This is a genomic window from Frondihabitans sp. PhB161 (assembly GCF_003814635.1).
Classification (GTDB): Bacteria; Actinomycetota; Actinomycetes; order Actinomycetales; family Microbacteriaceae; genus Frondihabitans.
Genome location: NZ_RKQW01000001.1, coordinates 1,752,833 through 1,851,618 on the forward strand (window position 1 = coordinate 1,752,833; position 98,786 = coordinate 1,851,618).

Here is a 98,786-nt window from a genome sequence, read left to right on the forward strand (position 1 = left end):
GAAGTGGTCGCGGAGGAGCTTTCGCAGCACCGGGATCGACAGGCCGACGACCGCGCTCGGCGTGCCCTCGATGTCGGTGATGAACGCCGAGGCCAGGCCGTCGATCGTGAATGCGCCGGCGACCTCGAGCGGCTCTCCGGACGCGATGTAGTGGGCGATCTCGGAGTCGGAGAGGTCGTCGGCGAAGGTGAGGTGGGCCGCTGCGGCGGCGGAGTGGCCAGCGTGCGGGCGCCCGCCGCGGTGGTCGATGAGGTGATGCCCGGAATGGAGAGTGCCCCGGCCGACGCGGGCCATCTGGCGCCAGCGGTCGGTTGCGACGAGAGGGTCGTGCGGCTTGCCGTAGACGGCGCCCTCGATCTCGAACGCCGAGTCGCCGCCGAGGATGAATCCGTCGATATCGGCGCCGTCGACCTGCGCCCCGATCACCGCCTCCGCTTTCGCGCGGGCCAGGAGTGAGACCGTCTCGACGGCGGTCAGCGGCCGGCCGAGGGTGGCCTCCTCGTGCGCCACCGCCTCGTCTTCGTCGACGCCGGGCGAGATGAGGAGGGGTTCGATTCCGGCAGCCCGCAGCAGGGCAAGGCGGGCGGGCGAGGTGCTGGCGAGATAGAGGCGCACGGGCATGCGTCAAGAGTGTCAGACCGATACGCCAGACTTGCTCCATGGGTGAAATGCTTGGAAAAGACGTCGAGCTCGACGTGACCGGAATCGCACACGGCGGAATCTCCGTCGCGCGCCTCGACGGTCGGGTCGTCTTCGTGACCGATGCGATCCCGGGCGAGCGGGTGCGCGCGCGCATCACCGAAGACCGCAAGAAGTCGTTCTGGCGAGCCGACACCGTCGAGGTGCTCGACGCTTCGCCGCACCGCCAGGAGCACGTCTGGGGCGCCGCCTCGGTCGATCGCGACCCATCGCAGCGTGCCGGCGGGGCCGAGTTCGGGCACATCGCCCTCGCCCACCAGCGCGAACTGAAGCGTCAGGTGCTGACCGACGCACTCTCGCGCATGGCGGGCATCGACTCCGACGTCGTCGTCGAGGGCGTTCCGGGCGACGACGAGGTCGGCGGAACCCGCTGGCGCACCCGCGTGCGGCTCCACGTCGACGAGTCCGGCCGCCCGGGGCCGTACGCGCAGCGCTCCCACACCGTCATCGCCGTCGACGATCTGCCGCTCGCCACCGCGGCCGTCGAAGAGGCCGCGCCCCTCGAGCAGCGCTTCGTGGGGGAGGAGCACGTCGACGTGCTCTCGCCGAGCGAGGGCGGGGCCCGTCTGATCATCGGCAAGCAGGCGCGCACCACCGTGGTGGAGCGCGTCGGCGAGCGCGAGTTCCGGCTCGACGACGGGGGGTTCTGGCAGGTGCACCACGGGGCCGCCCAGACCCTTACCGCGGCGGTACAAGATCTGATCGACCCGGCTCTGATGGATCCTCGAGCGATGAACCTCGACCTCTACGGCGGGGTCGGCCTTCTCGCCGCGGCGGTCGGCGATCGATTCGGCCAGGCTCTTCGCATCACAAGCGTCGAGAGCGACTCGCGAGCCACCGACCACGCGGCCGAAAATCTGCAGGAGTGGATCGGTGCATCGGCCGTCACCGGTCGGGTGGAGCGCTGGATCCGAGAGCTCACCTCGACCGCGAACCAGGGCGACCGCGAGCGGTTGCGTCAGGCGACCGTCGTGCTCGACCCGCCCCGATCGGGGGCTGGGAAGGATGTCGTGGGCCGGATAACCTCAGCGAGTCCCGCTCAGGTCGTCTACGTCGCCTGTGACCCCGTCGCCCTGGCGCGAGACATCGCCCTCTTCCAGGAGGGTGGTTACCACCTCGACGGCATTCGTGCCTTCGACCTGTTCCCCCACACGCACCACCTTGAAACCGTGGTGCGCCTGACCCGGTGAGCGACACCCATCCCGATAGAATCCGAGTGTGACGCTCGGTATCAGGGACCGAGCGCCCATCGAACGAAGGATTCTCGTGCCCGAAATCTTGCCCGAACCGACTGCATCCGGTACTCCGAAAACCACGGCCCCGGTGCGCGTCGCCATCGTCGACGACCACGAGTCGGTGCGGCTGGGTATCCAGGCGGCCTGCCAGAACGAGGGCTTCGACGTCATCCTCACCGCTGCGGGCGTGCAGGAGTTCGTCGACAACCTCGCGGGCCGCGAGGTCGACGTCGTGGTGCTCGACCTGTCGCTCGGCGACGGCTCGACCGTTACCGAGAACGTCAAGCGCGTGCAGGCCACCGGCTCCGCCGTCCTCGTGCACAGCATCGCCGACCGTGTCGCGTCCGTCCGCGAGGCGCTCGCCGCCGGGGCAGCCGGCGTCATTCCGAAGTCGTCCGCGACGAAGACCGTGATGGCCGCGGTCGCGACCGTCGCTCGCGGTGACGTGTTGAACAACCTCGAGTGGGCCAGCGCAATCGACGCCGACCGCGACTTCGCCAAGGCCCAGCTCGGGCGACGCGAACGCGAGATCCTCCACCTGTACGCGTCGGGTCTGCCGCTCAAGCTCGCCGCTCAGCAGCTCGGCATCGGCTACTCGACCGCCCGTGAATACCTCGACCGGATCCGTGTGAAGTACGTCGAGGTCGGGCGCCCCGCGCCGACCAAGGTCGACCTGCTTCGCCGCGCGGTCGAGGACGGCATTTTGCCCGGCCTCGATGCGGATGGCGGAGATGGCCGCTGACGGAGCCTCCTCCGCACCGACCTTCCGGCCGAGGTCGACCCGCAACCCGATCAGCGGTCCGCTGCTCGACAAGATCTTCGCGCGCCTCCTCGCCGCTCTCGGCCTCGTCTACGGGGCCCTCGCAATTCCCTACCTGCTCGATCAGCAGTCGAGTATGCAGCCCGCCTGGGCATGGATCATCTCGATCGCCCTCCTCGGTGGAATCGTCGCCGTCGGCATCACCAGCGTCTCGATGCGGGGCCTCGAGACAGCCGCCGCGTTCCTGGCCATCTCGTTTCTGGTCGCGCTGCTGACCTGGCCGCTGGCGGTCGACGATCCGGCTCGGGTGCTCGACGAGTCGCCGTGGCTCTATTACCTGATCACGGTCGCGACGGCGGCTGCCGCCATCGCGTTCACCCCCTGGGTGGCGACGGTCTATCTGCTGCTCACACCGCTCGTCTACGGGCTGGTCGAGCTCACGCCGTCGGGCGGGGGCCTCAAGCCGTTCTGGGCAGCCATCGATTCGATCTACTCGATCATTCTCGGCGGCGCCGTGCTCATTCTCATCACGCTCCTGCGGCAGGCCTCCGTCTCGGTCGACCGGGCGCAGAACATGGCCGTCAGCCGCTACTCAGGAGCCATTCGCGAGCACGCGATCGAGCTGGAGCGCGTCCAGGTCGACGCGATCGTGCACGACAGCGTGCTCACGACCTTTATCTCGGCGGCACGGTCGTTCTCGCCCGATGAGAAAGCCCTGGCCACGACGATGGCTCGCAACGCCATGTCGCACCTCACGACGGCCGCGAGCGTGACACCCTTCGACGAGTCGTCGACGAGCCTCACCTCGATGCGGGAGCGCCTCGAAGTGCTCGTCTCGAACCTTGGGGCCGAGGTCGAGGTCCGGTCGAAGGCGCTCGACGACCACGCCATTCCGGCGGCGGCCGCCGAGGCCATGTACTCGGCGGCGGTCCAGGCGGTGGTCAACAGCGTGCAGCACGCGGGCACGGTCGGCGTCTCTCGGTGGGTCTCCCTGCTCTGGACCGCCGAGCGCGTCTGCGTCGAGGTCGGCGACACCGGGTCGGGCTTCAACCCCGCGGCTGTTCCCGGTGAGCGGCTCGGGGTGCGCGTCTCGATCACCGAGCGTTTGGCGAACGCCGGCGGCTCGGCCGTTATTCAGACCGCCGCGGGCGAAGGAACGATCATTCGCCTTTCCTGGCCCCGCTCCGACGACTCCGAGCAGTCGACCGCTTCGCCCTCCGCACCCGCACCACTCAGCCCCGAGGAGCCCTCGTGAACGTCAAACTGCCCCGCTGGCTCCCCATCGGCCTCGCTGCCGTCTTCTCCGTCTATCACCTCCTTCTAGCGACGGTCTCGCTCGGTATTCCGAGAAACGCCGCGCCCGTCATCGTCTGCATGGCCCTCTACGCCGTCGCCACGGCGCTCGCGCTCATCCCGGTCAAGAAGCAGGGGCTCACAATGCCCGTGTGGATGGCCAGCGTCTGCCTCGCCGTCGCTGTGATCGTGCCCCTGGTCGTCGCTTCGCAGCTCGATCCGAACCACCCGGGTGGCACCGGCTACGCCACCTGGTACGTGGCTGCGGTGGGCACGCTCATGGTGATCGTCTCCACCCGGCGCCGGCACGGTTTCGCCTGGGCGGGGGTGGCTTTCCTCGCGGTTCACACTGTCGTGTGGAGCGGCACCCTCTCCGATCTCGCCGCATTCGGCGTCGTCGGCAGTGTCAGCTGGGTGGGCATCTCGCACGCGCTGCAGGCCACCCTCGCTCGTGCGGGTCGCGACACTCGCGAGTTCATCCGCGCCGAGCAGGAGGCCGCCGATTGGCAGGCCGCTCAAGAGGCGCACGTCAACGAGCGACAGTTCCGCCTCCTGCAGACCGGCCGGACCGCCAGGCCCATGCTCCAGCGCATCGTGGCCACCGGCGGCGACCTGACGCCCGAGGAACGCCAGGAGTGCCTCAACCTCGAGGGCGCCATTCGCGACGAGATCCGCGGGCGCAGGCTTCTCTCCGACGATGTCCGGCACGAGGTCATGGCTGCCCGACGCCGAGGCACGATCGTCAGCCTGCTCGACGAGGGCGGCATCGACGACGTCGAAGACGACGAGCTGGCGCGCGTCCATGCGGAGCTCGCGTCGGCGATCCGAGACGCGGCGGCCGACCGCCTCATCATCCGCACCGTGGCTCCGGGGAGCGAGTACGCGGTCACGGTGGTCGGGCTGAGCTCCGAAGACCTCGAATCGAGCGCTCTCGGCTCCTCGAACGCCGGCGATGACGACGAAGACGATGACGACGAAGACGAAGTGAGCCTGTGGCTGCAGATCCGCCGGTCGTCGGTCGAGGTGGAGCGCGCCGACGCGTAGAAGGCCGACACAGCGGGAGCGGGAGCTGCCGAGGCCGCAGCGGAAAAGCAGAAGGGCCGGATACCCAGTCCGGCCCTTCCTGTATTCCCGAATTCAGAGCGACAACCCGAATGACGCCCTGACTCGCCCCCGAACGAAGATCGGCCCGCTTACCCTAGTGAGCCGATGTCCGGTGGTGTCTCTCAAAGGAAACGCCTTGGCACTAGTAATACTGCGCCCTGCGTCTCCTGAGCAAAAGTCGTCATTTAGGGGGACAGCAGGCGGACCGTCGACGGGATAAACACACCCACATGCCCCCCATTCGGGGGAAGTAGTGACGTCTCACACCCGATACGCGAGCATTTCGGGGGACGGACGGGGGTCGTTGGGGTGCACGCCGGGTCAGGCGCTGTGGCGGTTCCACTGCCCGGCGCCGACGCGGAGCGGCGCCCGCAGGGGCCGCTGGCTCTCGGCCCAGGCGCTCGACGCCCGAGGCAGACGCCGGGCCGAGCTCTCGTCGCGCGCGGCGGCCTCGAGAGCCGCCAGCACGGCGGTTACCGCGGCCAGCTCTTCTGGAGAGGGGTTGCCGGATACGACCTGGATCGTAGGATCCTGCGGTCCGTCTGCCAGCGAATCGTTCACAGCGGGATGTTCCCGTGCTTCTTAGTCGGCTGAGAAGCCCGCTTGGTGCGCAGCGCCCGAAGCGCCTTGATCACTGCGGTTCGGGTCGACGACGGCTCGATGATGCCGTCGAGCTCGCCGCGCTCGGCCGCGAGGAACGGCGACGCCACGTTGTACGTGTAGTCGTTCGCAAGCTTCGTGCGCACGGCAGAGACGTCTTCGCCGGCCTCGGTCGCCCGCTTGATCTCGGAGCGGTAGAGGATGTTGACGGCGCCCTGACCGCCCATGACGGCGATCTCGGCGGTGGGCCAGGCGAGGTTGATGTCGGCGCCGAGCTGCTTCGAGCCCATGACGATGTACGCCCCGCCGTACGCCTTGCGCGTGATGACGGTGACGAGGGGCACGGTCGCCTCCGCGTAGGCGTAGAGGAGCTTGGCGCCGCGGCGGATGATGCCGGTCCACTCCTGGTCGGTGCCCGGCAGGAACCCGGGGGTGTCGACGAGGGTGAGGATCGGGATCGAGAATGCGTCGCAGAACCGCACGAAGCGGGCCGCCTTCTCACCGGCGTCGATGTTGAGCGTGCCGGCCATGACGTTCGGCTGGTTGGCGATGATGCCGACGGAGCGACCTTCGACGCGGCCCAGGCCGACGACGATGTTCGGGGCGAATAGCGGCTGGACTTCGAGGAACTCGCCGTCGTCGACGACGTGCGCGATGACCGTGAGGATGTCGTACGGCTGGTTCGCTGAGTCGGGGATCAGGGTGTCGAGTGCGGCGTCGGCATCGGTCGTCTCCATTTCGGGAGCGACCTCGTAGACCGGGGGGTCGGTGAGGTTGTTGTCGGGCAGGAAGCCGAGCAGCGTCGCCACGTAGTCGAGCGCGTCGTCTTCGTCGGCGGCGAGGTAGTGCGAGACGCCCGAGATCGTGTTGTGAGTGAGGGCGCCGCCGAGCTCTTCGAAGCCGACGTCTTCTCCGGTGACGGTCTTGATCACGTCGGGGCCGGTGACGAACATCTGGCTGGTCTTGTCGACCATGACGACGAAGTCGGTGAGAGCGGGGGAGTACACGGCACCACCCGCGGCCGGGCCCATGATGATCGAGATCTGCGGGATCACGCCGGAGGCGGCCGTGTTGAGCTTGAAGATCTCGCCGTACTTGCCGAGAGCGACCACGCCCTCCTGGATGCGGGCTCCGCCGGAGTCGAGGATGCCGATGATCGGCACGCCGGTCTTGAGGGCGAGCTCCATCACCTTGATGATCTTCTCGCCGGCGACCTCGCCGAGAGAGCCGCCGAAGGTCGTGAAGTCTTGGGAGTAGATCGCCACCTGACGGCCGTTGATCGTGCCGGTGCCGGTGACGACCGAGTCGCCGTAGGGCCGCTTCGCATCCATGCCGAAGGCCGTGGTGCGGTGCCGCACGAACTCGTCGAGCTCGACGAACGAGCCGGAGTCGAGGAGCCCGTCGATGCGCTCGCGGGCGGTCTTCTTACCGCGGGCGTGCTGTTTCTCGATCGCGGTCTCTTCGGGCGCCGTCACTGCCTCGTGGAAGCGCTTCTTGAGATCGGCGACCTTGCCGGCGGTGGTGGCGTGGTTGGTCTGCGGGGTCTCTGGGGTCACGGCGACAACTCTATCTTCCAGTCGCGACCCGGGCCGGAGCGCCGGGCCCGCACACCCGGAGCTCCCGGTGCATGCGCCCCGGAGCGTCCTCTTCCAGGTGGTGCTGAGAGGATTTGCCCTATGAGCGACTCTGAGCAGTTCCCGATCACGAGCGGGCTGGTATCCGAATTCGACTACCGCCAGACGACCGGGTCGACCAACGTCGACCTCGTCGAGGTGGCATCCGAGCGGGGTGACTTCGCGGTCGTCGCGTCGCTCGACCAGACCGCCGGGCGCGGCCGGCTCGATCGTCAGTGGTCGTCGCCCGCGGGCGAGTCGCTCGCCGCGAGCGTGCTGCTGCGCACCCGCACCGCGGCGGGCCATCCCCTTCCGATCGACTCGTGGGGGTGGTACCCGCTGATCGGTGGGGCCGCCCTGCGGCAGGCGGTCGCCGACCTGCTCCCCGAGGCTCACGTCACCCTGAAATGGCCGAACGACGTGCAGGTATCGGGGCGCAAGATCTCCGGGATCCTGGCCGACCTCGTCACGGTCGACGGTGTGCCCGACTCGGTCGTGCTCGGCACTGGCATCAACCTGACCATTCCCACCGACCGCCTGCCGACCCCGACGTCGACGTCGCTCGTCGTGGAGGGGGCGAACGGCAGCGCTCTGCACCTCGCCGACGCGGTGTTCGGCGCCTACCTCATCCATCTCCGGCGTCTCGTCGGGCTGCTCGCCAAAGGAGAGCCCGACGGCATCGAGGCAGTGCGGCAGGAGGTCACCGCGGCCTGCGACACTCTCGGGCGTCACGTTCGGGTCGAACTGCCCGACGGGATCCTTCTCGAGGGCGTCGCCGAGGGGCTCGACGGGGCAGGCCGCCTCGTCGTCCTCTCGAATGATTCTCACGATCCTCTGACCATCGCCGCCGGAGACGTGACCCACCTGCGGTATGAATGACGCATGACCTCCCCTGACCAGCGCCTGGCCGAGCCGTTCGGCGAGCCCGCGCGTGAAGAGGTCATAGCGAGGCTCCGCCCGCACGCTCGCGTGCTGTTCTGGCCATCGCTCGCTCTCATCGTCGTGTCGGGGCTCGGCGGGTGGTTCAACGGTCGGCTGCCGGAGCGCTGGCAGAACGACGCCGTGCTGATCGCGGCGCTCGCGCTCATCCTGCTTCTGTTCGTCATCCCTCTACTCGCCTGGCTCGGTCGGCACTACACGATCACGACGAGGCGCATCATCATCCGGCGCGGGCTCTTCGTGCGCACCCGCCAAGAGTTGATGCACACCCGCGGCTACGACCTCACGGTTCGCAAGAACAGCGCGCAGAGCCTGTTCGGATCGGGGGATGTGTTGATCAACTCGGGGCTCGACCGGCCCGTCGTGCTCTGGGACGTCCCCACGGCCGATCTCGTGCAGTCGACCCTGCACGATCTAATGGAAGAAAACATCTCGGCGGTGGCGAGGCTGCGGCAGCAAGAGCAGTCGCACGCGCCCGACGGATCGACCCTGTGGAACGGCGACGAGCGTCACGGCTGACTTCCGTTAGGGTCGTGCACGTGAAGATCTCAGTCATCGGTTGCGGTTATCTCGGGGCAGTCCACGCGGCCTGCATGGCCGAGCTCGGTCACGACGTCGTCGGCATCGACGTCGACGAACACAAAGTCGCCGAGCTCCAAGCCGGTCGGGCCCCGTTCTTCGAGCCGGGCCTTCCTGAAGTCCTCGGCCGGGCACTCGCCTCCGGGCGCCTGCGGTTCACTACCGACATGTCGGCCGCCGCCGAGGCGACTGTCCACTTCGTCGCCGTCGGCACGCCGCAGACCAAGGGCAGCTACAACGCCGACCTCACCTACGTCAACGCCGCCGTCGACGGTCTGCTGCCGTTCCTTTCGGCGGGCGACCTGGTGGTCGGCAAATCGACGGTGCCGGTCGGAACGGCCGCTCGTCTCGCAGCGGTAGTCGAGGCTGCAGCCGTCGAGGCTGCGGGTGCTCCCGAGGGCGAACGGTCCAACGCGACTCTCGCCTGGAACCCCGAGTTCTTGCGCGAAGGCTTCGCCGTGCAAGACACCGTCGCCCCCGACCGCTTCGTCTACGGCGTGCCCGCGGGCGAGGCGGGCGAGAAGGCCACCGCCGTGCTCGACGAGGTCTATGCCACGGCGCTCGCCACCGGCACCCCGCGCATCGTCACCGACTATGCGACGGCCGAGCTGGTCAAGGTGTCGGCGAACGCGTTCCTCGCGACCAAGATCTCGTTCATCAACGCCATGGCCGAGGTGGCCGAGGCCACCGGTGCCGACGTCACGCAGCTCGCCGACGCGATCGGCCACGATGCCCGCATCGGCCGCAAGTTCTTGAACGCGGGGCTCGGCTTCGGTGGTGGCTGCCTGCCCAAAGACATCCGGGCCTTCCGCGCGCGCGGAGACGAGCTCGGTCTGCACGACACCCTGTCGTTCCTCGGCGAGGTCGATGCGATCAACCTGCGCCGTCGTGAGCGCGTCGTGACGCTGACTCGCGAGCTCGTCGGCGACCTCGCCGGCGCCAGAATCGGCGTGCTCGGGCTCGCGTTCAAGCCGAACTCCGACGACGTGCGCGACTCGCCGGCCCTCGACGTGGTGAAGAAGCTCGTCGACGCCGGCGCCATCGTCACGGCGTACGACCCCGAGGCGAACGACACCGCCCTCCGCAGCCTCCCGACGCTGACGGTCGCCCCGACCGCCGCCGAGGCCATCGCCAGTGTCGACGCGGTGCTCGTGCTGACCGAGTGGACCGAGTTCCGCGAGCTCGATCCGAGCGTCGTCGCCGCGGCCGTGGCCAAGAAGAACGTGGTCGACGGCCGCAACTGCCTCGACCCCGTCGCCTGGCGCGCGGCCGGTTTCGAGGTCCGTGGCCTGGGGCGCCCCTGATGGCGCTCCGCGTCGGAGTGATCGGCGGAGGCCAGCTGGCGCGCATGATGGTGCCACCGGCCGTGCACCTGGGCGTCGAGATCTCGGTTCTCGCCGAGACCGAGGGGTCGAGCGCCCGCCTTGCGGCGACGCAGGTCCGCGACTACCACGACGTCGAGACCGTGCTGGCGTTCGCCCGCGGTGTCGATGCGATCACGTTCGATCACGAGCACGTGCCGCAGACCGTTCTGCGCGCTCTCGTCGATGCCGGCGTCGAGGTCCATCCGTCGCCCGAAGCCCTCTTCGTCGCCCAAGACAAACTCGTCATGCGCGAGCGGCTGAGCGCCCTCGGCCTTCCTGTACCCGACTGGGCGCGACTCGAGACCGCTGCCGACCTCGATGCCTTCCTTGCCCAGCACGGCAGTCGCGTGGTCGTCAAGACGGCTCGCGGCGGCTACGACGGCAAGGGCGTCCGCGTCGTATCGTCGTCGCACGAGGTCGCCGACTGGTTCGACGGTCTCTCCGACCCCGCGACCGGCGGGGCACTCCTCGCCGAAGAGCTCGTCGATTTCCGCCGTGAGCTCGCGCAGTCGGTGGCGCGGCGTCCGAGCGGCGAGATCGTCGCCTGGCCCGTGGTCGAGTCGATCCAGCGTGACGGCGTCTGCGCCGAGGTGCTCGCGCCAGCACCCCGGTCGGCCGGTCGCATCGCCGAAATCGCCGAAGACATCGCCCGGAGAGTGGCGACCGAGCTCGGAGTGACAGGCGTTCTCGCTGTCGAATTGTTCGAGACGAACGACGACCGGATCCTGATCAATGAGCTTGCGATGCGTCCGCACAACACCGGCCACTGGTCGATCGACGGGTCGACGACGAGCCAGTTCGAGCAGCACCTCCGTGCGGTGCTCGACCTGCCGCTCGGCGACACCGGCACCCACGCCGCCTGGAGCGTCATGGTCAATGTGCTCGGCGGGCCGTCCGACGGCACGATGGCCGACCGGTTGCCAGCGCTGATGGCCGATCAGCCGGGCGCGAAGGTGCACGACTACGGCAAAGAGCCCCGGCCGGGCCGCAAGGTGGGGCACGTCACCGTACTGGGCGACGACCTCGACGATGTGGTGTACCGGGCCCGGGCTGCAGCGGAGTTCTTCGCGGGCTGAGGCGCGATTTCGGCTAGACCCTCACGAACGGCGTGAACACCCCGCCTAGGGCGAGGGTGTGTGCCGGCCGTGCGGGTGTGAGCCGGTGGGGCGGGTCTGTGCCGATCGTGCGGGTCTGCGATCCTGGCTAGGCTCATAGAGTGACCGACACCAGCTCTGCACCCACCGCCAACTCCGCCGCACCGCTCGTCGCCCTCGTCATGGGCTCCGACTCCGATTGGGCGACGATGAAGTCGGCGGCCGACATCCTGACCGAGTTCGGCATCGCGCACGAGGTCGAGGTCGTCTCCGCTCATCGCACGCCCGACAAGATGATCGCGTTCGGCAAAGCGGCGGCTGGCCGGGGTATCCGCGTCATCATCGCCGGTGCAGGTGGGGCCGCGCACCTGCCCGGAATGCTCGCGTCGGTGACCACGTTGCCCGTGATCGGCGTGCCCGTTGCACTCGCCAAGCTCGACGGACTCGATTCGCTGCTGTCGATCGTGCAGATGCCCGCCGGCATTCCGGTTGCCACGGTGTCGATCGGTGGGGCGGCGAACGCCGGGCTGCTGGCCGCACGGATCCTCGGGTCGTCCGACCCGGCCGTCTCAGCACGCCTCGCCGACTACGCGAGCAGTCTCGCCGAGCTCGTCGAGGAGAAGAACGCGAAGCTCAAGCTCTCGCTGTAAGCGACAGCGACAGCGAAAGCGACAGCAACCGCACTAGCGACAGCGGTACGCGGCAATCCCGCACACCGTCTACAGGTCGGCGTGGAGCTGCCAGACCTTCTCGGCCGAGTCGCGCCAGCTGAAGGCACGTGCGCGGTCGAGCCCGGCCACTCCGAGTCGGGTTGCCAGCTCGAGGTCGTTGACCACCTGGAACATCGCCTGAGCGAGTCGCTCCGGGTAGCCAGCAGCGTCGTCGCGGGGCACGGTGATGCCGGCCCCCGCCGCGACCTCGACGAGCGCGGGAGCGTCGGAGTGCACCACGGGGGTGCCGAAGCTGAAGGCCTCGATCACCGGCAGGCCAAAGCCCTCGGCGACCGACGGGAACACGAAGACGCTGGCGCGTTGCAAGAGCACCGACAGGGCTTCGTCAGAGACCCGGCCGAGGATCCGCACGCGCCCCTGGGGCAGACCGAGCCGGGCAACCACATCATCGATGTGCACGTCGCCCCAGCCCTCGGGGCCGACGATCAGCAGCGGCACATCGGGCGCGTCGGGGTGAGCCATCGCCTGAAGGAGAGGCTCGAGGCCCTTGCGGGGTTCGAGGGTGCCGACGCTGAGCACGTAGCGTTCGGGCAGGTCGAGCTCGTCGGCGATGCGGGCGGCGATCGCCTCGTCGGGGGCATCGAGTTCGGTCGACACGGCGCCGCCGATCACTCGGATCCGGTCACCGAAGGGGAAGATCTCGTTGAGCTCGGCGGCGACGGCGTGCGTCGGCACGACGACCGCGTCGGCGAACCGGTAGGCGCGCTTGGTCATCGCTCGATGCCAGCGGACGCCCTGGGCGGTGAGGGTCGACGGGTGGGTCCACGGCACGGTGTCGTGGATCGTCACGGCGGTCTGGGTCGCCGCGTCGAGCGAGCGATCGTGCTTGTAGAGCGGGGTCATCAGGCTGGTGCCGTGCACCATGCCGCGGCCCGGAAGGCCGATCACGCCGGTCTGCCAGGCGACCGAGAGCTCGCGGCGGCCGAGCACCGAACGGTAGAGACCGGCCAGCCCGGGAAGCTTGTCTTCGAGGCGGTCGTACTCCTCCTGCGGGTGAGCGGCGACGACGCCCTCGACGTCGCAGCCCCGCGGGGCGACCTGGATCAGCTGGCGCGTGAGCTCTTCGGTGTAGCGGCCGATGCCGCCGGGAACCGGGGCGAGGATCTGATCGACCACGACGCGAAGTGTCAGCATGCTTCGATCACTCCTCCGCAGGTACGCGCAGTCGAAGCGCAGTCGGTCGGGAAGACAGTATCAGTGTCCGGGGTCACCGCCTGAGAGACCGCCCGGACGGCGAGGCAGCGGGCCGTCACCGGTTGAGAACGCCCCTCAGGAACCGCGACGCTCGCGGCGACTTGGCGCCGATCCACAGCGCGAGACGTCGTCCGCGCGAGGGCCGGAGCGGGTAGCCGAGGATCCCGGAGGCGAGCCCCGCATCGACGAGCCACGTCCAGCGCAGCCGGAGGTGCGCGGGGTCGATCTCGCGCTCCGCCACCTCGATCACGGCTCGAGCGGCCGCCTCGTTGTCGTCGATCACGATCCACCGGTCGGCGAACCGTTGCGCGATGCGCTCGACCGCTTCGATGCGGTGGTAGTCGACCCGCTGCGACCAGGTGCTGTTCCGGGCCGGGCCGTCATCGATCAGGATCCAGCGGGGCGCGAGTTCATTGAGCCGTACGAGGCGCGCCAGATCGTAGATCGGGCCGAGCGCCAGGGCGACGTCGTACAGCGAGTCGACGCGGCTCTGCGCGGTGATGAGGGCGGACGGCACGAGCTCCCGCGCCTGCGCCAGCACCTCTTTCGGCGTGATGAGCGTCACGACGACCCCGCGCCCGAGGCGGTGCACGAAGTCTTCGATGTCGCGGAGAACGGCGTCGGTGCTCTCTTGCACGAGGTCGATGGCCAACCGGATCACGTCGTCACCGCGGTCGAACGCGTCGGCGAAGGTGTCGACGGGGTCGCGACCGCGCTGGTAGAAGTAGCCGAGCGCGCCGACGTAGAAGGGGTAGCGCTCGATGAGCAGCTTCTCGTGCCCGAACCGCAGGCGCGGTCCGCGGTCGCCTGAAAAGCTAGTCGATCCCGTGTGGAACACGAGGGCACGATTGGCGAGAACCGAGGCGTAACCGCGCTGGTTCACGCGAAGGCAGAAGTCGTTCTCCTCGCCGTAGCCGGGCGCGAAGGCTTCGTCGAAGAGACCGTACCGGTCGATGAGATCGCGGCGGATGAGGAAGCAGAAGCCCATCGCGACCGGAGCGATCGTATAGCGGGGGAGCAGGTCGACGACCGCGGCGTGCACCCGAGCCGAGTGGTCGATCGTGCGGGGCTGGCGCGGCAGCCGTCGGCGGTCGGGGATCGATGCCAGCGTGGCGTTGTTGCTCCGGGCGGTGATCACACCGTGGGAGGGCGAGAGGGCGAGCACCTCGGCCATCTCGTCGAGGAATCCCGCCGTGACGATCGTGTCGCTGTTGAGCAGCAGCACGTCGTTGCCGGTGGTGTCGTACTCGAGCACGACGCGGTTGCAGTTGCCGACGAAGCCGAGGTTCACCTCATTGCTGAGGTAGGTCACTTCGGGGTGGCTCTTGATGAGCCGGAGCGCCAGCGCCTCGACCTCGTCGTGCCGCGGCCCGCGGTCATTGCTCAGGATGATCCGGTCGAAATCGAGATCGACGTGATCGAGCACCGACTCGACGCACTGCTGGATCCCCTTGAGGTCGTCGTACAGCGGCACGACGACGGTGACCGGCCTGCGTGTTCCCCCCACGGCGCTCATCGCCCGGTGATCCTTCGAGCGACGACCCGCGGACTCCGAAGGACCCGCCCGATCAGGCCGCTCCGCGTGACCAGACGGTGCTTAACGAGGCCGGCGAAAGCACGGGCCGACGTGCCGCCGATCGACGAGTAGGCGGCAGGGAGCTCGAACCAGTAGCGGGCAATAGCGGGGAGCCGGTAGGCGGGTGCCCCGGCGAGCGATTCGAGGCGGTCGATGGCGGCGTCGAGGCCGGTGTCGCCGGATCCTACGTGTTTGATGCTCTGACGCGCCGCCTCACCGTGCGCTCGGATCGACTCCGGCGTCGTGGCGTAGCTCTCAAGGGCGTCCGCGAGCCCCGTGGTCGATTCGAGGTCGAACAGCTGGCCGTTGACGCCCGGCTGGATCAACTCGGCGCTGCCGCCGGTATTCGAGGCGACGACGGGCTTGCCGAGGGTGAGGTATTCGAGGGTTGTGCGGCCGAACGCCTCGATGGTGGAGGCGGTGAGGCACACGTCGGCCCGGGCCACGAAGGCGAAGGGGTTGTCCTGTTCGCCGGCGAAGACGACGCGGTCGTCGACACCGAGCGCGCGGGCGCGGTCGCGGAGCTCGAGGTCGTAGCCGGGGTGCTTCCACGACCCGACCAAGCAGAGCGACGCCGACACGCCGCGTCGCACCAGCTCGCCGAGAGCGTCGATGGCCCGGAACTGACCCTTGCTCTCTTCGACGCGACCGACGAGAACGAGGCGGAGACCCGGATCCTTCTGGGGGAACGGCTCCACCGCCGGCGTCTCGCCCGCGAGAGCGGCGAGCTTCTCGGCGTCGACGCTCGGATAGACGACGGAGAGAAGCGCAGGATCCATGTGGCCGGCCAGGTGCGCCTCGACGGCTCGCGAGTTCGTGAACACCGCCTCCGACAGCAGCCCGATGTCGCTGAGAGTGGCGTCGCGCCCCTCCTGAAACTGCAGACCGTGGTCGAGATCGCCGTACTCGCGCACGAACCAGGCGTGGGGAATGCCGAGGGTCTTCGCCGCGAAGGCGGCCCAGGGCGCGACGATCGTGTTCGTGACGACGAGGTCGGGCTTGGCCTTCTCCATCTCGCGGATCATCGCGGTGACGGCTGCATAGTCGGCGGTCGCGAACGACGCGACCTCGGCAGCGGGCGCCGGCTGATCGCTCGGCAGAGCCCAGCCCCGGAACCGGTAGGCGGTGAAGGGGAGATTCTTGGCGCGCAGAGCCTTGATGAACTGGCCCTCGGGCGCCTTCGTCAGAAAGTGCGGTTCGAGATCGGGGCGGCGTGACTGCCAGTGCTCGACGAGATGGAGGAGCGAGCGTTCGGCCCCGCCCAGGTTCACAGGCGCAGTGCTGTGATTGCTGAAGAAGACTCGCACTGCGTCAGGCTACTCGGTGTCTGTGCTTTATCATGAATCGGTAAGGACACAATGGCCCCCGGGTGAACTCGAAACCGCCAGGGGGTGAGATCCAAGGCTCGGCCGGATGTCGCGACGTCAAAGTCGCTACGGGGGGCAGTCTTGACAAGCTTCGACCTCAACGGGGTCGGCATCCGGAGCCACTAAGACCTATGACCTATTTGAACGACCTCATCTCGTCGCGCGAACTTCTCGTCAACCTGACGGCGCGTGAGGTAAAGGGTAAATATCGGCGCACTGTCTTCGGGCAGCTGTGGTCGTTGATCAACCCCCTGGCGACGATGGTGATCTACACGATCGTCTACTCCTTCATCTTCAAGGCCCGAATCGAAGTCGGTAACCCGAGCGGCCTCAACGTCTACCCGTTGTGGCTCATGTGCGGTCTACTGCCCTGGATGTTCTTCCGCCACGTTCTCAACGCGGGGATGACGTCGATCGTCTCGAACGGCTCGCTGATCAAGAAGGTCTACTTCCCCCGGATGAACCTGCCGCTCGCCGCGGTCGGCTCGTTCGGCTTCACGTTCCTCATCGAGATGGGCGTGCTCCTCATCGCGCTCGCGGCGTTCGGTTCGTTCATCTGGCCCTGGTTGCCGCTGGTGGCCGTCTCGATCGTGCTTCTCGCGATGTTCGCCACCGGTCTCGGCCTCATGCTGGCCATCGTCAACGTGCACTTCCGCGACATGCAGCACCTCGTCAGCATCGCGCTGCAGATGTGGATGTATCTGACGCCCATCATCTATCCGCTGACCCTGGTCGAAGAGGCCGCCCAGAAGGTCAACAAGCCGTGGATTCTCGACCTCTACAAGGTCAACCCCATGGAGCGGTTCACCACGGTGTTCCGCAACTTCCTGTACGACAACACCTGGCCTGACTGGACAGACATGCTCTATATCGTGGTGGCCGCGTTCGCGTCGCTCGCTCTTGGTTACTTCATCTTCTCGCGCAACGAGAAGCGTCTGGCGGAACTGCTGTGAGCGACGCTGCTGTCACCGTCGAGCATGTGTCCAAAAAGTTCCGGATGTACCAGGAGCGCAACGACTCGCTGAAGAGCGCGGTGATGAACCGGAAGAAGTCGGTGCACGAAGACTTCTGGGCGCTCAAAGACGTTTCGTTCGAGGTGCCCCACGGTCAGACCTTCGGCCTGATCGGCAAGAACGGGTCGGGCAAGTCGACCCTTCTCAAGTGCCTCGCCAAGATCCTCTGGCCTGAGTCGGGCGAGATCACCGCCCGCGGCAAGCAGGCGTCGCTGCTCGAAGTCGGCTCGGGATTCCACCCCGAGCTCACGGGCCGCGAGAACGTCTTCTTGAACGGCTCCATCCTCGGCATGTCGCGCAAAGAGGTGACACGCAAGTTCGACGACATCGTCTCGTTCTCGGGCGTCGGGCACTTCATCGACCAGCCCGTCAAGAACTATTCATCGGGCATGTATGTGCGCCTGGGCTTCTCCGTCGCCATCGCCGTGACACCCGACATCCTTGTCGTCGACGAGGTCCTGTCGGTCGGAGACGCGACGTTCCAGAAGCGCTGCCGAGACAAGTTCGCCGAGATGAAGGCCGATGGCCGCACGGTCATCCTTGTGTCGCACTCGATGGGCACCGTTCGCGACATGTGCGATCAGGTGGCGTGGCTCGACCGCGGAGAACTCCAGGTCGTAGGGCCCGCCAAGCGCGTCATCGACGCCTACACCTCGACCGTTTGACCCGGGGAGGGCTTCGTGCTCGCTCCTGGACGCTAAGGAGATTCGTGTGACCGAGTCGAAGAATTCCGGGGAGCCGACGCTCGCCCTGGTCGTTGCTTTCGGGGGACCGGACGAAGACGTCTCTGCGTTCCTGGCCTCTCTCGTCGACTCGGATGTGGCGGCCGGCGAGACCGAGTTCGTCTTCGTCGGAACCACGTCGGCCGACTCCACCTGGCCGATCGTCGAGGAGTGGGCTCGCACGCGACGCACACCGGTCGGGCTCTATCGCGTCGACTCCGAGTCGGCCAGCGAGGCTCGCAACCTCGGCCTGGAGCGAACGACGGCGACGTGGGTCTCTTTCCCGTCTCCCCGCGATGTGCTGGGCGAGGGCTACCTGGCTGCCGTCCACAAATTCGTCACCGTTCACGACGACCCGTCGCTCGGCTTGGTCACGGCGCACGTGCTGGAGAACGTCGACGGCACGGTCGTCGACAGCCACCCGTCCCGCGCTCGCTACGAGCGAGGCTCGCGAGTAGCCGACCTGCGGTGGGAGCCGGTGGTGAACATGTCGGTCACGGCCGCGTTCTTCCGCCGAGCCGCGCTGGTCAGTGGCGGCAACGCGTTCGACACGCGCGTGGGTGACTCGTTCGTCGAAGCCGAGTTCGCCGCCCGGTTCCTGGCAACCCACGGCTTCCGTCGAGTCGGGCTCATGGCCTCGGCCAAGTACATCGCCCGGCAGTTCACCGACGCGTCACCGCTGATCCAGAATCGCTATGCCGAGCGCAGGGCGTACACGGACACCCTGCGGTACGGGCACCTGGCACTCCTCACCGATTTCGACGCCCTGACCGAGCGGTGGCTCGAAAACGTCGTGCTTCACGATCTCGCGGGCTACTTTCGGCGAGAGCGTTTCATCCGATCACCCACGGCGCAAGCGTCGCCCGCCGATTTCGACGAGTTCCATGCACTCGCCGGGGAGATCCTGCGTCGCCTCGGCGACGACGCCATCCGCTCCTACTCGCTGGAACGCCTCGACGTCAGCGTTCGCCAGGCTCTCCGTAGCGGGTATGCCGACGAACCGCTGAAGCCCGACGTGGCTGTCTTGGGCCGTGTCGACGAGATCCTCCAGCTGGTCGAGCTCTCGTGGTGGTTCACGGGTGAGATGCCGGCCGAGGCGTTCCTCGTGGATGGCGAGCAGGCACAACCGGTCTTCGAGACGATTCAAGACTTCGAGTTCTTCGGCCGCACGCTCGTCCGATCTCGACGCGTCTGGCTTCCGCGAGGCCAAGCCACTCGCGTGTTCCTCGATGGCAGACCCGTCCCCGTCGGACGCAGTCGAAACCTCGTGCCGGGTGAGATCCTCACCAGCGCCAGCATCGAGCCCCAGATCCTCGCTCAGCGGCGTCGCCTGGTCGACCCTCTCGCCATCTCGGAACGCGCGGCGCCCCACCTCAAGCGGGTCGTGAAAGAGCGAGTCAGCGGCGCACGGGACTGGGTCACCTCGCGTCAGCCGAAGGCCGCGGCCGTCTCGCTCGCGATCCGCTCCCGACGTTCTCGAGAGCGATTCGCGCACGCCTGGGTTTTCATGGACCGAGACACGGATGCGAACGACAACGGCGAACACATGTACCGCCATGTGTGGAAGAACCACCCCGAGGTCAACTCGTGGTTCGTCCTCAGGCGCGACTCCAAAGACTGGGCACGGCTCGAGGCCGAGGGATTCCGCCTCGTGGACTACGGATCGTTCGAGTGGCGTCTGCTCATCCTGCAGGCCGATCACCTCGCGTCGTCGCACATCGCCGACTACGTCGTGAAGCCGTTACCGCAGTCGGTCTTCGGTGCCCCCCGCTTCTACTTCACCTTTCTCCAGCACGGAGTCATCAACTACGACCTCTCTCGCTGGCTGAACTCCAAGAGGCCCGACCTGTTCGTGGTGTCGACCCCGCAGGAGAAGGCGGCCATTGGGGGCCACGGCCCGTATTTCTTCACCCAGAAAGAGGTGGTCCTCACCGGACTACCTCGCTTCGACTCGCTTCTGCGGAAGCGCGCCTCGCTGTCGGACGACGAGAGGGATCTCATCGTCATCATGCCGACGTGGCGGCAGTATCTCGTCGGCCCGCCCATCCCCGGTTCTGGCCGCTGGGCGCGTAACCCCGACTTCGCCGCGAGCACGTTCGCGAAGAAGTACACCGAGCTGCTGACGTCGAAAAGGATCCGCGACCTCGCCGCTCGCACCGGCAAGAAGATCGCTTTCATGCCGCATCCGCTCCTCGGCGAATATCTCGACGAGTTCGTGCTTCCGAGCGACGTCGTCGTGCTCGACTTCGCCGTCGACGGCGTGCAGGATGTTCTCGCGCGGGCGGCGGCGTTCGTCACCGACTACTCATCCCTCGGCTTCGAGGCGGGCCTTCTCGACATCCCTCTGGTCTACTTCCACTTCGACTTCTCGCAGTTCTTCAGCGGGTCGCACAGTGGGCGCCAGGGGTACTTCAACTACGAGCGGGACGGCTTCGGCCCCGTCGTCGAGACGGTCGACGGCATGTATTCGGCCCTGTCTGGCATCGCCGACCGGCAGTACCGATCGGAAGACACCTACGTCGCACGCACTGCCGCGACTTTCCCCGTGCGCGACGGACAGTCCGCGGAGCGCGTCCTCGGAGCGATGAAGGCTCTTGAGGGAAGCCCGCGCATCGTCGAGCCCACTGTCTGAGAAGACGATCTGGCCGGCGCCGGTCGAGCGACGTGACTCCGTCGCATCGACCGGCCGCCGGCTGATGACTCGAGCCTGACTACTGGGCCAGGGTCGCCGAGGGCTCGTGCTCGGGCTCGGCGGCGCCTGCCTTGTCTTCGAGCACGATCCGGTCCAGATCGGCCATGAAGTCGGTGAAGAACGGCCGTCCGAAGTGCCACGGGGTTCGGCCGTAGGGGTGCTCCGCGTCGCCGTAGTACGACTTGTCTCTGTTGTCGATCGTCAGAGGCGCGAATTTCTCCTGGATGTAGCTGTACAGCTCGTCGTACTTGCCGTTTTCCTGGAGCAGACGGCGGTACAGGTTGTCACGAGACGTGTCACCGTGCGACTTGATGAAGTTGAGGTCGACACCGCCCTCGCGGTAGTACGAGGTGTAGTGGAACGCATGCATGACAATGCGCGTGTGCGGAAGATGCTCCTTCGTCCAGGCGAAGAAGGCGTCGAGTGCATCCTTCAAAATCTGCATGTACGCCGCGGTGTCACCCATCATGTGCAGGGTCGTGAAACCCTTGCCGGCTGTGAAGTAATCCGTCTTGCGGAAGCCGTTCGAATTGTTGGTGATGTACGAGTCGAGAAGCTGCGCGATTCCGTAGCGAACGTCGGCGTAGAGATCAAAGACGAGGTAGTCGGGCTTCAGAGCCTCGATTTCAGCCCGGTCCGTTTTTTCGAGGTCACGAGTCATCGTGCTGGTGTTGTTCTCGTTCATTCTCGCGCTCGGCACTATCGCCCGTGCCATTGCGGGGACGACGGGAGCGGACATGAAGCTGACGAGACTGGTCTGCCACGAGAGGGCTCCCACCTCGTAGGAGTCCTTGTATTCCGGGTTGTTGCGGGTGATGAAAGCTTCGCGCGTTACGCACGAGCCGATTATCGCGAGTGTGCTCTTGGTCACTTCGGGCCTTTCGTCTTTACAGCTCTGTTCAATCCTGCTCGGAAGAGTCGTCTTCCGGATCCTCTGTCATGTGCCAGTAGCTCGACTTTTCGACGGTCGAGGCGTCCGGTTTGTAGAACGGTTTCGAGAGCGAGAGGTGCGCTCGCTCCCACGCCACGTTGCGGCGGATCACTTTTGCCGGTGTTCCCACGGCCACACAGTTGTTGGGGAGCGCGCGAGTCACTAGCGAGCCGTATCCGATAACGGTGCCGTCACCGATCGAGGCACCGCCGAGGACTGCGGCTCCCATACCCAGCCAGACGTGGTTGCCGATGGAGATCGATCGAGACACGTTGACACGATCACCGGTCTCGACGTCGAAGATCGCGTGGCCGTCGTCGGCTCGAATCTGATTCGAGCTGGCGAGCATGACGTCGTTGCCGATCGTCACGCTCGTGCCCTCGGTGGCGCTGATTACGCAGGTGTTGGTCGACGAGACGTTGTCGCCGATGGTGACCGTTGAATCCTGTCCGATACGGATCGTCGCGTTGAGGGGAGGTGCACCCTGGCCCGCTCCGATGGTGAGTGACCCGTTGTCGCAGTCCATATCGACGACGAATCGGCCCAGCCGGGCCGTCGAGTCGATCGCGATTCGGTTGTTCTCTCCGCGAATCGTGATTTTGACTTCGCGCGCGTGCTCGCCGGCGTACTCGATCCGATTGCCGCGGTCGTCTTCGAACGCTTTCAGTTCCCGAATGATCACGGTTCGAGCCTACCTATCTCTCCGCACATTGCGGCATCGCGGCCGACGGTGTCACCGAGGGCCGCGCTGGTCGAGCTCGAGCATCCGATCGACGACACGACCCGCGTTGTTGCCATCTCGGAAGACCAGCTGGGTGGTCATCCGGGTCTCGTACAGGGGTGAAGGGTCGCCCGATCCGCTGTCGACCGAGGTCGCGGCATCCACGACCTGGTCGACCGTCGTCGCGACCGGCCCGAAGCCGTCGTCGAGATACGAGAAGTACCCGCGACGGGCATGGCTGCCGTCGAAGAAGGCGTCAGCATCGAAGTGGAAGTAGATCATCGGAATGGAGAGGAGAGCTGCATCGAAAGCGAGAGACGAGTAGTCGGTCACGAACACGGCTGTCCGTGCCAGGACGTCTTGGATGTCGCTCGTCGCATAGTCGAGGACTGTCACGTCGGGGCCGAGGCCGAACGAGTCAAGATACGGCCGGATGTTGGGATGAGGCATGAACGCGAGTTCGAGCCCCCGGCTTTGGAGCTCGCTTTTGAGGCGGGGGTCGCCGAGGAGCTCGGCATAGTGGGTGGCGTAGCTGCTCGATGAGAAGTCCTCCAACCGAGAGCGCTCGTTCGAGCCCTCACGCTGCTCGCCGAGGAGGTCTTTGCGCCATGTCGGAGCGACGAGAAAGAGACGTCGGTCGTTGGGCGGGACGGCACTTCTCTTGGCCAGAAGAGCGTCGTGTCGAGGCAACCCCGTCAGGCGCACCTCGCGCGAGGAGAACCGGTACGGGCCGTGGCCGGCGATCGCCGCGTGCTCGGCGGGAGTGGTCACCACGAAGAGATCGGGATTCTTCGTGTTCAGCCAGCGCGACATGTCGTAGTTGATCACGCCGTGCTGGAGGAACGTGAAGCGGTAGTGCGGACGCCCGTACCGTCGTTCGTCGAGGGGATCGACGACATAGCTGTCGATGTGGGACGACGCGAGGTGATCAGCCCGCAGCAGCAGGATCCGCCAGTCGTCGGACTGGTACTCCACGAGGCGGAAGCCCTCGGCGGCCAGTCGAGACCAATCCCGTGAATCGCGCCTCAAGACGAACCAGGCGTTGATCTCGGGGTGCTCTTGGCGAACGTACCGGTACAGATGCTCCGCATTGTCACCCGCGTCGGTATCCCTGTCCATGAAGACCCACGCGTGGTCGTACAGGGCTCGCCGTTTCGACGAGCGTGCCTCGAGCGCCAACCGGTGGTCCTGCATCGACGCTCGAGAGAGCGTCTGTCGAACCGATCGCGCGACCCCACGCACCGTCGACGACAGGTGCCTCGAGATCGTGGTCTCCAGGTCGACAAATGGTTCCACACCGACGGGTCGCTGCCGGAGGATGGCGGGTCGGAGCCGGGCTTCGGTGAGGACGGATTCGGGGGCGAGATCGTCGTCGGCCTGGAAGTCGAGAAAGCGTCCGGCGACGGCGAGCCGGAGCCCGCCGCCCCGGGCGACCCAGAGCACCCGCTTGCGTAGCAGCACGCGGCCGTAGAACGTGAAGTCCTGCACCGTCTCGTGCTCGGCGACTATCTCTGCTCCGTCGGCCGAGATCCGCTCGTGCGGCAGCTCTCCGACGAACCAGTAGCTGAGACAGATCAGCTGCGTTGTTTCGTCGACGGGGCCGAAGACGACGTGGTGGGGGTGCTCGAGCCAGCCCGTGTAGCCGGCCAGGAGCGCCCGTCGATAGAGGTCGTCGACGCCCATCACGGCGAAGGAGGCGATGGACTCCGCGCTGAGGCGCTGCACGATCTCTCGCATCAGCCCGTGGAATTCGTCGAACACCTCCGGGGGAGCGGCGGCGCTCCGGGAGGAGGTGTCTTGCTCGTTACGGAGATACCAGAAGAGGTCGTAGAGAACCATGTTCTCCAGCCACCGGGGAATCGGACCCTGCTTGGCCGCCTCGGTCAGGAGTTCCAGGTGACCGTGCCGCAGAACGCTCGTGTACTTCTCCGGCTTGTCGAAGTGCGTCTGCATGAGCGAAGTGCCGTCGTTGCGGGTGCGGTAGTGGTATTTCGCCGATGCCGCGAGGCCCACCTTGGGCGACGTCGACGCCAGGAGGTACCTCGCGACGAAGTGCGCGTCCTCGAAGACCGGTTTGATGCGGAGATCGAACGCGATCCCGTTCTCGTCGAGAACGTGTCGGAGAAAGAAGGCGGAGTTGACGCTCATCTGGACGAGGGGTTCGCGCCGGATGTCGACCACTCGCGAGCCACGGCTGAATTTCAAGCGGAGGCTGTGGCTGTCGGTGAGCCGGCCGGAATCGTCCATTCGCAGCTGGTGGGCGACGACCAGAGCGAGATCGCCGTCATCGTGCGCGGCGAGCATCTTCGCTATCTCGGCGAGATAGGTGTCGCCCAACTCGTCGTCCGCGTCGACGAAGGTGACCCAGCGACCGGTCGCGACCGCGAGGCCCGCATTACGGGCGGCCGACACCCACGCATTCACCTGCTCGACCACGATGCGAGATCCGCCTGGCCTCTCGGCCCACCGCGTCACGATCGCCAGGCTGTCGTCGGTCGAGCCGTCGTCGACGAAGACGACCTGCACGGAGGCGATGTCCACGGTCTGCCGTGAGAGCGACGAGAGCAGACGAGGAAGGTATCTCGCGACGTTGTAGACCGGCACGATGATGGTCATGCCCGAGGGAGGTGCGGTGTCTGATCCGAATCGGCGGGAGTGGGGCTGCGTCACTGGGCGTCTCGATCGATTTGCTGAAGAAGGTCGGTGAGGCACGTCTCGTGGAGCGCGAGGTCGAACTCCCAGGATGAGTGGAAGGCTTCCTCCGAAAACCTCGTGCCGTGGGCGATGTCCGCTTTCGACCAGAAGTAGTCGACCCGATCGGCCAGAGCAGTCGCGTAGAGGAACTCGTTGCGCGCGGTGTAGGAGTCCTGCGAGAGCACGAGAACGTTCGTGAGATGCTCCGCGTAGAGCATGCTGAACATGCCCGACCCGGCGAACCCGGCGACCACGTCGGCGTTTCCGAAGAGGGTCGCCTGCTCGCCGACGGAGAGGGCCTCCGGGTTCACGACCACGAAGCCGTTGCGTTCGAAGAGGGCCTCGACCTCGGCCGCGTTCCGACAGGATCTGTTGGTGCTCGAGAGGGTCCGTGAGACAAAGATTCTCTGCGGGGCGTTCTCATCCGTGACGACGAGCTCCCGTCTCAGGCGGTTCCAGGTCTCGCGAATCGCCGGGTGGAAGTGGTGGGTGGCGAAGTTCTGCCAGAGGAGCGAGCCGGAGACGAACGAGTCGACGACCACATCGGAGTCGACCCACTCGATGTCTGCCTCGTCGATGCCGAATGCGGTGAAGAGGGTGCGTTCGACGACCGGGTCGTGGTCGGCGGCGGGTACTCGGCAGATCGCCCGGAGACGAGGATCCCTCCTCCGGGCTTCGTCCCATCCCCAGAGCTTGGCAACGGACTCCGTCATGATGTGCCCGAAGTGCCCCGGTACGGACGGGCTCAGATCGTAGAAAGCACCCGGCAGAGAGACGGCGTCGTGAGCCGGTGACTGCCGAGTCGCGAATTCTTTGGTGACGTTGACGAGCGCGCCGTTGACGTCACTGCCCGACCAGGGAAACCGGAACGACGAGGGGAGGACTGTGTTGTCGATGGTCGACAGCATGGTGTCGCCGAGGCTGACCTCGGTGTCGTACCGGCGGAGGGTCCGATTCGAGTACGCGAACGTCGTGTCGGGCATCGTCTGCCCGGTGCCGTGCTGGATGACGATCGTTTGTGACGTGTGCTCGCCGTGGGGGAGCTTCGTGATGATCGTGGGGGCTTTAGGGCCGAGGCGGAGGGGGAGAAGTGCGTTCGCTCGAGCCTCGCGGACTTTGAAGAGGTGCTCGCCTTTTTTGGTCAGGACGACGTAGCCCGATCGAATCGTCCTGCTCCCGAGCGCGTCGCCGAGCATGCGGAGCTCCCGGACGGGGCGATGCCGTCCGACGAGAGCATCGAGGGAGGCCACCCAATCGGGCTCGCTGACCTCCACGGGGGAGACGTAGGAGCCCCCTTCGATCACGTGCAGGAAAGCCCATTCCCAGAGCAGGATTCGCTCGAGTGACGTCGCCACTCGCAGATCGAGAATGCACTGCACGGCACCGATTTCGGCCAGGCGCTGCGACAGCCCTTCTGCCACGGAGGCGGGCTCGTCGAAGAGCTTCGCGCCGTCCTCAACCTGCAAGAGCGAAAGGCGATCTCCGAGCAGCGCCTTGAGCGCGGACAGCAACTCCGGTGCGGTGTCTTCAGTTGCGATCGCGACGACGGCGCCCGCTCCCGATAGTTCGGGAAAGTCGACGAGCTCCGTAGATGAGCCCCCTGAGGCGATATCAGGAGATCGCCGACGATCGAAGATCATGTAGACATCATATGGCCGCAACGGTGCCGACCATTTGGATCTCTCACTAGTGCTCCGTGTTTCATATAAGCAATGTAAGGAACGCCGCAGTCTCCCTTGTGCTATTTACGTGGAACGCGAAGCACGGCGGTGATGAGATTGTGATCCGACGGAACGAGCGACAGCGATTTACCGGCCGCGGTCTTCGGGTTCCAGACGTTCGTGAAGGACTGACTGCCCCGCATTCCCTGCGTGAGGATGTAATCGATTCGTTGGCCGTCGCCGTTACGGTCTGAGATCTGCTTCGAGGGTGACTGCGAGTTGTTGTACGTCGACTTGTAGGTGCCGTAACGATGGAGCGACGCTGACGAGTCGTAGAAGCCGCCGCGGATCAGGGTGGGCTGAGCGCCGTCGATACGGCCCTCCGGGTACCTGTTGTCGTTGAAGTCGCCACCGAGGATCACGGGGAGATGGGTCGTGTTCTTGGCATTGAGCGCCTTGAGCAACTGTGCGGAGTTCTTGCCGAGAAGCGTCTTGCGTTCGTTCTTGCTCGACGTCGTGGGAATGCTGAAGTGGGCCGCGACGACGAAGAACTGCGTTTTCGGATCGGATTTCGATTGCAGCTTCGCCCACGGGGTGTTCGTGGAGTGCGTGTCAGCCTTGCTGTAGTCGCGGATACCCGAGAGCCAGCCCTTCGACACGAGTGTGAATTTCGAGGGGTTGTAGTAGAGCCGGTTGCCCTGGTTCGAGGTACTTGGGGCCGGGTCGCTGTCGGTGAGCTTCAGGGCGGAGAGGCGCGAATCGAGATCGAGGTAGACCTGGCGCTGCGGGTTCGAGGGGTTGCCGTCGGAGTCTCCACTGGCCTCGACCGCTGCCAACACGTCGGGAGCCTGCGCACTGATGTTCTGCGCGATGACTCGCCCACGAGTCGGCCACTTCGCCGTGCCCGATTTCTCGCAGCCCGAGCACTCCACGTTGTAACTGGCGAATTTCACGCCGAGCCCGGAGGAGTCCGGCTTGGTCGGAGCGGGCCAGGCCATGACCTGAGCCGAGTCGCGCAGGTGGGCCGACGGCTTGATGGTGCTGCGTGCCTGGACCTGGGCGTAGATCGGATTGCCATAGGGCGTCGAGGTGAGCTGACTCGCCTTGCCGGTGATCTTTCGGGCCTTGGTGACGGGATTGAACGCCGAGAACCAGGCTGTGGTGCTCGGTACCCAGTAGTCGGGCCTCCGGCTCCTGTCCGGCCCGGCCGACGACGTGACGCGATAGTCGGTGGCGTAGGGCGCGGCTCCCCATTTGATGGTGATGCCGCCCGTCGCGGCCTTGGCCGAGACGGAGGAGAACAGGCCGGTGTAGCCGGGCTTGAGGGTCAGAGTAACTCGAGCCGAGTAGGCCCCCGATTTGCCCGCCTTGATCGCTCGAACGACCGCGTAGTAGGTCTTGCCGGGGCTGAGCGGCCCCACCGAGACCTTGGCGGCGGTCGACTTCTTCGACTTCGCCGACGAGAAGGAGGTCGACGTCGACCACTTCGTCGAGTAGGTCGCCCCGGGGACGGCCTTCCAGTACAGCGCGACCGTCCGATTCGCCCAGGACTGGCTGTTCACGTGGGCGCCCGTGACACGAGCCGGCGCTGAAGCCGCCTGCGCGGGTGCGACGGCCGCGACGACGAGTGCCGCGGCAAGGGCTACCGCGACCGAGCCGCGACGAAGAGCGAGAGACATCTATGAACCCGATTTCAGTAGATGAGAAGAATGATCGCGGTCAGCTTAGGCACCCGCGCGGGGGTACACCAGAACCTCGAAAGGGGTACACCGAAGCCGAACGGGGTGCTATGCAGCACAATCGAGAGTGAACCGTGATTCTGAACCCCAGGAGATCCTCATTCCCCCCGCACCTCTGCTCTCCGTCGTCATCCCCGCCCGCGATGTCGCGCCGTGGATCGACGAATTGCTCGACAGCGTGCTCGGAGCAGGAGTCGACTCGCTCGAGGTGATCGTGGTCGACGACCGGTCGACCGACGAGACGGGCGACCGGATCGCGGCCGCCGCCGAGCGCGACGGGCGTGTTCGACACCACCGTGCTTCCGGTATCGGGGCCGCGGCGGCTCGCAACGAGGGCGCGCTCCTCGCGTCGGGTCGGTACCTCGTCTTCGCCGACGCCGACGACCTCATTCCGCAGGGCGCCTACTCGGCCCTGGTCGACAGCCTGGAGAGCAGCGGCTCCGACTTCGCGATCGGCGACCACCTCAAGTTCTCACCCGGCTCGACCTGGAGCCCCACTGCCCGATGGCATCCGTTCGACACCGACCTGCAGGGCGTCACCCCGTCGACAGTGCCCGCTCTCGTGAGCGGCCGCGCCGCCTGGAACCGGGTCTTCCGCCGCTCGTTCTGGGAGGGCAACGCGCTCGCGTTCCCCGAGATACCGCGGAACGACGACATGGTGCCGATGACGAGGTCGTTCGTTCTGGCCACATCGATGGATGTCGTCGCGTCGTGCGTCTACCTGTACCGTGACCGGCCCGGAACGACGTCGATGACGGCCGGAACCCCCGCCGACGTCGCCGCGCGTCTCTACTTCGACCAGGAAGCTATCTGCGCCGAGATCGTCGCCGACTTCTCTGACCCGTCCGTGACCGCCTCGTATTCGCGCCTCGTCTTCGACGCCGACGGCTGGGTCCACCTCTCGACCTACCTCCGTCAGCTCGAGGAGCGAGCGGTTCTAAGCCCCGAGGTCGCCGAGGCGCTGGCCGCAATGCTCGCTGTGGTTCCGCGCGACGCGTTCGAGAGTGCGACGGCCGATCGGCGTGCCCTTTTCGCCCTGGTCGAGGCGGGGGAGATCGGGCGTGCGCGATCCTTCGCCCGCTCTTCGGCCCGTGCGCGTGACGAGCGTTTGCACGATTCCGCGGCTCTGGAGGAGTGGAGCCGCGCGCTCGCGGCGCTGGAGCACAAGCCGGCCGCGTCCATCGACCTGGAACGCCTCGCGGTTGACGGGCCCCTCACGACGCTGGCGAATGACGCGGCGCTGTCGGCCGTGGAAGACCTCGTGCCGGTGGTCAGCGTTCTGGCGGGCACGACGGCGATTTCGACGCTCGAGCAGGGCGGCGTCGAGTCGGAGATCCTCCGCTGGATGCTCGAGGCCGTCCGGGCCGGCGACGCCGATGCCGTGCGGCGGGTGTCGCTCGTGCGTCGAGCGGCGCCTCTCGTCGTGGAGAGTGTTGAGGTGCAGCCGAATCGGCTGCTACTCGCAGGGCCCGCCCCGTGGCCCGAAGCGCTCCTGGGCGCCGTGCTCGTGCTGCGGCCCGACGCCGGTGACGATGTCCCTCTCGCCCTCGCGCTGGAGGAGGGCCGATGGTCGGCCGAGGTCCGTGCCCAGGAGCTGCCGACGCCCGGGCGCTACCGGGTGCTCGTGCGGTTCACCGCCGGCAATTCGGTGGGCGCGCAGGAGCACGCGGTGGTCACGGCTCGCATGCCGCTGCCGCCGGTTCCCGAGGGGTCGGCCCTGCAGCCGCTGAGCGACCGCAAGAACGGCTGGGTGTTTCTGCTGGACTACCGAGACGCATCGCGCGGCGGGGTGCTGTCGGGTCTCCGGGCGAAGGCACGGGCTCGGCTCCGTCGCTGAGCAGCGCGGTAGCAGCGCATGAGCAGCGCGGCCGTCGCTCAGACGGCGTCGGTCGCGCGCAGCTGGTCGAGCAGATCCGCGTAGCGCGTCGAGATCGTGAAGGGCGAGAGCCGGTGGGAGAAGTCGCGGGTCGCCGCACTGTCGACGGCGTACGTCGCCTCGTCGTCGAGCAGACCCGCGATCGAGGTGACCGGGTCTTCGGTATCGAACCATCGGATCCACGTCTCGCCGCCGAAGGCCGCCCGAAGGTGGGGCTCGTCGGGCAGCACCACGGGCAGATCGAATGTCGCGGCAAGGTGCAGAGTGCCTGAGTTCAGGATCCGACGGTACGGCAGCACCAGCACTTCGGCTGCTCGCAGCCACTTCTCGACGTCGGCATCGGCAACGTGCCCCGGGTGCCAGACGACTCGCACTCCGGCAGGCAGAATCGCCTCCAGCGTGAGCCGATCGGCCTCCGTCACGCTGCCGGCGAGCAGCAGCACCGGCCGGACGGCCGTCGCCCTGAGGCGCCCGAGAGCCGCGAACAGGGTGTCGAGGCCCTTGTAAGGCCGCATCTGCCCGAAGAAGAGCACTCCGCGCTCGTCGGCGCCTAGCCCGATGCTCGCCCGGGCGTCGTGCCGAGACAGCTGTGACGGGTAGACGCCCTGGTAGCTCGGATGCGGAATCACCACCACCTTGGCGGGATCGAGCGTGTACGAGGGGGCGGCGGCCTCGACGGCGTCGGCCGTCATGACGTGGACGACGTCGGCGCGGTCGGCCAGGTATCGGCACAGTGCGAGCTCGAGTTCGTCGTGGCGGACGTCGTGGGGCACGACGTTGTGGAGCGTCCAGACGATCCTGGCACCGCGAGCGGCCGCCGCATCGATGGCGGTTCGGAAGCGATCCAGACGCCCAGAGGCCTCCTCGACCGTCTCGGCCCGCTGCACGACCGGTGTGGTCCAGTGCAGGTGCACGACGTCGCCAGCCCCAAGGCTCGCGGCCGTCCGCTCGAGCCCTTCGAGTCGGGTCTCGTCGATCAGGGCGTACCCGCGACCTCTCGCCGCGAGCCCGAGCAGGTTGATGTACGGGTTGTCGCGGTAGGCGGGAAAGACGAGAACGCGAGCAACGGTCTTCATCGGACGGCGGCCTTCATCGATCGAGCCCGTCGCCCGCTCCGAGGGCCTCGAAGATCAGCCGCTCTCGGTCGTCCAATGCCTGCGCCGACACCCGCGCCCCGGCGCCGATCTGCAGGCGGAACGCCGGCGCGACGAGCGGGTCGGATGCGAGGGCCGGGTCGACGAGCACGTTGACCGCCCCCGGCTGCGGCACGAACCGGCCGTCGCGGAGCAGAGCCACCGCCACGTCGTCGAGCGAGGCGGACGAGCGATACCAGGCGTGGGGGGCGTCGAGCACGACCTCCTGGCCGAGGTCGTGGAGTCGGGACGCGAGGGCGTCGGCCTCGGCGATTGTCGAGGCCTCGTGCTTCAGCGACCAGCGGAGCGAAGGGCGACCAGCCCAGGATCCTTCGCTCACGTCCCGTGGCGGCCGCACGATCAGCGGGCGCGACGACCTGACCAGCACGTCGTGCCCCTTCGGCTCGCCCGCCTCGATGCCGGCCAGCAGCAGCCCTGCGGCGGCGTAGCGCGACGCCTCGATGCGCGGGTACCGGCCCTGCCAGCGCTCGTCGAAGTGTCGGCGGTTCGCGATCTGCGCGTCGGAACGCCCGGGCGCGACGCTCTCGTGGTGCACGACGACCGACTCGGGCACGACCGAGAAGCGACCTTCCGGCCGCTCGTCGAGGGCGCGCAGGCACAGGTCGACGTCTTCGAGTCCGTTGGCGAAGATCGGGTCGAAGCCCCGCCAGCGGATCAGGTCGCCGGCGCGGAAGATCGCCGCCGCCGCCGTGATCGCCGAGAACGAGCGCTGGTCGGCCCGCGCGGCATCGCTGCGGGGGTGCGCGGCCAGGAAGTGCCACGGCAGCACCTTGTCGCCGCCGAAGACGGTGCCGGCGGCCTGCACCGTGCCGTTCGGGTAGAGCAACAGGGGCTGCGCCCCGAGGACCGCAGGATCCGACAGCTCGTCGACCAGAGGCGCGAGCCACCCCGGCTGCACCTCGGTGTCGTTGTTGAGCATGACCACGTGGGCACCAGTCGACGCGGCGAGGCCGAGGTCGCTGCCGAGCGCAAAGTTCCGGTTGCGATCCTGGCGGAGGATGCGCACGCGGGGCTCGGCGGCGAACCAGGCGGCGAGGGTCGCGGAGACGCTCCGCTGGGAGGCGTTGTCGATCACGACGACCTCGACCCGGAGCGGGGCACCGTGGTCGGACGCGCTGTCGCTGTCGGAGGCGCCTTCTCGGTCGGAGGCACCGCCGCGGTCGGCGTCGGCGAGGACCGCGTCGATCGCCCGACGCGTCATCCGCCACTCGCGGTAGACGGGGATCACGATCGACACCAGGTCGGCCGGGCGGTCGGGCGCCGCATCGGCGAGGGCCGCCCAGTCGATCACGTTCGATGCGAGCGCGACCTCCTGCCACGACGCGCCCTCGCGCGACGAGAGACGGGATGGATCGAAGGTGTTGTCGTAGTCGACGCTGAGGTGATCGACGTAGCGCGGCACCCCGAAGTCGCGGGAGAGGCGGAGCACGTAGTCGTAGTCGATCCACCGCTTCAGGGTCGTGTCGAAGTCGCCGAGCGATCGTGCCGCGGACGCCTCGACGACGAGCGCGTTCAGATCGATGAAGTTGCCCGCGACCAGGTCGCTCCAGTCGCCCTCCTCGCCACGGAAGGTCTCTTTCGACTCGTCGGCGGCATCGCCCGTGTTGTTGAGACCGATCATGCGGAGGCCGGTGTGGACGGCGCTCGCACCCTCCTGAAGCAAGGCCGCCAGCGCCAGCTCGAGGTGCGTGGAACGCCAGGCGTTGTCGGAGTCGAGAAACGCGATGTGCGTGCCCGTCGCGGCGGCCAACCCGGTGTTGCGGGCAGCCGACGCTCCCGCGGGCGCCTGCGCCACGGGGGTCATTCGGGGATCACGGGCCGACAGTCGTTCGACGACGGCGGGGGTCTCGTCGGTCGAGCCGTCGTCGACGACGATGAGCTGCCAGTTGTCATACGTCTGATCGGACACCGACAGCATCGCGCGCTCGAGCTGCGCCGCCCGGTTGTGGGTCGGGAGCACGATCGAGACGAGTGGCCGCTCGGCCTGCAGGCGAGCGAGCCCCGCCGCGTAGCGCGTGCGCGCCTCGGCCGTGTCGGCGCCGCCCCACTCGGGACGGTAGCGCCGCCGCGTGCGGTGCTGCGAATCGGCGAACGCGCGGGCGACGGAGAGGGAGCGGGCGCGCTCCCGGCCCCAGGTGGGGCGCTCGCCGCGGCGACCGGGAGACACCGGCATCAGCGTGGTCGAGTCGGCGTGCCGCACGAAGTGCTGAAGAGCGCCGAGCGTCGTGGTGACGGCGGCGCGGTCGGTCTCGTCGAGCTCCGCCACGTAGCGGGCCGCGTCGAACACCGGCGAAGTCGCGACGAGATCGGTCGACTCCTGATGCAGGAAGTCGTACCAGCTGAAACGCGAATCGGGCTGCTGGTCGTTCAGCCACTCCGGTTCGATCAGCGGCGACAGCGACAGACCTCGGCTGCCGTCGTTAAGCATGTAGAACTCGATCGCGGCGATATCGGAGTCGAATCGACGCCCGACCATCGTCTCGAAGTACTCGCGGTCGAGGATTCCGAACTCGACGATCCGCCGTGCCCAGCGCAGCTGGCGATCCTCGACGGTCAGGGGCGGCGGGGCAGGCCTGAGCCGTCGAGCCATCTGCCGCAGAACGACAGCGCCCGATCGACGCGGTCGACTTTCCGGGCCACTCATCGCTTGCGCCCGGGGAGCTTCGGCACCAGCCGCGCTACTGCCTCCCCGGTACGGAACGTGCGGCTGGCCCGCAGATCGCGCAGCTCGGCGCGCAGACGCTCGACCTCGGCACCCGACTCGGGGCCGCCGTCGTCGATCGCGGCGTCGACGAGAGCGAGATCCCGCCAGCGAGCGTCGAGGGCCGCGATCCGGTCGGCGAGAGGCGAATCGAGCGCCGAGCGGAGCGCCGCGGCAGCAGCGGCCCAATCGCCGTCAACGACGGTGGCCGCTGCATGCTGCCGCAGCACGGGCGTCGCGTCGCGCGAGCGCGAGACGAACGCGGCATCGGTCCACGGTGACGGGGTGACGGCCGTCGGATCCTCGTCTGTCGTGTGAGAGAGCGAAGGATCCGGCACACCGTCGCCCGACACGGCCACGAGGTGCAGTGAGCGCCGATGCGCGCGCACGAGCGATCGGGGCGTCACCCGCTCGGCGAGCAGCACCGTCACCGCCACGAGGTCGTCGTCGTGTGCATCGGCCGCGACCCTGACGTCGGCGGGTACTGCTGCACCGGACGTCGAGACCGCGGCGACATCGTCGACGAGGATCTCGCGCGACCAGTCGGAGGCGGGAAAGGCCGCGAGGAACGCGTCGAGCGCCGCGGGCAGGGCGACCCCGGCGCGCAGGTCGAGCACGATCCGCTGCGGGCCCACCGGCACGACCAGGTCGGCAAAACGATCTGCTGGGGCGACCGAATGGCGCAGGAACGACTGCACAGCCGCCCCGTAATACGGATAGCGACGGTCGAGCTCGCGCTGGTGCGCCGTGCGCAGGGTGTTGCGGCGTGCACCGACGAAGCTCTTCGACCCCTCGTGGAAGACCAGGGCCCGGTTCGCCATCGTCGAGACGAAACCGGCCTCGCCGAGGCGCAGGCAGTAGTCGTTCTCTTCGCCGTAGCCCGGCGAGAAGACCTCGTCGAAGAGGCCGAAACGTAGGATCAGGTCACGCCGGGTGAGGAAGCAGAAACCCATCGCGACGGGCGGCTCATACCAGCGCGGCAGATACGGCAGCAGCGCGTCATGCACTTCGCGGGTGCGGTCGAACGTGCGCTCCCGCTTCGGGTCGGTGAGCCGGAACGGCAGGCTCGCGATCGTCGCGTTGTTGCTTCGGGCCGTGACCACGCCGTGCCGCGGATCGGCGTCCAGCACAGCGAGCATCTCGTCGAGGAACCCGGGTGTCGGTACCGCGTCGCTGTTCATCAGCAACACGTCGGCATCGGTGTCGTCGAGTTCGGTAACCGCGCGGTTGCAGGTGCCGACGAATCCGAGGTTCTCGGGGTTCCGCTCGTACCGCACGCCGGCCACGCCGTCGATGCGCTCGAGCAGAGCCTTCTCGATCGCGTCGACATCGGGGCCGCAGTCGTTGACGAGCAGGATCCGATGCGTCGCCAGATCGACGGTCGTCACCAGCGCATCGAGACACTCCAGCACCGACGGCAGGTCGCCGTACACCGGCACCACGATCAGAACGCTCATCGGGCGCCTCCCAGCAGGGTCGCGAGGCGGGCCACGACCTGGTCGAGGGTGCCGCCGAGGGCACCCGGTTCAAGGTCGCGGAAGCCGGCGGGGCCATCGGCTGCAGCCCGCCGAATGGCACGAGCCACCGCCTGGCCGAGCGCCTCGGGATCGGCCGCGACGGCGTCGATTCCCGGATGGACGCCGGCGCGCGTGCCGGCGAACTCGTTCGTCACGACGTGCGCACCCGAGATCGCCCCGTCGAACGGCGGGTGGCTCGGATGCGGGCTGAGCTGCAACGACAGCACCACGTTGCGGCTCGCGATGAAACGGAAGTAGTCGTCCCACGGGAGGGTTCCGACGCTCTCGAGCTTGGCGTCACCGCCGAGCTCGACGTCGCGGTGCAGCTCTCCGGCGCTGGCGAACTCGACGGCGATGCCGGATCCTTCGAGTTCTCGAACGGCGATGCGGAGCGCGGCGATGCCGACGCGGAACAGGTTGCGATGCTTGTTCGGCCGGCCGTAGAAGAGCACGCGCACGACGTCGTCATGGGAACGCTCGGCGGCCACGCGGCGGAGCAGATCGAGGTCGAGGTGCGGGGCGAAGACGAGGTCGTCGGGAATCTCGAGACCCTCTTCTTGCCGCAGATACGTCTGCAAGGGGGAGGAGTTGACGACCATGCGGAACTCCGCGTGATACGTGGCGCGGGCCAGAGCGAACTCGGTCGACCACGGGCTGAAGCCGGGCTCGTAATCCTGCACCAGGTAGACGACACGCTGCGGGTCGATACGACCGGCCGTGACCGCCACCGAGATGGCATGCGCGGTCTTCCAGTGGGTGGCGAGCCAGAGGTCGGAGTCGCTGAAGTCGGCCTTCGAGATCTCTTCGCGGGCGACGACGGTGATGCGCTTGCCGGGGAAGCGCTCGCGGAGCACCTCTGTTGCGGCCGCGGACGAGTTGCCGGGGGTGGTCCAGCCGACCATCACGACGCGCACCGGCAGCCCGAGCGCCTCGGCGAGGGCGACGCCGAACGAGACGGCCGTCTGAATGCCGGCGAAGGTGGCGCCGTCGCGGACCTCGCCGATCACGATGTTGAGGGCGGGGCTCGTACTCGCGCCCTTGCTGCTGCTGCTGCTGCTGCTGCTGCTGCTTGCGTTGCCGTTGCCGGTGCTGTGGATGCCGGCTAGGGCGAGGCTCGTCTCCGAGAGACCGTGGAAGGGCCGCGCCTCCGGGGGAGCGGCGGCGATCTCACGTCGCTCGACGGCGCGATTCGGGCTGGAGGTGGGGGCGAGGCGCTCGCGGGCGACATTCCGGTAGTCGGAGTCGGCCAGGTAGGAGCGGTTGACGCGTGCCAGGTCAGAGACGAGTCGCCCGATTTTCGTGAGATTCATACGGTTTCGAGCCTAGGGCTTTCTCGGCGTGGTGCCCCGGTCGCTCGCCGCTGCGGCCTGGCGAAAGTGCCGAAATCGGCTTCTGTTCGTTCGGCGGGCGGCGATTTGGCCACTCTCGGCGGCTCGCGCTGGTGTTGCCAGTGGGCGCGGGGCCCCGGGGGCTCCGAGCGAGCGCGGGGCCGCGAGTGCCCCGTAATGCTGGCCCGGCCAAGGCTCTGCCGGCATTAGGCGGCACTCGGCACTCGGCACTCGGCACGCGGCGTGCGGAGCGAAAGCCAGCTACGCGAAGACCCCTTCGGCCGAGGCCTGGGCGAGAGCCTCCTGCCAGGGCCGCATGGGCGCGAGGCCGGCAGCAGCCCACGCGTCGTGCCCGAGCACGCTGAAAGCGGGGCGCGGGGCCGGGCGCACGAATGCGGCACTGTCGGTCGGAAGAACGCGCTCAGGATCCAACCCGGCCTCGCTGAACACGGCGCGCGCGAAGTCGAACCACGACGCCCGGCCCGAGTTCGTGCCGTGGTAGATGCCGGCAGGGGCATCGGCGTCGACGAGCGCGACGAGCTGGGCCGCGAGATCGGACGTCCAGGTGGGCTGACCGACCTGGTCGTTCACCACGGTGACCGTGTCGTGCGAGGCGGCGAGCCGAAGCATGGTCGCTGCGAAGTTCGGACCGTGCTGGCCGTACAGCCAGGCGGTACGGACGACGTAGGCACCCGCGGGGTTGACCGCGAGGGCAGCGACCTCGCCAGCGGCCTTGGTGCGGCCGTAGGCGTTCAGCGGGTCGAGTGGTGTCGTCTCGGCGTAGGGCTCGGTGGCCTGGCCATCGAAGACGTAGTCGGTCGACACCGTCACGAGCTTCGCGCGGTGCGTCGCGGTCGCCTCGGCGAGCAGCTCGACTGCAGTGCCGTTCACGAGGAGCGCCTCGTCTTCGTGCGTCTCGGCGTCGTCGACCTTCGTGTAGGCGGCGGCGTTGAAGACCACGTCGTGGCCCTCGACGGCGTCGAGCACCGCGGCGCGGTCGGTCACGTCGAGGTCAGCACGGCCGAGCACGGTCACGTCGCGGCCGAAGAGCGCCTCGACGAGGTCGGTGCCGAGCATGCCCCGGGCGCCCGTCACGAGGTAGCGGAGGTTCTGGGTCGGGCTCACGCGAGGGCCGCGCGCTCTTTCAGCGGCTCCCACCAGGTGCGGTTGTCGCGGTACCACTGCACCACGTCGTTCAGCCCCTGCTCGAACGGCACCTGCGGCTCGTAGCCGAGCTCGCGCTGGATCTTCGAGATGTCGACCGAGTAGCGCAGGTCGTGGCCCAGGCGGTCCTGAACGCGATCGACGTATGACCAGTCTTTGCCGGTCGCGTCGAGCAGTAGCTGCGTGAGCTCTTTATTGGTGAGCTCGGTGCCGCCGCCGATGTTGTAGATCTCGCCGGCCTCGCCCTTGACGAGCACGAGGGCGATTCCCCGGCAGTGATCGTCGACGTGCAGCCAGTCGCGGATGTTGTTGCCCTCGCCGTAGAGCGGCACGTGCTTGTCGTCGATGAGGTTCGTGACGAACAGCGGGATGACCTTCTCGGGGAAGTGATACGGCCCGTAGTTGTTCGAGCAGCGAGTGATCGAGACGTTGAGGCCGTGCGTGCGGTGGTAGCTGCGCGCGAGGAGGTCGGAGCCGGCCTTCGACGCCGAGTACGGCGAGTTCGGCTCGAGCGGGCGGTCTTCGGCCCACGAGCCCTCGGCGATCGAGCCGTAGACCTCGTCGGTCGACACGTGCACGAAGCGCTTGAGGTCGTTGCGGAGGGCCGCGTCGAGCAGCTGCTGGGTGCCGAGCACGTTGGTCTCGACGAAGATCGAGGCGTCGCGCACCGAGCGGTCGACGTGCGACTCGGCCGCGAAGTGGACGACCGCGTCGACGTCGGGGAAGAGCGTGTCGAGCAGCGCGCCGTCGCGGATGTCGCCTTCGACAAAGCGGTAGCGGGGCGAGTCGGCGACGGGAGCCAGGTTCTCGAGGTTGCCCGAGTAGGTCAGGGCGTCGAGGACGACGACCTCGGCGCCCTCCAGGCCCGGATAGGCGTCTTGCAGGGTGCGCCGGACGAAGTTGGAGCCGATGAAGCCGGCTCCGCCGGTGACGAGGATGCGCATAAGGATGTCTTTCGGTCGCGAGCGTCGATCGAATCCATAGTAGGGGGCAGGATCCGGCCCCACCCTGACCGAACTCCGCCGGTCCGGGCAAGATGGGGCCATGCGAACAACGACGTTTTCCGACCTGACCGCCCCCGCCTCCAATGTGATCCTCGGACTCATGCGGATCGACCCGCTCTCCGACACCGAGATCCAGACCCTCGTCGGCACGGCACGCGATGCCGGCATCACCTTCTTCGACCACGCCGACGTCTACGGCGGCACCCCGCACTTCTGCGAGAAGCGCTTCGGCGACGCCATCAGGTTCTCACCGAGTGAGCGGGAGAACGTGATCCTCCAGTCGAAGGTCGGCATTCGCGACGGCTTCTGGGATTTCTCGCACGACCACATCGTCGAGTCGGTCAACGAGTCGCTCGAGGCCCTCCGGGTCGACCACCTCGACATCCTGCTGCTGCACCGCCCCGACACCCTCGTCGAGCCCGACGAGGTCGCCCGCGCCTTCGACGAGCTGAAGGCGGCCGGCAAGGTGACGAGCTTCGGCATCTCGAACCACACGCCGCTGCAGGTCGACCTGCTCAAGAAGTCGGTCACCCAGCCGCTCATCGTCAACCAGGTACAGCTCAGCATCACGCACGCCAACCTCATCACCGCGGGCGTCAGCGCCAACATGAAAGGCCTCGACCAGTCGATCGACCGTGACAACGGGATCCTCGACTACTCGCGGATCTACGACATCACCCTGCAGGCGTGGTCGCCGTTCCAGAAGGGGTTCTTCGACGGGGTGTTCCTCGGCGACCGTGAGACCTACGCCGACCTGAACGACGTCATCGACGAACTGGCGGCAAAGTACTCGGTCGCACCCGAGGCCATCGCGGTCGCGTGGATCACGCGTCACCCGGCCCACATGCAGGTGGTGCTCGGCACCACGAACCCCCAGCGCGTCAAGGATTCCGCTGCCGGAAGCGAGCTGCCGCTGACCCGCGAGGAGTGGTACCGGCTGTTCACCGCTGCGGGGCACCTGCTGCCGTAGTCGGGCTCCGAGAGTCTCACCAGTGAGATGCAGTCACGCTTTATCTCACTGGTGAGACGAGTGGCTGGTAGGATCAGTCCATGGATCCTGTTGCGACAATTCGAGAGGCTGCCTCGGCGGCCGGTCTCGGCGTGCCCGAGATCGCAACCCGCGCTGGCCTGAGTCGCGCCACGACCTATCGCATCTTCGACGGAACGACCGATCCGCGCTGGACCGACCTCCGCGAGCTCTTCGTTGCGGTGGGTCTCGGAGTCGATCTAGCAGTCTCTCCACTTCACGATGCGACCGCGACGCCTGCGGCGCGCGCGCTCGTCCAAGGCGAGGGTGGCCCGTTACTTCTCGGTCAGCTGTCTCCCGCCGAAGCGCTGTGGCGGGATCGATTGCATCGGCTCGGCCACGGCAATCGGGTAGTGACGATCCGGGAGGCGGGGATCGCCTCGTCGGTCTTACACGACTCCACCGCGGTCGGTCTCCGATCCGAGGGCTGGGACGTCGACCGGCTGGTTTCGGCGGGCCGGGCCTCGGGGCGGCCCTGGGCTCTCTCCGGTTGGGCGGCGCTGTCCGCCATGGGCCACGAACTGGACGCCCCGACGATTCTCTGGACGACCGACGTTCGCCGCCTCACCCAGTTGCTCGCCGACACGATGTCGACCACGACGCTTAATCGAGCCGACGTCATCGTCAGGGAGGGAGACGAACGCATCTTCGACCGCAGCGTGACGGTCGAAGATGTCGTTCTGGTCGACAGCTTCCAAGCGCTGGTCGACTGCGTCGGGCTGGGCGGCGATGCCGAACGCGTCGCCCTCGAGGTCGCCGGAGGCCCGCGATGAGCGAGTCTCCTGAGGGTGCAGGCGACCGCGACCTCTATGTCAGGCGTCCCGGGCATCCGGGCCGACCGGGCCATCCCGACGTTCCACCGGGCCGGATCGAAGCCACCGACGACGCTCTCGCCATCCGACGGTCAGAACAGCTGGCCGAGACGGGAGTCACCTGGAACGCCGCCGATATCCGCCTCGACCGGATCGAACGAACCAGCGTCGAGCGCGCCCGGGCTCGCTTCCGAGCGAGTCTTCCCGATCTCATCTGGAACACCGCGCGCTTCGAGGGCAACGCGTTCACGCTCCCCGAAGTGCAGACCCTTCTCGACGGTGTCTCGGTCGGCGGCCGGCGTCTCGAAGACCAGGAGCAGATTCTCGCGCTCTCCGCGGCATACAGCGACCTCGACGAGCTCGTCGGCGAGGGGCGGTTCGCTCTCACCAAGGCCGTGTCTGACGAACTGCACCTCCTCGTCGCTCACCGGGAGGCGATCGAGAGCGGACATTTCCGCGGCGAGGGGCTCGTAACCGGCGGGGGCAACGTGCGGCTCGCCAACGGCGGAACGACCGCGGGCGTGCCCACGGGTGACCGGGGCCGCAACCTCGTCGAGCGGTTCGACCGCACCCGCGCTCACGTCACTCGACTCGATCCGCGGGAGGGTGCTCTGGCCTACTTCGCCGCCGCCACGCGGAGCCAGTTTTACTTCGACGGCAATAAGCGCACGGCCCGTCTCATGATGACGGGCACCCTGATGGCAGCCGGCTTCGAGGTGGTGAATATCCCCTACAGCCGACAGTACGAGTTCAACCGAGCCCTCGACCACCTCTTCGAGACCGACGAGGCCACCCCGCTCTTGTCGTTCGTAGCCGACTGCGCTCGATGAACGGCGGCCACGAGACGTCACCGGCTAGGCTTCCCGGGTGCAGATCCGTGAATTGAGTATTCCAGACAGCTACGAGATCACCCCGAAGCAGTTCGGCGACGACCGGGGCGTGTTCCTCGAGTGGTACCGCTTCGACAAGCTCGCCGAGGTGATCGGTCACCCGATCGACCTTCGGCAGGCCAACACCTCGGTGTCGAAGCGGGGCGTCGTGCGCGGCATCCACTTCGCCGACGTTCCGCTGGGCCAGGCGAAGTACGTGACGGCGACGCACGGTGCCGTGCTCGACTACGTCATCGACATCCGGGTCGGCTCGCCGACGTTCGGCCAGTGGGACAGCGTGCTGCTCGACGACAAGGACCGCCGCGCCATCTACATCTCGGAGGGGCTCGGGCATTGCTTCGTCGCCCTCACCGACGACGCCACCGTCAGCTACCTGGTGACCGACACGTTCAACGCCGAGCGCGAGCACGGAATCAACCCGCTCGACTCCGACATCGCGCTGGTGTTCCCGGACGAGGCCGGCGAGGCTCTCCTCTCGCCCAAAGACACCGACGCGCCGTCACTCGCCGAGGCCGCCGCCGCGGGCACCCTGCCGACCTGGGCCGACATGCGCGCCTATTACTCGTCGCTCAGCGCGGCGTTCACCGCGAAGAAGGGCTGACCCGTGAAGGGAATCATCCTCGCCGGAGGCTCCGGCACCCGTCTCTGGCCCATCACCAAGGGCATCTCGAAGCAGCTGATGCCGATCTACGACAAGCCGATGGTCTACTACCCCCTGTCGACCCTGATGATGGCCGGCATTCGCGAAGTGCTCATCATCACCACCCCGGAGTACAACGACCAATTCCGCGCTCTCGTGGGCGACGGATCCTCGTTGGGCATGGAGATCTCGTACGCCGTCCAGCCGTCACCCGACGGCCTGGCGCAGGCGTTCATCATCGGTGAGGAGTTCATCGGCGACGACAGCGTCGCGCTGGTGCTCGGCGACAACATCTTCCACGGCGTCGGCCTCGGCACGAACCTCAAGAAGAACACCGAGGTCTCGGGGGCGACGATCTTCGCGTACCACGTCTCCGACCCCAAGGCCTATGGCGTCGTCGAGTTCGACGACGACTTCAAGGCCGTCTCGATCGAAGAGAAGCCGACCGCCCCGAAGAGCAACTACGCGGTGCCCGGCCTCTACTTCTACGACAACAAGATCGTCGAGATCGCGAAGACCATCGAGCCGAGCGCCCGAGGCGAGCTCGAGATCTCAACAGTCAACGAGCGCTACCTCGAGGCCGGCGAACTGCAGGTGCAGGTGCTCGACCGCGGAACGGCATGGCTCGACACCGGCACGTTCGAGTCGATGATGCAGGCGTCCGAGTACGTCCGCGTGATCGAAGACCGCCAGGGCCACAAGATCGGCTGCATCGAAGAGATCGCCTGGCGCAACGGATGGATCGACGACGGAGCTCTCGCGAGCCTGGCGGCCCCCCTCGCCAAGAGCGGCTACGGCGTCTACCTGCAGAAGCTGCTGAACGGCTAGTCGCCAGCGGCTAACTCGAGACGGGCCCGCTGAGGCGACCCCGCGACAGCTCCGGTCGGTCGAGGGGGTCGCCCAGAAGGGCATCGCCGCGGTCGTTCTGCTTGTGGTAGAAATCGTCTTTCAGCGGGCGCAGCCCGTGGTACTGGTTGAGCTCTTCCGAGACGAGCTCGATGACGGTGTCGCCCTTGACGACGCGCCAGCCGGCCCGATGTGCCACGAACGACATCCACTGGTCTTCCAAGAAGGCGAACTTGCGCGGCAACCGTAAGAAGAACCGGTCGTCGGCCACGAGGTCGACGTCGTAGACGGTGCCGCCCGTGCCGGCGTGGTCGGCGTGTGACCCGGGCTCGATCTCGGCTCGCCGCCAGTACGAGCCGTGCTGGCTGAACCCCCACCACGCGACGACCGACTGCGGCCGATAGTCGCGCAGCAGGTCGGCGACGAACGTGTCTCGGATGTTCTGGTCGTCGTCGAGCATGATGACGGGCCCGCGATAGCCGCCGTTTCGCAGCAGACGGGCGACGACGAATCGGGCGAGGCCGCCGATGTTGCGCTCGCTGTTGACGAGCTCGACGCTCGACAGGGCGCCGCGCGGGGTTCCGTCGAGGCAGGCGAGGTAGTGCGCGGCGTCGTCGGCGTTGTTGTTCCACAGAATAAAGCGGATCGGCCGCGGTGACTCCTGGCGAGCGAGCAGGTCGAGCACCACCGGCAGACGATCGGGACGGTTCCACAGGCACATGACGAGTGGAACAGCTTCAGGATCCGACCCGGGTCGCCCGGTCACCCGTGCCGCCCGTACCCCGGAGGCCAGAAGTCGCATCAGGCCGACGTGCCACTCCCGGTCGCGGCCCCGCTCGCGCTGGGCGCGAGCGCGCCGGATGACGCCGTCGTAGTGGCGCTCGGCGCGGAGAGCCCGGACGACGCGCCGCAGCCGCTCGCGAAGGGTGGGCGCGGGGGAGTCGTCGGGGTGGTTCACCGCCCCAGTGTAAGAGGCAGTCGACTGGGAATGCCGTTGCGGGTTAGTGGCCCCGCACGCTCGTCGCCTAAACTCGGACGGTCGTCCGGAGAATCGCCTACCCGCGGGAGAACGTGTGCTGAACAAGCTGAAGAAGATCGCCAAAGACCTCCTGGCGATTCGATCGATCCGCCGTGTGTACGAGAACACGAACCGCGCGTTCCTCGAGACGTTCGGGTCGAGCCGGATCCTGTCGCACTTCTTCTTCCTGGTGTCGTTCATCACCTTCAACCGCGAGCAGGCCGCGACCCTTCAGGGTCGACGCGACTACTACCGCAACAAGAAGCGCGACCGTCTCACCCGCGTCGAGCTGCGTCGCAACGTGCACCGCATCGAGAAGGGCCTGATCATGCGGCCCCGCCGCGACGTCTTCGCCCGCGACTACGTCGGCGAGACCATCGAGTTCTATGCCGCCGCGGCGAGCCAATGCAAGCGGTCGCCCGGCACGAGCGAGATCGCCGAGATGGACTGGGCGCACAACGTGCTCGAAGAGTACTTCCGCGTCAGTGCCACGGGCAAAGACAAGGTCGTCGACGAGGCTCGCCGCACCTTCGAGTCGATCGACTACGTGCCCTCGACGACCGGCAACGTGCCCCGCGCCAAGCAGCTGACCTCGAACGTCTCGTACGACGAGCTCGTCGACCTCGCCAATCAGCGCCGCTCGGTGCGCTTCTTCGACGACAAGCCGGTACCGCGCGATCTCGTCGATAAGGCCCTGATGGTCGCTCGCCAGGCACCGACCGCCTGCAACCGACTGCCCTACGAGTTCCGCGTCTTCGACGACCCGGCCATGGTCAAGAAGGTCTCGAACATCCCGTTCGGCACGGCCGGTTACGCCGACAACATCCAGACCGTGATCGTGGTCGTCGGCAAGCTCGAGAGCTACTTCAGCCCGCGAGACCGCCACGCCATCTACGTCGACGCCTCGCTCGCGAGCATGTCGTTCATGTTCGGCCTCGAGACACTCGGCCTCTCGTCGAGCGTCATCAACTGGCCCGACTTCGAGCCCCTCGAGCGCAAGATGCAGAAGACGCTCGGTCTCTCCGGCTCCGACCGCGTGATTATGCTGATCGCCGTCGGCTACGCCCACCCCGACGGCCTCGTGCCGTTCTCGCAGAAGAAAGAACTCGACACCTTCCGCAGCTACAACAACCTCGCCCGGTGAGCGGAGACGCTCCCCTCGAGACCGAGGTGGCTGCGGCGACGACGAAGCCGACGAAGAAGCAGCGGCGACGGAAGCTGCTGAGCCGCATCGTCACGATCGTGGTCGTGGCGATCGTCGCTGTCCTCTTCGCTCGATCGCTGTCGAAGAACTGGACCGCCGTCCAGGAGGCCAACCTCCACCCGTCGTGGTTGCACCTCCTGGCGATTCTCTGCTTCGCCTTCGCGGTGCCGGTCTCGGGCCTCCTCTGGGGAATGATCCTCAACCGTCTGTCCGACGAGGGGTCGCACGTGGGCGCCCGGCAGGCGATGGCGGTTCACTCGCTCTCGTGGCTGTTGAAGTACGTTCCCGGTCAGATCGGCTCGGTGCTGAGCAAGGTCGTCTGGGGACAGAAGAACGGGTTTCCGCGCACGCTGATCCTGATCACGTTCATCTACGAGAACGTCTTCCTGCAGATCGCGTCGATCGTGCCGAGCGCCATCATCCTGATCCTCGTGGTCGGGCCGACCCTCGTCGAGGGCAACGTGCTCACGGTCGTCGCCGTCGTCGTCGTGATGGTCCCGCTCGTCGCGATCCTCGTACCGCAGGTCTTCCACCGCATCATGTCGATCGCGAGCAAGCGCTTTCTCAAGGCGCCGCTGCCTGAGCAGTACTTCCTGCACCCGGTCGCCAGCCTCGGCTTCTCGGCCGCCTACGTCACGCCGCGCGTGATCAACGGCGTCGGGTTCATTCTGTGCGCTGCGACGGTCGCGACCGTGACGCCCGGCATGTGGGTGCCCCTCGCCGCGGCGTACGCCCTGGCAGGCGCCATCGGGATCCTCGTGATCTTCGTTCCGTCGGGTATCGGCGTGCGCGAGGCCGTTCTCTTCGTCTGCCTCGTCGGCATCGGGATCGCCCCCGGCCAGGCGGTTGTCATCTCTGTTCTCTCGCGTCTGCTCTCCACCGTGGGCGACGCCGTCATCGCCCTCCAGTACGGCGCCCTGCGTCTGTCGCTCCCGAAAGGTTCTCCCGCATGAGCTCGACCCCGCACGTGACCATCATCGGCTCCGCTCTGTCGGGCAACAAAGGCGCCGCCGCCATGCTGGAGTCGTCGATCGCGACCCTTGAAGAGCGCCTGCCCGGCGTGCACTTCACCCTGCTGAGCATGTATCCGCGCGAAGACCGCGAGCAGAACAGCTACCCGAACCTCGGGATCATCGATGCCCGGCCGCGCACGCTCGGTGTCAACATCAACTCAGCCGCTCTCGCCTACCGCCTGCTGCCGCCGCTCCGTGGCCTGCTGAAGTCGCGCTCGAAGGCCGTCGCCGCCCTCGTCGACTCGCAGGTGCTGCTCGACCAGGGCGGCATCACGTTCACCGACGGCCGCGAGAAGTTCTTGATCTACAACGTCGCGTCGATCCTGCCCGCTCTCAACATCGGCACCCCGGTGTTCAAGTGCGCCCAGGCCGTGGGGCCGTTCCGCAACCGGATCAACCGCCTCGTCGCCCGTACCTTCCTGCCGAAGGCCGCGACCGTCGTCACCCGCGGCCGCATCACCCAGAGCTATGCCGACAAGCTGCGCCTCACCAACACCTTCGCCGGCGCCGACTACGCGTTCTCACTCGAGCTGAGCGGAACCGAAGAGGCTGCGGCGGGCAAGGCCGTCGACCTCTCGATCTTCGACGACGAGGTCGTCGGCCTCAGCCCGAGCGTCGTGTTGCAGAAGAAGGTCGACGCGCGCGAGGGTGACTACATCGGCCAGATGGTCACCTTCATCGACCAGGTCACGGCGTCGGGCAAGAAGCTGCTGCTCGTGCCGCACAGCGTCCGCACCGGTACCGATGCCACGCACAACAACGACCTGCCGCTGTGTCGCGAGATCTACTCGCGCGTCGCCGACAAGGCCGCCGTGACTTTCATCGACCGCGAGCTCTCGTCGCAGGAGCTCCGCTACCTGATCGGGCGCTGCTCGTTCTTCGTCGCCAGCCGCTTCCACGCGATGGTGTCGTCTCTCGCGATGGCCGTGCCCACGCTGGTGATCGGCTGGGGCCACAAGTACGAAGAGGTGCTCGAGATGTTCGAGCTGCAGGAGTGGGCGTTCGGGCACGACAAGCTGACGCCGTCGCACCTGTGGAGCCGCTACGAGGCGTTGCTCGCCGCGCAGTCGGAGGTCAAGGCCAAGCTCGACGAGCACCTGCCCGAGGTGAAGAAGCGGTCGCTGAAGCAGGCCGACCTGATCGCCGAGCTGGTGAAGAAGGGGCTGTAGCCCCTCGCTCCGCTTCACTCCACCCGCTTTCCCGTTCCCGATACGAGACTCGGTTTTCGATGCCCGACACACGCACCCTCGATCGCACGTCGCCTGAGACGACAGATCGTCGGGCACCCCGGGGTCTCCGCGGGCTGCCGCTCGCGGTCTGGGCCGCAGTGGCCTTCTTCGCAGCGACGATGACCTTCTGGTCGATCGCCGACCCGACCTACCGCTCGGCCGACGAGCCGGATCACGTGTCGGCAGCGATCTACTGGGAGACCTACCATTCGTGGCCGGGCTTCAAAGAGATGCCGCGCATGGCCTCGGTCGATGCCTCCGTGAAGATCAGCGGTGTGCGCTCGACGACGAAGCCGGTCGAGCAGCGTCCGGCCCTCTCGGCGACCGAAGCGACACCCCGGCCGGATCGCCAGTCGTTCAGCGAGCTGGGGTCGGGCACCGACACCCTAGTCAACAAGGCCGGCCAGCACCCGCCGGGGTACTCGGCGCTCCTCGGCACCGTCGCCGACGTGCTTCCGGCCACGATCCCGTGGGATCTCGAAGTGTGGATCTTCCGCATGATCTCGGTGCTGCTGCTGACGCCGCTTCCACTGGCCGCAGCCCTGATCGCGCGACGTCTGGGTGCGAACCGCATCGTGATCTCGGCGGCAGCCCTCTCGGTGCTCGCCATTCCACAGCTCGCCGTCGTCGGCGGAGCGGTCAACAACGACAACCTGCTGAACGCGGCCGGGGCGTGGATCGCGCTGGGCACGGTCCACGTGCTGACCGGAGACCTGCGAAGGCGAACGGCGCTCTGGGTCGGACTCGTCTCGGCAGTGGCGCTGCTGACCAAGGCATGGTCGTTGCCGCTAGTCGCCGTCGTCGTGCTCGCCTATCTCGTCGCCGCCGTACGGGAACGGTCGCTGCGCCGCGTCATCACACCGGCGCTGATCTTCGTCGTGGCGGCCATGGCCGGCGGCTGGTGGTGGATCCACAACGTCGTCGTCTACGGCAAAGTGCAGCCCGCCGGTCACTTCGACCCCCTGAAGACCGGGCCCCTGGCCATGGCCGACACCCTGCACCTGATGAAGGACCAGTTCGAGAGCGTGTTCCCGACGCGGTTCTGGGCGCTCCTGTCGATCAAGAGCGGCGCGCTGGCCTACCCCACCTGGATTCCCGCTGTGCTCTCGGTCGTCCTCCTCGCGATCCTCCTCGCCGGCCTTGCGCTGTCGCCCAGTCTCGGAGTCAAGCGCGCAACGGTCGTGGTCATGATCCTGCCCACGCTGCTCACCCTGGCGATCTTGCTCGAGTCGGTCTATTCGCTCACCCGCAAGACCGGGGTCGCGGCGGGAGTGCAGGGGCGCTACCTGTATTCATCGATCGTTCCGCTGCTGGTCGTCGCGGTGATCGGGCTCGCTGCGCTGCTCGGTCTCGTGTCTCGGGGCCGTGCTGGCGACGATGGCCAGGCGGGGGCTGTGCGATTCACTGCTGCGCGCCTCGTCGCGCTTCTCGTCGGCGTGTTCGGCGTCGTCTATACCGTCGTCAGCATGGGGCGGGCGATCTCGTGGCACTTCGGCGAGGAGCACTGGTCGAACCCCCTCGACTCACTCGGCGATCTCGCCGCGTGGTCGCCGCTCCCGTACGCCCTGTCTGTCGTGGTGATGATCGCGTTCGTGGTGGCGGCGCTGTTCGCGCTCGTGGTCGCCGCTCTGTCGGTCCGTGCGACGCCGGCTCGAGCCACGCCGGTGTCCGTCGACGCCTGAGCGAGGGAACGCGCGTCGGCGACGTAGGGCCTGAGCGCAGGAGCGCGCGTCGGCGACGCAGGCGTTCGGGCGCGGGGCGCCGGTAATGCAGGTTTGGGGAGCGCCAAGCCCCCTGAGTTCAGGATCCGGCGGCGCCGGATCCTGAGCTACGTTCCTGGCGGCCCTGCCCGCTCTTGCCCTGCCCCAACCCTGACCTGGACCCGGCGAGACTCCAGTAGTTGCGGGTCGCGGAGGCCACAACCCGCAACTACTGGAGTCTCGGCGCCGCAAAGCGGAGGAGCCGCGAAGCGGGGGAGAGCAAAACCTCAGGCGGAGGCCTTCGCGCGCCGCACCGTCTCTTGCAGGAACTCGGTCAGCGAGGGGATCAGCGACGCCGTGTAGGCCGCCGACAGGTGGTTGTAGTCGCGGTAGACGCGCACGCCGTCGATCTCGACCTGGCACGTCGTCTGGTCGCAGAGGCGGTCGGTGGTGGTGAACACGGGATCGACGCCGTTCGCGACCTGAGCCTCGATCGAGAGGTTCTGCAGCGTGTCGATCATGTCGAGCGCTTTCGATCGCGGTGAGGCGCAGGAGGCTGCCGTTCCGCCCGGGGCTGCGAGGCACTCGTTGGGGTTGTAGTGCAGGCGCGGGTTGTCGCGGATCACGGCGATGCGGTCGGTGAGCTTCTTCGTCTGGGTCAGCCAGGTGTTGTAGCCGGCGAGCCACTCGGCCTCCTGCGCCGACTGCGAGAGCTCGCTGCCGTCGGGAGCGACGATGCGGCCGAGGTACCCCTCGGCCTGCGACACGATCACGGCGGTGGGGTGGATCTCGGTGAGGAGCTTGGTGGTCTCGGCGCGCCAGGTGGCACAGCCGGCTTTGACGTGACCGCTCGTCATGATGGTCTGCACCGGGATCGTCGGGCAGGCGGAATCCCAGCGGACGATGAGCCGGACGTCGGCCTCCTTCGCAGCAGCTCCGAGAGCGGCCTCCCAGTGACGGGTGTGCGAGTCACCGACGACGACGATCGTGTTCGCGCTGTCGATGGCGCCGTGCACGCACTCCGAGATGCCCGACGGCGACTTCTGGGTCGCGTCGCAGGCGAGGGGCGGAAGGGCCGGACCCTGCGCGGTGGAGCGCTCGGCCGCGATGCTCGCCGTTCGCCCCTGCCAGTAGGTGCCGCTCGCGATCAGGCCGACGACCAGCGTCATGACACCGGCGGCGAGAATGGACCGCTTGACCGAGCTCGTCAGGGAGGGGGCGAATCGGATCGGGTTCTCGAACGCGAAGTAGGCGACGGCGGCGATGACCAGCGCGATGGCGCCCGCGAAGATCGGCACCCACGGCGACTCCGACTTGAACGCCTTGGGCAGGAGCACGATGAGTGGCCAGTGCCAGAGGTACCAGGAGTACGAGACCGTGCCGATCCACACGAGGGGTCGGAGCTCGAGGATCCGGGTGGGCAGCGTCCGGGGGCTGTCTGCCGGGCCCATGCCGCCGAGGATCACGGCCAGCGTCGCGGCCACCGGCAGCAGTGCGGCCGAGCCGGGCCAGGGCGTCGACGATGGCAGGAGGACCACGATCGCGACGATGCCGACGATGCCGGCCGCGGTGAGGGCGGTCCGGGCCGCGGCGGAGCGGATCAGGTCACGGGGGAGCAGGGCGAGGAGCGCCGCGACCGCGAACTCCCACGCGCGCGTCGGCAGCAGGTAGAAGGCGTTCTGCGGGTCGGTCTTCGTGAGAACGATCGACAGGGTGACCGATGCGACGGCGATCACGCCGAAGATGATCGCGAGCACGACTCGGGGGCGGGCTTTCGCCTTGAGGGCGAGCCAGACGACGAGGGCGATCAGCACGGGCCAGACGACGTAGAACTGCTCCTCGACGCCGAGTGACCAGGTGTGGAGGTACGGCTGCGGCAGGTTGAGGTCTTGCGCGAAGTAGCCGTCGGGCTGGCGCGCGAAGAAGAAGTTCGACACGAAGAGGAGGGCTGCGACCGCCTGCTTGCCGATCTTCGACCAGTCTTCGGGAGAGAGGACGAGGAGCACCATCGGCAGGGTCAGCAGGATCATGAGCGTCGAGGCCGGGACCAGGCGACGCAGACGCTTCGCCCAGAACTGGCCGAAGTGGATGCGGCCGGTGGCTTCGCGGTCGCGGATGAGCTGGCCGGTGATCAAGAAGCCCGAGATGACGAAGAAGATGTCGACGCCGACGAATCCACCCGAGAAGCCGGTGACACCCGCGTGGTAGGCCACGACCGGCACGATCGCGAGGGCGCGGAGCCCGGTGATGTCGAGGCGGTGGCCCTTCGTCGGCGGCGCTACGGCACTCCGTCGTCCCGTTGTCACCGACGATTCCCCTCGTTAGCCAGCACTGCTTCGCGGACCAGCCCCGACTCTTCCGGCAGGACACGTTGGCTTACGGCCCGGAAGCACCAGATCACTGCCACGAGCCCGACGACGGCCGTGAGCGCTACGACGAGCGCGATCCAGTGCGGGCCGACGGCGGACGAGTAGGCCCAGGTGTACGCGCCGTCCGGGTGAAAAGCGAGGTGCAGCTTCTCGTAGGCGCCCCGGTATTCGAGCGAGAGGCCGTAGACGGTGACGGCGGGTGCACCGATCACGACCGCGCGGGCGGCCAGGAGCTTGGTCTTGGGTTCGACGACGGCACGCGACCAGGCGATCGCGCTGATCACGATCAGCGCGACGATCGCGATGTAGAAGTACCGGCCCTGCACGCCGTAGACGAGAGCCGTCCGACCGTAGACGCGCCAGGTGTTCGCGATCAGGAGTAGCAGCGTCACGACGGGGAAGGAAGCGATCAAGAGCGCATCGCGGCGGAAAGCGCCGCGCCGGAACGCGAAGGCGGCGACGACGAGCAGCGACACGGCGGTCAGCAGATCGGTGAGGTACGGGGTCATGGGGTACTGCAGGCCGCCGAAGCGGCCCCAGAACGATCCCGTCACCGTGTCCCAGAAGGCCTGCATGTAGTTGCCGAGGTCGCGGCCCTCGCCCTCCGGCCAGGTGATGGTCGGGCGCTGGCCGGCGAGGCCGGACGGCTGGATGTCGTGGTAGAGCACGATGTTGCGGACGAACCACCAACCGCCGATGACACCGGCCACGGCGCCGCCGAGGAGGGTGTCGAGGATCCTGCGCCCCCACCCGACCGGCACCACGCGACGGGCGAACAGCAGCCCGAGTGCCACGAACGGCACAGCCGGCACCGCGGTGCCCTTGGTCAGGAGGAAGAGCCCGAGGGCGATCGAGACGAACACGACGTCGCGGACCCGCTGGGCGCCGGTCAGGAACCGGATCATCAGCCACGCCGTCACCGCGCCGAGGAGGACGGCCAGGGAGTCGTTGCTGACCGCCGAGACGATCTGCTGCAGCTGGGGCACGAAGAAGAGCGAGACGGCCCCGAGGAGGGCGATCTTCGGCGACTTCAGCGCGCGCTTCACCGACGCGAACACGAGCCACGGCAGGGGGAGCACGAGCAGGATGTCGAAGTAGCGCAGGATCATCACGACGATGTCCCAGCGGAGGTCCATGAAGTGGACGAGCTTCAACACCACGGCGGCCATGAGGTAGAACAGCGGCGGATGCTGGGTCATCTGGTCGATGCCGGGCGAGATGCCGGGGCGATCGGCGAAGATCTCGGCGAAGGTCGAACGCTGGTCGTTGCGGAGCTGGAGCTCGCCGAACTTCGTGTAGGTGACGCCCGAGAGGTAGTGCGCCTCGCCCGGAGCGGGCCAGGTGTGCACCTGTGCGACCCTGATCGCACTGTCGACGTGAGCGATCTCGTCGGGTGCCCCGTAGAGCGGCGTCAAGACGGCCCAGAAGACCAGCACGAGGCCGAAGGCCGCGGTGACGAGCCACATCGTGCTCGCGCGGTCGGCTAACGGCCGCTTGGCGGGCCGAGCGACCTCACTCGCCATAGCGCTGGAGCTTCTGGAAGTCGAGGGTCTCTTCGGCCAGGGTCCGGTTGATGCGAGTCAGGTCGGCCACCACGCCTATGACCAGAGATAAGAGCGCGCTGATTATCAGCAGCAGGCCGAGCAGGAGCGACTGGATGTTCGCGCCGGCGTCGTGCGTGGCGAGAAGGATCAGATATCGCACGAAGGGGATGAGGCCGCCGACCGCCAGAACCGCGCTGATCCAGAGGAAGAGGGCGACCGGTCGGTACATGAGGTAGGCGCGGACGATGGCCGAGCCCGATTGGAACATGTGCTGGAAGATGTTCGAGAACAGCCGCGACTCGCGCGTCTTCGCGTTCGTGGTGATCGGGATGCTCGTGATGGCGAGGCGCTTGTAGCCGGCCTGGACGATCGTCTCCATGCAGTAGCTGAACTGCGTGACGATGTTCAGACGGATGAGGGAGTACTTCGAGTAGGCGCGGAAACCACTCGCGGCGTCGGGCAGATCGAGCCCGGCGGCCTGGCTCACGACCCAGCTGCCGAGGCGCTGCATGGTCTTCTTGAACGCCGAGAAGTGCTCGATGGTCTTCGTCTGCCGGTCGCCGACGACGATCTCGGCCTCGCCGCGGATGATCGGCTGCACGAGCTCCGGGATCATCGACTGCGGGTACTGGTTGTCGCCGTCGGTGTTGACGACGATGTCGGCGCCGTTCAGCAGCGCGTAGTCGACACCGTCGCGGAACGACCGAGCCAGACCCATGTTGGTCGTGTGCCGGACGAAGTGCGTCACGCCGTACGACTTGGCCACCTCGACGGTGCGGTCGGTGCTGCCGTCGTCGATGATGAGGATCTCGATCTCGTCGATCCCGTCGATCTCGGTCGGCATCGATTCGAGGACGGACGGAAGCGTCGTCTCCTCGTTGAGGCAGGGGATCTGGATGAACAGTTTCACGCGGGTGGGAGTCCTGATTCAGTGCGAGCCGACGGTGCGGCTTCGAGTGGTGCCGGGACGAGGCTGGCGGGGCGAGCCTCATGGGGCGATGTAAACCCCGAGGAGTTTACATGCGGCTTACGAACGGAAACGCCGAGCCCGATCGCCCAGGGAATCAGCGAGTTTCACCACGCGACGCGCCTTCGTTCGAGCGAGTTCGTCGCGGATCCTGATGAGTTCTCTTTCGAGGCCGAGGGCATGGCCCTCGAGTGCGGAGACGCGGGCGGCCGCTGCTGCGCCAATGGCCTCCACTTCGACGCGCAGCGCCTCGGTGTCACGATCACGCGTGGTGAGGAGCCCCCCGACCTCCGCGGCACTACGAGTCTCGTCGTCGGACGCGCCGACGTCGGCCGGGTAGTCGCCCGTCAGCCCGTGCGAGGCGAAGAACTCGGGCAGGCTGCGGTCGAGAGTGAACGGGCCGGTCTCGGCCTCGCCCTCGGTGACCATCCGCAGCGCGTAGTAATAGTAGAGAGAACCTTCTTGGTAGCGGCGGTAGTCGAGCATGCCGTGGTGGTTCGGGCTCGGCTGGAGGGTGGGGTTGGCTTCGTAGGCCCGACCGGAGATCTCGACCTTGTTGCGCAGCTGCTCCCAGGACCGCCACGGCAGGTGCAGCACCTCGAGGGCCAACTCGGGCGGCGGAGAGCCCTGAGAAGCGATGCTGACGAAGTGATTGCCCTGGGCGACGTTGACGTCGGCACTGCCGACATGGAGCGCGTTGTGCGTCGGCTGCGCCAGGACGCCGCGCAGCTGGAGTTGCTCGTTGGTGCGTCCGTCTCGCCAGACGAGGCGCTCGAGGCCGGCGCCCGAGGCGGCGACCGAGCCGACCAGGTTCACCGTCGGGGCCGTGAAGGATCCGAGACCCGGATCGATCTCGGAGAACACGTCGTGCAGACGGCGGCTTCGATCGACGGGCATCAGGAACTCGTCGGCGTCGGCGTTGATCACCCAGTCGGCGCCGTAGCGCGTGAACGCCTCGCGGGCCATCGCCGTCACGACGGTGCCCTGCTGCTTGCGCTGAACCGGATCGTGACGCAGGTCGACGAGGCCGCGCTCGGCGTAGCCCTCGAGGACTTCGCTGGTGCCATCCACCGAGCCGTTGTCGGTGACGATGATCGCATCAGCGCCCTGGGCGACGTGATAGTCGACCCACTGCCGGATGATGTCGATCTCGTCACGGACCATCGCTGTGACGACGAGTTTCATCGGTACTCCTTGAATCCTGCCCACCGGGGTGCTCCGCCAGGCTCGATTCGCCTACGGATTCGGGCGCCCGTGAATCCTCGCACGGATGCCGAGGCCCACCCGGAGGGCCCACCGGAGAGGCGCGAGATACCAGGCGCGATACTTCGAGGCGAGGAACCGGTAGGCGCTGCGGTGGTGCGCCCGACGCATGAGATCGGACGACTCCCTCGTCGAGTGCGCCCCGACGTGCGTGACGCGGGCTCGCGGCTCGTAGACGTTGGTGAATCCGGCCTTGCCGATGCGGTAGCCGAGATCGACATCTTCGAAGTACATGAAGTAGCCCTCGTCGAACCCGCCGAGCGAGTCGAAGAGCGAGCGCCGCACGAGCAGGCACGCCCCCGACAGCCAGCCGGCCTCGCGGCGGTTGTCGTGGTCGCCATCGCTCCGGTACGACCGGCTCCAGGGATTAGACTTCCAGACGTTGGCGAAGAGCGCGTGGCCGAGACCGGTGCGGAGCGAGGGGACCCGGCGGGCCGAGGGGTAGAACTGCCCATCGAGCTCGAGGATCCCGGGGCCTACGGCTCCGACGCGGTCGCCGCTCAGGGCGACCTCGAGAAGCGTGTCGACCGCCCCCTCCCCGAGGATCACATCGGGGTTCGAGATGAGGATCCAGTCGACCTCGCGGGGGAGCGTCTCGACGGCGCGGTTGATAGCTGAGCCGTAGCCGTCGTTCGAGCCGAGTTCGAGGAAGACGCCGCCGACGGCCTCGGTGGAGCGACGGGCGGCGTCGGGGTCACGGGAATCGTTGTCGGCGACGACGATGATCGGCGCGGACACAGAGTCGGCCGGAGTGGCCGCAGCAGGGCTTGAGGCTCGAGTGGCCGACGCCAGGAACTCGTCGAGGTACTTGCCGGAGTTGAAGCTGACCGTGACGATCGCCACGGTCGAACTCACAGTGTCGCTCCCTTGGCCTTGTCGGGCCTCTCGTAGGCCCGGAGATGCTCGTCGGCGCAGGCCTTCCATGTGAACAGTCTGGCACGGTCGCTACCGAGACCCGACAGTTCGCGGCGCCGTGCGGGATCCTGAACGAGTCGGAGGATGCCCTGCTCGATCCCGTCGACGGTCGGTTCGGCGTAGTCGACGGCGTCGCCCCCGACCTCGGGGATCGCGAGCCGCGGAGCGGTGAGGACGGCCCCGCCCGTCGACATCGCCTCGAGCACGGGCAGGCCGAACCCCTCGGCGCTCGACGGGTAGACGACGAAGCTGGCACCTCCGAGGAAAGCGGCGAGGTCGTCGAGATCGAGGTAGCCGAGGTAGCGCACGGGGGCTCCCGGAGTGTTTCCGGCCGCAGTGAGGAGCGCGGCAGCCTCGTCGTCCCAGCCGAGGCCTCCCGCGACCAGGAGCGGCGGAACCGCGGGGTCGATGCTTCGGGCTCTCTCATGGGCCCGAATCAGAGCGGCCACGTTCTTGCGCGGTTCGACCGTGCCGAGAAAGGCGATCCAGCCGTCCGCGGTCGACGCGTCGAGCCGTCGGGCGAACCGCGTCACCTCATCGTGCGACGGGAGGTGGAAGACGTCGGGGTCGACGCCGTGCAGGGCTACCCGGGTGGCCCGGGCGCGCCCGGCGAAGCGCTCCATCTCGTCGGCCGTGGCCCGGCTCGGGGTCACGATCACGTCAGCGAGGCGACGGGCCAGGCGCATCCACGACGTGAAGAATGCGCGCTTGACCGCGGAATGGTCGGCGGGCCGACTGAAGAATGTGGCGTCGTGGACGGTCACCACGCGTCGGCCGATGAAGGCCAGTGGAAACGTGTAGTGCGGCGAGTGCAGGGTCGTGGCGCCCAGTCGTCGGGCGAGCAGCGGGAGCCCGAGCTGCTCCCAGAGGAGTCGGAGCGGCCGATTGGAGGCGATGCCGGGTGCCGTCACGTACTCGTGGTCGGGGGCTTGGGGCGACAGCCACGACAGGTCTTCGGCCTTGACGACCACGTGGATACGGGCCCCGGCATCGGTCAGCCCCGAGAGCAGACCCGCGAGGTAGCGGGCCACCCCACCCTTGTTGGGCGGGATCGACGTGGCGTCGAGGAGGACCGGGAGGACGGCGGACTCGGTGCGGTCGCTCACCGGCTCAACCGGCGATCTGCCGCATCGACGCCGCGACGCGAACGGTGCCCTCGCCGGTGGGATCGTCGGCCATCACGAAGCGCGCGGCCTCTCGCTTGATCGCGATGTGGAGACCGTTCGGCTCGGCGAAGTAGGCGTGCAGGAAGAAGGCGCCGCCACCGAACTGGATGTCGTCGAGCCGGTACTCGACGGTCGCCGTGCCGTGGAGGGGAGCGTGCGTGATGCCGAGGTGCTTGCTGTGGGTGCCGAAGACCGGCTGGCCCAGGTTGTTCTCGATCTTGAAGCCCGAGATCCAGCGCTCGAGAGGGGTCTCGTGGCTGAAGGTCATCGTGATCACCAGGTTGTCGCCCGGTTGGAAGTCCTCGCCGGGGGCGCGGCCCTCGGCCCGGATCGTGCCGGACAGCACCTTGCCCGGGGTGATGGCGGCATCAGCTTCGCCGAGTGCGGTGGCCTCGGCCACACGGCGGTCTTCAAGAATGTCGCGGAAGTTCTTGACGGCCTCGCGTGCGGTGCCCTCGAACTGCACCTCGCCCTTGGCGAGTACGACTGCCCGGTCGCAGAGTTCTTGGACCTGGCCGAGAGAGTGGCTGACCAGGATGATGGTGCGACCCTGCTCTTGGAACTCGTGGATCTTGTCCATGCACTTGCGCTGGAACGCCTCGTCGCCGACGGCCAGCACCTCGTCGACGAGGAGCACGTCGGGGTCGGTGTGGATGGCGACCGCGAAGGCGAGACGCACGTACATGCCCGATGAGTAGAACTTCACCTGCGTGTCGATGAAGTCGCCGATGCCGGCGAAGTTCAGGATGTCGTCGAACTTCTCCTCGGTCTCTTCGCGCGACATGCCGAGGATGGCCGAGTTGAGGAAGACGTTTTCGCGACCGGTCAGGTCGGGGTGGAACCCGGCGCCCAGCTCGAGGAGCGCGGCGAGGCGACCTCGGCGTTTGATGGTGCCGGTCGTCGGCTCGAGGATCCCGCCGATCGCCTTGAGCAGGGTCGACTTACCCGAGCCGTTTGGGCCGAGCAGGCCGATCGTGGAGCCCGCGGGGATCGTCAGACTGACGTTCTTCAGCGCCCAGAACTCTTCGGAGTTGCGGCGCCCGGTCCGCCCGAGAGTGACGATGCGCTCTTTGAGGCTGTTGTCTTTGCGGATCACGAACTTCTTGGAGACGTTCTCGATCGTGACGACGGTGGGAACGTCCGCTTCGCCGCGAGTGCTGCGAACCGTGGCCCGGGAGGTGTCGATGGTCATGCCTGGTCCGTTCGGTTACAGCTCTTGCGCGAAGTTGCCCTGCAACTTCGAGAAGACCCGGTGGAAGACGTAGACGAGCACGAGGCCGATGAGGCCCGCGACGCCCATCTTGATCAGCATGTCGGAGGGGTAGTCGCTCTCGGAGCCGCCGAGCCAGAAGGCGCGGTGGAAGCCGAGGACCGCCAGCGTGATCGGGTTGTCGGTGTAGATGTGCAGCAACCACTCCTTTGAACCAGTCGCGCGGGTGGCGACGGCCGACCAGGCGTAGACGATGGGGGAGCCCCACATGAGCAGCATGAGCAGGACCTCGACGAGGTAGCCCATGTCGCGCAGGTACACGTTGGCGGCGGAGAGGAGAAGCCCCAGAGCGGTGCCGTAGATCAGAATCAGAATGGTCGACGGGAAGAAGTAGAGCAGCTCAGCATGGGCGGGGAACTTGCCGAACACGACGGTCGCGACCAGGAGGACGACGAGCTGAATGCCGAAGTTGAACAGCGCCGAGCCGATGCTGGCCAGCGGGTAGATCTCGCGGGGGACGTAGACCTTCTTGATCAGGCCGGCATTGGCGACGATCGACCCCGTCGAACCGGCCACAATCTCGCTGAACAGGTTGTAGATCGTCAGACCACAGAAGACGTAGACGGCGAAGTTCGGGATACCCTTCGCCGCGCCGAGGATCTGACCCAGGATCACGAAGTAGATGACGAGCTGCGTGATGGGGCGGATCAGGGTCCAGACGAAGCCGAGAGCCGAGTCTTTGTACCGAGACTTCAGGTCGCGTCGGATCAGCAGGTCGAGCAGGCTGCCGTGAGCGATCACATCGCGGATGGTGCCGAAGAAACCGGTGAAGGCTCCGATCGGCTGGCCGGCGATCTGCATCGGCTCGTCTTTGAGTCGCTCGAAGCGCGCGGCCGCCTGCGTCGCTGCCGCCTGCGTGACGGAATTCACCGTCGGGGGCGTCGTGGTGGTCATGGCTCGTACCTCATCCTTGGAAAACCTGGAAACTATACCCCGGCCTCCTGGATCGGGCGGGGCATGGCAAACGCCTTGAGGGCGCGTGGGGCCGTTGGTCGTCTTTTCTGGAGACTACTTGCCGTACTTGCTCGCACGGCTCGTCGCGAGACGAGTCTGTACCTTGGTGCGGAGGCCGCCGATGCCACCGTCGGTGAGGTAGAAGCGAGCGAGAGCGATATCGCGGCCGACACCGTGCCGGCGGTTCGCGATCGCGTGGAACTTCTCTTCGCTGGTCTGGGGCGAGCGACCGCGCGGGCTCCGGACGACGCTGCCGCGGGAGGCCCCGAGCGGCTCGCCGACCAGAGCGGCCCGGTCGGGAGCGACGTGGGGGTCGCGGCAGAACTCGACGAGCGGTGCAAGGGCCCGCTCCCAGGTGAACTCCTCGCGGATCCTGGAGACGTTCTTTCGGGCTTCGGCGATCGCCTCGTCGTCGTAGAGCATCGACTCGAGGGCGTTCGCGAGGGCGTCGACGTCGCGCTCGGGCACGGAGACGCCCATGCCCTCGGCGCCGACGAGGTCGCCGAAGCTATCGCCGCGCGTGGTGACGATGGGGAGGTTCGCCCACATGTAGTCGAGGATGCGGGTGCGGAACGAGAACGTCGTCTCGATGTGGTCGTAATGCGTCGAGACGCCGGCATCGGCCTCGAGCAGGTAGTTCTGGCGGTCGTCGAGCGCCACCCACTGCTCGTTGAAGAAGACGTTCTTGCCGCTGACCCCGAGCTGAGAGGCCAGCTCGCGGGTCTTCGACACGATCGCCATCTCGGGAACGTCGGGGTTCGGGTGCGCGACCCCCAGGAAGAACAGCCGCACGTCGGGGCGGCGCTCGGCCAGCTGGGCGATGGCCCGCACCAGGGTCTGGGTGTCGAACCAGTTGTAGATTCCGCCGCCCCAGATGACGACCTTGTCGGTCTCGGAGATTCCGGGAACGACGCCGCGGATCGCCTTGCGGGTCTTCTGCGGCGGCGTGCTGTCCATGCCGAAGGGGGCGATCGCGATGAGGTTCTCGAGGTTTTCGTCGGCCGCGTAGTTTTCGGGGTTGATCCGGCCGAGACCCGCGAGCTGGCCGAGCCAGAACAGGCGCTGCCGCTCGGAGGCGCAGAGGAAGAAGTCGCCGCGGAGCAGTTGCTCGTTGAGCACGTCGGTCGACGACTGCACCTGGTTCTTCCACTGGGCGAGACCCCATTCGCGGCCCTGCTCGAGCTGCTCGAGGTGCATCGGGTCGTAGAGGTCGGCGACCATGATCTTGTTGGAGTGCTTGAGCGTCGTGAAGTGGTGCAGGGCGTGACCCTGGAAGAAGATCACGTCGGCCCACTCCTCGTGGACCTTCATCTCGCGCTCGTTCTGGAGGCGGACTCGCTCGACCTCGAACTTGTCGGACTGGCGGTTGGCCACGTTCCAGGTGAGGAGGCGGACGTCGCTGTGCTCGGAGAGGGCCTCCGAGATCTTCCAGGCGCGCATGGCCGGCCCGGCCATCTTCTCGCCGATGGCATCGCCCGTGATCACCAGGATGTGGCGACGCTGGGTGTGCTCGACGATTCCGAAGGCATCGACGATCGAGTGCAGCCCGTCAAGGAAGTAGGAGTCGGAGAAGAGCGGCTTGAAGATGTCGCCGAAGAGGCGGAACAGGTCGCCGTCGGTGCGCTGACGCTGCGACTGCAGCTCGTCGCGGGTCTGCTGGAGCGACGGGAGCTCTTGCACGAACTGGTCGAGGGCGAAGAGGCCGGCGACCGTGTCTTTATTGACGGGGGTGTCGCGTTCGAACTCGTCGGCCGCGCCCGTGAACCGGCGGATGTCGAACATCTCGGAGTCGAGGCCGCTCTTGGCGACCGCGCGGCGAGCGAGCAGGGCGAGGGCCCCGGGCAGGAACTTGGCGAGGCTGTTGTCGTCGAGGTTCTTGAAGAGCAGGATCAGGGCGTTCCGCTCGAGCAGGTACATCTCGCGGTACTCGCCGAAGCTCTTCATCGAGCCGTGGTGCTTGTGGTAGACGACTGACTCGGGGGCGAAGCGCACCCGGTAGCCGAGCAGGTTGAGACGCCAGCCGAGGTCGACGTCGTCGTAGAACATGAAGAGGCGCTCATCGAAGCCGCCGACCTCGTGGAAGATCGCCTTGCGGACGAAGAGCGCGCTGCCGGTGCCGAAGAGGATGTCGCGCGGGGTGTCGAACTCGCCGGTGTCGATTTCGGTGACGCGGTCTTTGTAGCCCATGCCGAACCAGGTGAGGCTGCCCTGGACGAAGTCGATCGCCTTGCCCTCCCAGTCGAGCACCTTCGAGCCGACGGCCGCGACCTTGGGGCTCACGGCGAACTGACCGAGCGCGGCGCGGATCCAATCGACCGACGGCTTGGCGTCGTTGTTGAGGAACGCGACGAACTCGCCGCGAGCCTTCTTCGCTCCGAGGTTCGACCCGCCGGTGAACCCGAGGTTGTCGGGGGAGACGATCAGCGTGACGTTTTTCTGGTCGCCGAGGGCGGCGCGGAGACGGGTCTCGCTGTCGTCGCCGGAGCCGTTCTCGACGATCACGATCTCGAGCTGGTCGGTCGGCCAATCGACATCGTTGAGGCGGGCGACGCACTCGAGGGTGTCGTCGGTGCCTCGGAAATTGACGATGACGACGGAGACGACACTCGACGTGGATACTGACAAGGAGATGCTCCAACACGTTGGCGATAGGTGGTTCGGCCCCGGGAGGCGGTCTCACTATAGCCATGCGATCTTTCGAGTCGGTGGCGACCTCCCCAGGCTTGTGGAATACCTCACAGTCGTGTGAAAGATTCGATGTCGGGCAGACTTGGCGCATGCGCGCATCCGTCATCGTGGTCAACTGGCGGCAACCCGATCTGACACTCCGGGCGCTCGACGCCCTGGCTCGGCAGGTTCCCTCGCACGGCTTCGAGGTCGTGCTCGTCGAGAACGAGGCGAGGCCGGGCGGCACCGACGTCATCCGGCGGGCCCACCCCGAGGTGATCGTGGTCGAAGAGCCCACGAACTCGGGCTTTGCCGGGGGAGTGGCGCGGGGCATCGCGGCAGCGACCGGCGACGTGATCGTGCTGGTCAACAACGACGCCGTGCCGGATCCTGGATTCATCGCCGCGGGGCTCGCCGCCCTCGACGCCGCGGGGCCCACCTACGCGGCCGTGAGCGCGGCCGTGGTGCTCGAGGGGCTGTTCGCCTCGACCGGTACGCCGGGCCCGCACACGCTCGTCGGTCTCGACTGCGCCCTCTGGGCGAGAACCGAGGATCCGACGCGCGGCACCGCCGTGATGAACGGCACCGGAATCGAGATGACGCGTGACGGCAACGGCTACGACCGTGACTGGCTCGCGCCGGCCGACGACGTCTCGTCGCGCTCCGACCCCTTCGGGTTCTCGGGCGGAGCGGCCTTTCTCCGTCGCGACGCACTCGAAGCGGTCGGCGGATTTGACGACGACCTCTTCATGTATTACGAAGACCTCGATGTCTCGTGGCGATTTCGACTGGCCGGGCTCCGCATCGGCTTCGCTCCTGAGGCGCGGATCGTGCACCGGCACGCGGGTAGTTCGTCGAGCGGCTCAGAGCTCATTCGACACCAGAGCATCCGCAATCGGCTCGCCGTTGTGCTGCGGAACGGGAGTGCGACGTTCATCACTCGAGTCGTGCTTCGAACGCTCGCACGACTGGTAAAAGACACGCTTACTCCCGGTCAGGCCTATCTTTCGCGGGACGCGTGGCGCGGGGTGCTGCGCGAGCTGCCCGGGCTGGTGGCAGGGGCTCGACGCAAGCGGCGGGCGGACCGGATCCTCGGTTTGCGCCGCCGTGAGGTAGAGGACCTGCTCGGCTGACCCTTGGCGAATCCTGAGTGCGACCTTGGTGCGAGCCGAAGAATCGTCCCCCATCGCGCCCCTATCGGGGGACATTCCGGCCCTGGTGCATGTGACTCGTGTGACTTACGGTGGAGAAGTCGAGTGCTCGTGAGCACCCTCCACGCGGACGTTCGGGCGTCCACGATCAGCGTGGAACCGCCGATGGCGGCGGGTTCAGCGGGGTTCGATCCATAGCCAGATGCCACTCGGGAGGCACCCCTTTGCTTACGTACCCCACCGTCGCGTGCGCGACATCCGCGCGCGCCACGGCGCCGACGTCCGGCCGCCGACGATGACGGCCCCGCGCCGCGCCACCCTTCGGGCCGTGGTCGGGGTGACCGCCGCTGTCGCCATCGCCGCCTCGGGCGCGCTGCTCGGCACCGCTGCCGTCGCCGCGACCCCCACCCCGGCGCCGAGTGTCGCCGCCACGGCCCCGGCCGCTGCGAGCGGCGGCACCACCGCCGACGCTGCCGCGACCGCCGAGCCGACCCCAGCTTCGACCACCGAGCCGACCGCAGCCCCCGCCGCGCCGTCCTCGGGCGGCGCCACCTCCGACGCCGAAGCCAACGCGGCCGACGTGGTCGACGGCTCCGCCGCCGACACCGACCCGTCGCTCGCCGTTCAAGACGCCTCCGGCAACCACACGATGGGCTCGTCGCTCGCCGAGACCGAGGTCGCGCCGACCCAGCAGTTCCGGGTGCAGTCGAAGGCCGCGACGACGAAGTCCGTCTCGGGCGCCTCGTCGTCGAACATCAAGGGCATGGACGTCAGCGGCTGGCAGACCAGTGTCAACTGGGCCTCCAGCTACAAGCAGGGCGCCCGCTTCGCCTACGTCAAGGCCACCGAGAACACCAGCTACAAGAGCTCTCTGTTCAGCTCGCAGTACAGCGGCGCGCGCAAGGCGGGCATGTACACGGGGGCGTATCACTTCGCGCACCCGGGCGAGACCTCGGGAGCCGCGCAGGCCGCCTACTTCGTGAACAACGGCGGTGGCTGGTCGGCCGATGGCAAGACCCTGCCGCCGCTCCTCGACCTCGAGGCGGGCTGCTGGGGCCTCAGCCAGGGTCAGATGATCTCGTGGATCAAGGCCTTCTCCGACAAGGTCAAGAGCATGACGGGCATCACCCCGGCCATCTACACCGGCTACTACTGGTGGCAAGACTGCACCGGCGGAAGCAAGGCGTTCAGCGCCAACAAGCTCATGATCGCGAACTACGGCCGCGAGCTGTCGCAGGGGCCGTTCGCCGTGCCGGCCAACTGGAGCGACTGGACCATCTGGCAGTACTCCTCCACCGGTCCGTTCGCCGGCGACTCGAGCGTCTTCAACGGCTCGGCCGCGGCACTCAAGGGCTTCGTGCTCCCGTCGTCGCTCGTTGCGGCCGCTCATTCGCCGAAGGGCAACGTCGACCAGATCAGCACCGTGCCCGGTGGCATCCGGGTGCGGGGATGGACCCTCGACCCTGACAGGAAGGGTTCCATCACCACTCACATCTACGTAGGCTCCAAGGTCGTCTCCGTCAAGGCGAACAAGACCCGGAACGACGTGGCGGCACAGTATCCGTCATGGGGCGCCGCGCACGGCTACGACACCGTCATCCCGGTCGCGAAGGCCAGCTACAAAGTGTGCGCCTACGGGATCAACGTCGGCACGGGCGGCAACACCCTGCTCGAGCCCTGCGTGACCAAGAAGTCGATGGGCCTCAACCCGGTCGGCGTCATCGACTCCGTCACCACCACGCCGACGACCGTGCGGGTCAAGGGCTGGTCGTTCGACGGCGGCACCGCGTCATCGATCAAGGTCAAGGTCGCTGCTAACTCCGTCTCGAAGACCGTCACCGCCTCCGTCGCGCGCTCCGGGGTGGCCTCGGCCTACCCCGCCTACGGCGGCAAGCACGGTTTCGACGTCACGCTCACCGTTCCGCAGGGCACGCCCAAGGTCTGCGTCACCGGCGTGAACGTGGGCAGCGGGAAGAACGCGACCGTCGGATCCTGCGTCCGCGCCACAGTGAACAACCTGCCCCGGGGCAGCGTCGACAAAATCGTCGGCGGCAAGGGCACCGTGACCGTGTCGGGCTGGATGGTCGACACCGACACTCCCAAGACGGCGATCCGCGGCGCGCTGCACGTCGGCAAGATTCATTCCTACTTCGCTGCCGGGAACACCCGCAACGACGTCGGGCGCAAGTACCCGGCCTACGGGGCGAAGCACGGATTCTCGTCGACCGTGAAGATTCCGAAGGGCAAGAAGCACGTCTGCGTGTACGGGATGGACTCCAGCAAGGGCAAGAACCCCGTGCTGAAGTGCGCCTACGTCACCGTGAAATGATCACCGCCGCACGACGCCTCGTCGCACTCGCCGTCGCCGCGAGTGCGGCGGCGGCGCTGCTCACCGGCATCCAGTTCGTCTCGGCGCCGAGCCCCGCCGAGGCGCTCTCCGGTTCGCAGTTCGATGCCGGAAACATCGTGAGCAACGCGGTCTTCTTCGACTCGGATGCTCTGAGCGAGGCGCAGATCCAGACGTTCCTCGCCGGTAAGAGCGGCACCTGCTCGAACACCCGGTGCCTCGACATCCTGACGACGACGACCACCAGCCGCGCCGCCGACGCCATGTGCGCCGCGTACGCGGGCGCGAAGAACGAGACCACCGCGCGCATCATCGCGAAGGTCGGCCGCGCCTGCGGCATCAACCCCGAGGTGCTGCTCGTCTCGCTGCAGAAGGAGCAGGGGCTCGTCACCTCCACCGCGCCCTCGACCTACGCCATCGATCGCGCAATGGGATACGCCTGCCCCGACACGGGCAGCGGCTGCGACCCGGCCTACGCCGGCATCTACAACCAGGTCTACCGCGCCGCCTGGCAGTTCAAGCGCTACGCGAACCCGGCCGGCACCTCCAAGTCGTTCACGACGTACACGCCCGGCACGACGGTCGCCGTGCGCTACAGCCCGAGCTCCCCCTGTGGCACCAAGAAGGTGACGATCGCGAACCAGGCGACCGCGAACCTCTACTACTACACGCCGTACACGCCGAACGCCGCGGCCCTCGCGAACCTCTCCGGCACCGGCGACAGCTGCTCCGCCTACGGCAACCGCAACTTCTGGGTCTACTTCTCGAACTGGTTCGGTTCGCCGACCGCGGGCACCCCCGCCAGCGGCACCCCCGCAGCCCCCGTGGCGACCACGACCGGGCACGTCGACAAGGCCGTCGGCGGCATCGGAACGATCACGCTCAGCGGGTGGGCCCTCGACCGCACGAGCACCGCGTCGATCTCGGTGTCGGTGGCATACGGGGCGTCGACGAAGACGCTCGTCGCCTCGGCCGTGCGGGCCGACGTCGGCAAGGTATACCCGGACTCCGGCTCGAAACACGGTTTCTCGACGACCCTGGCGGCGAGCCCCGGCAGCTACGACGTCTGCGTCACCGCAATCGGCGTCAACAAGGCCGCGAAGCTCGTCTCCTGCACGCCGGTCACGGTCGCCGACCCCTCGCCCTTCGGCGCGGTCGACGTGGTGCGAGCGGCGCCGGGCGGGATCCTCGTCTCCGGATGGGTCGCCGACCCCGAGACCACGTCGTCGATCCGGGCGCGGATCGCCGTCGACGGTAAGACGGTGCGCACGCTCACCGCGGGCAACTCGCGCCCCGACGTCGCCAAAGCCCACCCCGCGGTCGGAGCCCTTCACGGCTTCTCGACGGTCGTGCCCGCCACGGAGGGAGCGCGCCGGGTGTGCGTGACCGGCGTCAACACCGGACGAGGATCCGACACCCCCGTCGACGACTGCACCACCGTCGCTGTCCTTTCGTCGTCGCCCCGCGGAACGATCGAGAAGGTCACCACCACGCTCCGAACGATCACCGTCTCGGGCTGGGCCATCGACGCCGACACGGCGAAGTCGATCGCCGTGTCGATCGGGGTCGACGGTTCGCGTCTCGCCAAGGTCACCGCGTCGGCTGCGCGCCCGGGTGTCGCGACGTCGTACCCGGCCTACGGGGCCGCGCACGGCTTCTCGGCCACCGTCACGGTGAAGCCCGGCACGCACACGCTCTGCGTCGGCGGGATCAACCAGGCGGGCACGGCCGGCACGAGCGGGCACATCGCCCCCTGCCGCACGGTGACGACCGACACCAAGCCGAAGGGTGCACTCGACTCGGTCACGGTGTCGAAGAAGGCCGTCACGGCGAAGGGCTGGGCGTTCGACCCCGACTCGGTCGCAACCTCGATCAAGGTCGACGTCTACATCGACGGCAAGGGCTACCGGGTGCCGACGTCGGTCGCACGGGCCGACGTGGCGCGCGTCTACAAGCTGCCCGGAGCGCTACACGGGTACACGCTGGCGAAGACCCTCGCGAAGGGCAAGCACACGATCTGCGCCTACGGCATCGGTGCCGACAAGGGCGCGAACACGAAGCTCGGGTGCAAGGCGGTCGTGGTCAAGTAGTGCGGCCGGGCGCTCGATTGGCTCAGACCCGCATACTCGGCTCAGACCCGCATACTCGGCATAAACAGCACGCCTAGGAGGCGGGTTTTGGCCGGCTGTGCGGGTTTGTGCCCGTGTGGCGGGTCTGTGCCGCTGTGGCGGGTCTGCCCGGACGCGATGGTGCAGCGCAACAGGCCCGGGTCGCGCCGGGGGTCAGCGGGTGCGGCTGGATCCTGTGTTGGCAGCGAGGTTCTGCCGCCATGAGCGCTTGCGGGCCGAGATCGTCGCGATCGCGACGAACAGCATGAGTGTGCCCTCGAACAGCGGGTAGCTCTCGGCGATCGCGGTCACGGCGATGAGCAGCAGCACGAGCGCCGGCCAGGTGTACGCGACGATCGGGTGCGCCGAAGCGGTCAGCCAGGAGCGGGTGAAGGCCAGCGCCCCGGCGGCGAGGAGCATGACGAGACCGGCGAGCCCGAGCTGGAACCAGGTGTCGAAGAACGCACCGAGCCCGGTCTCGGAGACACGGCCGCTCACGTTCGTCAGAGTCGAGAACGGGAAGACCTCGGTCGGCCACTGACCGGCGAAGCCCCAGCCGACGAGACTGTGCAGCGAGATGAGCTCGCGGATCTTTGCCCAGAGCTGCAGCCGCACGTCGAGGTCGGAGGTCGCACCGATCGCCGAGATGAGCCGCCGCCTCGCGAGGTAGGCGAGCACGAGGCCGAGCACCACGAGGACCGCCAGGATCACCTGCAAGAGTGCGCGGCGCTCCGGCGGGCTCTGCCGGAGGCTCCGTAGCGCGATGGCAGCGATCACCAGTGCGAGGACGGCGATCGAGGTCACCGGCGAGCTGGCGAACGTCAGCGTCAACAGGGCGAGCACCCCGGAGGCGACCCCGACGCCGAGCGTGATCGACCGGGTGAACCACTCGACCGCGAACGTCACGAGAGCGAGCGCCGCCAGGAACCCCAGGTAGTTGCGGGTGCCGGCCACGCCCTGAATGGGCCCGCCCTCGGCCAGGTTGCCCTGAATACCGAGGATCGCGATCGGCTGATCGATCAGGATCCCGGAGAGCACTTCGAGAGACAAGGAGACAGTCAGCAGGATCCGCAGCGCATCGCCGGTGGCCCGGATCAGCTGAACCAGGTCGCGGCCCAAGGCCAGATACATGCCGAGCGCCCCGAAGGCGAGCGCGTAGATGACGCCGCCGATCGTGACCCAGGTGTACTGGCTCCAGAACGACGAGAGGAAGAAGTAGGCGAACAGTGCCATCAGCGACACGGGCAGGATGCCGTGCCATTCGATGTGGTGCCGAGCGCCGAAGAGCGACAACCCCGCCAGGAGCACCAGCGTGACCAGGATCGCGATCGAGCCGGGCCAACCGATCAGCGCCCGGACGGTGTGGATGCCGAGGGCATACAGCAGGATCGCGACGGTGAGCACCTGGCTGAACGATCCGCCGGCGGAGAAGCCGATCCATGCCGACAGGTAGCGACGCAGGGGGTCGCGGGTCGAGCCGGGCATGGTCACGCCCTCATTGTCTCAGGTACGCCGTGCCTGCAAATTCGAAGGAGATTCTGCGGGCGATGGGCCCGGATCCGCATGATCTCGTTGCGCGGGCGAGGTTTTTCCTTCAAATTCGGCAACGGCCGCTGGGCTCAGCCACGACGAGGGGATCAGTCGGCGGCGCGGACGACCGTGGCATCGGCGGGGACGACCGCCTCGCCGGGGCGCGTCCACCAGCGGAAGTTGTCGACCCGGGTGGCGTAGCTGACCAGCACGAGCAGCGCCCAACCCCACTCGACGTTGAGCCGCGACTCGCCGATCCCGTGCACGATCAGGATCGAGAGCAGCAGGAGCGGCAGCAGGTCGAGGGTGTTCCACGGGGCCGGCTTGCCGACGCCGAGCATGCGTCGATCGGTCGCCCACCACCACGAGCGCGCCGCGGCCGTGACCAGCACGCCGACGAAGAGCGCGAGGCCGATCCAGCCGAGCTGGAAGAACATGTCGAGGTAGGCGTTGTGCGCCTGCAGGTAGACGACGCCCTTGATCTTGGCGAGACCCTTAAACGGTTCGAGGTAGGGCTGCCACCAGCCGGTCCAGCCCCAGCCCACGACCGGGTGCTCGACCGCCAACTTATAGACCTTCGACCAGATGTAGCCGCGGCCCGTGAGGTCGCTGCTCTTGCCGAGCAGGCGGAGGAGGAGCCCCCAGCCGAGCGAGAGGGCGAGCGCCGCCACCCCGGCAAGCGCGAGAGCCAGGACGCCGACGAGCCAGCGTCGACGGAGGGGGACCCTCCGGGCGAGAACGGCGAAGCCGAGCACCACGGCCACGACCGCGAGGCAGGCGAGCACGGTCGACGACCGGGTCAGGGCGAGGGCGAGGATCGACGAGGCCAGGCCGTACCAGGCCGTGCGCCGGTCGATGACGCGGCCGTGCGCCTGGACGGCGGTGACCACGAGGGCGTACAGCGCGAAGATCGCCAGGAGGTTGCTGTTGCCGGGTAGCCCCTGGATCTGGCCACCGGAGAAGAGGGCGTCGCGAGTCCAGAAGAACGCGGCGGGGTGCGGGGGAGTGCAGTCGACGTAGATCGGGCAGAACGGCTGCCGGATGAACACCGCGACGACGAGCTCGAACACCAGCGAGAGCACGACGACCGTGCGCAGGGCGCGACCGAGGGCCTTCACGATGCCCGTCCACGACGTGGTCGCGACGATGGCGACGGGCGCGATCGTCGTCGCCAACTGGGTGCCGACGCCGAGCAGCGAGCCCACCCGGTACTCCGACCAGACGAGCGAGACGACCATCCACAGCAGCAGGAGAGTCAGGAGAGCGGGCACGCGCGAGAGGCGGGGCGGGTGACGCACCAGGATTACGACCGCCCACGCCACGAGCGCCGCGCAGACGACACCCCAGCCGGCCCAGTTGATCGAATTACGCAGCGGATCGCCGCCGAACAGCACGAGGAAAGCGGCGGTCGCGAAGGCGGTCCGCTCGGTCGCCGGCTTGGCGAGACTCGAGTCGACGCGAGGAAGTGGGCTAGCGACGGCCATGGCGGTAAGGCTAGTCGTTCAGCGCCGCCCTCTGCGGCGTTGGTACCGTGGTCGAACCGCCCGGTGGGCACGCTCGCGTCTGTGAAGACGAGGAGCCAGCGGATGCACCGCCACGAGAGTCACAAGAGGAAAGCCATGTTTCTAGCCATCACCAACGTTCCGCGCGACTACGCGTGGGGTTCGACGACGGCGATCTCGACGCTGCTCGGCCGCAAGCCGTCCGGTCGCCCGGAGGCCGAGCTGTGGCTCGGAGCCCACCCCGGTTCGCCGAGCGTCATCGTCAACCCGGCAGTCGTCGACGGAGCCGACACGCTGGCCGACTGGATCGCCGCGCAGCCTGATCGGACTCTAGGATCCGGGCGCCGCTCACTCCCCTTCTTGATGAAGGTGCTCGCCGCCGCCAAGCCCCTCTCGATCCAGGCCCACCCGACCCCGGAGCAGGCTCGTGACGGCTTCGAGCGCGAGAACCGCGCCGGCGTGCCGCTCCAGGCAAGCGAGCGCAACTACAAAGATCCCTTTCCGAAGCCCGAGATCATCTTCGCGCTGAGCGACACCTTCGACGCGCTGTGCGGCTTCCGAGCGCTCGCCGAGACCCGCGCCGACGTCGACGTGCTGGCCAGGGCCGGCGCGTCTGATGGCGGTGCTGGGTCTGACGCCTTCGACGAGCTCCGCGCCCACCTCGCCGAGTCGCTCGAGGCGACCGTCGCCTGGCTCTTCGACGGTGAGGCCGCTGCCGGCACCGTCGCCGCGGTCGGTTATGCCGCAACCGCCGCCGTGGCCCACGAGTCGGAGTCAGGCGTGCCCGTGTCTGCGACCATCCACACCATCGCCGACCTCGCCGTCGAGTACCCGGGCGATCCGGGCGTCGTCGTCGCGCTCCTCCTCAACCGGGTCACGCTGCAGCGCGGAGAAGCGCTCTTCCTCCCCGCCGGCAACATCCACGCCTACCTCGGCGGCCTCGGCATCGAGCTCATGGCCCCGAGCGACAACGTGCTGCGCGGCGGACTGACCCCGAAGCACGTCGACGTGCCCGAGCTCCTCCGCGTGCTCGACTTCGACGAGCTCCCCCTGCCGTACCTGAAGCCCACCGAGGCCGGCGCTGGCGTCGAGCGCTTCGACCCGACCGGTGTCGGGTTCGCCCTGCTGCACGTGCAGCCCGGTGAGGCGGGTGCGGTCGTCCAGCTCGGCGGGCCGTCGATCGTGCTCGTGACCAGCGGAGAGCTGCACCTCAAGGGCCAGGACGGCAACATCAAGGTCGGAGCCGGCGAAGCGGTTTACGTCACGCCCGACGAGTGGCGCCTCGCCGTCACGGGGTCGGGCGAGGCGTTCGTGGCGACTGCCGCGTAGCGGATCGCGGCGTCGGGCTGGTAGCGGCCGGGCCGGATCCTGATCTCTGCACTGCTCTCTGGGCACAGCTGCTCGGTCTGCAAATTTGAAGGAAAAACGCGCGGCGGGCAATGGAGACATCAAGATCCGGCGGGGTCGGCTTCGCAAATCTCCTTCGAATTTGCAGCGGCCGCACGCCTACGACGCCAACGCGGAGGCGAACGTTCGCCGGTACGCGGTCGGCGTCGTCTGCAGCACGCGCGCGAAGTGGTGCCGAAGCACGGCCGCCGATCCGAACCCGGTGGCCTGCGCGATCGACTCGAGCGTGTCGTCGGTCGCCTCGAGCAGCTGCTGAGCGCGCAGCAGTCGTTGCCGGTTGAGCCAGGCCCCGGGCGTCGTGCCCACGTCGGCGCGGAACCGCCTCGCGAACGTGCGCGGTGACATCAGCGCGCGTCGGGCGAGTTCGTCGACGGTGAGCTCGCGGTCGAGGTGCACGAGCATCCAGTCCATGACACCCGCGAGCGAGTCGGAGCAGCGCTCGGTGATCGGCGCTGCGATGAACTGCGCCTGGCCGCCGTCGCGCTGCGCGGGCGTGACCATGCGGCGGGCGATCGCGTTGGCCGGCCCGGCGCCGAGCTCGCGCCGCACGAGATGGAGGCAGGCGTCGATCCCGGCCGAGGTGCCGGCGCTGGTCACGATTGAGCCCTCGTCGACGTAGAGCACATCGGGGTCGACCGTGATGGCCGGGTACTGCGCTCGAAGCTCGTCGGCGTGCATCCAGTGGGTCGCCGCCCGCCGCCCGTCGAGCAACCCGGTCGCAGCCACCACGAAGGCTCCGCTGCAGATGCTGAGGATGGTCGTGCCGGCCGCGTGTGCCCGCCCGAGAAAGCCGAGGTAGGCCGGGTCGACGTCTCCCGTGCCGTGCGCCGGAACGACCACGAGGTCGACCCCCTCGGCCCGCTCCAGGCCGTCGTCGACGACGAGGTCGAAGCTGAGGCTCGTTCGAACCCGCCCCGGGTGCGCGGTCACGACCCGGAAGTCGAATGCGGGGCCGCCCGTGTCGCGCCGGTCGATGCCGAAGACCTCGCACGCGACGCCGAACTCGAATGGCGGCAGACCCTCGACGGCGAGGACGGCGACGGAGCGGAGCATGGTGCCTCCAGATTCATGAAGCGGGAAGTGGCGGATTCTCGATGACACCACGAATCCTGCCACAGGACACCCCTCGCCCACAGCCAAGGATCCGATAGCTCGTCACGATAGGTTGGCCACCATGGCTTGGTTGGTTACCGGAGGATCCGGGTACATCGGTTCGCATGTAATTCGCGCGTTGGCAGGGGAGGGGCTGGATCCTGTGGTCCTCGACGATCTGTCGAGCGGAATCGAGTCGTTCGTGCCGGATGGCGTGCCGTTCGTGCGCGGGACGATCCTCGATCAGGCCCTGGTCGAGAAGACCATCGACGACTACGGGGTCACCGGCGTGATCCACGTCGCCGGCTACAAGTACGCCGGGGTCTCGGTCCAGCGGCCGCTGCACACCTACGAGCAGAACGTGACCGGCACGGCGGTGCTCCTCGCCGCGATGGCCGCCAAGGGCGTCGACCGGATCGTCTTCTCGTCGAGCGCCGCCGTCTACGGGGTGCCGCCGACCGACGTCGTCACCGAAGACACACCGAAGTCGCCCGAGTCTCCGTACGGCGAGTCGAAGCTCATCGGCGAGTGGTTGCTGCGCGACCAGGGCGTCGCGACCGGCCTGCGCCACACCAGCCTCCGCTACTTCAACGTGGTCGGGTCGGGTGAGCCCTCGCTCTACGACGCGAGCCCGCACAACCTCTTCCCGCTCGTGTTCCAGGCTCTCCTCGACGGCCGAGTGCCCAAGATCTTCGGCGCCGACTACGCCACCCCCGACGGCACCTGCGTGCGTGACTACGTGCACGTCTCCGACCTCGCTCTCTCGCACGCCGTCGCGGCGCGCAAGCTCGATGCGGGCGAGACTCTCGAGCCCGCCTACAACCTCGGGTCGGGCGACGGCTCGAGCGTGAAGCAAATCATGGACGCCATGGCCGAGGGAACGGGAATCGACTTCGAGCCCGAGATCGCCACGCGCCGCGCCGGAGACCCCGACCGGATCGTGGCCGAGGGCGTGCTCGCGGGCCGCGACCTCGACTGGAAGATGCGCCACACGCTGCTCGAGATGGTGCAGAGCGCCTGGGCGGCACGTCAGGCGGCCGAGTAGCGGCGGCTGTTGGGCTTGGCGGCTGGGGGCTGGCGGCTCCTAGCTCGCAGCCCGATCGGCTCGCGCGCGCTGCAAACCAGATCGCAGCGACGCGAAAGTGCCGAAATCGGCGCCGACAGGCCAATCAGACGCCCGTTTGGGCACTCTCGCGGGCAACCTCGGCGGCCTGGCAGACGTACCCCGGCATGTCCCCGCAAATGCGGATCGCGACACGCCCGAGACTCAAATGACCCTCATTCAGCGGTCGAGCCTTTTATGATGCTCGACTTGACGTACCCCTAGTTACACCGGTGTAATTACGTTGTTGCGACCAACCGGGAAGCAGCAGCACCGAGGGGAGATGCGCAGTGGCCATTCACAATGGGGCACACGACTTCGAGTCGCCTGACCAGCGGCACCCCGACGCCCAGCGTCACCTCGACAGCCGGCGCCACCTCGAGGCAGCGGCCGACGAGCTCCTCGCCGGAGGGCGTGCGTCCGGCTCGATCGTTCCCGACAACTGGCACATCGACCCGGTTCAGCTCGGCGTTCCCGGTGTTCGTCGTCCCGTCGTCGACGAAGAAGAGAACCCCCTCGCCTGGCAGGCCGACTCTCTCTGCGCTCAGACCGACCCCGAGGCCTTCTTCCCCGAAAAGGGCGGATCGACCCGCGACGCCAAGAAGATCTGCGCCACCTGCGACGTCAAGTCGCAGTGCCTCGAGTACGCCCTGCAGAACGACGAGCGCTTCGGCATCTGGGGCGGCCTCTCCGAGCGCGAGCGTCGCAAACTCCGCAAGCGCGCGTAACCACACGCCGCGGTTGCAGAACCGTACCTATGAATCGCTGCGGCGCGCCCACCGGGTGCGCCGTCTCGCGTTTCCGGGCTCGTAGAGTCTCACCGTCATGCAGCCGAGAGTCACAGCGATCCTCGTCGCCCCCAGCGGAGCGACCACCCTCGACAGAACCCTCGAGGGACTGTCGCGTCAAAGTCGTCCGCCCGAGGCGCTCGTCGTCGTCGATGCCGGTGGCGAAGGATCCGCGGCAGGTCGCCTAGCCCTCAGCGGCGCGGCGCAGGTGACGCAGGCAAAGGGCGTCGACACGATCGGCGCCGGGGTCGCCCACGCGCTGCGGGTGGTGGGCCCGGCATCGGCCGAGTCACGAGACGAGTGGCTCTGGATCCTCGGGGCCGATAACGCTCCGGAACCCCGCGCGCTCGAACACCTGATGGCGACGGTCGAGGTCGCACCGTCGGTGGCGGTGGCCGGACCGAAGCTCATGCGGGCCGACGAACCGGGGGTCATCTCGGAGTTCGGCGAGACGGTCACGCGATTCGGCTCCTCGATCGCGCTCGTCGCCGGGGAGCTCGACCAGGGGCAGCGCGATTCGCGCACCGACGTGCTCGCGGTGGCCGCCGGCGGCATGCTCGTGCGGAGATCGGTCTGGGAGGCGCTCGGTGGATTCGACCCGGCGCTGCCGCACGTCGACTCGTCTCTCGACTTCTCGACCCGCGCGCGTCTCGCCGGGCATCGTGTCGTGCTCGTTCCGACCGCCCGGGTGCTCTCGGACGGCCACCCCGAAGACTTCGGCCGAAAGCCCGGCGGTCACGCCCGCCGCGCGCGACTCCGGAGGGCCGCTCAGCTGCATCGCCGCCTCGTCTACGCGCCCGCCGTCGCGCTGCCGTTCCATTGGCTGAGCCTCGTTCCACTCGCACTGTTCCGATCGATCTGGCAGTTGCTCGTCAAGAACCCCGGAGCCGTGGTCGGCGAGTTCCGCACCGCGTTCGGCACCGCGTTCGGTCGTTCTCACATTCGCCAGGCGCGGGTCAACTTCGCCCGGACGAAGAAGGTGCCGTGGCGGACGCTCCGACCCCTGCGGGCCACGTTCTCCGATCTGCGTGAGCGGCGCATCAACGAGCGCGACGCCCAGCTGGCCGGCATCGAGGACTCGACCGAGCCGCGCGCGAGCTTCATCGGATCCGGTGGGCTGTGGATCACCGTTCTGGTCGCCGTCGTCGGAGTGGTCGCGTTCTTCGCGCTCCTCGGCTCGCCGGCCGTCACCGGGGGAGGCCTGCTGCCCGTCAGCACCACCGTGTCGTCACTCTGGCACTCGGTCGGATTCGGCTGGCATGAGATCGGCACCGGCTTCGTCGGGCCCGCCGACCCGTTCGCGGGGATCGTGGCCGTGCTCGGCAGCATCACGTTCTGGTTGCCGTCGACCGGCATCGTCCTCTTCTACTTCGCGGCCCTGCCGCTGTCGGCTGTCGGTGCCTGGCTCGCCGCCCGCCGCATCACCCACCGCTCCTGGGTGCCCACGGTCGCGGCCCTCGTCTACGCCGTCTCGCCTCCCGTGCTCGCCGCCCTGCAGGCTGGCCGCCTCGGCGCGGTGGTGACGCACGCCCTGTTGCCGTTCCTCGTGCTCGCGATGATCAAGTCGCACAGCCGGTGGTCGTCGGGAGCCGCTGCATCGATCCTCTTCGCCGTGATCGCCGCCGCGACCCCCTCGCTCATTCCGGCCCTCGTGATCGGCTGGCTCGGGTCGATCGCAGCGCGGCCCCGCGGCACACACCGCATGCTGGCGATCCCGCTCCCCGCCATCGCGCTGTTCGTGCCCCTGGCGATCGCGCAGATCTCGCGCGGCACCTGGTGGGCGATCTTCGCCGATCCGGGTGCTCCGACGCGTGCCGAGGCGGCTTCACCCCTTCAGCTGGCCCTCGGCTCACCCGAGACCGGTCTAAACGGCTGGACCGACCTCGTCGCCCAGCTCGGTATCACCGGCTCGACCATGGCGATCGTCGTGGTCGTGGCCCTGTTGCCCCTCGGCCTTCTCGCGATCGTCTCGGTGTTCCTCCCCACCCGTGGACGGGCGGTCGCCTGTCTCGCTCTCGCACTCGTCGGCTACCTCACCGCGGTGGCGGCGACGCACCTGCAGATCACCGGCGTGGGCAGCTCCACCACCGGGGTCTGGGCCGGAGCCGGCCTCAGCCTCTACTTCGTCGGAATGGTCGGAGCCGCCGCGGTGAGCCTTGACCGCATTCCCCGCTTCACACCGCCCCTCGGATTCCTGTTCGCCGTGCTCGGCATCGCCGCCTCGTTCCCGCTCATCATCGGGATGGTGCTGCAGACCTCCGCGATCGAGGCGTCGAGCGGCCGGATCCTGTCGGCCTACGTCACCGCCGAGGCCGTCGCCAAGCCCGACGTGGGCACTCTCGTGCTCACCCCGCAGCCCGATGGCTCCCTCGCGGTCTCGCTCGAGCGCGGCCAGGGTGAAACGCTCGATCAGCAGTCGACCCTCGACTCGACGCAGCAGCAGCTCTCGTCGACGAGCCGCGACCTCACGACTCTCGCCGGCAACCTGGTCAGCCGCAGCGGCTACGACCCGGCCCCGGTCCTCCGCGAACTCGGTGTGGGCTTCGTGCTCCTCCGCGACAGCCGGGGTGACGACGCCCGAGCGGCGCTGTCGCAGCGGGCGAAGGAGGCGCTGGACGGAGAAGCGGTGTTCCTGCCCGTCGGCGACACCACGAGCGGCCAGCTGTGGCGCTACGTCGATGCGACCGAGCGCGGAGCGAACCACCCGGGCGACTCGATCGTGCGGCCGATCGTGCTCGGATCCTGGGCTCTGATCTTCGGGTCGGCGCTGCTGCTCGCCATTCCGACGACGCCACGGCGACGCCGGGTGCGCACGGGTGCCCCCGAGTCCGAGCAACCCGCCACGACCTTCGACGAGGAGCGAGATGAGTAAGCGTTCGATGGTCTCCGCAGGTGTCCGCACCGGCGTCGGGGTGGTCGCCGTTGCTATCGGCGCGGCAGTGGTCGCGGGAGCGACGCTGCTGCCGCTGCCGACGCTGAGTGAGACGCCGGCCGGCAGGGTCGTCACGCCCGTCGCGCTCGATCAGCAGCGGGTCTGTGCGGGATCCTTGCTTCAGTTGAATGGCGACTCGGGTGCGTCGGCGACGTCGGTCACCGCCGGGTCGGCCGCCCGCACCGTCACCGCCGCCGGATCAGCAGGTTCGGGTGCGGTGCAGAAGCCCACGACCGACTCTCTCAAAGGATCCGACGGCGCGGCCTCCAAGCCCCTCCTGGTGACCGCCGAGGCGAAGGGGTCGACCACGGTTCCCGCCGTCGCGGCGGCCCAGAGCGCGGCCTCGTCGACGTCGGCCCTCAAGGGTTTCGCCGCCTCGCCCTGCGCCGAGCCGACCTCGTCGACCTGGCTCGTCGGCGGATCGACCGAGACCGGCCGCACCAGCCTGATCAACTTGGTCAACGCCTCCGACGTCAACTCGACCGTCGACCTCGCGGTCTACGGCGAAGACGGCAAGGTCGAAGGACCGGGGCTGACCGGCATCGTCGTCGCCCCCGGCAGCCAGAAGGTCGTGCCCCTGTCGGGCTTCGCCACGGGCCTGGCCTCGCCTGTCGTGCACGTCGTGAGCCGAGGCGGGCAGATCTCGTCGAGCCTGCAGGTCAGCGTCGTCCGCACCCTCGAGGCCGGCGGCCTCGACACCGTCAGCGCCTCCGCGTCGCCCTCGCGGTCGGTGACCGTTCCCGGCGTCATCGTGCACAGCGACAACGCTCTGCAGACGGCGACGGGCAAAGACGGCTACGGCGATCTGCTCCCGATCCTCCGCACCTACGTGCCCGGCTCCGTGAACGCCCGCATCGCCATCGAGATGCGCACCGCCGACGGCACGGGCGCGACGTTCTCGGTCACGGCGCAGGCGGGGCAGGTGACCGACATTCCCCTCGACGGCTTGGCGACCGGTCAGTACACCGCCTTCGTCACGTCGAACGTGCCCGTCGTGGCCGGAACTCGCACGTCGACGCTGGCACGTGACGGTGACATCGACCTGGCCTGGGCGGGGGCTGCACCGTCGCTGAGCGGCTCCACGCTGTTCGCCGTTCCGGCGGGGCCTTCTCCTCGGCTGGTCGTCGCCAACCCCACCTCGAAGGTGGTCAGCGCGACGTTGTCGGTTCGTGGCAAGAGCGCCAAGAAGTTGCAGGTTCCGTCGGGCGGTTCGGTCGCGGTAGCGCTGTCGCCCGACGCGGTCGCGTCGCTCTCCAAAGCAGACGGACTGCGCGCGGGCCTCAGCTTCAGCTCGTCGAGCCAGGTCGCGTCGTACGCGCTCTTTTCGCCCACCGCCGTGTCGACGCCGGTGACTGTTTACCCGTAGCGCTGGCTTCGTCGAGGCGCGAGATTCCACGAATGGCCGGTAGAGCGGGGTCACCACGGGCAATTCGTGGAGTCTCGGCGATCAGCGGCGAGCGGCGTCTAGCGGACGAGAGGCCGGGGAGCGCGCGGCGCTAACGGTCGCGATAGCGGTCGGGTGCCAGCTCCCAGGGATCCTTGCCGAGAAAATCGCCGACCGCCCGAAACACGTAGCCCTCGACGAGCATCCGGTGCTGCCACGGGTCGTCGCCGACCGAGCGGGTCTCGTGGGGACGCGCGAGTCGTTCGATGGGAAGACGGTAGAGAAGGATCCGCCGCCTCACCACATCCACACGCCACCGATCGAGGCGGGGTGCTCCCGCTGAGCCGGGCGCCCTTGACCGTTCGTCTGCCGTCAGCTCGGCCGTCACTCCGGCCGGCAACCCGGCCACTTCGAACACGACCCCCTCGAGCTCGTCGGGCCAGAGCTCGCGAAGATACTGGGCGGCGGAGGCGACGATGTCGTCGAATCGATCGATGCGCGTCTCGAGAAAGGGGAGGTGCGGGCCGGCGACCGAGGAGCGCGGGCCGCGGCCGTGGCGATCACGGAATCCGGATCGGCCGCTGACGCGCGCACTTCGGGATCGAGCCATTCGCTCATGGTAGTCGCGCCTCGGGGAATCCTCCGTGTCTCGGGTTAGGGTGACTCGAGATGAACGCGCGACCCTGCAGCAAGGCCACCTGCCGTGACGAGGCGGTGGCTACTCTCACGTACGACTACGGCGATTCGATGGCCGTCGTCGGACCGTTGTCGATGGTCGTGGAGCCTCACGGATACGACCTGTGCGCCCGTCATGCCGAGAGCCTGTCGGCCCCGCAGGGGTGGCAGGTCGTCCGCCATGTAGTTTTGGGGCATGACTTCTGACTCGCCCGTTGACCTCACCGCCTTCGTCAAGACGTACGACGTGCGTGGTCTCGTCGGATCGCAGCTGACCGCCGAGGTCGTCGAGGCCTTCGGCGCCGCCTTTGCCGACGAGATCGGCGGCGACGCCACCGAGATCGTGGTCGGGCACGACATGCGCGACTCGTCGCCCGAATTCGCCGACGCCTTCGGTCGCGGAGCTACCGCTCGCGGTGCCAACATCACTCTGCTCGGTCTCTGCTCGACCGACGAGACGTACTTCGCCTCCGGGTCGCGCAACGCCCCGGCCGCCATGTTCACGGCGAGCCACAACCCCGCGACCTACAACGGCATCAAGTTCTCTCGCGCGGGTGCCCAGGGCATCTCGCTCGACACCGGCCTGTCGTCGATCCGAGATCGTGCCTCGGCGTTCCTCGCCAACGGCATCGACGCGGCCCCGACCCCGGGTTCCGTCACGCCCTTCGACGCTCTGCCGTCGTACGCTGCGTACCTCCGCTCGCTCGTCGACCTCGCGAAGATCCGACCGATCACGATCGTCGTCGACGCCGGCAACGGAATGGGCGGGCTCACCGTCCCGGCCGTCCTCGGCACCGCCGCCGGGCTCCCCGAGCTGCCGATCACGATCATCCCGCTCTACTTCGAACTCGACGGCACGTTCCCCAACCACGAGGCCAACCCGCTCGAGCCGTCGAACCTCGTCGACCTGCAGAAGGCCGTCGTCGAGCACGGAGCCGACCTCGGTCTCGCTTTCGACGGTGACGCCGACCGCTGCTTCGTCGTCGACGAGAAGGGCGACGCGGTCACGCCTTCTGCCGTCGCTGCCATCGTCGCCGTGCGTGAGATCGCCCGCGTTCACGCGGCATCGCCCGACGAGCACATCAGCGTGATCCACAACCTCATCACCTCGCGCGCCGTGCCCGAGGCGATCGAGGCCGCGGGTGCCACCCCGGTGCGCACCCGGGTCGGGCACTCGCTCATCAAAGACGAGATGAAGGCCACCGGCGCCATCTTCGGCGGCGAGCACTCGGCGCACTACTACTTCCGCGACTTCTGGGGTGCCGACAACGGCATGCTCGCGGCCCTGCACGTGCTGGCCGAGTTCGGGTCGGGCTCGTCGCCTCTCTCCGAGCTCACCGACCACTACACGCCCTATGCCGCATCCGGCGAGATCAACTCGACCGTGACCGACGTGCCGGCGGCCTACGCCCGGATCGTCGAGGCCTACACGGGCAGCGGCGAGTTCGACGAACTCGACGGCCTGACCGTCTCGGGCACGTTCGACACCGGCGAGTTCTGGTGGTTCAACGTGCGGCCGTCCAACACCGAGCCGCTGCTTCGCCTGAATGCCGAGGCGGCGACGCCGGGTGGCATGGTGCAGGTGCGCGACGCCGTTCTGGCGCTGATCCGGGCCTAGCTCGCACGGGGCGTCTTCCAGGAGATTCTCGCCTTTTCCCTCCCGATTCGTCTCACGTCCGGGAGCTGGCCGGAATCTCCTGGTTTTTGTCCTCGCGATACCCCTTGGGGGTACCGCTGGCACCGGCGGGGGCGTAGTGTTGTGGTACCCCCTAGGGGTATCAGCAGCAGGGAGCGGCATGGATCACAGCGCACACGTCGGCTACAGCGGCGACAAAGACCTCATCATCAAGCGCCTCCGCCGGGCCGAGGGGCAGGTTCGCGGCATCCAGCGAATGGTCGAAGACGACACGTATTGCATCGACGTGCTGACCCAGGTCTCCGCAGCGACGAAGGCCCTCGAGACGGTAGCCCTGCAGCTGCTCGACGACCACCTGGCGCACTGCGTCGCCGAGGCCGCTCGCGAGGGTGGCCCGGTCGCCGACGAGAAGATCCGCGAGGCGTCGGCGGCGATCGCCCGCCTCGTCCGCTCCTGATGTCTCCGCGATCGAGAGGAACCCGATGACACCCAGCGACAACACGACCAGCACCACCTTCCTGGTGGACGGGATGACCTGCGACCACTGCGTCCGCGCCGTGACCGACGAACTCAGCGCGGTGCCCGGTGTGACCGCCGTGTCGATCGACCTGCGCCCGGGAGCCTCGAGCTCCGTGACAGTCGTAAGCACCCGCCCGCTGGCCGAGCCCGAGGTGCGCGAAGCCGTCGACGAGGCCGGCTACGACCTGCAGCCGGCCGTCTCATGAGTGAGAGCGGTGCCGGTGGCGCGCCCACCCGGATCCTCGACCTGTCGATCGAGGGAATGACCTGCGCGAGTTGCGCCGGGCGTGTGGAGCGCAAGCTCAACCGCATCGCCGGGGCAGAGGCCTCGGTCAACCTCGCGACCGAGCGCGCTCGTGTCTCGCTGCCCATCGATGCCGACGATTCCGTAGCTCTCGACGCGGTCTCGGCGGCCGGCTACACCGCGCGAGTCGCCGAAGCCCGGCACACCCCGAAACCGCAGGATCCGGCCCACCGCCCGGCATCGCCCACGCCCGCGGGCGCTCCCGCTGACGCTCCCGCCGATCACCCCGACCACCCCGACCACTCTGACCACTCCGACCACGATCACGGATCGGCCGACTCGCTTCGGCAGCGCCTCCTCGTCTCGGCCCTTCTCGCCGTGCCCGTCTTGGTGCTCTCGATGGTGCCGGTGCTGCAGTTCACGAACTGGCAGTGGCTCGTCTTCGCCCTGGCCAGCCCCGTCGCCGTGTGGGGGGCTTGGCCGTTCCACACGACGGCGTTCCGCCAGGCGCGACACGGCGGTGTGGGCATGGACACCCTCATCTCGCTCGGCGTGATCGCCTCGTATGCGTGGTCGGTGTACGCGCTCTTCTTCGGCGATGCGGGGCTACCGGGAATGCGCATGACCCTGCAGCTCGTGGGTCGGGCCGACGGAGCGTCGAGCGACACGTATCTCGAGGTGGCCTCGACCGTGACTGTCTTCTTGCTCGCCGGGCGATACTTCGAGGCCCGTGCCCGCACGAGCTCTGGGCGAGCGCTGCACGCGTTGCTGTCGCTCGAGCCCCTCGAGGCACGCCGTCTCGTCGACGGGATCGAGACTCGGGTGGCAGTCGCAGAGCTCGCCGCAGGCGACGTCTTCGTCGTGCGACCGGGCGAGCGGATTGCGGCTGACGGGGTCGTCACACGCGGTGCCTCGGCCATCGATGCCAGCATGCTCACGGGCGAATCGGTGCCCATCGAGGTGGGCGTGGGTGACACCGTCGCGGGCGGCACCCTGAACGAGGGCGGACATCTGACCGTGCGGGCGACTCGGGTGGGAGCCGACACCCAGCTCGCCCACATCGCACGCTTGGTCGAAGACGCCCAGACCGGCAAAGCCCGTGTGCAGCGTCTAGCAGACCGGGTGTCGGCAATCTTCGTGCCTGTCGTGATCGGCCTGGCGCTCGCCACGCTGATCGGCTGGCTCGCCACGGGCCACGCTCCCATCGAGGCGTTCGCCGCCGCGGTCGCGACCGTGATCATCGCCTGCCCGTGTGCGCTGGGATTGGCGACGCCCACGGCCCTGCTCGTCGGCACCGGCATCGGCGCGAGCCGGGGCATCGTCATCCGCGGGCCCCAGGTCATCGAGCGAGCCGGAGCGGTCGACACCGTCGTCTTCGACAAGACCGGAACACTGACGACCGGCTCCATGGCACTCGTCGAAGTCGTCGCGACGACCGGCGAGACACGGGCACACGTGCTCAGGATGGCGGCCGCCGTCGAAGCCCTCTCGGAGCACCCGGTCGGCCGGGCCATCGTCGCCGGGGCCGTCGCCGAGGAGCAGTCGGACGGCATTGCTCGAGCCGATGATTTCGAAGCGTCGGGTGGATCGGGAGTGCGTGCCCTGGTCGACGGCCACGTCGTGCTCGTCGGTCGGCGCGAGTGGGTCGCGGGCGAATGGGCGGTCGACACCGCGAGCGTCTCTGCGGCCGTCGAGGCCTCAGAGGCGTCGGGCCGCACCGCCGTCGTCGTGGCCTGGGACGGCCGTGCTCGCGGCGTCGTCTCGGTGGCTGACACGGTTCGGCCGACGAGTGCTGCCGCTCTTTCCCGTCTGCGCGAGCGCGGTCTCGAACCGATGATGGTCACGGGCGACAACGCGGGTGCGGCCGCCGCAGTGGCCTCCGACCTCGGCATCGAGAGAGTGATCTCTGGAGTGCTGCCCGGAGGCAAGCTCGAAGTCATCCGCGCGCTGCAGGCCGAGGGGCGCGTCGTCGCCATGGTCGGCGACGGGGTCAACGACTCGGCGGCGCTCGCCGGCGCCGACGTCGGCATCGCCCTGGCAGGGGGATCGGACGCCGCCCTCGAAGCCGGAGACATCACGGTGTTGCGCGACGACCTCCGCCTCGTACCCGACGCTCTCGACCTCTCGCGCCACACCCTTCGCACGATCAAGGTCAATCTCTTCTGGGCATTCGCGTACAACGTCGCGGCTCTGCCGATCGCCATGCTGGGCCTCCTCAATCCGGTCGTGGCGGGCCTCGCGATGGCGCTGTCGTCGCTCATCGTGATGGGCAACAGCCTGATGCTTCGACGCACCGCTCTGCCGAAGTAATCCACAGGTCGCTCGACACCGCTCACAGCCCAGGATCCCAACCCGCGTATTCCGCTCCCCGGTGCGAGAATGGACACATGTCACTCGTCACAGCCCCTCGTCCCGACGCCGCTTTCCGCTATCGCGTGCGCGATCTGTCCCTCGCCGAGTCCGGCCGCCACCAGCTGCGTCTCGCCGAGAACGAGATGCCCGGTCTCATGGCCCTCCGCGACGAGTTCGCCGAGTCGCAGCCGCTCAAGGGCGCCCGCATCGCGGGTTCGCTGCACATGACCGTGCAGACCGCCGTGCTGATCGAGACGCTCACCGCGCTCGGCGCCGAGGTCCGCTGGGCGAGCTGCAACATCTTCTCCACGCAAGACGAGGCCGCGGCCGCCGTCGTCGTGGGCCCGAACGGCACCGTCGACGAGCCCGCCGGCGTGCCGGTCTTCGCCTGGAAGGGCGAGACGCTCGAAGAGTACTGGTGGTGCGCCGCACAGATCTTCGACTGGAGCGCCGAAGCCGCCGAGTCCGGCGAGACCTTTAGCGGCCCGAACATGATCCTCGACGACGGCGGCGACGCCACCATGCTCGTGCACAAGGGCCGCGAGTTCGAGGCCGCGGGCGTCGTTCCCGAACCGGCTGCTGGCGACTCGGCCGAGTGGAAGGTCGTGCTCGAGCTGCTCCGTGCCTCCCTCGACGAGTCGAGCGACCGCTACACGAAGGTCGGCGAGGCCATCCTCGGGGTGACCGAAGAGACCACCACCGGCGTCCACCGCCTCTACGATCTCGCCCGCGACGGCCTGCTGCTCTTCCCGGCCATCAACGTCAACGACTCCGTGACCAAGTCGAAGTTCGACAACAAGTACGGCATCCGTCACTCGCTTCCCGACGGCCTCAACCGCGCCACCGACGTGCTCATCGGTGGCAAGGTCGCATTCGTGGCCGGCTACGGCGATGTCGGCAAGGGTGCCGCCGAGGCTCTTCGCGGCCAGGGCGCTCGCGTGATCGTCAGCGAGGTCGACCCGATCAATGCTCTGCAGGCGGCCATGGACGGCTACCAGGTCGCCAAGCTCTCGAGCGTGATCGGCGACGTCGACATCCTGGTCACGGGCACCGGCAACGTCAACGTGGTCACGGTCGACGACCTTCTCGGCCTCAAGCACCTCGCGGTCGTCGCGAACGTCGGCCACTTCGACAACGAGATCGACATGGCCAGCCTCGAGTCGCTTGCGGGCGCCGAGCGCATCGAGATCAAGCCGCAGGTGCACGAGTGGCGTCTGCCCACCGGCCGCAGCATCCTCGTCCTCTCCGAGGGTCGCCTGATGAACCTCGGCAACGCCACCGGCCACCCGTCGTTCGTGATGAGCAACTCCTTCACGAACCAGGTGCTCGCGCAGATCGAGCTCTTTACCAAGCAGGAGCTCTACCCGGTCGGCGTCTACACGCTGCCGAAGCACCTCGACGAGAAGGTCGCGCGCCTGCACCTCGACGCCCTCGGCGTTGAGCTCACGACGCTGACTCCCGAGCAGGCCGCCTACATCGGCGTGCCGGTCGAGGGCCCCTACAAGGTCGACCACTACCGCTACTGAGCGACAGCCCGAACCCTCAGGCGCCGAAATCGGGCGGATCCGCGAGTCTTCTCGCGGGTCCGCCCGATTTCGTTGTGACGGTACGGCCGAGCCCGAGACCGAAGCCAAGACCGAGGGCTCAGCGCCGCGGAAAGCCGCTCGGCAGCCCCTCGAGCGCGGGCGCAAGGCGTTGCAGGTTGGCCGCCTCGGCGTCGAGCGCCCGAGCTTCGCGCTCCCGGCGGACCACCGACACCGCGGCCACGAAGGTCTCGGCGTCGACAGCAGGCAGGGGAGAGACGTACCGGGACGTTTCGCCGGCGAGCGAGGTGGCAACCCGGATCCTGGAGTCGGGTGTCAACGACCCGGACTGCTGCACGAACGACGACAACCGCCGTGCCAGCGAGTCGGGCAGCCGGGCCACGTCGGCGGTGCGCGCCCACTCTTCGAGTGCGGGAGGCACGGCGTAGACGATCCGCCCCGCTTTCGGCGGACGCTCGTTCAGCGCGTAGGTGCCGGCCATCAGATCGCCGAGCCGCTGCGACTTCGAGTTGAGCAGGCCGACCACGACGGCGACTCCGCCGACGGTCATGACGATCTCGAGCACTCCGACGAGCGCGCGGATCACAGCGTGCCGAAGGCTGATCGCTCCACCGTCGAGCCGGACGACGCGGGCTCCGACCGCGAGTTTGCCGAGCGACTTGCCTCGGCTGGCCGTCTCGATGGCGACCGGAGCGCCGACTAGCGCGATGACGATCGAGGCGATCGAGAGTGCCTGGGCGGTCGAGCTGTCGACGAGACCGCGCGAGCTCGCGAGCGAGAGCACGACCAGGAGGCCGATCAGCAGCAGCACGTACGCGACGTAGTCGATCACCACGCCGGCCATCCGCAACACGAAGGGCGCCGAGCGGATGTCGAGGCCGACCGCCTCGCCGGTGACGAGCTCGTCGTCGTCGGCCGCGAAGGTGTCGAATGCGACGCCCTCGCCGCCGAAAGCGGCACCGCGACCGGTGCGGGGGAGCGCTCGTCGACCGGCCATGCCTAGTATCTAATCAGAATGGACATCGACGCCTACACCCGCGCCCACCAGGAAGACTGGTCTGAGCTCGACCGGCTCGCCAAGCGTCGGCGCCTCGAAGGCAACGACACCGACCGCCTCATCGAGCTCTACCAGTCGGGTGCCTCGCAGCTGTCGGCTCTGAAATCGAGCGCAGGATCCAGCGCGGTCGGCGAACGCCTCTCCCTTTCGCTCTCGAGAGCGCGGCTCCGCTTCACCGGCACCGGGCGCAACCTCGCGGGTCAGCTGCCGACTTTCTTCGCCGTGCAGCTGCCGGCCGCGCTCTACCGGGTGCGCTGGCTGTCGCTCGTGATCGCGGCCGTGACTGTCGTCGTCGCCGTGCTCTTCGGCGTCTGGGCCGCCACCAACCCCGCCGTTCTCGCCAACTTCGGCTCGCCCGAGTTCCGCAAGCAGTTCGCCACTCGCGACTTCGTCGACTACTACTCGAACAACGCTCCGTCGTCGTTCACGGGCCAGGTCTGGACCAACAATGCATTCATCGCCGCGCAGAGCGTCGCGTTCGGCATCACCGGCATCTACGTGCCCTACCTCCTCCTGACGAACGCGCAGAACGTCGGGATGAGCGCCGGGGTCCTCGCCGAGCAGGGGCGCCTCGAATACTTTTTCCTCTACATCGCGCCGCACGGTCAGCTCGAGCTGTACAGCCTCTTCGTCGCGATGGCGGCCGGGTTGATGATCTTCTGGTCGTGGATCGCCCCGGGCGCCCGCACCCGGGGGCAGGCCCTGGCCGAAGACGGCCGTGCGCTGGGCAGCATCGCCATCGGCCTCGTCATCTCGTTGCTGGTGTCAGGCGTGATCGAGGGGTTCGTCACCCGGCAGCCGTGGCCGTGGGTGATCAAGATCGGCATCGGAACGGTCGCTCTGGGAGCGTTCCTGATCTACCAGTGGCTGGTGGGCGGTCGGGCCTTCCGGGCGGGACAAACCGGCGACCTCGACGAGTTCGAGGCGGGGGCGCGCCAGCTCGTCTCCGGTTAGCAGGCGTCGCCCACGCCGAGATCGCAGGTGCGGTCGGGTGCGAGCGACCAGAAGCGCGATCTCGGCGAGACAGCCCGACCTACAGTCGCCCCGCCGCCTTCAACGCGAGATACCGGTCGGCCAGCGCGGGCGGCAGATCGGCCGGCGATCCGGTCACGACCTCGGCGCCGAGCTGCCGCAGCGCCGCGGAGACGCGGGCGACGTCGAGGAGCGCGCGCTCGGCGGCCGCCGCCCGGTAGACCTCGTCGCGGTCGGTGCGAGTCGCCGCGAGCTCGTCGAGCACAGGATCGATGACACTCGCCACGACCACCAGGTGCCGAGCGGTGAGCTGCGGGATCGCGGCCAGCAGTGCCCGGGCTGCCCCGGGCGAGTCGAGCGTCGTGGCGATCACGACGAGCGACCGCTGCGTGCTGATCGACCGAACCAGACCCGGCACGAGCGCCCAGTCGGTCTCGACGAGCTCTGGATCGATCGGCGCCATGGTCGTCACCATCGACGAGAGGAGGTCGGCGCCCGTTGCGCCCTTCACCCGGCCTCGCACCCGTCGGTCGACGATGGCGAGATCGACGCGATCGCCGGCCCGCGAGGCGAGCGCGCCCAGCAGGAGCGCCGACTCGAACGCGGTGTCGAGGCGGGGCTCGTCGCCGACCCGCGCGGCGGAGGTGCGGCCGGCGTCGACGATCAGGACGACGCGGCGGTCGCGCTCGGGCCGCCAGGTGCGCACCATCAGGTCGCTTCGTCGGGCGGTGGCACGCCAGTCGACCGAGCGAATGTCGTCGCCCCGGACGTACTCGCGCAGACTGTCGAACTCGGTGCCCTGACCGCGGATCATCACGCTGGTGCGACCGTCGAGCTCACGGAGCCGAGCGAGGCGCGACGGCAAGTGCTTGCGCGACGAGAAGCGGGGGAGGACCCGGATCGAGCCGGGGAGCGGATGCGTGGCCTGCCGGCCGGCGAGTCGCAGAGGGCCGAGGGTTCGGATCGTCACTGCCGAAGCGCGGCGCTCACCCCGGCGGAAGGGGACGAGGGCGGTGGTCGCCCCGTGGCGCCGACCCGGAGCGACGGACAGGCGGAAGCGAGCGGGGGAGGCGCCTGCGGAGGGCTCCCAGGCATCGCGGGCGAGTCCGCGGATCCTTCGCTTGCCCTCGTTGACGATCGACAGCGACGCCGTCGTCGACTCGCCGAGACGGATCGCCGAGGGCAGGGTGCGCGTCAGCCGCACAGTGCGCGGGGACGCCGCGAGAACGACATCGATCACGAGGAGCAGCAGGCAGAGCCCGAGCCAGCCGACCAGCGCCCAGGGGCTCGACGTCGCGACGACGGGGACGACGCCGAGGACGACGACGAGCACGAACCATCCGGTGACGACCACGGTTACAGCGGCACGCGAACGGTCTGGAGCACGGAGCGGAGGATCCCGTCGGCGTCGACACCCTCGAGCTCTGCCTCGGGTCGGAGCTGGAGACGGTGACGCAGCACCGGCAGAGCCATCGCCTGCACGTGGTCGGGCGTGATGTGGTCGAGGCCGGTCAGCCAGGCCCAGGCCTTCGACGCCGCGAGCAACGCCGTCGACCCCCGCGGGCTCACGCCGATCTTGACCGACGGGCTCTCGCGGGTGGCGCGGGCCAGATCGACCATGTAGCCGAGGACGTCGGGTCGCACGCCGACCTCGCGAACCGACCGCTGAGCCGCGAGGATCTCGGCCGATCCGAGCACGGGGGCCACTCCCGCAGCGGTGAGATCGCGGGGCGAGAAGCCGGCCGCGTGGCGGGTCAGCACCTCGACCTCGTCGTCGCGAGCCGGGAGGTCGAGGGTGAGCTTCATCAAGAACCGGTCGAGCTGTGCCTCGGGCAGCGTGTAGGTGCCCTCGTATTCGACCGGGTTCATCGTCGCGGCGACGAGGAACGGCACCGGCAGCTGCCGCGAGACGCCGTCGACCGAGACCTGTCGCTCTTCCATCGCCTCGAGGAGGGCGGACTGCGTCTTGGGTGGCGTGCGGTTGATCTCGTCGGCCAGGAGGATGTTCGTGAAGACCGGTCCGGAGCGGAACTCGAACTCACCCGCCTTGGAGTCGTACACGAGCGAGCCGGTGATGTCGCCCGGCATGAGGTCGGGGGTGAACTGCACGCGGGTGGTGTCGAGACTGAGGCTGTGACTCAGCGCCCGCACGAGGAGGGTCTTCGCGACCCCGGGAACACCCTCCAGAAGTGCGTGCCCGCCGGCGAGGAGCGTGACGATCAGCCCCGAGACGGCACCGTCCTGCCCGACGACAGCCTTGCCGACCTCATCACGAACGCGCGAGAAGGCCTGCTGCAGTTCGGCGGACGACAGCTGAGCATCGGACGCGGGCGGGTCGGCGGACAACGGCTGGGCGGCGTCGTGGGGCGGGGGAGCGTCGGTCATAGGGAGTCTCTCCAATGGTCGGAACAGGGAGTCATCGTGTCGCCACCGCGCGAGCCGTGGCGGATTCGAGGTCGCGGAGGGCGTCGCTGAGCGAGACGAGGTGCTTGTCGTCGCGGGGAACGGTGTCGACGAGCGTGGCCCGGACGTCGGCGGGGTTCGCGCCGACCAGACCGGCGACGCGGAACACGACGTCGTCCACCGTCGAGGACCGCGACAACCCGGTCAGCTTTTGGAGCCGACCGATGGTGCCGATGCGGATCTGGTCGAGAGCATGCACCCGCGCCGACGATCTCTCGTAGAGCCGAGCACGGCCCTCGGTGGTCTCGGTCGAGCGGACCACGACGGGCAGCCGCTCGACGACCAGCGGCCCGAAGCGGCGGCCACGCCACACGCCCGCCGCGATGGCGGCGACCGCGAGCAGCGCGATGCCGGGGGTGACCCAGCCCGGTGTGAGCGACGCGAGCGTGCCCGAGCCCTTCGGCAGATCTGCGAGCAAGGGCTGATACCAGACGAGGGTGGACGAGTCGCCGAGGAGGGTGAGCGCGAGAGCGGCGTTGTCGTCGTCGACGATGCTCTGATTCGTGAGGGCCGCTGAGTCCCCGAGAATGGTGACCGAACCCACCTGCACGAGCCCGAACGCCTTGCCGCCCGAGACCGGCAGGCACGTGGTGGCGCTCAGGGTCTCGGAGGCGCCGGAGGTGACCGTATAGCCGGTGCCGCTCCCGGTCACCTGGCTGATCTCTGCCAACGCGGGAAGATCGCATCGCGGCGACAGCGTGCCGTCGAGTTCTGGGCCCGCGCTGACGCCCGGGGCGATCGCGTCGAGCGCGGCCTGGCCCGGGTCGACCACGACCGTGTGCGCCGAGAGCGGAGCAAGTGCCTTCCACGACGCGGCCGGAAGGTACTGCCCCGAGTCGTAGGCGAACACCGTGGTGCCCTCAGGATCCGCGGCGGCGGCCTTTCGAGTCGCTGCCAGCGAGTCGGTGGTCACCACCCGGACGCCCTGCTCGCGCAGCACGCTGACCAGAGCTTTGGCGCCATCGGCCTGGGTGCTCGTGGGGCCGAGCGGCTGACCGCCGGATCCTCCGAGACCCAGCACGAACACGCCCGCGATCACGGCGACGACGACGGCCGCGACCACGCCGATCGTCACGCGTGCTCGGCGGCTCGCTCGTCGCGCCTCGTCGGCGGGAGCCCGCGTCGGGCGCCGCGGCCGCAGCAGCGTGTCGCTCACGCGAGCACCTCGGTCGAGGCGGGTCGAGTCGGCGTCGCGGCCTCCAGCTCGGCGTCGAGAGCCCGCAGCGCCTCGAAGTCGGTGGCCGTGCCGGGCCGGTCGAGGTAGCGAACCTCATCGAAAACGCGAGACGAATCGAGGATCCGAGACGCGAACGCGGCAAATGGCACCCCCGCCTGCATCGCGAACGCGTGCGCCGTCGTTCCCGGTGACGTCGTCACCAGGTCGCGTTCGTCGAGGGCACGCGCCACCGCGCGGAACTGCTCGATGATCGCCTGGGCGTGATCGCCGGAAGCGGCGGCCCGCGCCGCCGAGGTGCGGAGGTCGTCGGCCGAGCGGGAGTCGTCGACGCCGAACAGGGCGCCGTCGGCGACGCCCCGACGGTTGAGGCGCGGCAGACCGTAGACGACGAAGACCACGACGAGCACCGCCGCGACGACGACGAGGAGCACGACGAGCACCAGCGCCGGCGCTCCTTCGATCGACCCGAAGCGCAGCGAGGTGACCCAGTCCCAGAACGCGCTGGCCGCCCGGTCGAGCAAGCCCGGCCGCGAGGCGGCGTACTCGCCCTTCGCCAGCTCCTCCTGGAGGAGTCGGCGGGCCTCGTCGGGCGACGGGGTCAGCGGAGCGCTCACGGGGCTCCGGGAGTGCGGTACGGGTCGGGCAGCGGCGACGTGCCATGGGCGCGCAGCTCGACGTAGCGGACGAGTTCGAGGTCGAGTGCCTCGCGGCGGATCCGCAGGTCGATATAGAGCAGCGCGATGGTGGACGCCTGAACGACGGCGCCGATCGCCCCGATCACGACGGTAATGAGCTGCCCGACGAGGTTGGCCACGAGGTAGGTGACGATCGCGCTCGTGTCGCCGACCGAACCGTTGGGCTCGACCAGCCCGCCGCCGATCTGCGACAGGAACGAGACGGGGGCGCTCGCGACGCTCGACGCCGCGCTCACGATGACCGCGACGAGCGCGATGATGCCGAAGGTCTTCCAGAAGCTGTGCCGTGTCAATCGCCACGATCTGGCGATGGCACCGCGGAGGGGGAGTCGCTCGAGAAGGAGGACGCTCGGCACGAGACTTGTCTTGGTGCCGATCCAGGCGGCGACGACCGCGATGCCGGCCAGCCCGACGAGGCCGACGAGCACGCCCGACACGATGCCGGCGGGATTGCCGATCAGCACGAGCAGCGTCACGACGCCGCCGACGAGGGCGAGCCCGACCACCGTCGCGGCCATCAGTAGAAAGACCCAGCCGATCAGGGCCCAGATGCGACCCCGAGCCTGGCGCAGGAGCCCGCCGAGCCGCATCTTCTCGCCGACCACCTGGTGGCTCGTCTCGAGGACGAAGACGCCTTGAAGGATCGCCTGCGTCGCGATCGTGAGGAAGAGCGGAACGAGCAGTGCGCCGATCGCGCCGGCCACCGTGCCGGGAAGGATGGCGTCGCGGTTCTGCGGCAGGGCACCCGTGACGCGGTCGATCGCCACGTAGGCGACGCCCGCGGTGATCGCCGCCGACACCACGAACGACACGAGCGAGAAGAGAAGCGACGTGCCGAACGTCGTGCGCGGGTTGCGGCGGAAGACGCGGAAAGCGGCACCGAGCATGTCGCCCAGGGTCAGAGGGCGGAGCGGAATGAGGCCGGGCTTCGGCGGTGGGGCCCACCCCGGGGGCGGGCCGGCCTGCGGCGGGCCGAACGACTGAGGCGGCCCGAACGACTGAGGCGGCCCGAATGACTGGGGTGGCCCGAACTGCTGGGGCGGGCCGAACGACGTGGGCTGGCCGAGCGGCGCGGGCGGGCCGACGGGCGGCGGTGCAGGTGCGGCCTGGCCTGGATCCTGAGGCCGACGCTCGTCGGCATCTCGCCCCGGAGTCGCCCACGGATTGTTCTCGCTCATGTTCCCCCGGATCGGCATCGCTGTCGCATGAATGATTCCACACACCGCCGACAACCAGCCAGAGGTACTCCCAGAGTCGTCCCACGAAGGGGGACGCGCCCGTTCCCGGGGCCGTTCGCTACTGTGGTCGCATCAGCACCGACCGGTGCCGCCGACAAGTGGAGACCATGAACCCGCGCATCCTCGTGGTAGATGACGATCCTGCCCTCGCCGAGATGATCGGCATCGTCCTCCGCGCCGACGGCTTCGAGCCCTCGTTCTGCGCCGACGGTTCGGGCGCTCTGCGCGCTTTCTCGGAGGCCCAGCCCGATCTCGTTCTCCTCGACCTGATGCTGCCGGGAATCGACGGCATCGAGGTGTGCCGGCTGATCCGCGCCGAGAGCGGCGTCCCCATCATCATGCTGACGGCGAAGAGCGACACCTCCGACGTGGTGCGCGGCCTCGAGTCCGGTGCCGACGACTACGTGGTGAAGCCGTTCAACCCCAAAGAGCTGGTCGCCCGCATCAAGACCCGGCTCCGCCCGATCGCCGAGACCACGAGCGAGAGCCTCGCCGTCGGCGACCTCACCCTCGACGTCGCCGCCCACGAGGTCCGCCGCGGCTCCGAGGTCATCAACCTCACCCCGCTCGAATTCGAGCTCCTGCTCGCATTGGCCTCCAAACCGCAGCAGGTCTTTACGCGCGAGATGCTGCTCGAGCAGGTCTGGGGCTACCACTACAAGGCTGATACCCGGCTCGTGAACGTGCACGTGCAGCGGCTCCGCGCCAAGGTCGAGCACGACCCCGACAACCCCCGCATCGTGAGCACCGTGCGCGGCGTCGGCTATCGCGCCGGCGCGTCCGCCTAACACCATGCGGCTGAGCCTGCCGTCCGTGGGCAGCTGGCGTCGCTGGCCGTCGGATGTGCTCGGCCTGTGGCGGTCGTCGCTCGAGTTCCGCACCATCGCGATCACGGTCATCCTGTCGGGCATCGCCGTGACCGTTATCGGCGCCTCCATCTCGATCTCGATCGGCAACAACGTCTACGACCAGCGCCGCGCGCAGATCGAATCGGAGTCGCAGCGCGCGACCGTTCTCGCCCAGGGGATCTTCGACTCGGCGACCTCCTCCGAAGACAACAACCAGGTCGAGCTCGACTCCCTGCAGAACCAGGCGCAGAGTGCGATCCTGAGCTCCACGTCCAGCCCGGGCGGCACGAGCATCGCGATCCTCCGCACCCCGGGTCAGTCGACCTCGCAGACCATCCAGAACATCGCGAGCCCCGACTTTCCGAACTCCTCCATCTCTCGAGAGATGCGCTCTGCGGTGGCGCGCGACTCCGATCGGCTGCACTTTCAGCCGGTGTCGCTCACCACCAGCGCCGGTCGCGCCCCCGGCATCGCCGTCGGATCAACCCTGCAGGTGCCGACCGCCGGCCAGTACGAGCTCTACCTCGTCTATGACCTGAGTGACGCGCAGAAGACTCTCGACTTCATGAAGCAGACCCTCGCCATCGGCTCCATCGCCCTGGTGCTGCTGATCGCGGTCATCACCTACGTCGTCGTGCGCCTCGTCGTGGCGCCGATTCGGCAGGCGGCGGAGACGAGCCAGCTGATCGCGGCCGGGCACCTCGAAGAGCGGATCCCCGAGGCCGGGCGAGACGTCGTCGCGACCCTCGGCCGGTCGTTTAACGGCATGGCCGACGTCATGCAGCGTCAGATCGAACAGCTGGCCCACCTGTCGCGCATGCAGCAGATGTTCGTCTCCGACGTATCGCACGAGCTGCGCACGCCGCTCACCACCATTCGGCTGGCCGGAGACGTGCTCTACGGCAATCGCGGCGACTTCGACCCCGTCTCGCACCGGACCGCCGAGCTGCTGCACACCCAGATCGATCGATTCGAGATGCTCCTCGCCGACCTGCTCGAGATCTCGCGCTTCGACGCCGGTGCGGTCGAGCTCGAGACGGAGCCGGTGCCCTTCGTGAGCCTCGTCACCGACAGCCTCGCTGAATTCGAGCCACTGGCCGCGGAAGCCGGGAGCACGATCACCCTGAATGCGCGGGGCGGTTTCTTCGAGGCCGAGGCGGATCCGCGACGGCTCCGTCGGATCCTGCGCAACCTGGTCGGCAACGCCATCGAGCACGGCGAGGGGCGGCCGATCACGGTCACGATCGACAGCGACGCCGACGCGGTCGCGATCGCTGTGGACGACCACGGTGTCGGGCTTCGTGCGGAGCATGCCGAGCGCGTATTCGACCGCTTCTGGCGGGCCGACCCGTCACGCCGGCGCACCATCGGCGGAACCGGGCTCGGGCTCTCGATCAGCAGGGAAGACGCGATCCTGCACGGGGGCCAGCTCGAAGTCGCCTCCGAGCTCGGTGTCGGCACCCGCTTCGTGCTCACGCTTCCTCGACGGCGGGGAGTTACCATCACCTCGTCTCCGATCGCACTGGCTGTTCCTCAGCTGGGCGTCGACACCGAGGGAGGACCGGCATGACGCGTGGCAACCGGTCCGACCCCTCAGGCCGCAGACGGCGCTCCTCGCTCTTTCGATCCGTCGCGCTCTCGATGGTGGCTCTCGTCGCGCTCGCCGGGTGCGCCAGCATTCCCTCGACGGGCCGAGTTCAGACCGGCGACCCCATCACGAACAAGATCGAGAGCGACATCGAATACCTCCCGTCGGGGCCGGTCGCCGGAAGCGACCAGGAGCGCATTCTCCGCGGCTTCATCGAGGCGGGCACCGGGTCGCAGGGCGACTACGAGGTGGCACGCGAGTACATGACGGAGGCCGCGGCGAAGAAGTGGAATCCGCAGACCGGGGTGCTCGTGCGGCAGGGCTCGGGCGCGTTCACCAGCGCGGGCCAGGACGCGGGCACCTACACGATCCAGGTGACCGCCCGGGTCGATGCGTCCGGCCACTACAGCGAATCGCAGCCGACCACCGCCCAGCAGCTCGACTTCGCGTTCGAGAAGGTGTCGGGGGAGTGGCGCATCAGCTCGGCACCGGCCGGAATCGTGCTGTCGACGGCGAACTTCGACCTCGTCTTCCGCCCGCACGCGCTCTACTTCTTCGACCCGACGCACACGTATCTCGTTCCCGACGAGCGCTGGTTCCTCGCCCGCTCGTCTCCCACCACCCGCATCGCCGAGGCTCTTCTCGCCGGCCCGTCGCCGTGGCTCTCCGGGGCGGTCTCGTCGGCCTTCCCCGCGGGCACACGCCTCGACGACTCGGTCGTGCCCGTCTCGTCGGGGACGGCCAAGGTCGATCTCACGAGCGCGGCCTCCGACGCCAGCGCGACCGATCTCGCCCGGATGCGGGCTCAGCTCGTCGCGAGCTTCTCCACGATCTCGACGGTCAGCGCGGTCGACATCAGCGTTCAGGGGTCGCCCGTCTCGATCCCCAACGACACCGGCGCCGAGGCGATCACCGACCCGCCGGTCGACGCCCGCCCCCTCGTCATCTCCGACGGCAAGTTCGGCTTCGCCAGCACGGCCACCGTGTCTCCGATCTCGGGCCTGTCGAAGACGGTCGTCGGCCTCAACCCGACCTCGGTCGAACTGTCGACGAAACAGACGCTGGCCGCGGTGGGCACGGCGTCGGGCGTCTACGTCGCTCGGAACGACGGCTCGTCGCGTCGGCTCGACGACCGGAGCAGCCTCACCGACCCCTCTCTCGACGACCTCGGCTTCATCTGGAGTGCTCAGGAGCGAGCGCCGCAATCGCTGATCGCCTACGCGGCCGACGGGACCGCCCATCCGATCGAGAGCGCTCTGCCCTCCGACGAGCAGCTCACCGCGTTCAAGATCTCGCGCGACGGAACCCGCATCGCGCTGCTGCTCGACGCCGACGGCACCACGCACCTGTACGTGGCCGCCATCGTGCGCGACGACGACCTGGTGCCGGTCAGCCTCGGCGTGCCGATCCAGCTCACGCCGCCCGCCGGCACTCCGGTGGCGGTCACCTGGGTCGACGAGCTGACGGTCGGCACCCTGTCGACGAGCGATGACGGCGACTCGCTCGTGTCCGAGCACGATGTCGGCGGCGAGACCACCGATCTCGGCAGCCCGAACGACGTCGCTGTGGGGCTCGTCGGCGGCAACGGCGCCGACCGCATCCGCGTCCTCACCGTCAGCGGCAATCTGCTCGAACCGCGCGGCAGCGGGTGGGAAGACACCGGCATCGCCGCTGACCTCCTCGCGACTCAACGCTGAGGTTGGTCGCGCGGCGCTGACCTCACTGAGGCCGGTCGGTCGGTGTCGGCGGGTGTCGTGGGGTGTCGGCGGGTGTTGTGGGGCGTCGGGGGGGGGGGGGGCCCCCCCCCCCCCCCAAAAAAACCCCCCCCCCCCCCCCCCCCCCCCCCCCCCGGCCCGCCCCCCCCCCCCCCCCCACC

Annotated in this window: 77 protein-coding genes (1 of these 77 cut by a window edge); 40 read left to right on the forward strand and 37 right to left on the reverse strand. The window is 68.1% G+C overall.

Annotated features, from left to right (window positions below; all coding sequences use genetic code 11):
* A protein-coding gene (locus EDF39_RS08375) for a nucleoside triphosphate pyrophosphatase (RefSeq protein ID WP_123942047.1) crosses the window boundary here: on the reverse strand, positions 1–621 show its 5' portion. The gene continues 69 nt to the left of window position 1, outside the view; 621 of the gene's 690 nt are visible here — the first part of the coding sequence; the start codon lies at positions 619–621; its stop codon lies beyond the left edge, outside the window.
* A gap of 38 nt (positions 622–659) precedes the next feature.
* Between EDF39_RS08375 and EDF39_RS08380 the strand changes: the two genes are divergently transcribed.
* The 4 genes from EDF39_RS08380 to EDF39_RS08395 all read left to right on the forward strand — a co-directional run bounded on the left by EDF39_RS08380 (position 660) and on the right by EDF39_RS08395 (position 5,031).
* Entirely contained in the window at positions 660–1,889 is a 1,230-nt protein-coding gene (locus tag EDF39_RS08380) for a class I SAM-dependent RNA methyltransferase (protein WP_055959461.1), read from the forward strand.
* A gap of 85 nt (positions 1,890–1,974) precedes the next feature.
* Positions 1,975–2,676 carry a response regulator transcription factor gene (locus EDF39_RS08385; protein WP_055962098.1) on the forward strand — a complete coding sequence of 234 codons (702 nt, stop codon included), beginning with the start codon at positions 1,975–1,977 and terminating at the stop codon, positions 2,674–2,676.
* Positions 2,666–3,949: a sensor histidine kinase gene (locus EDF39_RS08390; protein WP_123942049.1), complete on the forward strand. Its 1,284-nt coding sequence runs from the start codon at positions 2,666–2,668 to the stop codon at positions 3,947–3,949. Before EDF39_RS08385 ends, EDF39_RS08390 begins: the two co-directional genes overlap by 11 nt.
* Entirely contained in the window at positions 3,946–5,031 is a 1,086-nt protein-coding gene (locus EDF39_RS08395; protein ID WP_123942050.1) for a hypothetical protein, read from the forward strand. The genes EDF39_RS08390 and EDF39_RS08395 overlap by 4 nt, the downstream gene beginning before the upstream one ends.
* Before the next feature lie 381 nt (positions 5,032–5,412).
* Here EDF39_RS08395 and EDF39_RS08400 read toward each other — a convergent pair whose 3' ends face one another.
* A complete protein-coding gene (locus EDF39_RS08400) occupies positions 5,413–5,652 on the reverse strand; it encodes an acyl-CoA carboxylase epsilon subunit (protein WP_199726162.1) in 240 nt (79 codons plus the stop codon).
* Entirely contained in the window at positions 5,649–7,247 is a 1,599-nt protein-coding gene (locus EDF39_RS08405; protein ID WP_123942052.1) for an acyl-CoA carboxylase subunit beta, read from the reverse strand. The genes EDF39_RS08400 and EDF39_RS08405 overlap by 4 nt, the downstream gene beginning before the upstream one ends.
* Before the next feature lie 120 nt (positions 7,248–7,367).
* On the opposite strand from EDF39_RS08405, the gene EDF39_RS08410 reads away from it, so the two are divergent.
* The 5 genes from EDF39_RS08410 to purE all read left to right on the forward strand — a co-directional run bounded on the left by EDF39_RS08410 (position 7,368) and on the right by purE (position 11,930).
* Entirely contained in the window at positions 7,368–8,183 is an 816-nt protein-coding gene (locus tag EDF39_RS08410; RefSeq protein ID WP_123942054.1) for a biotin--[acetyl-CoA-carboxylase] ligase, read from the forward strand.
* Positions 8,184–8,186: 3 nt separating this feature from the next.
* Positions 8,187–8,762, forward strand: a complete 576-nt coding sequence (locus EDF39_RS08415) for a PH domain-containing protein (protein WP_233573017.1) — start codon at positions 8,187–8,189, stop codon at positions 8,760–8,762.
* A 20-nt stretch (positions 8,763–8,782) separates the two neighbouring features.
* Positions 8,783–10,126: a UDP-glucose/GDP-mannose dehydrogenase family protein gene (locus EDF39_RS08420; protein WP_123942056.1), complete on the forward strand. Its 1,344-nt coding sequence runs from the start codon at positions 8,783–8,785 to the stop codon at positions 10,124–10,126.
* Positions 10,126–11,262, forward strand: coding sequence for a 5-(carboxyamino)imidazole ribonucleotide synthase (locus tag EDF39_RS08425; protein ID WP_123942058.1), 1,137 nt, complete (start codon positions 10,126–10,128; stop codon positions 11,260–11,262). Before EDF39_RS08420 ends, EDF39_RS08425 begins: the two co-directional genes overlap by 1 nt.
* A gap of 200 nt (positions 11,263–11,462) precedes the next feature.
* Positions 11,463–11,930 carry a 5-(carboxyamino)imidazole ribonucleotide mutase gene (gene purE, locus EDF39_RS08430; protein WP_123942404.1) on the forward strand — a complete coding sequence of 156 codons (468 nt, stop codon included), beginning with the start codon at positions 11,463–11,465 and terminating at the stop codon, positions 11,928–11,930.
* 69 nt (positions 11,931–11,999) lie between these two features.
* Here purE and EDF39_RS08435 read toward each other — a convergent pair whose 3' ends face one another.
* The 3 genes from EDF39_RS08435 to EDF39_RS08445 all read right to left on the reverse strand — a co-directional run bounded on the left by EDF39_RS08435 (position 12,000) and on the right by EDF39_RS08445 (position 16,088).
* The gene (locus tag EDF39_RS08435) at positions 12,000–13,145 is read right to left on the reverse strand and encodes a glycosyltransferase family 1 protein (RefSeq protein ID WP_123942060.1); all 1,146 of its coding nucleotides are present in this window, start codon (positions 13,143–13,145) and stop codon (positions 12,000–12,002) included.
* 115 nt (positions 13,146–13,260) lie between these two features.
* On the reverse strand, positions 13,261–14,721 hold the full coding sequence (locus tag EDF39_RS08440; protein WP_123942062.1) for a glycosyltransferase family 2 protein: 1,461 nt from the start codon (positions 14,719–14,721) through the stop codon (positions 13,261–13,263).
* On the reverse strand, positions 14,718–16,088 hold the full coding sequence (locus tag EDF39_RS08445; RefSeq protein WP_123942064.1) for a glycosyltransferase: 1,371 nt from the start codon (positions 16,086–16,088) through the stop codon (positions 14,718–14,720). Before EDF39_RS08445 ends, EDF39_RS08440 begins: the two co-directional genes overlap by 4 nt.
* Before the next feature lie 191 nt (positions 16,089–16,279).
* On the opposite strand from EDF39_RS08445, the gene EDF39_RS08450 reads away from it, so the two are divergent.
* From EDF39_RS08450 to EDF39_RS08460, 3 genes are read left to right on the forward strand one after another with little or no spacing between them, the layout of a single operon-like run.
* Entirely contained in the window at positions 16,280–17,101 is an 822-nt protein-coding gene (locus tag EDF39_RS08450) for an ABC transporter permease (RefSeq protein ID WP_123942066.1), read from the forward strand.
* Positions 17,098–17,826: an ABC transporter ATP-binding protein gene (locus EDF39_RS08455; RefSeq protein ID WP_194603219.1), complete on the forward strand. Its 729-nt coding sequence runs from the start codon at positions 17,098–17,100 to the stop codon at positions 17,824–17,826. The genes EDF39_RS08450 and EDF39_RS08455 overlap by 4 nt, the downstream gene beginning before the upstream one ends.
* A 46-nt stretch (positions 17,827–17,872) precedes the next feature.
* A complete protein-coding gene (locus tag EDF39_RS08460; RefSeq protein WP_123942068.1) occupies positions 17,873–20,515 on the forward strand; it encodes a CDP-glycerol glycerophosphotransferase family protein in 2,643 nt (880 codons plus the stop codon).
* Positions 20,516–20,594: 79 nt separating this feature from the next.
* Here the strand turns inward: EDF39_RS08460 and EDF39_RS08465 are convergent, their stop codons facing one another.
* From EDF39_RS08465 to EDF39_RS08485, 5 genes are all read right to left on the reverse strand, one after another.
* On the reverse strand, positions 20,595–21,446 hold the full coding sequence (locus EDF39_RS08465; RefSeq protein ID WP_123942070.1) for a DUF6270 domain-containing protein: 852 nt from the start codon (positions 21,444–21,446) through the stop codon (positions 20,595–20,597).
* A gap of 28 nt (positions 21,447–21,474) precedes the next feature.
* Complete coding sequence (locus tag EDF39_RS08470; RefSeq protein ID WP_123942072.1) at positions 21,475–22,188, reverse strand: acyltransferase; 714 nt, start codon at positions 22,186–22,188, stop codon at positions 21,475–21,477.
* Positions 22,189–22,239: 51 nt separating this feature from the next.
* The gene (locus EDF39_RS08475; RefSeq protein ID WP_123942074.1) at positions 22,240–24,843 is read right to left on the reverse strand and encodes a CDP-glycerol glycerophosphotransferase family protein; all 2,604 of its coding nucleotides are present in this window, start codon (positions 24,841–24,843) and stop codon (positions 22,240–22,242) included.
* A gap of 50 nt (positions 24,844–24,893) precedes the next feature.
* Entirely contained in the window at positions 24,894–26,561 is a 1,668-nt protein-coding gene (locus EDF39_RS08480) for a DUF563 domain-containing protein (RefSeq protein WP_123942076.1), read from the reverse strand.
* A 101-nt stretch (positions 26,562–26,662) separates the two neighbouring features.
* Positions 26,663–28,261: an endonuclease/exonuclease/phosphatase family protein gene (locus tag EDF39_RS08485; protein ID WP_123942078.1), complete on the reverse strand. Its 1,599-nt coding sequence runs from the start codon at positions 28,259–28,261 to the stop codon at positions 26,663–26,665.
* Positions 28,262–28,388: 127 nt separating this feature from the next.
* Here EDF39_RS08485 and EDF39_RS08490 point away from each other — a divergent pair, with 127 nt between their 5' ends.
* Positions 28,389–30,158, forward strand: a complete 1,770-nt coding sequence (locus EDF39_RS08490; protein WP_123942080.1) for a glycosyltransferase family 2 protein — start codon at positions 28,389–28,391, stop codon at positions 30,156–30,158.
* 38 nt (positions 30,159–30,196) lie between these two features.
* On the opposite strand, the gene EDF39_RS08495 is transcribed toward EDF39_RS08490, so the two are convergent.
* The 6 genes from EDF39_RS08495 to rfbB all read right to left on the reverse strand — a co-directional run bounded on the left by EDF39_RS08495 (position 30,197) and on the right by rfbB (position 39,005).
* Positions 30,197–31,273, reverse strand: coding sequence for a glycosyltransferase (locus tag EDF39_RS08495; RefSeq protein WP_123942082.1), 1,077 nt, complete (start codon positions 31,271–31,273; stop codon positions 30,197–30,199).
* Between the two features lie 13 nt (positions 31,274–31,286).
* Positions 31,287–33,941, reverse strand: a complete 2,655-nt coding sequence (locus EDF39_RS08500; protein ID WP_123942084.1) for a glycosyltransferase family 2 protein — start codon at positions 33,939–33,941, stop codon at positions 31,287–31,289.
* A gap of 50 nt (positions 33,942–33,991) precedes the next feature.
* The gene (locus EDF39_RS08505) at positions 33,992–35,509 is read right to left on the reverse strand and encodes a glycosyltransferase family 2 protein (protein ID WP_123942086.1); all 1,518 of its coding nucleotides are present in this window, start codon (positions 35,507–35,509) and stop codon (positions 33,992–33,994) included.
* The gene (locus tag EDF39_RS08510; protein ID WP_123942088.1) at positions 35,506–36,879 is read right to left on the reverse strand and encodes a hypothetical protein; all 1,374 of its coding nucleotides are present in this window, start codon (positions 36,877–36,879) and stop codon (positions 35,506–35,508) included. The genes EDF39_RS08505 and EDF39_RS08510 overlap by 4 nt, the downstream gene beginning before the upstream one ends.
* Positions 36,880–37,158: 279 nt before the next feature.
* Positions 37,159–38,022: a dTDP-4-dehydrorhamnose reductase gene (rfbD, locus tag EDF39_RS08515; RefSeq protein ID WP_255410112.1), complete on the reverse strand. Its 864-nt coding sequence runs from the start codon at positions 38,020–38,022 to the stop codon at positions 37,159–37,161.
* Positions 38,019–39,005: a dTDP-glucose 4,6-dehydratase gene (rfbB, locus tag EDF39_RS08520; RefSeq protein ID WP_055959418.1), complete on the reverse strand. Its 987-nt coding sequence runs from the start codon at positions 39,003–39,005 to the stop codon at positions 38,019–38,021. The genes rfbD and rfbB overlap by 4 nt, the downstream gene beginning before the upstream one ends.
* A gap of 100 nt (positions 39,006–39,105) precedes the next feature.
* Between rfbB and EDF39_RS08525 the strand changes: the two genes are divergently transcribed.
* The 5 genes from EDF39_RS08525 to rfbA all read left to right on the forward strand — a co-directional run bounded on the left by EDF39_RS08525 (position 39,106) and on the right by rfbA (position 43,262).
* A complete protein-coding gene (locus EDF39_RS08525) occupies positions 39,106–40,035 on the forward strand; it encodes an aldo/keto reductase family oxidoreductase (RefSeq protein WP_123942090.1) in 930 nt (309 codons plus the stop codon).
* A gap of 80 nt (positions 40,036–40,115) precedes the next feature.
* Positions 40,116–40,865 (forward strand): helix-turn-helix transcriptional regulator, encoded by a 750-nt coding sequence (locus EDF39_RS08530; RefSeq protein ID WP_123942092.1) that lies wholly within the window; start codon positions 40,116–40,118, stop codon positions 40,863–40,865.
* Entirely contained in the window at positions 40,862–41,734 is an 873-nt protein-coding gene (locus tag EDF39_RS08535) for a hypothetical protein (protein WP_199726163.1), read from the forward strand. The genes EDF39_RS08530 and EDF39_RS08535 overlap by 4 nt, the downstream gene beginning before the upstream one ends.
* A gap of 37 nt (positions 41,735–41,771) precedes the next feature.
* Complete coding sequence (locus tag EDF39_RS08540) at positions 41,772–42,395, forward strand: dTDP-4-dehydrorhamnose 3,5-epimerase family protein (RefSeq protein WP_055959414.1); 624 nt, start codon at positions 41,772–41,774, stop codon at positions 42,393–42,395.
* Positions 42,396–42,398: 3 nt separating this feature from the next.
* Positions 42,399–43,262 (forward strand): glucose-1-phosphate thymidylyltransferase RfbA, encoded by an 864-nt coding sequence (gene rfbA / locus EDF39_RS08545; protein ID WP_055959413.1) that lies wholly within the window; start codon positions 42,399–42,401, stop codon positions 43,260–43,262.
* Between the two features lie 10 nt (positions 43,263–43,272).
* On the opposite strand, the gene EDF39_RS08550 is transcribed toward rfbA, so the two are convergent.
* Positions 43,273–44,238, reverse strand: coding sequence for a hypothetical protein (locus EDF39_RS08550; RefSeq protein ID WP_123942093.1), 966 nt, complete (start codon positions 44,236–44,238; stop codon positions 43,273–43,275).
* Positions 44,239–44,353: 115 nt separating this feature from the next.
* Here EDF39_RS08550 and EDF39_RS08555 point away from each other — a divergent pair, with 115 nt between their 5' ends.
* Genes EDF39_RS08555 through EDF39_RS08570 form a run of 4 tightly spaced genes read left to right on the forward strand, consistent with a single transcriptional unit; the run spans position 44,354 to position 49,426 of the window.
* Entirely contained in the window at positions 44,354–45,442 is a 1,089-nt protein-coding gene (locus tag EDF39_RS08555) for a nitroreductase family protein (protein WP_123942095.1), read from the forward strand.
* A complete protein-coding gene (locus tag EDF39_RS08560; protein ID WP_123942097.1) occupies positions 45,439–46,455 on the forward strand; it encodes a lysylphosphatidylglycerol synthase domain-containing protein in 1,017 nt (338 codons plus the stop codon). The genes EDF39_RS08555 and EDF39_RS08560 overlap by 4 nt, the downstream gene beginning before the upstream one ends.
* Complete coding sequence (locus EDF39_RS08565) at positions 46,452–47,684, forward strand: polysaccharide pyruvyl transferase family protein (protein WP_123942099.1); 1,233 nt, start codon at positions 46,452–46,454, stop codon at positions 47,682–47,684. Before EDF39_RS08560 ends, EDF39_RS08565 begins: the two co-directional genes overlap by 4 nt.
* Before the next feature lie 59 nt (positions 47,685–47,743).
* A complete protein-coding gene (locus tag EDF39_RS08570; protein WP_123942101.1) occupies positions 47,744–49,426 on the forward strand; it encodes a hypothetical protein in 1,683 nt (560 codons plus the stop codon).
* Between the two features lie 305 nt (positions 49,427–49,731).
* On the opposite strand, the gene EDF39_RS08575 is transcribed toward EDF39_RS08570, so the two are convergent.
* The 9 genes from EDF39_RS08575 to EDF39_RS08615 form a co-directional block, all read right to left on the reverse strand.
* Positions 49,732–51,750, reverse strand: coding sequence for an acyltransferase family protein (locus tag EDF39_RS08575; protein ID WP_123942103.1), 2,019 nt, complete (start codon positions 51,748–51,750; stop codon positions 49,732–49,734).
* Entirely contained in the window at positions 51,747–53,336 is a 1,590-nt protein-coding gene (locus EDF39_RS08580) for a DUF2142 domain-containing protein (RefSeq protein ID WP_123942105.1), read from the reverse strand. The genes EDF39_RS08575 and EDF39_RS08580 overlap by 4 nt, the downstream gene beginning before the upstream one ends.
* Entirely contained in the window at positions 53,326–54,267 is a 942-nt protein-coding gene (locus EDF39_RS08585) for a glycosyltransferase family 2 protein (RefSeq protein ID WP_055959399.1), read from the reverse strand. The genes EDF39_RS08580 and EDF39_RS08585 overlap by 11 nt, the downstream gene beginning before the upstream one ends.
* A gap of 117 nt (positions 54,268–54,384) precedes the next feature.
* Complete coding sequence (locus EDF39_RS08590) at positions 54,385–55,509, reverse strand: glycosyltransferase family 2 protein (RefSeq protein ID WP_123942107.1); 1,125 nt, start codon at positions 55,507–55,509, stop codon at positions 54,385–54,387.
* Between the two features lie 51 nt (positions 55,510–55,560).
* Positions 55,561–56,442: a glycosyltransferase family 2 protein gene (locus EDF39_RS08595; protein WP_233573018.1), complete on the reverse strand. Its 882-nt coding sequence runs from the start codon at positions 56,440–56,442 to the stop codon at positions 55,561–55,563.
* Positions 56,439–57,608: a glycosyltransferase family 1 protein gene (locus EDF39_RS08600; RefSeq protein ID WP_123942111.1), complete on the reverse strand. Its 1,170-nt coding sequence runs from the start codon at positions 57,606–57,608 to the stop codon at positions 56,439–56,441. Before EDF39_RS08600 ends, EDF39_RS08595 begins: the two co-directional genes overlap by 4 nt.
* Positions 57,609–57,612: 4 nt before the next feature.
* Positions 57,613–58,860: an ABC transporter ATP-binding protein gene (locus EDF39_RS08605; RefSeq protein WP_123942113.1), complete on the reverse strand. Its 1,248-nt coding sequence runs from the start codon at positions 58,858–58,860 to the stop codon at positions 57,613–57,615.
* Between the two features lie 15 nt (positions 58,861–58,875).
* Entirely contained in the window at positions 58,876–59,832 is a 957-nt protein-coding gene (locus tag EDF39_RS08610; RefSeq protein WP_228514183.1) for an ABC transporter permease, read from the reverse strand.
* 114 nt (positions 59,833–59,946) lie between these two features.
* A complete protein-coding gene (locus tag EDF39_RS08615; protein WP_123942116.1) occupies positions 59,947–62,517 on the reverse strand; it encodes a glycosyltransferase in 2,571 nt (856 codons plus the stop codon).
* A gap of 152 nt (positions 62,518–62,669) precedes the next feature.
* Between EDF39_RS08615 and EDF39_RS08620 the strand changes: the two genes are divergently transcribed.
* The 3 genes from EDF39_RS08620 to EDF39_RS08630 all read left to right on the forward strand — a co-directional run bounded on the left by EDF39_RS08620 (position 62,670) and on the right by EDF39_RS08630 (position 68,147).
* Positions 62,670–63,692 (forward strand): glycosyltransferase family 2 protein, encoded by a 1,023-nt coding sequence (locus tag EDF39_RS08620; protein ID WP_158613193.1) that lies wholly within the window; start codon positions 62,670–62,672, stop codon positions 63,690–63,692.
* A 265-nt stretch (positions 63,693–63,957) separates the two neighbouring features.
* Entirely contained in the window at positions 63,958–66,039 is a 2,082-nt protein-coding gene (locus tag EDF39_RS08625) for a GH25 family lysozyme (protein WP_123942120.1), read from the forward strand.
* Positions 66,036–68,147 (forward strand): hypothetical protein, encoded by a 2,112-nt coding sequence (locus EDF39_RS08630; protein ID WP_123942122.1) that lies wholly within the window; start codon positions 66,036–66,038, stop codon positions 68,145–68,147. The genes EDF39_RS08625 and EDF39_RS08630 overlap by 4 nt, the downstream gene beginning before the upstream one ends.
* Before the next feature lie 192 nt (positions 68,148–68,339).
* Here the strand turns inward: EDF39_RS08630 and EDF39_RS08635 are convergent, their stop codons facing one another.
* A complete protein-coding gene (locus EDF39_RS08635; RefSeq protein ID WP_055959382.1) occupies positions 68,340–69,656 on the reverse strand; it encodes a hypothetical protein in 1,317 nt (438 codons plus the stop codon).
* 146 nt (positions 69,657–69,802) lie between these two features.
* A complete protein-coding gene (locus tag EDF39_RS08640) occupies positions 69,803–71,179 on the reverse strand; it encodes an O-antigen ligase (protein WP_123942124.1) in 1,377 nt (458 codons plus the stop codon).
* A gap of 135 nt (positions 71,180–71,314) precedes the next feature.
* On the opposite strand from EDF39_RS08640, the gene manA reads away from it, so the two are divergent.
* On the forward strand, positions 71,315–72,526 hold the full coding sequence (manA, locus tag EDF39_RS08645; protein WP_123942126.1) for a mannose-6-phosphate isomerase, class I: 1,212 nt from the start codon (positions 71,315–71,317) through the stop codon (positions 72,524–72,526).
* 177 nt (positions 72,527–72,703) lie between these two features.
* Here manA and EDF39_RS08650 read toward each other — a convergent pair whose 3' ends face one another.
* Positions 72,704–73,657 carry a helix-turn-helix domain-containing protein gene (locus EDF39_RS08650; RefSeq protein WP_123942128.1) on the reverse strand — a complete coding sequence of 318 codons (954 nt, stop codon included), beginning with the start codon at positions 73,655–73,657 and terminating at the stop codon, positions 72,704–72,706.
* Between the two features lie 121 nt (positions 73,658–73,778).
* Here EDF39_RS08650 and galE point away from each other — a divergent pair, with 121 nt between their 5' ends.
* The 4 genes from galE to EDF39_RS08670 all read left to right on the forward strand — a co-directional run bounded on the left by galE (position 73,779) and on the right by EDF39_RS08670 (position 79,884).
* Positions 73,779–74,741, forward strand: coding sequence for a UDP-glucose 4-epimerase GalE (gene galE, locus EDF39_RS08655; protein WP_123942130.1), 963 nt, complete (start codon positions 73,779–73,781; stop codon positions 74,739–74,741).
* Between the two features lie 506 nt (positions 74,742–75,247).
* Positions 75,248–75,526: a WhiB family transcriptional regulator gene (locus EDF39_RS17620; RefSeq protein ID WP_055962080.1), complete on the forward strand. Its 279-nt coding sequence runs from the start codon at positions 75,248–75,250 to the stop codon at positions 75,524–75,526.
* Between the two features lie 97 nt (positions 75,527–75,623).
* The gene (locus tag EDF39_RS08665) at positions 75,624–78,458 is read left to right on the forward strand and encodes a glycosyltransferase (RefSeq protein WP_123942132.1); all 2,835 of its coding nucleotides are present in this window, start codon (positions 75,624–75,626) and stop codon (positions 78,456–78,458) included.
* Positions 78,451–79,884, forward strand: coding sequence for a DUF5719 family protein (locus EDF39_RS08670; RefSeq protein ID WP_123942134.1), 1,434 nt, complete (start codon positions 78,451–78,453; stop codon positions 79,882–79,884). The genes EDF39_RS08665 and EDF39_RS08670 overlap by 8 nt, the downstream gene beginning before the upstream one ends.
* Positions 79,885–80,014: 130 nt before the next feature.
* On the opposite strand, the gene EDF39_RS08675 is transcribed toward EDF39_RS08670, so the two are convergent.
* Positions 80,015–80,512: a metallopeptidase family protein gene (locus tag EDF39_RS08675; RefSeq protein WP_123942136.1), complete on the reverse strand. Its 498-nt coding sequence runs from the start codon at positions 80,510–80,512 to the stop codon at positions 80,015–80,017.
* Positions 80,513–80,571: 59 nt separating this feature from the next.
* On the opposite strand from EDF39_RS08675, the gene EDF39_RS08680 reads away from it, so the two are divergent.
* The 6 genes from EDF39_RS08680 to ahcY all read left to right on the forward strand — a co-directional run bounded on the left by EDF39_RS08680 (position 80,572) and on the right by ahcY (position 86,854).
* Entirely contained in the window at positions 80,572–80,784 is a 213-nt protein-coding gene (locus EDF39_RS08680; RefSeq protein ID WP_055959367.1) for a DUF3499 family protein, read from the forward strand.
* A complete protein-coding gene (locus EDF39_RS08685) occupies positions 80,774–82,195 on the forward strand; it encodes a phosphomannomutase/phosphoglucomutase (protein WP_123942138.1) in 1,422 nt (473 codons plus the stop codon). Before EDF39_RS08680 ends, EDF39_RS08685 begins: the two co-directional genes overlap by 11 nt.
* A 178-nt stretch (positions 82,196–82,373) precedes the next feature.
* Positions 82,374–82,670 carry a metal-sensitive transcriptional regulator gene (locus EDF39_RS08690; protein ID WP_055959363.1) on the forward strand — a complete coding sequence of 99 codons (297 nt, stop codon included), beginning with the start codon at positions 82,374–82,376 and terminating at the stop codon, positions 82,668–82,670.
* A 25-nt stretch (positions 82,671–82,695) separates the two neighbouring features.
* Positions 82,696–82,938 (forward strand): heavy-metal-associated domain-containing protein, encoded by a 243-nt coding sequence (locus EDF39_RS08695; RefSeq protein ID WP_123942140.1) that lies wholly within the window; start codon positions 82,696–82,698, stop codon positions 82,936–82,938.
* Entirely contained in the window at positions 82,935–85,286 is a 2,352-nt protein-coding gene (locus EDF39_RS08700; protein WP_123942141.1) for a cation-translocating P-type ATPase, read from the forward strand. Before EDF39_RS08695 ends, EDF39_RS08700 begins: the two co-directional genes overlap by 4 nt.
* Positions 85,287–85,363: 77 nt before the next feature.
* Positions 85,364–86,854, forward strand: a complete 1,491-nt coding sequence (gene ahcY / locus EDF39_RS08705; protein WP_123942143.1) for an adenosylhomocysteinase — start codon at positions 85,364–85,366, stop codon at positions 86,852–86,854.
* Between the two features lie 118 nt (positions 86,855–86,972).
* On the opposite strand, the gene EDF39_RS08710 is transcribed toward ahcY, so the two are convergent.
* Positions 86,973–87,869, reverse strand: a complete 897-nt coding sequence (locus tag EDF39_RS08710; RefSeq protein ID WP_123942145.1) for an RDD family protein — start codon at positions 87,867–87,869, stop codon at positions 86,973–86,975.
* Between the two features lie 18 nt (positions 87,870–87,887).
* On the opposite strand from EDF39_RS08710, the gene EDF39_RS08715 reads away from it, so the two are divergent.
* On the forward strand, positions 87,888–88,883 hold the full coding sequence (locus EDF39_RS08715; protein WP_123942147.1) for a stage II sporulation protein M: 996 nt from the start codon (positions 87,888–87,890) through the stop codon (positions 88,881–88,883).
* Positions 88,884–88,962: 79 nt separating this feature from the next.
* Here EDF39_RS08715 and EDF39_RS08720 read toward each other — a convergent pair whose 3' ends face one another.
* The 5 genes from EDF39_RS08720 to EDF39_RS08740 are packed head-to-tail and all read right to left on the reverse strand — an operon-like array spanning position 88,963 to position 94,414.
* Complete coding sequence (locus EDF39_RS08720; RefSeq protein WP_123942149.1) at positions 88,963–90,255, reverse strand: DUF58 domain-containing protein; 1,293 nt, start codon at positions 90,253–90,255, stop codon at positions 88,963–88,965.
* 2 nt (positions 90,256–90,257) lie between these two features.
* Entirely contained in the window at positions 90,258–91,286 is a 1,029-nt protein-coding gene (locus EDF39_RS08725; protein ID WP_123942151.1) for a MoxR family ATPase, read from the reverse strand.
* A 31-nt stretch (positions 91,287–91,317) separates the two neighbouring features.
* Entirely contained in the window at positions 91,318–92,520 is a 1,203-nt protein-coding gene (locus EDF39_RS08730; protein WP_123942153.1) for a DUF4350 domain-containing protein, read from the reverse strand.
* Positions 92,517–93,155 carry a DUF4129 domain-containing protein gene (locus EDF39_RS08735; protein WP_123942155.1) on the reverse strand — a complete coding sequence of 213 codons (639 nt, stop codon included), beginning with the start codon at positions 93,153–93,155 and terminating at the stop codon, positions 92,517–92,519. Before EDF39_RS08735 ends, EDF39_RS08730 begins: the two co-directional genes overlap by 4 nt.
* A complete protein-coding gene (locus EDF39_RS08740) occupies positions 93,152–94,414 on the reverse strand; it encodes a hypothetical protein (protein WP_123942157.1) in 1,263 nt (420 codons plus the stop codon). Before EDF39_RS08740 ends, EDF39_RS08735 begins: the two co-directional genes overlap by 4 nt.
* 167 nt (positions 94,415–94,581) lie before the next feature.
* Here EDF39_RS08740 and mtrA point away from each other — a divergent pair, with 167 nt between their 5' ends.
* From mtrA to EDF39_RS08755, 3 genes are read left to right on the forward strand one after another with little or no spacing between them, the layout of a single operon-like run.
* Positions 94,582–95,262 (forward strand): MtrAB system response regulator MtrA, encoded by a 681-nt coding sequence (gene mtrA / locus EDF39_RS08745; protein WP_055962072.1) that lies wholly within the window; start codon positions 94,582–94,584, stop codon positions 95,260–95,262.
* Positions 95,263–95,287: 25 nt separating this feature from the next.
* Positions 95,288–96,892 carry an MtrAB system histidine kinase MtrB gene (mtrB, locus tag EDF39_RS08750; protein WP_233573019.1) on the forward strand — a complete coding sequence of 535 codons (1,605 nt, stop codon included), beginning with the start codon at positions 95,288–95,290 and terminating at the stop codon, positions 96,890–96,892.
* The gene (locus EDF39_RS08755) at positions 96,889–98,607 is read left to right on the forward strand and encodes an LpqB family beta-propeller domain-containing protein (protein WP_123942161.1); all 1,719 of its coding nucleotides are present in this window, start codon (positions 96,889–96,891) and stop codon (positions 98,605–98,607) included. The genes mtrB and EDF39_RS08755 overlap by 4 nt, the downstream gene beginning before the upstream one ends.
* Positions 98,608–98,786: the final 179 nt, after the last annotated feature.

Bases quoted from the DNA above. Each gene is read 5' to 3' on its own strand.
- EDF39_RS08580 (WP_123942105.1), bottom strand. From the start codon at position 53,336: ATGGCGAGTGAGGTCGCTCGGCCCGCCAAGCGGCCGTTAGCCGACCGC.
- galE (WP_123942130.1), top strand. From the start codon at position 73,779: ATGGCTTGGTTGGTTACCGGAGGATCCGGGTACATCGGTTCGCATGTA.
- EDF39_RS08685 (WP_123942138.1), top strand. From the start codon at position 80,774: ATGACTTCTGACTCGCCCGTTGACCTCACCGCCTTCGTCAAGACGTAC.
- EDF39_RS08485 (WP_123942078.1), bottom strand. From the start codon at position 28,261: ATGTCTCTCGCTCTTCGTCGCGGCTCGGTCGCGGTAGCCCTTGCCGCG.
- EDF39_RS08495 (WP_123942082.1), bottom strand. From the start codon at position 31,273: ATGAAGACCGTTGCTCGCGTTCTCGTCTTTCCCGCCTACCGCGACAAC.
- EDF39_RS08505 (WP_123942086.1), bottom strand. From the start codon at position 35,509: ATGAGCGTTCTGATCGTGGTGCCGGTGTACGGCGACCTGCCGTCGGTG.
- EDF39_RS08740 (WP_123942157.1), bottom strand. From the start codon at position 94,414: ATGAGCGAGAACAATCCGTGGGCGACTCCGGGGCGAGATGCCGACGAG.
- EDF39_RS08725 (WP_123942151.1), bottom strand. From the start codon at position 91,286: ATGACCGACGCTCCCCCGCCCCACGACGCCGCCCAGCCGTTGTCCGCC.
- EDF39_RS08675 (WP_123942136.1), bottom strand. From the start codon at position 80,512: ATGGCTCGATCCCGAAGTGCGCGCGTCAGCGGCCGATCCGGATTCCGT.
- EDF39_RS08415 (WP_233573017.1), top strand. From the start codon at position 8,187: ATGACCTCCCCTGACCAGCGCCTGGCCGAGCCGTTCGGCGAGCCCGCG.
- EDF39_RS08525 (WP_123942090.1), top strand. From the start codon at position 39,106: ATGCGAACAACGACGTTTTCCGACCTGACCGCCCCCGCCTCCAATGTG.
- EDF39_RS08715 (WP_123942147.1), top strand. From the start codon at position 87,888: ATGGACATCGACGCCTACACCCGCGCCCACCAGGAAGACTGGTCTGAG.
- EDF39_RS08690 (WP_055959363.1), top strand. From the start codon at position 82,374: ATGGATCACAGCGCACACGTCGGCTACAGCGGCGACAAAGACCTCATC.
- EDF39_RS08500 (WP_123942084.1), bottom strand. From the start codon at position 33,941: ATGGCTCGACGGCTCAGGCCTGCCCCGCCGCCCCTGACCGTCGAGGAT.
- EDF39_RS08510 (WP_123942088.1), bottom strand. From the start codon at position 36,879: ATGAATCTCACGAAAATCGGGCGACTCGTCTCTGACCTGGCACGCGTC.
- EDF39_RS08425 (WP_123942058.1), top strand. From the start codon at position 10,126: ATGGCGCTCCGCGTCGGAGTGATCGGCGGAGGCCAGCTGGCGCGCATG.
- EDF39_RS08590 (WP_123942107.1), bottom strand. From the start codon at position 55,509: ATGAAACTCGTCGTCACAGCGATGGTCCGTGACGAGATCGACATCATC.
- EDF39_RS08650 (WP_123942128.1), bottom strand. From the start codon at position 73,657: ATGCTCCGCTCCGTCGCCGTCCTCGCCGTCGAGGGTCTGCCGCCATTC.
- manA (WP_123942126.1), top strand. From the start codon at position 71,315: ATGTTTCTAGCCATCACCAACGTTCCGCGCGACTACGCGTGGGGTTCG.
- EDF39_RS08680 (WP_055959367.1), top strand. From the start codon at position 80,572: ATGAACGCGCGACCCTGCAGCAAGGCCACCTGCCGTGACGAGGCGGTG.
- EDF39_RS08700 (WP_123942141.1), top strand. From the start codon at position 82,935: ATGAGTGAGAGCGGTGCCGGTGGCGCGCCCACCCGGATCCTCGACCTG.
- EDF39_RS08475 (WP_123942074.1), bottom strand. From the start codon at position 24,843: ATGACCATCATCGTGCCGGTCTACAACGTCGCGAGATACCTTCCTCGT.
- EDF39_RS08410 (WP_123942054.1), top strand. From the start codon at position 7,368: ATGAGCGACTCTGAGCAGTTCCCGATCACGAGCGGGCTGGTATCCGAA.
- mtrA (WP_055962072.1), top strand. From the start codon at position 94,582: ATGAACCCGCGCATCCTCGTGGTAGATGACGATCCTGCCCTCGCCGAG.
- EDF39_RS08605 (WP_123942113.1), bottom strand. From the start codon at position 58,860: ATGACCATCGACACCTCCCGGGCCACGGTTCGCAGCACTCGCGGCGAA.
- EDF39_RS08695 (WP_123942140.1), top strand. From the start codon at position 82,696: ATGACACCCAGCGACAACACGACCAGCACCACCTTCCTGGTGGACGGG.
- EDF39_RS08380 (WP_055959461.1), top strand. From the start codon at position 660: ATGGGTGAAATGCTTGGAAAAGACGTCGAGCTCGACGTGACCGGAATC.
- rfbB (WP_055959418.1), bottom strand. From the start codon at position 39,005: ATGCGCATCCTCGTCACCGGCGGAGCCGGCTTCATCGGCTCCAACTTC.
- EDF39_RS08630 (WP_123942122.1), top strand. From the start codon at position 66,036: ATGATCACCGCCGCACGACGCCTCGTCGCACTCGCCGTCGCCGCGAGT.
- EDF39_RS08570 (WP_123942101.1), top strand. From the start codon at position 47,744: ATGCCCGACACACGCACCCTCGATCGCACGTCGCCTGAGACGACAGAT.
- EDF39_RS08620 (WP_158613193.1), top strand. From the start codon at position 62,670: ATGCGCGCATCCGTCATCGTGGTCAACTGGCGGCAACCCGATCTGACA.
- EDF39_RS08450 (WP_123942066.1), top strand. From the start codon at position 16,280: ATGACCTATTTGAACGACCTCATCTCGTCGCGCGAACTTCTCGTCAAC.
- EDF39_RS08640 (WP_123942124.1), bottom strand. From the start codon at position 71,179: ATGGCCGTCGCTAGCCCACTTCCTCGCGTCGACTCGAGTCTCGCCAAG.
- EDF39_RS08670 (WP_123942134.1), top strand. From the start codon at position 78,451: ATGAGTAAGCGTTCGATGGTCTCCGCAGGTGTCCGCACCGGCGTCGGG.
- EDF39_RS08390 (WP_123942049.1), top strand. From the start codon at position 2,666: ATGGCCGCTGACGGAGCCTCCTCCGCACCGACCTTCCGGCCGAGGTCG.
- EDF39_RS08565 (WP_123942099.1), top strand. From the start codon at position 46,452: ATGAGCTCGACCCCGCACGTGACCATCATCGGCTCCGCTCTGTCGGGC.
- EDF39_RS08665 (WP_123942132.1), top strand. From the start codon at position 75,624: ATGCAGCCGAGAGTCACAGCGATCCTCGTCGCCCCCAGCGGAGCGACC.
- EDF39_RS08480 (WP_123942076.1), bottom strand. From the start codon at position 26,561: ATGATCTTCGATCGTCGGCGATCTCCTGATATCGCCTCAGGGGGCTCA.
- EDF39_RS08435 (WP_123942060.1), bottom strand. From the start codon at position 13,145: ATGCTGACACTTCGCGTCGTGGTCGATCAGATCCTCGCCCCGGTTCCC.
- EDF39_RS08530 (WP_123942092.1), top strand. From the start codon at position 40,116: ATGGATCCTGTTGCGACAATTCGAGAGGCTGCCTCGGCGGCCGGTCTC.
- EDF39_RS08755 (WP_123942161.1), top strand. From the start codon at position 96,889: ATGACGCGTGGCAACCGGTCCGACCCCTCAGGCCGCAGACGGCGCTCC.
- EDF39_RS08535 (WP_199726163.1), top strand. From the start codon at position 40,862: ATGAGCGAGTCTCCTGAGGGTGCAGGCGACCGCGACCTCTATGTCAGG.
- EDF39_RS08440 (WP_123942062.1), bottom strand. From the start codon at position 14,721: ATGAGCGCCGTGGGGGGAACACGCAGGCCGGTCACCGTCGTCGTGCCG.
- purE (WP_123942404.1), top strand. From the start codon at position 11,463: ATGGGCTCCGACTCCGATTGGGCGACGATGAAGTCGGCGGCCGACATC.
- ahcY (WP_123942143.1), top strand. From the start codon at position 85,364: ATGTCACTCGTCACAGCCCCTCGTCCCGACGCCGCTTTCCGCTATCGC.
- EDF39_RS08710 (WP_123942145.1), bottom strand. From the start codon at position 87,869: ATGGCCGGTCGACGAGCGCTCCCCCGCACCGGTCGCGGTGCCGCTTTC.
- EDF39_RS08610 (WP_228514183.1), bottom strand. From the start codon at position 59,832: ATGACCACCACGACGCCCCCGACGGTGAATTCCGTCACGCAGGCGGCA.